92 protein-coding genes, 4 tRNA genes and 1 pseudogene are annotated in these 100,683 nt (G+C 73.9%); 53 read left to right on the top strand and 44 right to left on the bottom strand.

The window, feature by feature from the left end; genetic code table 11:
* Both AB0442_RS15815 and AB0442_RS15810 read left to right on the top strand, forming a co-directional pair.
* Window positions 1–267 (top strand): non-reducing end alpha-L-arabinofuranosidase family hydrolase (locus AB0442_RS15815; RefSeq protein WP_366163260.1); only part of this gene is annotated, 267 nt, incomplete at its 5' end.
* A 338-nt stretch (window positions 268–605) separates the two neighbouring features.
* Window positions 606–1,472: an AraC family transcriptional regulator gene (locus AB0442_RS15810; protein WP_366163258.1), complete on the top strand. Its 867-nt coding sequence runs from the start codon at window positions 606–608 to the stop codon at window positions 1,470–1,472.
* 112 nt (window positions 1,473–1,584) lie between these two features.
* Here AB0442_RS15810 and AB0442_RS15805 read toward each other — a convergent pair whose 3' ends face one another.
* From AB0442_RS15805 to AB0442_RS15795, 3 genes are all read right to left on the bottom strand, one after another.
* Window positions 1,585–1,989: a hypothetical protein gene (locus AB0442_RS15805; RefSeq protein ID WP_366163265.1), complete on the bottom strand. Its 405-nt coding sequence runs from the start codon at window positions 1,987–1,989 to the stop codon at window positions 1,585–1,587.
* Window positions 1,990–2,068: 79 nt separating this feature from the next.
* Window positions 2,069–2,452, bottom strand: a complete 384-nt coding sequence (locus AB0442_RS15800) for a roadblock/LC7 domain-containing protein (protein ID WP_366163256.1) — start codon at window positions 2,450–2,452, stop codon at window positions 2,069–2,071.
* Between the two features lie 117 nt (window positions 2,453–2,569).
* Window positions 2,570–3,511 carry a MarR family transcriptional regulator gene (locus tag AB0442_RS15795; RefSeq protein ID WP_366163255.1) on the bottom strand — a complete coding sequence of 314 codons (942 nt, stop codon included), beginning with the start codon at window positions 3,509–3,511 and terminating at the stop codon, window positions 2,570–2,572.
* A 314-nt stretch (window positions 3,512–3,825) separates the two neighbouring features.
* Between AB0442_RS15795 and AB0442_RS15790 the strand changes: the two genes are divergently transcribed.
* Window positions 3,826–5,271 (top strand): VWA domain-containing protein, encoded by a 1,446-nt coding sequence (locus AB0442_RS15790; RefSeq protein ID WP_366163254.1) that lies wholly within the window; start codon window positions 3,826–3,828, stop codon window positions 5,269–5,271.
* Window positions 5,272–5,355: 84 nt separating this feature from the next.
* Here AB0442_RS15790 and AB0442_RS15785 read toward each other — a convergent pair.
* The 4 genes and pseudogenes from AB0442_RS15785 to AB0442_RS15770 all read right to left on the bottom strand — a co-directional run.
* Window positions 5,356–6,219 (bottom strand): annotated as a pseudogene (locus tag AB0442_RS15785) (glycerophosphodiester phosphodiesterase family protein); the annotation flags it as partial.
* Between the two features lie 177 nt (window positions 6,220–6,396).
* Complete coding sequence (locus AB0442_RS15780; RefSeq protein ID WP_366163253.1) at window positions 6,397–7,248, bottom strand: hypothetical protein; 852 nt, start codon at window positions 7,246–7,248, stop codon at window positions 6,397–6,399.
* Window positions 7,249–7,478: 230 nt separating this feature from the next.
* On the bottom strand, window positions 7,479–8,708 hold the full coding sequence (locus AB0442_RS15775) for a metallophosphoesterase (protein ID WP_366163252.1): 1,230 nt from the start codon (window positions 8,706–8,708) through the stop codon (window positions 7,479–7,481).
* A gap of 178 nt (window positions 8,709–8,886) precedes the next feature.
* On the bottom strand, window positions 8,887–10,053 hold the full coding sequence (locus AB0442_RS15770) for a LacI family DNA-binding transcriptional regulator (RefSeq protein ID WP_366163251.1): 1,167 nt from the start codon (window positions 10,051–10,053) through the stop codon (window positions 8,887–8,889).
* Between the two features lie 340 nt (window positions 10,054–10,393).
* On the opposite strand from AB0442_RS15770, the gene hisC reads away from it, so the two are divergent.
* From hisC to AB0442_RS15710, 12 genes are all read left to right on the top strand, one after another.
* Complete coding sequence (gene hisC / locus AB0442_RS15765; RefSeq protein ID WP_344624344.1) at window positions 10,394–11,473, top strand: histidinol-phosphate transaminase; 1,080 nt, start codon at window positions 10,394–10,396, stop codon at window positions 11,471–11,473.
* A 278-nt stretch (window positions 11,474–11,751) separates the two neighbouring features.
* Window positions 11,752–13,155 carry a biotin/lipoyl-binding protein gene (locus tag AB0442_RS15760; RefSeq protein WP_366163249.1) on the top strand — a complete coding sequence of 468 codons (1,404 nt, stop codon included), beginning with the start codon at window positions 11,752–11,754 and terminating at the stop codon, window positions 13,153–13,155.
* Window positions 13,155–13,931: an ABC transporter ATP-binding protein gene (locus AB0442_RS15755; protein WP_366163248.1), complete on the top strand. Its 777-nt coding sequence runs from the start codon at window positions 13,155–13,157 to the stop codon at window positions 13,929–13,931. The genes AB0442_RS15760 and AB0442_RS15755 overlap by 1 nt, the downstream gene beginning before the upstream one ends.
* On the top strand, window positions 13,928–15,130 hold the full coding sequence (locus tag AB0442_RS15750) for an ABC transporter permease (RefSeq protein ID WP_366163246.1): 1,203 nt from the start codon (window positions 13,928–13,930) through the stop codon (window positions 15,128–15,130). Before AB0442_RS15755 ends, AB0442_RS15750 begins: the two co-directional genes overlap by 4 nt.
* 16 nt (window positions 15,131–15,146) lie before the next feature.
* The gene (locus AB0442_RS15745; RefSeq protein ID WP_366163244.1) at window positions 15,147–15,785 is read left to right on the top strand and encodes a DUF5666 domain-containing protein; all 639 of its coding nucleotides are present in this window, start codon (window positions 15,147–15,149) and stop codon (window positions 15,783–15,785) included.
* 107 nt (window positions 15,786–15,892) lie between these two features.
* A complete protein-coding gene (locus AB0442_RS15740; RefSeq protein ID WP_366163243.1) occupies window positions 15,893–16,573 on the top strand; it encodes a VC0807 family protein in 681 nt (226 codons plus the stop codon).
* A gap of 119 nt (window positions 16,574–16,692) precedes the next feature.
* Window positions 16,693–17,451 (top strand): response regulator transcription factor, encoded by a 759-nt coding sequence (locus AB0442_RS15735; RefSeq protein WP_366163242.1) that lies wholly within the window; start codon window positions 16,693–16,695, stop codon window positions 17,449–17,451.
* Between the two features lie 3 nt (window positions 17,452–17,454).
* Window positions 17,455–19,041: a HAMP domain-containing sensor histidine kinase gene (locus AB0442_RS15730; RefSeq protein WP_366163240.1), complete on the top strand. Its 1,587-nt coding sequence runs from the start codon at window positions 17,455–17,457 to the stop codon at window positions 19,039–19,041.
* A 263-nt stretch (window positions 19,042–19,304) separates the two neighbouring features.
* Entirely contained in the window at window positions 19,305–20,846 is a 1,542-nt protein-coding gene (locus AB0442_RS15725) for a cytochrome ubiquinol oxidase subunit I (protein ID WP_366163239.1), read from the top strand.
* 13 nt (window positions 20,847–20,859) lie between these two features.
* Window positions 20,860–21,867, top strand: a complete 1,008-nt coding sequence (gene cydB, locus AB0442_RS15720; protein ID WP_366163238.1) for a cytochrome d ubiquinol oxidase subunit II — start codon at window positions 20,860–20,862, stop codon at window positions 21,865–21,867.
* Window positions 21,867–25,310 (top strand): thiol reductant ABC exporter subunit CydD, encoded by a 3,444-nt coding sequence (cydD, locus tag AB0442_RS15715; protein ID WP_366163236.1) that lies wholly within the window; start codon window positions 21,867–21,869, stop codon window positions 25,308–25,310. Before cydB ends, cydD begins: the two co-directional genes overlap by 1 nt.
* 80 nt (window positions 25,311–25,390) lie before the next feature.
* On the top strand, window positions 25,391–27,148 hold the full coding sequence (locus AB0442_RS15710) for a GAF domain-containing protein (protein WP_366163235.1): 1,758 nt from the start codon (window positions 25,391–25,393) through the stop codon (window positions 27,146–27,148).
* A gap of 26 nt (window positions 27,149–27,174) precedes the next feature.
* Here the strand turns inward: AB0442_RS15710 and AB0442_RS15705 are convergent, their stop codons facing one another.
* The 3 genes from AB0442_RS15705 to AB0442_RS15695 all read right to left on the bottom strand — a co-directional run bounded on the left by AB0442_RS15705 (window position 27,175) and on the right by AB0442_RS15695 (window position 29,496).
* Window positions 27,175–27,990 carry an HAD family hydrolase gene (locus AB0442_RS15705; protein ID WP_366163234.1) on the bottom strand — a complete coding sequence of 272 codons (816 nt, stop codon included), beginning with the start codon at window positions 27,988–27,990 and terminating at the stop codon, window positions 27,175–27,177.
* 83 nt (window positions 27,991–28,073) lie between these two features.
* Complete coding sequence (locus tag AB0442_RS15700; RefSeq protein WP_366163232.1) at window positions 28,074–28,997, bottom strand: hypothetical protein; 924 nt, start codon at window positions 28,995–28,997, stop codon at window positions 28,074–28,076.
* Between the two features lie 94 nt (window positions 28,998–29,091).
* On the bottom strand, window positions 29,092–29,496 hold the full coding sequence (locus AB0442_RS15695) for a hypothetical protein (protein ID WP_363542841.1): 405 nt from the start codon (window positions 29,494–29,496) through the stop codon (window positions 29,092–29,094).
* A gap of 250 nt (window positions 29,497–29,746) precedes the next feature.
* On the opposite strand from AB0442_RS15695, the gene AB0442_RS15690 reads away from it, so the two are divergent.
* On the top strand, window positions 29,747–30,640 hold the full coding sequence (locus AB0442_RS15690; RefSeq protein WP_366163230.1) for a DUF72 domain-containing protein: 894 nt from the start codon (window positions 29,747–29,749) through the stop codon (window positions 30,638–30,640).
* Between the two features lie 74 nt (window positions 30,641–30,714).
* Here AB0442_RS15690 and AB0442_RS15685 read toward each other — a convergent pair whose 3' ends face one another.
* Both AB0442_RS15685 and AB0442_RS15680 read right to left on the bottom strand, forming a co-directional pair.
* Window positions 30,715–31,308: a hypothetical protein gene (locus AB0442_RS15685; RefSeq protein WP_363542839.1), complete on the bottom strand. Its 594-nt coding sequence runs from the start codon at window positions 31,306–31,308 to the stop codon at window positions 30,715–30,717.
* A gap of 293 nt (window positions 31,309–31,601) precedes the next feature.
* Entirely contained in the window at window positions 31,602–32,489 is an 888-nt protein-coding gene (locus AB0442_RS15680; protein ID WP_366163229.1) for an LLM class flavin-dependent oxidoreductase, read from the bottom strand.
* A gap of 435 nt (window positions 32,490–32,924) precedes the next feature.
* Between AB0442_RS15680 and AB0442_RS15675 the strand changes: the two genes are divergently transcribed.
* The 9 genes from AB0442_RS15675 (at window position 32,925) to AB0442_RS15635 (ending at window position 41,728) form a co-directional block, all read left to right on the top strand.
* A complete protein-coding gene (locus AB0442_RS15675; RefSeq protein ID WP_366163227.1) occupies window positions 32,925–34,088 on the top strand; it encodes a hypothetical protein in 1,164 nt (387 codons plus the stop codon).
* A 376-nt stretch (window positions 34,089–34,464) separates the two neighbouring features.
* Window positions 34,465–35,214, top strand: a complete 750-nt coding sequence (locus AB0442_RS15670) for a hypothetical protein (RefSeq protein WP_366163226.1) — start codon at window positions 34,465–34,467, stop codon at window positions 35,212–35,214.
* Window positions 35,215–35,266: 52 nt separating this feature from the next.
* Entirely contained in the window at window positions 35,267–36,100 is an 834-nt protein-coding gene (locus tag AB0442_RS15665; RefSeq protein ID WP_366163225.1) for a hypothetical protein, read from the top strand.
* The gene (locus tag AB0442_RS15660) at window positions 36,097–36,969 is read left to right on the top strand and encodes a hypothetical protein (RefSeq protein ID WP_366163223.1); all 873 of its coding nucleotides are present in this window, start codon (window positions 36,097–36,099) and stop codon (window positions 36,967–36,969) included. The genes AB0442_RS15665 and AB0442_RS15660 overlap by 4 nt, the downstream gene beginning before the upstream one ends.
* Entirely contained in the window at window positions 36,966–37,955 is a 990-nt protein-coding gene (locus tag AB0442_RS15655; RefSeq protein WP_366163222.1) for a hypothetical protein, read from the top strand. Before AB0442_RS15660 ends, AB0442_RS15655 begins: the two co-directional genes overlap by 4 nt.
* Before the next feature lie 167 nt (window positions 37,956–38,122).
* A complete protein-coding gene (locus AB0442_RS15650) occupies window positions 38,123–39,097 on the top strand; it encodes an ABC transporter ATP-binding protein (RefSeq protein ID WP_366163221.1) in 975 nt (324 codons plus the stop codon).
* Window positions 39,081–39,986, top strand: coding sequence for an ABC transporter permease (locus AB0442_RS15645; protein ID WP_366163220.1), 906 nt, complete (start codon window positions 39,081–39,083; stop codon window positions 39,984–39,986). Before AB0442_RS15650 ends, AB0442_RS15645 begins: the two co-directional genes overlap by 17 nt.
* A gap of 9 nt (window positions 39,987–39,995) precedes the next feature.
* Window positions 39,996–40,913 carry an ABC transporter ATP-binding protein gene (locus AB0442_RS15640; RefSeq protein WP_344624368.1) on the top strand — a complete coding sequence of 306 codons (918 nt, stop codon included), beginning with the start codon at window positions 39,996–39,998 and terminating at the stop codon, window positions 40,911–40,913.
* A gap of 98 nt (window positions 40,914–41,011) precedes the next feature.
* A complete protein-coding gene (locus tag AB0442_RS15635; RefSeq protein WP_366163219.1) occupies window positions 41,012–41,728 on the top strand; it encodes an ABC transporter permease subunit in 717 nt (238 codons plus the stop codon).
* A gap of 27 nt (window positions 41,729–41,755) precedes the next feature.
* On the opposite strand, the gene AB0442_RS15630 is transcribed toward AB0442_RS15635, so the two are convergent.
* Window positions 41,756–43,003, bottom strand: a complete 1,248-nt coding sequence (locus tag AB0442_RS15630) for an MFS transporter (protein ID WP_366163218.1) — start codon at window positions 43,001–43,003, stop codon at window positions 41,756–41,758.
* 71 nt (window positions 43,004–43,074) lie between these two features.
* Window positions 43,075–43,806: a FadR/GntR family transcriptional regulator gene (locus AB0442_RS15625; protein WP_366163217.1), complete on the bottom strand. Its 732-nt coding sequence runs from the start codon at window positions 43,804–43,806 to the stop codon at window positions 43,075–43,077.
* 269 nt (window positions 43,807–44,075) lie between these two features.
* On the opposite strand from AB0442_RS15625, the gene AB0442_RS15620 reads away from it, so the two are divergent.
* A complete protein-coding gene (locus AB0442_RS15620; protein ID WP_366163216.1) occupies window positions 44,076–45,824 on the top strand; it encodes an LCP family protein in 1,749 nt (582 codons plus the stop codon).
* Between the two features lie 69 nt (window positions 45,825–45,893).
* On the opposite strand, the gene AB0442_RS15615 is transcribed toward AB0442_RS15620, so the two are convergent.
* The 8 genes from AB0442_RS15615 to AB0442_RS15580 all read right to left on the bottom strand — a co-directional run bounded on the left by AB0442_RS15615 (window position 45,894) and on the right by AB0442_RS15580 (window position 54,766).
* On the bottom strand, window positions 45,894–46,718 hold the full coding sequence (locus tag AB0442_RS15615; RefSeq protein WP_366163214.1) for an HAD family hydrolase: 825 nt from the start codon (window positions 46,716–46,718) through the stop codon (window positions 45,894–45,896).
* The gene (gene serS / locus AB0442_RS15610) at window positions 46,715–47,992 is read right to left on the bottom strand and encodes a serine--tRNA ligase (RefSeq protein ID WP_366163213.1); all 1,278 of its coding nucleotides are present in this window, start codon (window positions 47,990–47,992) and stop codon (window positions 46,715–46,717) included. Before serS ends, AB0442_RS15615 begins: the two co-directional genes overlap by 4 nt.
* Before the next feature lie 647 nt (window positions 47,993–48,639).
* Entirely contained in the window at window positions 48,640–49,575 is a 936-nt protein-coding gene (gene pheA / locus AB0442_RS15605; RefSeq protein ID WP_363542863.1) for a prephenate dehydratase, read from the bottom strand.
* A 144-nt stretch (window positions 49,576–49,719) separates the two neighbouring features.
* On the bottom strand, window positions 49,720–51,858 hold the full coding sequence (locus AB0442_RS15600; RefSeq protein WP_366163212.1) for a FixH family protein: 2,139 nt from the start codon (window positions 51,856–51,858) through the stop codon (window positions 49,720–49,722).
* Window positions 51,859–51,863: 5 nt separating this feature from the next.
* A complete protein-coding gene (locus AB0442_RS15595) occupies window positions 51,864–52,340 on the bottom strand; it encodes a copper chaperone PCu(A)C (protein ID WP_366163210.1) in 477 nt (158 codons plus the stop codon).
* Window positions 52,337–53,011: an SCO family protein gene (locus AB0442_RS15590; RefSeq protein ID WP_366163208.1), complete on the bottom strand. Its 675-nt coding sequence runs from the start codon at window positions 53,009–53,011 to the stop codon at window positions 52,337–52,339. The genes AB0442_RS15595 and AB0442_RS15590 overlap by 4 nt, the downstream gene beginning before the upstream one ends.
* 79 nt (window positions 53,012–53,090) lie before the next feature.
* Entirely contained in the window at window positions 53,091–53,822 is a 732-nt protein-coding gene (locus AB0442_RS15585; protein ID WP_366163206.1) for a YcnI family protein, read from the bottom strand.
* A 143-nt stretch (window positions 53,823–53,965) separates the two neighbouring features.
* Window positions 53,966–54,766: a hypothetical protein gene (locus tag AB0442_RS15580; RefSeq protein WP_366163204.1), complete on the bottom strand. Its 801-nt coding sequence runs from the start codon at window positions 54,764–54,766 to the stop codon at window positions 53,966–53,968.
* 227 nt (window positions 54,767–54,993) lie between these two features.
* On the opposite strand from AB0442_RS15580, the gene AB0442_RS15575 reads away from it, so the two are divergent.
* The 5 genes from AB0442_RS15575 to AB0442_RS15555 all read left to right on the top strand — a co-directional run bounded on the left by AB0442_RS15575 (window position 54,994) and on the right by AB0442_RS15555 (window position 58,971).
* On the top strand, window positions 54,994–55,647 hold the full coding sequence (locus AB0442_RS15575) for an ATP-binding protein (protein ID WP_366163202.1): 654 nt from the start codon (window positions 54,994–54,996) through the stop codon (window positions 55,645–55,647).
* Between the two features lie 66 nt (window positions 55,648–55,713).
* Entirely contained in the window at window positions 55,714–55,944 is a 231-nt protein-coding gene (locus tag AB0442_RS15570; protein ID WP_344624380.1) for a hypothetical protein, read from the top strand.
* 45 nt (window positions 55,945–55,989) lie between these two features.
* Window positions 55,990–57,279 (top strand): amidase, encoded by a 1,290-nt coding sequence (locus tag AB0442_RS15565; protein ID WP_366163200.1) that lies wholly within the window; start codon window positions 55,990–55,992, stop codon window positions 57,277–57,279.
* 41 nt (window positions 57,280–57,320) lie between these two features.
* A complete protein-coding gene (locus AB0442_RS15560) occupies window positions 57,321–57,956 on the top strand; it encodes a TetR/AcrR family transcriptional regulator (protein WP_366163198.1) in 636 nt (211 codons plus the stop codon).
* Between the two features lie 118 nt (window positions 57,957–58,074).
* Entirely contained in the window at window positions 58,075–58,971 is an 897-nt protein-coding gene (locus AB0442_RS15555) for an alpha/beta fold hydrolase (RefSeq protein WP_366163196.1), read from the top strand.
* 127 nt (window positions 58,972–59,098) lie between these two features.
* Here the strand turns inward: AB0442_RS15555 and AB0442_RS15550 are convergent, their stop codons facing one another.
* Entirely contained in the window at window positions 59,099–59,338 is a 240-nt protein-coding gene (locus AB0442_RS15550) for a DUF5302 domain-containing protein (protein WP_366163195.1), read from the bottom strand.
* Window positions 59,339–59,673: 335 nt separating this feature from the next.
* On the opposite strand from AB0442_RS15550, the gene AB0442_RS15545 reads away from it, so the two are divergent.
* On the top strand, window positions 59,674–60,495 hold the full coding sequence (locus AB0442_RS15545; RefSeq protein ID WP_363542815.1) for an integrase: 822 nt from the start codon (window positions 59,674–59,676) through the stop codon (window positions 60,493–60,495).
* A gap of 67 nt (window positions 60,496–60,562) precedes the next feature.
* On the opposite strand, the gene AB0442_RS15540 is transcribed toward AB0442_RS15545, so the two are convergent.
* Window positions 60,563–61,510: a pirin family protein gene (locus AB0442_RS15540; RefSeq protein WP_366163193.1), complete on the bottom strand. Its 948-nt coding sequence runs from the start codon at window positions 61,508–61,510 to the stop codon at window positions 60,563–60,565.
* Window positions 61,511–61,641: 131 nt separating this feature from the next.
* A complete protein-coding gene (locus tag AB0442_RS15535; RefSeq protein ID WP_344624406.1) occupies window positions 61,642–62,070 on the bottom strand; it encodes an SseB family protein in 429 nt (142 codons plus the stop codon).
* A 275-nt stretch (window positions 62,071–62,345) separates the two neighbouring features.
* Between AB0442_RS15535 and AB0442_RS15530 the strand changes: the two genes are divergently transcribed.
* Window positions 62,346–64,175 (top strand): acyl-CoA dehydrogenase, encoded by a 1,830-nt coding sequence (locus AB0442_RS15530; protein WP_366163191.1) that lies wholly within the window; start codon window positions 62,346–62,348, stop codon window positions 64,173–64,175.
* 267 nt (window positions 64,176–64,442) lie between these two features.
* Window positions 64,443–65,744 (top strand): M18 family aminopeptidase, encoded by a 1,302-nt coding sequence (locus tag AB0442_RS15525; protein ID WP_344624388.1) that lies wholly within the window; start codon window positions 64,443–64,445, stop codon window positions 65,742–65,744.
* Between the two features lie 73 nt (window positions 65,745–65,817).
* Here the strand turns inward: AB0442_RS15525 and AB0442_RS15520 are convergent, their stop codons facing one another.
* Window positions 65,818–67,638 carry an NHL domain-containing thioredoxin family protein gene (locus AB0442_RS15520; RefSeq protein ID WP_366163188.1) on the bottom strand — a complete coding sequence of 607 codons (1,821 nt, stop codon included), beginning with the start codon at window positions 67,636–67,638 and terminating at the stop codon, window positions 65,818–65,820.
* A gap of 67 nt (window positions 67,639–67,705) precedes the next feature.
* On the opposite strand from AB0442_RS15520, the gene AB0442_RS15515 reads away from it, so the two are divergent.
* From AB0442_RS15515 to AB0442_RS15500, 4 genes are all read left to right on the top strand, one after another.
* Complete coding sequence (locus AB0442_RS15515) at window positions 67,706–68,509, top strand: aminoglycoside 3'-phosphotransferase (protein WP_366163186.1); 804 nt, start codon at window positions 67,706–67,708, stop codon at window positions 68,507–68,509.
* Between the two features lie 90 nt (window positions 68,510–68,599).
* Complete coding sequence (locus AB0442_RS15510) at window positions 68,600–69,184, top strand: isochorismatase family protein (protein WP_366163184.1); 585 nt, start codon at window positions 68,600–68,602, stop codon at window positions 69,182–69,184.
* The gene (locus AB0442_RS15505) at window positions 69,181–70,095 is read left to right on the top strand and encodes a DJ-1/PfpI family protein (protein WP_366163182.1); all 915 of its coding nucleotides are present in this window, start codon (window positions 69,181–69,183) and stop codon (window positions 70,093–70,095) included. The genes AB0442_RS15510 and AB0442_RS15505 overlap by 4 nt, the downstream gene beginning before the upstream one ends.
* Before the next feature lie 111 nt (window positions 70,096–70,206).
* Window positions 70,207–70,692, top strand: coding sequence for an LURP-one-related family protein (locus AB0442_RS15500; RefSeq protein WP_344624393.1), 486 nt, complete (start codon window positions 70,207–70,209; stop codon window positions 70,690–70,692).
* A gap of 47 nt (window positions 70,693–70,739) precedes the next feature.
* Here the strand turns inward: AB0442_RS15500 and AB0442_RS15495 are convergent, their stop codons facing one another.
* Both AB0442_RS15495 and AB0442_RS15490 read right to left on the bottom strand, forming a co-directional pair.
* A complete protein-coding gene (locus AB0442_RS15495) occupies window positions 70,740–71,960 on the bottom strand; it encodes a glutathionylspermidine synthase family protein (RefSeq protein ID WP_366163181.1) in 1,221 nt (406 codons plus the stop codon).
* 5 nt (window positions 71,961–71,965) lie between these two features.
* Entirely contained in the window at window positions 71,966–72,280 is a 315-nt protein-coding gene (locus AB0442_RS15490; protein WP_366163179.1) for a hypothetical protein, read from the bottom strand.
* 112 nt (window positions 72,281–72,392) lie between these two features.
* On the opposite strand from AB0442_RS15490, the gene AB0442_RS15485 reads away from it, so the two are divergent.
* A complete protein-coding gene (locus AB0442_RS15485) occupies window positions 72,393–72,815 on the top strand; it encodes a DUF350 domain-containing protein (protein ID WP_344624396.1) in 423 nt (140 codons plus the stop codon).
* A gap of 78 nt (window positions 72,816–72,893) precedes the next feature.
* Here the strand turns inward: AB0442_RS15485 and AB0442_RS15480 are convergent, their stop codons facing one another.
* Entirely contained in the window at window positions 72,894–73,496 is a 603-nt protein-coding gene (locus AB0442_RS15480) for a GNAT family protein (RefSeq protein ID WP_366163178.1), read from the bottom strand.
* A gap of 154 nt (window positions 73,497–73,650) precedes the next feature.
* On the bottom strand, window positions 73,651–74,934 hold the full coding sequence (locus AB0442_RS15475) for an adenylosuccinate synthase (protein WP_366163177.1): 1,284 nt from the start codon (window positions 74,932–74,934) through the stop codon (window positions 73,651–73,653).
* Between the two features lie 127 nt (window positions 74,935–75,061).
* Between AB0442_RS15475 and AB0442_RS15470 the strand changes: the two genes are divergently transcribed.
* The 3 genes from AB0442_RS15470 to purM all read left to right on the top strand — a co-directional run bounded on the left by AB0442_RS15470 (window position 75,062) and on the right by purM (window position 78,884).
* On the top strand, window positions 75,062–75,880 hold the full coding sequence (locus AB0442_RS15470) for a diacylglycerol kinase family protein (protein WP_366163176.1): 819 nt from the start codon (window positions 75,062–75,064) through the stop codon (window positions 75,878–75,880).
* A gap of 219 nt (window positions 75,881–76,099) precedes the next feature.
* Window positions 76,100–77,677 carry an amidophosphoribosyltransferase gene (gene purF / locus AB0442_RS15465; protein WP_344624400.1) on the top strand — a complete coding sequence of 526 codons (1,578 nt, stop codon included), beginning with the start codon at window positions 76,100–76,102 and terminating at the stop codon, window positions 77,675–77,677.
* A gap of 121 nt (window positions 77,678–77,798) precedes the next feature.
* A complete protein-coding gene (gene purM, locus AB0442_RS15460; RefSeq protein WP_344624401.1) occupies window positions 77,799–78,884 on the top strand; it encodes a phosphoribosylformylglycinamidine cyclo-ligase in 1,086 nt (361 codons plus the stop codon).
* A 137-nt stretch (window positions 78,885–79,021) separates the two neighbouring features.
* Here the strand turns inward: purM and AB0442_RS15455 are convergent, their stop codons facing one another.
* The gene (locus tag AB0442_RS15455) at window positions 79,022–79,267 is read right to left on the bottom strand and encodes a DUF3073 domain-containing protein (RefSeq protein WP_366163174.1); all 246 of its coding nucleotides are present in this window, start codon (window positions 79,265–79,267) and stop codon (window positions 79,022–79,024) included.
* Between the two features lie 379 nt (window positions 79,268–79,646).
* Entirely contained in the window at window positions 79,647–80,777 is a 1,131-nt protein-coding gene (locus AB0442_RS15450) for a Glu/Leu/Phe/Val dehydrogenase dimerization domain-containing protein (RefSeq protein WP_366163262.1), read from the bottom strand.
* 206 nt (window positions 80,778–80,983) lie between these two features.
* On the opposite strand from AB0442_RS15450, the gene AB0442_RS15445 reads away from it, so the two are divergent.
* Together AB0442_RS15445 and bldC are read left to right on the top strand one after the other, a co-directional pair.
* Window positions 80,984–81,907 (top strand): hypothetical protein, encoded by a 924-nt coding sequence (locus AB0442_RS15445; RefSeq protein WP_366163172.1) that lies wholly within the window; start codon window positions 80,984–80,986, stop codon window positions 81,905–81,907.
* A gap of 511 nt (window positions 81,908–82,418) precedes the next feature.
* Window positions 82,419–82,625 carry a developmental transcriptional regulator BldC gene (bldC, locus tag AB0442_RS15440; protein ID WP_014137253.1) on the top strand — a complete coding sequence of 69 codons (207 nt, stop codon included), beginning with the start codon at window positions 82,419–82,421 and terminating at the stop codon, window positions 82,623–82,625.
* A 337-nt stretch (window positions 82,626–82,962) separates the two neighbouring features.
* On the opposite strand, the gene AB0442_RS15435 is transcribed toward bldC, so the two are convergent.
* Together AB0442_RS15435 and hrpA are read right to left on the bottom strand one after the other, a co-directional pair.
* Window positions 82,963–83,036 (bottom strand) — tRNA-Asp (locus tag AB0442_RS15435).
* Window positions 83,037–83,163: 127 nt separating this feature from the next.
* On the bottom strand, window positions 83,164–87,129 hold the full coding sequence (hrpA, locus tag AB0442_RS15430) for an ATP-dependent RNA helicase HrpA (RefSeq protein WP_366163170.1): 3,966 nt from the start codon (window positions 87,127–87,129) through the stop codon (window positions 83,164–83,166).
* A 205-nt stretch (window positions 87,130–87,334) separates the two neighbouring features.
* Here hrpA and AB0442_RS15425 point away from each other — a divergent pair, with 205 nt between their 5' ends.
* The 3 genes from AB0442_RS15425 to AB0442_RS15415 all read left to right on the top strand — a co-directional run bounded on the left by AB0442_RS15425 (window position 87,335) and on the right by AB0442_RS15415 (window position 89,776).
* Entirely contained in the window at window positions 87,335–88,156 is an 822-nt protein-coding gene (locus AB0442_RS15425; RefSeq protein WP_366163169.1) for a class I SAM-dependent methyltransferase, read from the top strand.
* Between the two features lie 74 nt (window positions 88,157–88,230).
* On the top strand, window positions 88,231–88,575 hold the full coding sequence (locus tag AB0442_RS15420; protein ID WP_263104247.1) for a WXG100 family type VII secretion target: 345 nt from the start codon (window positions 88,231–88,233) through the stop codon (window positions 88,573–88,575).
* A gap of 64 nt (window positions 88,576–88,639) precedes the next feature.
* A complete protein-coding gene (locus AB0442_RS15415) occupies window positions 88,640–89,776 on the top strand; it encodes a hypothetical protein (protein ID WP_366163168.1) in 1,137 nt (378 codons plus the stop codon).
* Window positions 89,777–89,831: 55 nt separating this feature from the next.
* Here the strand turns inward: AB0442_RS15415 and AB0442_RS15410 are convergent, their stop codons facing one another.
* The 6 genes from AB0442_RS15410 to AB0442_RS15385 all read right to left on the bottom strand — a co-directional run bounded on the left by AB0442_RS15410 (window position 89,832) and on the right by AB0442_RS15385 (window position 94,361).
* Window positions 89,832–90,470: a hypothetical protein gene (locus tag AB0442_RS15410; RefSeq protein WP_366163167.1), complete on the bottom strand. Its 639-nt coding sequence runs from the start codon at window positions 90,468–90,470 to the stop codon at window positions 89,832–89,834.
* A gap of 170 nt (window positions 90,471–90,640) precedes the next feature.
* A complete protein-coding gene (locus tag AB0442_RS15405) occupies window positions 90,641–91,153 on the bottom strand; it encodes a hypothetical protein (RefSeq protein WP_366163166.1) in 513 nt (170 codons plus the stop codon).
* A gap of 192 nt (window positions 91,154–91,345) precedes the next feature.
* A complete protein-coding gene (locus AB0442_RS15400; protein ID WP_366163165.1) occupies window positions 91,346–92,074 on the bottom strand; it encodes an oxygenase MpaB family protein in 729 nt (242 codons plus the stop codon).
* The gene (locus tag AB0442_RS15395; RefSeq protein ID WP_366163163.1) at window positions 92,071–93,333 is read right to left on the bottom strand and encodes an MAB_1171c family putative transporter; all 1,263 of its coding nucleotides are present in this window, start codon (window positions 93,331–93,333) and stop codon (window positions 92,071–92,073) included. Before AB0442_RS15395 ends, AB0442_RS15400 begins: the two co-directional genes overlap by 4 nt.
* Complete coding sequence (locus AB0442_RS15390; RefSeq protein ID WP_366163162.1) at window positions 93,326–93,793, bottom strand: hypothetical protein; 468 nt, start codon at window positions 93,791–93,793, stop codon at window positions 93,326–93,328. Before AB0442_RS15390 ends, AB0442_RS15395 begins: the two co-directional genes overlap by 8 nt.
* 97 nt (window positions 93,794–93,890) lie before the next feature.
* Window positions 93,891–94,361, bottom strand: coding sequence for a helix-turn-helix domain-containing protein (locus AB0442_RS15385; protein ID WP_344627802.1), 471 nt, complete (start codon window positions 94,359–94,361; stop codon window positions 93,891–93,893).
* A gap of 423 nt (window positions 94,362–94,784) precedes the next feature.
* Here AB0442_RS15385 and AB0442_RS15380 point away from each other — a divergent pair, with 423 nt between their 5' ends.
* Window positions 94,785–95,633, top strand: a complete 849-nt coding sequence (locus AB0442_RS15380; protein ID WP_366163161.1) for a sulfurtransferase — start codon at window positions 94,785–94,787, stop codon at window positions 95,631–95,633.
* 89 nt (window positions 95,634–95,722) lie between these two features.
* On the opposite strand, the gene AB0442_RS15375 is transcribed toward AB0442_RS15380, so the two are convergent.
* The 4 genes from AB0442_RS15375 to AB0442_RS15360 form a co-directional block, all read right to left on the bottom strand.
* A tRNA-Phe gene (locus AB0442_RS15375) sits at window positions 95,723–95,796 on the bottom strand.
* A 27-nt stretch (window positions 95,797–95,823) separates the two neighbouring features.
* Window positions 95,824–95,897, bottom strand: a tRNA-Asp gene (locus AB0442_RS15370).
* Window positions 95,898–95,952: 55 nt separating this feature from the next.
* A tRNA-Glu gene (locus AB0442_RS15365) sits at window positions 95,953–96,025 on the bottom strand.
* 117 nt (window positions 96,026–96,142) lie between these two features.
* On the bottom strand, window positions 96,143–96,484 hold the full coding sequence (locus AB0442_RS15360; protein ID WP_095873704.1) for a metallopeptidase family protein: 342 nt from the start codon (window positions 96,482–96,484) through the stop codon (window positions 96,143–96,145).
* A gap of 136 nt (window positions 96,485–96,620) precedes the next feature.
* On the opposite strand from AB0442_RS15360, the gene AB0442_RS15355 reads away from it, so the two are divergent.
* From AB0442_RS15355 to AB0442_RS15335, 5 genes are all read left to right on the top strand, one after another.
* The gene (locus AB0442_RS15355) at window positions 96,621–97,025 is read left to right on the top strand and encodes a CrcB family protein (RefSeq protein ID WP_366163261.1); all 405 of its coding nucleotides are present in this window, start codon (window positions 96,621–96,623) and stop codon (window positions 97,023–97,025) included.
* An 82-nt stretch (window positions 97,026–97,107) separates the two neighbouring features.
* On the top strand, window positions 97,108–97,491 hold the full coding sequence (locus AB0442_RS15350; protein ID WP_366163159.1) for a DUF190 domain-containing protein: 384 nt from the start codon (window positions 97,108–97,110) through the stop codon (window positions 97,489–97,491).
* Window positions 97,488–97,862, top strand: a complete 375-nt coding sequence (gene crcB, locus AB0442_RS15345) for a fluoride efflux transporter CrcB (protein WP_344627805.1) — start codon at window positions 97,488–97,490, stop codon at window positions 97,860–97,862. The genes AB0442_RS15350 and crcB overlap by 4 nt, the downstream gene beginning before the upstream one ends.
* Before the next feature lie 192 nt (window positions 97,863–98,054).
* Window positions 98,055–98,594 (top strand): hypothetical protein, encoded by a 540-nt coding sequence (locus AB0442_RS15340; RefSeq protein ID WP_366163157.1) that lies wholly within the window; start codon window positions 98,055–98,057, stop codon window positions 98,592–98,594.
* Window positions 98,595–98,800: 206 nt separating this feature from the next.
* Window positions 98,801–100,683 (top strand): DEAD/DEAH box helicase (locus tag AB0442_RS15335; RefSeq protein ID WP_366163155.1); only part of this gene is annotated, 1,883 nt, incomplete at its 3' end.

Here is a 100,683-nt window from a genome sequence, read left to right as displayed (position 1 = left end):
TTCCGCTCCTTCACCGCCACCAGCCTCAGCGGCACCTGGACCCCGCAGGCCGCCAGTGAGAGCAACCCCTTCGCGGGCAAGGCCAACAGCGGTGCCACCTGGACCAACGACATCAGCCACGGCGACCTCGTCCGCACCAACCCCGACCAGACCATGACCATCGACCCCTGCAACCTGCAGTTCCTCTACCAGGGCAAGTCCCCCACCGCGAGCGGCCCCTACGACCAGCTGCCGTGGCGGCCGGGCGTCCTCACCCTGCAGCACTGACCCGGTCCACGGTGACAGCGATCGGGTACCGCCTGCCGGCACACGGCCGAGAGGCCCACGCCACGTGCGGCTCCACCCGCTGACCTGCACCCACCGCCCGAGGAACCCCAGCCGCGCGTCGGCTGGGGTTCCCCTCTTTCGCGGACTTCCATCGGTGCCCGTACCGACCGCGCTGCTCCGGGAGGTGGAGGAGGCCTCCCGGGGCAGCGCTCCGCCGTGCCCGCCAGGCCCGGCCTTCCGCGCCCGTCCCGTCCCACCCGACCGGAACGGGCACGGAAAGTCGGGTCGGGCGGGCTCCGGCCTTCCTACGGTGGTGGTCGCAAGGGAAGGAGACCGGAGTGCTGGACCGGCTGAACCAGGTCATGGCCCACATCGAGGACCACCTCGACCAGCGGATCGAGGCGGCCGAGCTGGCCCGCATCGCGTGGACGTCCGAGTTCCACCTGCGGCGGATGTTCTCCGCGCTCGCCGGGATCCCGCTGTCGGAGTACGTCCGGCGCCGGCGGCTCACCGTCGCGGGGGCCGAGGTGCTCGCGGGCGAACGGACCCTGCTGGAGATCGCCGTGCGCCACGGCTACGGATCGGCCGAGGCGTTCGCGCGGGCGTTCCGGGCGATGCACGGCCTCGGCCCGGGCGAGGCCCGGCGGACGGGCGCGGCCCTGAATTCCCAGCCCCGGATGTCCTTCCGGCTCGTCGTCGAAGGGAGCACCACCATGAAGTACCGGATCGTCGAGAAGCCCGAGTTCAAGGTCGTCGGCCGCAGGGCCCGAGTCCCCCTGATCCACGAGGGCGTCAACCCGCACATCGCCGAGATGATCCGGGGCATCCCGCCGGAGACCGTGCAGCGCATCGCCGACCTGTCCGACCAGGAGCCCGAGGGCATCGTCTCCGCGGTCGTGCACCTCTCCGACAGCCGGGAGGAGGGTGTCCTGCTGGACTACCACCACGCGGTGGTGACCGGCGCCGACGCCCCCGAGGACCTCGACGTCCTCACCGTCCCGGCCGGCACCTGGGCCGTCTTCGAGAACACCGGCCCCTACCCCCGGTCCCTGCAGTACCTCTGGCGGGACATCTTCACCGAGTGGTTCCCGTCCAATCCGTACGCCACCCGGCCGGGCCCGGAGATCCTCCGCACCCGGCCGACGGCCGACTGGTCCGAGGCGACCAGCCAGCTCTGGATCCCGGTGGAGCGGACGGTGTCCTGACCCGCCGTCGGCCACGGCGGCGCGCCCGTGCTCGGGCGCCCGCCATGACGAGGCCGACCAGCAGGTCGAGCCGGGCACGGTGGGCCGCGGGGCGGCGAGGCCCGTACCCGGATCAGAGGCGGCCGTGGTCCTTGAGCACCCGGCGGGACTGCGCGAAGAGCATGCCGACGTTCACGGTGTTGCGGCAGACCACCACGGCGACGATGTCGTCGGCGCTGTCCACCCGGAGGAAGAGGTGCGCCAGGTTGTCGCTGTTGACCAGGATCTCCTGGAAGTAGTGGCGGTCGCTCACCACACCGCGCCGTTCCTTGAAGATGCCTTCGATCATCACCACGTTGCGGCCCTGGAAGAGGTCGAGGGTGGCGGCGGCCAGCATGTCCAGGACCTCCGGCGGGTGCGAGTCGACCGTCTCGACGGACAGCAGCATGCCGGTGGACATGTCGATGATCCCCGCGGCCAGGCACTCGGGCACCTCCGTGCGGAGGCCCTTGACCATGGCGTTCACCCGGTCGGACATGGTCTGGAATCCCTGCGGTGTGCTCACGGTGCTCCTTCTCGTGGTCGGGTGGTGTGCGGCGGCCGGACGGGACGCCGCGTCAGGACCGGGGCGCGGTCAGCAGACGGTCCATCCGGTCGGCGGCGGCCTGCGACTCGGTGTGCAGCCGGGCGATGTCCATCCCGGAGTCGCCGAGGACGGTCATCAGGCCCATCCGGCCGATCGGCTGGACCACCACGTAGCCGTGGCTGAACTGCGCCACCGTCCGGTGCAGCAGCCCCTTGCCGGTGGACTGCCCCGCCCGGCGGGCCAGGCCGAGCGCCGCGGCGGCGAGCGCGGCCAGGCTCTCGCCGTCGATGCCCTCCTCGGTGTCCGCGGCGACCAGCAGGCCGTCGACCGCGGCCACCGCGAGGTCGGTGACGCCCGCGACCCGGTCGCGCAGCGCGCGCATTTCGGCGATCAATTCGCCGTTCTCGCTGCTCACATCTCTCCTGTTCTGGGAATTCACCGGCCGGCGCCGGACGGATTTCTCGGGCACGCCGAACCGGCCCGCCGACGGGCGGGAATCGCGGACGGATGTCCGGCGGTAGCGGCGGGCCGGTCAGGAATCGCGGGCGCGCCGGTGGCGCCCGGCGGCCGACCGCCACGCGAGGACGTCGTTGATGCCGCTGGCACCCCGCCGGCGGACGGGCAGCCGCCCCGCCGGCGGGTGCACCGGCACGGGGTCCGGCGGGCGGCGGGCCGCGGTCACCCCGGGCCGCCCGCCCGGCGCGGGCAGCGGGCCGGCCGGACCCGGGGCGGGCGGAACGACCTCCACCAGACCCTCGGCCAGCAGCCGGGAGACCTCCACGGTGACCGCGTACAGGCCGCGGCCGAGCCGGAAGGCGATGTCCCGTGCGCTGCGCCGCCCGTCCGCGCAGCGCAGGATCTCCCGGCGCTCGCCGGTGAGGCGGCCGGCCGGTCCGCCGCCCGCCTCCCGGTGCGTCCCGGTGGCCGGGCCGATCCGGTCGCGCAGCGGGCAGAGCGGAGGGCGCAGTGCGGCGAGCGCGCGGAGCCTGCGGTCCGTCTCGTGCAGCAGCCACTCCGGGTCCACGCCCTGCGGGGCGGGCAGGTGGTGCCGGGTCGGGCCGCCGGCCAGGGTGCAGCCGTCGACCCGTCCGGCGGCCACCGCGAAGGCGCCGTCCAGGGCGGCCATCGTGCACATCAGCTGGAGTTCGGCCGCGCCGAGCAGGTCCCGGGCGACGAGTTCGGCGCCGGTCCGGTCGGCGGCGGCGCCCGCGCGGCAGGCGGCCTCCCAGTCGTCGGTGCTCACCCGGCCGGAGCGCAGCAGCAGGGTGGCGACGTCCGGGGCGCCGGGGGAGTCGACCGCGGTGACGACCCCGGAGGCGAGGTGGAACACCCCGCCGGGGTCGCCCAGCACGGTCAGGGTGCCCGAGGGGCGCCCGTCCGGGGCGCCGGCGAGCGCGGTGGCCAGCCGCCCGGCGGCGTCCGTCCGCACCACGGCAGGCAGGGCGGCGCCGCCCGCGGGGCGAGGTGCGGTCACGCCCGCGCTCCGCGGTCCGTGCGGCGATCGGAAACGGTCATAAAAGGCCGCGCACCGGCAGCGCGGAGAAATATTCGACCGGTCCCGGTGAATTCATGCACGACTCCCCCTCGGCGCAGACCGAATACCGGCGAATTCCCCGCCGATGGCACGTGCGACATCCAACCGTCCGCCCCGATCCGTAGTCAAGCCATTCCGGTGCGTGATGGACAGCGGCAAATTCCCCGTGATATCCGGTGCGCGACCCGTGGAACGTCCGCGGCGGGGACGCGGTGGGGCTGCCGTTGCCCCGGCCCGGTTGGCAGACTGGCGGGATGACGTCGAGTTCGCTGGGCAAGGGCGCCAACGTGGTGGTCGGGGTGCCGGAGGTACGGGCCGCGTTCTCCTGGGCGCAGGCGCCGGACGGGCCGGTGGCCCGGGTCTGGGCGGTCCTGCTGGGTGCCGACGGCCGGGCCCTCGGGGGCGGTGCCGCGGTCGGCGGGGCCCGTCCGGCCGACCCCTCGGGCCGGGTCCGGCAGGGCGGTGCCCGTACGGTCGACGCCGACCTCGCCGCCCTCGCGCCGGAGGTCGAGCGGATCCTGCTCTGCGTCACCGTCGACGACGGGTACCTCGGGCAACTGGCCGACCTGGAGGTGCTGCTGACGGACGGCCGGACGGGCGCGCCGCTGGCGCACTTCCCGATCGCCGCGGGCCGGGAGACGGCGGTCGTCGGCGGCGAGCTCTACCGCCGGTCGGGCCAGTGGAAGTTCCGCGCGGTGGGCCAGGGCTGGGCCACCGGCTGGGCCGGCCTCACCGCCGACCACGGAGCCGTAGAGCCCCCGGTGGCCGTCGAGCCGCGGACGGCCGTGGCACCTCCCACGGCCGCACAGCCGCCCGTGCCGCCGATGCCCGCTCCGGTACCGCCGGCCCCCGTACTGCCCGCTCCGGCACCGCCGGCCCCGGCACCTCCCGTGCCGCCGTACCGGCCCGCGCAGCAGGAGCAGTCCCCGGCGGTACCGCAGGCGGAGCAGGCGCTGCCGGTGGACGTCCGCAAGCGGCTCTCGCTGCGCAAGCAGCAGGTGGCGGTGAGCCTGGAGAAGCACGGCGCGGCCGGCGCCCGGGCCCGGGTGGTGCTGGTGCTGGACGCCTCGGGGTCGATGTCCGGCCTGTACCGCCGCGGCACGGTCGCCGGGGTGGTCGAGCGGATGGCCGCGGTCGCCGCGCAGCTGGCCGAGGACGGCCGGATGCACGCGTGGACCTTCGCCACCCACCCGGCCCGCCTGCCGGACCTGCACCTCGCCGAGCTGCCGGAGTGGATCCCGGCCCACGTCCGGGTGGGCGAGCTGGCCCTGTTCGGGCGCCCGAAGAAGCCGCGGCGCGGTCTGCCGCCGGGCCAGGTCGACATGCGGCTCGTCGGCATCCAGAACGAGGAGCAGAAGGTCATCGCTGAGGTCCGTGCGCACGTCCGGGCGCATCCGGTGGCGGACCCGACGCTGGTGCTGTTCTTCTCCGACGGCGGCGTCTACCGGAACGCGGCCATCGAGCAGGAGTTGCGGGCGGCCGTGGAGGAGCCGGTCTTCTGGCAGTTCGTCGGCCTCGGGCAGGCCGACTACGGGGTGCTGGAACGCTTCGACACGTTGCCCGGCCGCCGGGTGGACAACGTCGGCTTCTTCGCCGTGGACGACATCGACCTGATCTCGGACCCGGAGCTCTACGACCGGCTGCTCACCGAGTTCCCGTCCTGGCTCGTCGCCGCCCGGCAGGCCGGCGTCCTGCGCTGACACCGTCCGGCGGTTCCCGGCCGCACCTCGGAGCAGCGGTGGGCAGTGGGTGTCGGTCCACGCGCGGGCGGCCGCAGGCACGTCGGTGATCAGGGCGTCGGCGTGCCGGTCGGCCGCCGTCCGCCAGTCGGCCTCCCGGTCCGGCGTCCACACGTAGACCTGCCGGCCGGCGGCGTGCTCGCGGGCGATCCGTTCCGGGGTGGCGAGGGTTTCTTCGAGGGCGATGCCGGAGAGCCGCAGCCCGCCCGGGTCCTCGGCGTCGGCCGTGCCCCGGACGAGGACGACCGGCAGGCCGGGGGCCGCCGCGTGGGCCGCCCGCAGCATCGCGGGGTGGAAGGAGTACAGCACCACGTCGGCGCCGCTGGCCGCGGCTGTGCGGGCCGCCCGGGCCGCGTTCCCCGGGCTGTCCTGCTCCTTGATCTCCATGAGCAGTCGCGTCCGGGTGCCGGACAGCTCGCGGAGCAGCCGGTCGAGGGTCGGGACGGGCTGCGCGGGGCCGGGGCCGGCGGTGACGTGCAGGGCGGCGATCCGGTCGGCCGTCAGGTCGGCCACCCGGCCGTGGCCGTCGGTGACCCGGTCGACGGTGTCGTCGTGCATCAGCACCGGCACGCCGTCGCGGGTGGTCCGCACGTCGGTCTCCAGCCAGTCCGCCCCGCCCGCGAGGGCGGCCCGGAAGGCGGCCATGGTGTTCTCCGGGGCGGCCTCGGGGGCACCGCGGTGGCCGGCCACGGCGAGCGAGGGGCAGCGCGGCACGGGACCGGCGGGCACCGGTTCGGGCAGCACTCCGAGGCCCGTGGACGCCGCCCCGGCGGGGTCGTCCGCGGCCGCGGGGCGGGCCGTCCGCAGGCTGCCGCGGTGCACGCCGCCGCCGGGCGGGAGGAGCGCGGTGATCACCAGTGCGGCGGCGGCCACCGTCGCGGTCCGTGCCGTCCGCCGGGAGGTCCTCATGCCGGGGATGATGGGCCCGCGCGCCCGTCCGGGTGCCGGAGCCACGGGTGGTGTGCGCCGCTCGGCCCAGCCCGGCCGCCCGTCCGGGTGACGGCGGGGACGGCGGGGTGACGGAGCTGCGGGTGCGGGGGGCACGGCGGGTGCGTCCCGGGTCGGGACCCTGCCTCCGCCGCCGGCTCAGTCGGAGACCTCGTCGGGCCCGGTGAAGCCGGGCGGGGTGTAGCCGGGGCCGGTGAACTCGGCCGTCCGCGGCTCGCGTCCCTCCGGGTCGGTGAGCCCCTCGACGCCGGGGCTGGTGAATCCGGCGCTGCTGTACCCGGGCCGGCTGTAGCCGGGGCTGAGGAGGTCGGGCGGCACCGGCCGGCCGGCGGGCTGCGGGGACAGCGCCGGGGTGGAGCCGAGGTTGTCGTGCAGGTAGGGGAGCAGCGCGCGCTCGCGCAGGGCGGTGTGCCAGGCCCGGCGGGCCTCGGCGACGTCCGCGGCGAGGTTCGGGTCCTGCCCGGCCGGGTTCGCCGAGCCGTCCCGCAGCGCGGTGAGCAGCAGGCCGACGATGCCGACGGCCATGGCGGCGGTGCCGACCGCGATGGCGGCCCAGCCGGCGGTGACCACGCTGCGGCCGAGCGGCAGGGCCGGCCGGGCGGCCCGCAGCGCGTACCCGATGGCGAGCAGCAGGGCGGCGGCGGACCAGGACAGGATCGGGGCGAGCACGGTGAGCACCGGGAACAGCCCGGCGCCCTCCTCGGAGCGCAGCCGGCCGGAGAGCTCGCCGCCGAGTCCGCCGCCGCCGTGGGCGGGTGCGGGTGTGCGTCCGAGGTCCGCGCGCAGCCCGAGGTAGTGGCGGTACTCGGGTGCGGCGGCCGAGGCCACCGTCTCCGCGTTGAGCATCGCCTTGGTGCGCAGCTGCTCGGTGTTGAGATGGGGTTCGGTGGCGCGCAGTGCTTCGAGGATGGTTGCGTCGCGCAGTGCTTCGTCGAGGATGCGCTCGTAGTCCGGGCGGTCCTCGGCGAGCAGGTGCGGGGCGTCGGTCATGGGGACCCCGTTCCGCTGATTCACGGAGGTGGACTGGTGCGACGCGGCGGCCCGGTGGCGGGAGGGCGGCTGCGTGGTGCCTCGATGGTAGGGGTGACCACCGAGGCTCAGACAGTCGCTTTCCGGATTTTCAGCGCCCGGGGCGGACGTTCCGGGCCGCTCGTCGACGCTCCGTCAGCTTCCGCCGACGCGGTGTCAGGAAAGTGCAGCGGAGTTCAGTCGCCGCCCGTTCAGTTCACCGGCAGCCGGGCGATCAGCAGGCGGCCCTCCATGGTGACCCCGCCGTCCATGGCGACGGCCAGCTCGTCCGCGTAGATGTACGGGCCGGGGACGTGCGGCGGCGCGCCGTCGTCGGCGTGCACCGCCCCGGTGAGGTACGGGATCGGGCTGTGGCCGTGCACCACGCGGTAGCCGCCGTAGGCGCCGAGCAGCTCGTGGACGGCGTCCGGGCCGTTCTCGCCGCGGAAGGCGAACCGCTTGGTGAAGCGGCGGAAGCAGTCCCACCACTCGTCGGCGCCCTCGTCCGCGAGCAGGTCGTGGACGGCGTCGTTGACCTCGGCGATCGACTCGCCGTACTCCAGGTAGGCGGTGGTGTCGGAGTGCAGCAGCAGGTGGCCGTCCTCCAGCGCCATCGCGGGCAGCCGGGAGAGCCAGCTGATGTGGTGCGACTCCAGCCGGTCGAGGTCGTGCTGCTGGCCGCCGTTGAGGCGCCAGGCGGCGAGGAAGGAGGCGGTGCCCGCGGTGGACTGGACGGGCTCGTCGCCGTACTTGGCGGCGCCGAGGAAGAGCAGTTCGTGATTGCCCATCAGGGCCCGGCAGTAGCCGCCGGCCGCGGCGGCCTCCGCGGCGAGCTGCATGACGAGCTCGATCACGCCGATGCCGTCGGGGCCGCGGTCGGTGAAGTCGCCGAGGAACCACACCCGGGAGCGGCCGGCCGCCCAGTGGCCGTCCGCGTCGATCAGCGAGGCCTGGCGGAGGGCGGCGAGCAGTTCGTCGAGGTAGCCGTGCACGTCGCCGATCACGTACAGCGGGCCGGGCGCCTCGCCGGGTTCGGGCTGCGGGTACGGGAAGTTCACCGGCTGCTCGGTCAGCGGGGGACCGAGCTCGATGGTCGGCGGGTCGTCGCCGGTCGCGGCGGCCATCGGCGGCTGCTCGTGGACGGCCGGCTCGTGCGGCGCCTGCTCGTGACCGGCCGGCTCGTGGCCCGTCCGGTGCAGCGTGCCGAGCTGCACGGTGGCGTCGTGGCCGCCCGGGTGCGCACCGTGGTGGGCCGGGGCGTGCCAGTGCTGCTCGAGGTAGTGCGCGCCGCCGTAGCCGCTGTAGGTCTCGTCGTAGCCGTAGCCGGCCGGCGGCTCGCAGGGTTCGTAGTAGGAGCCGTACGGGAGCACGTCGAGGTCCTGGTGGTGGCGGGGGCCTGAGTGGGGCGTTTCAGGCCCGGGGAAGCGGTCCTCGGGTGTCATTCGACCATCATAGGAAGACCACTCTCCCGGCGTCCTCACCTGGTGGGCATCCAATCCTTCGGAGCGTCACCGGGCCGGGCCGGACGGCCCGGTCCGACCCGGTCTGGGATGGTCTGGACCTCGCGCCGGAGCGGGCCGTCCCGGGCCCGGCCCGGTGCGGCGAGGACCGTGCCGGAGCTCAGCCCCCGCCCGGTGAACGGGGCGGACTGACCGTCCTGCGGGGGCTGCGCCGCTGCGAGGAGGCCCGGACGATCAGCTCCGTCGGCATCAGGGTGCCCGGCGGCGGGCCCGTCCCCGCGGTGCGGAAGCGCGGCGGGAAGAGCCGCGCCCCCTCGGCGCGTTGCCCGCCGGACGAGCCGGCGTCGACTCCCTCGATGGCGTCGATCAGCAGGTTGACCACGGTGGTGCCGATCTTGCGCGGCTTGAGCGAGAGGGTGGTGATCGGCGGCTCGGTGCCCGCGTAGACGTCGCTCTCGCTGCAGCAGACCAGCAGCAGGTCGTCCGGGACGCGGAGGCCGTACCGGCGGGCGGCGGCCAGCAGGTCGGTGCCGTTCGGGTCGAAGAGGCCGTAGACCGCGTCCGGCCGGTCCGGCCGGGCGAGCAGCCGGTCGGCCGCCACGGCGCCGGCCGCCGGGTCGTGCGCCGGATAGGTCTCGTAGACCGGCTCCTGGCCGACCCGCCGGCACCAGCCGAGGTACGCCTCGGTGGAGAGCCGGGTGTAGGTGTCGGTGCTGGTGCCGGTGAGCAGGCCGATCCGGCGGGCGCCGGCCTCCGACAGGTGGTCCAGGATGTCCAGCACGGCGGCCTCGTGGTCGTTGTCGACCCAGGCGGTGACCGGGCAGTTGCCCGGCTTGCCGTCGCTGACCACGGGCACGCCGGACCGGTAGAGCTCGGTCACCAGCGGGTCCTGGTCGGGCGGGTCGATGACCACCGTGCCGTCCAGGGCGATGTTGCTCCAGACGTCGTGCCGGGACGAGGCGGGGAGCACGACCAGGGCGAAGCCGCGGCCGAGCGCCGCGCTGGTGGCGGCCCGCGCCATCTCCGCGAAGTAGGCGAACTCGGTGAAGGTGAACGGCTCCTCGCCGTAGGTGGTCACGGTGAGGCCGATCAGGCCCGAGCGGCCGGTGCGCAGGGTGCGGGCGGCCGCGGAGGGGCGGTAGCCCAGGCGCTCGGCGACCTCGCGCACCCTGCTTCTGGTCTCCTCGGGCAGGCGGCCCTTCCCGTTGAGGGCGTCGGAGACCGTGGTGATCGACACTCCGGCGGCCGCCGCGACGTCCCGGATGCCGGCCCGCTCCAGGCGCCGCGAGGTGGACCGCCGTCCGCTCTGGTTGGCTGCTGCTGTCATGGCGGACCGATCGTATGGCGCATGACAGCGGGCTGTGACCGGCCCCGGCCACCGGTCTGAAGATACGTTTCTCCAAGAGTCGGAACGGATCACACCCTTCGATACCCGCTCCGATCTGGGCTTGTTACCTCTGACATGTGCCGTGGGAACGCGGCAGAATGGCTGATCTGCACCCGTAACCCGATCGGGCATCTCACCCGCATGGGTGAGCCCGGCCGGTATCGTGCGGGGCACCCGACCGGGGTGGCGCGGGTGTGTGGCGAGGGGCGGCGCGGGACCGGCGAACCCGGTGTGCGCGGCCCGGCACGCGCGCCCAAGACAGCACAGAAGGAGAACGACCGTGAGCGGTACCGCAGCGCAGGGGCCCCGGCTGAGGCCGACCCTGGACGGCATCCCCACCTACAAGCCGGGCAAGCCGGCCGGTGCCGACGCGTACAAGCTGTCCTCGAACGAGAACCCCTACCCGCCGCTGCCCGGCGTGCTGGAGGCGGCCACCGCCGCCGCGGGCTCGTTCAACCGCTACCCGGACATGGCCGTCACCGGCCTCACCGAGGAGCTCGCCGCCCGCTTCGGCGTCCCGGTCGAGCACATCGCCACCGGCACCGGCTCGGTCGGCGTCGCCCAGTCCCTGGTGCTCGCCACCGCGGGCCCCGGCGAAGAGGTGATCTTCGCCTGGCGCTCCTTCGAGGCGTACCCGATCATCACCCAGGTGGCCGGTGCCACCCCCGTGCCCGTGCCGCTGACCGCGGACGAGGAGCACGACCTCGACGCCATGCTCGCCGCGATCACCGACCGCACCCGGCTGATCTTCGTCTGCAACCCCAACAACCCGACCGGCGCCGTGATCCACCGTGCCGAGCTGGAGCGCTTCCTCGACGCCGTGCCCGGCCACATCCTGGTCGTGGTCGACGAGGCCTACATCGAGTTCATCCGCGACGCCGAGGTGCCCAACGGCATCGACGTCTACCGCGACCGGCCGAACGTCTGCGTGCTGCGCACCTTCTCCAAGGCCTACGGCCTGGCCGGCCTGCGGGTCGGCTTCGCGGTCGCCCACGAGCCGGTGGCCACCGCGCTGCGCAAGACCGCGGTGCCGTTCGGCGTCAGCCAGCTCGCCCAGGACGCCGCGGTCGCCTCGCTGCGCGCCGAGGAGGCGCTGCTGGAGCGGGTCGAGTCGCTGGTCGCCGAGCGCAGCCGGGTGCTGGCCGGGCTGCGCGCCCAGGGCTGGACGGTCGTCGACTCGCAGGCCAACTTCGTCTGGCTGCGGCTCGGCGAGCGCACCGTCGACTTCGCCGCCGCCTGCGCGGCCGCCGGCGTGGTCGTCCGCCCGTTCCCCGGCGAGGGCGTCCGGGTGTCGATCGGCGAGACCGCCGGCAACGACATCTTCCTGGCGACCGCGGAGGCCTTCCGCAAGGAGCTCTGAGCCGGGGTCTCCCCGGGTTCCCCGACGGGCCCGCTGCCGGCGACGGCGGCGGGCCCCGTCGCATGCCCCCGTCCGGGCCCTCCGGCACCCCGGCAAGTTCAGAAGCTCGGACGTAAAGACTGGGAACTTCCTGGGAGGCGGATCAACGCTTCATCCCCAAGGGGTAGAGAGAGCCACCCTGGCGCCGTTATATGCGTGGATTGTCCGGATTGACGGTTCCAGTCGACTCCCAGGAAGGCGCCAGCAACCGGAAAGAGCACGGGGCGAAGCTGTCCGCCATGAAGGTGCTCCCGCGACGGCGCCGTGCCGTCCTCGTCAACTCCGCGCTCGGTGTGGCCCTGGTCGGCGGGGCCGCGCTGGCGTACACCACCGTGGACTCCGGAACCAGCTCCGCCGCGAGCGGCACGCGCGTGCGGACCGCCACGGTCGCCAAGGGCACGGTCCTGGCCACCGTGTCCGGTTCCGGCACGCTCTCCTCGCCCTCCGACACCGGGCAGGACTTCGTCACCGGCGGCAGGCTCACCTCGGTCAAGGTCGCCGTCGGCGACACCGTGACCAAGGGCCAGGTGCTGGCCACCGTCGACACCACCGCCGCCCAGCAGGACGTGGACGCCGCCGAGTCGGCCCTGGCCACCGCCAAGGCCAACCTCACCAAGGCCAAGGCCGGCGAGACCGTCACCACCACGACCGGCGGCTCCGGCGGATCGTCCGCCGGCAGCACCGGCCGCGGCGGCGGCACGGCCCAGCAGACGCCGACCACCACGACCACCACCAAGGTGGACGCCGCCCAGGTCGCCCAGGCCCAGCAGCAGGTCGACTCCGCCGAGACGGCCCTCACCAACGCCGAGACGGCCCTCGCCGGCACCACCCTCAAGGCCACCGCCGACGGCACGGTCGCCTCGGTCGCCGGCAAGGTCGGCGACTCCGTGAGCGGCACCGGCACGGGCGGCTCCTCCGGCAGCGGCGCCTCGGGCACCGGCAGCAAGAGCAGCGGCAGCGGTACGGGCACCGGCAACGGCAGCACGTCCTCCTCCTCCACCACCCCCACCGGCTTCGTGGTGCTGACCAACCCGAGCGGCATGCAGGTGACCGCCAACTTCTCCGAGCTCGACTCGCTCAAGCTCAAGAAGGGCGAGTCCGCCACCGTCACCCTGAACGCCCAGTCCGACACCAAGCTGAACGCCACCGTGCTGTCCGTCAGCTCGCTGCCCAGCTCCTCCGGCGGCAGCGGCGGCGCCGTCCAGTACGGCGCGGTGCTGCAGATCACCAGTGACACCGCCAAGCTGCGCACCGGTCTGAGCGCGACCATCTCGGTCACCGTCGGCGAGGCCGACGACGCGCTCTCGGTGCCCACCGCCGCACTGGCCGGCACCGGCAGCTCCCGCACCGCCACCCTCGTCCACGAGGACGGCTCCACCGAGCGGGTGCCGGTCACCGTCGGCATCGAGGGCGACACCACCGTCCAGGTGGTCGAGGGACTCGCCGAGGGCGACAAGGTCGAGCTGACCTCCACCACCGCCGCCACCGGCAACGGCTTCCCGAACGGCGCCTTCCCGGGCGCGGGCGGGGCGGCCGGCGGCCTCGGCGCCGCGGGCGGAGCCGGCGGCTTCGGCGGCGGTGCCCGCACCGGCGGCGGTGCCCGCACCGGCGGCGGTGCCCGCACCGGCGGCGGCACCCGCTGATGGCCGCCACCAAGCCCCCGGTGATCCGGATCAGCCGGGTGACCAAGTCGTACGGCCAGGGCGACTCCGCCGTGCACGCGCTGCGCGGCCCGTCGGCACCGGGCACCGGCGAGCCGCTGGGCGTCAGCCTCGACATCGAGGAGGGCGACTACGTCGCGGTGATGGGCAGCTCCGGCTCCGGCAAGTCCACCCTGATGAACATCCTCGGCTGCCTGGACGTGCCCACCTCCGGCCGCTACCTGCTCGACGGCACCGACGTCGGCCACCTCGACGAGAGCCGGCTCTCGCTGGTCCGCAACCGCAAGATCGGCTTCGTCTTCCAGTCGTTCAACCTGGTGCCCCGCACCACCGCCCTGGCGCAGGTCGAGCTGCCGCTCGCCTACGCCGGGGTACGGGCCGCCGAACGGCGCCGCCGGGCCCTGGCCGCGCTGGAGCTGGTCGGCCTCGCCGACCGCGCCGGACACAAGCCCAACGAGCTCTCCGGCGGCCAGCAGCAGCGCGTCGCGGTCGCCCGCGCCCTGGTCACCGCGCCCGCCATGCTGCTGGCCGACGAGCCCACCGGCAACCTCGACTCCCGTTCCACCGCCGAGGTCCTGGCGATCATCGACCGGCTGAACGCGGCCGGCCGCACCGTCGTGGTGATCACCCACGAGGACGAGGTCGCCCTGCACGCCAAGCGGGTGCTCAGGCTGGTCGACGGCGCGATCGTGGACGACGTCCGCCGCGCGCCGGTGGACGGGCCGCCGCCCGCCCTCGCCGCGGAGGTGCCCGCATGATCCTCTGGCAGATGATCCGCTTCGCGGTCGGCGGCCTGGTCGCCAACAAGGTCCGCTCCGCGCTCACCATGCTCGGCGTGCTCATCGGCGTCGCCTCGGTGATCCTGCTGCTCGCCGTCGGCAACGGCTCCTCGGAGGCGGTCAAGGCGTCCATCACCTCGCTCGGCACCAACGCGCTGACCGTCTCCTCCAACGCCGGCCGCGGGTCCGCCACGGCCGCCAAGGCGCTCACCGTGGCCGACGCCAAGGCGCTCGCCACCGACGCCGACAGCCCGTCCATCAAGTCGGTGGCGCCGGTCGTCACCACCTCCGGCACCGCGCTGTACGGGAACATCTCGTACCAGCCGGGCTCGATCGTCGGCACCTACCCCGCCTACTTCGAGACGGCCAACCAGAAGGTCGAGGACGGCGACTACTTCTCCAACGACGACGTCCTCAACTCCCGCAAGGTGGCGGTGATCGGCGCCACCACCGCCAAGCAGCTCTTCGACACCGAGGAGCCGGTCGGCAAGCGGATCACCATCGGCGGCACCCCGTTCACCGTGGTCGGCGTGCTCACCCCGAAGGGCTCCACCGGCTTCAACGACCCGGACGACGTGGTGATCGCCCCGCTGCCCACCGTGCAGAACGCCTTCACCGGCTTCGGCTCGGTCAACCAGATCATGGTGCAGGCCGCCTCCGCCGAGGCCACCACCGAGGCGCAGAGCGACATCACCCGGATCCTGATGGGCACCCACGCCATCACCGACGCGACCAAGGTCGACTTCCGGATCAGCAGCCAGACCTCGCTGCTCACCGCCCGGGAGTCCACCACCAAGACCTTCACCGTGCTGCTCGGCGCGGTGGCGGCGATCTCGCTGCTGGTCGGCGGCATCGGCATCACCAACATCATGCTGGTGACCGTCACCGAGCGGACGAGGGAGATCGGCATCCGCAAGGCGCTGGGCGCCCCGCGCGGGGTCATCCTCGGCCAGTTCCTCACCGAGTCCACCCTGCTCTCGGTGACCGGCGCCGGCCTCGGCGTCGCCGCCGGCCTGATCGGCTCGCACTTCACGATCGTCGGCATCGAGCCGGTGGTCATCCCGGAGTCCGTCCTCGGCGCCTTCGGCATCGCCGTCGCCATCGGACTGTTCTTCGGCAGCTACCCCGCCAGCCGGGCCGCCTCGCTGCGCCCGATCGAAGCCCTCCGCCACGAGTGACCCAGGAGCATCCGACATGACCAGCGAGAACGAGCCCGGCCGCGCCCTCGGCCCGGTCGAGGCGACCGAGCTGCTCAACACCGCGCCCGACGCCCGCGACATCGCCGCGGAACTCGCCGCCCCGCCCCGCCCGCGCCTGCCCTGGCCCACCCTGGTGCTGGCCGGCGCGGTGATAGCCACCGCCGCCTTCGCCGGTGGCGCCTGGTACGCCAAGGACGACGGCAACGGCGCCGGCCGACAGGCGGCGGCCGGCCGCCGGGGCGCGGGACCGGGCGGCTTCGGCGGCTACGGCGGGTTCCCCGGCGCGGGCGGCAACGGCCGGACCGGGACCGCGGGCGGGAACGCGCCCGGCGGGCAGAACGGCGCCGGCTTCACCCGCGGCACCGTCGCCTCGGTGGACGGCACGACCGTCTACCTGACCGACGCCTCCGGCAACACCGTCAAGGTCACCACCGCCGACAGCACCAAGGTCACCCTCAACAAGGAGGGCAAGGTCGGCGACCTGCAGCCCGGACAGACCGTCACCGTGCTGGGCCAGAAGGGCTCGGACGGTTCCTACACCGCCACCCAGCTCACCGAGGGCTCGGCGGCCGGCGGCTTCGGCGGCCGCGGCGCCGGCGGCGGTGCGGGCGGCGCGGGCACCGGCAGCCGCTGACCCTCCGCCGCCCCCGGCCGGCTCCTTGACCTTTTCTTTCATGGCGCACCTGACGCGGCCTCACTAGGCTGTCCGGGCTCGACATGTACAGAGAAATCGGGGGAACCGTGTCGGAGAACAAGCCTGCCCGCGGTGGCGGCGGCGCGACCGCGCTGGGCTGGGTGCTGACCATCGGCCTGAACGTGGTGGCGCCGCTGCTCACCTACAACAACCTGGTCGACCACGGCCACAGCGAGGTCACCGCCCTGCTGCTCTCCGGTCTGTGGCCGGTGGTCGACGTGGTCGTCTACCTCGCCTGGCACCGGCGGGTCGACGAGTTCGCCGCGATCACCCTGGTGTTCCTGGCGATCACCGTGCTGGTCACCGTGGCCGGCCCGAACAGCGCCCGGCTGCTGCTGGTCAAGGACTCGCTGGTGACCGGGCTCTTCGGGCTGGTCTGTCTGGCCTCGCTGGCCGCGCCCCGGCCGCTGATGTTCTACTTCGGCCGCAAGTTCGGCACCGACGGCAGCGCCGAGGGCCTGGCCCGGTGGAACGGCCTGTGGCAGTTCGAGGGCTTCCGTCGGGTGCAGCGCAACCTGACCCTCGGCTGGGGGCTCGGCTACGTCGCCGAGGCGCTCCTGCGGGTCGGACTCACCTACGTGCTGTCCACCGGCGCGATGGTCGCGGTGAACTCGGTGCTCTCCTACGGCGTCACCGGCCTCCTGGTGCTGTGGACGGTGCTCTACGCCAAGCGCGCCCGGGCCCGCGGCGCGGCGGCCGCGGCGGCTTCGGCGGTGACCGCCGGGTAGCCGGACGGAGCGCTTACGATGGCGGGGGCGGCATCATCCAACTTTCATCAACCCCGCATAGCCTTCCCGGGCTATCGTCCGATGAGAAGATTTCGTGAGGACCGGGAGGCGTAGCGCACGTGTCAGGGACAGTACAGACCGCAGGCGGGGCGGCCGCTCCCGGTGAGGCGTTCCTCCTGGTCGTCGACGACGAACCGAACATCCGCGAACTGCTCTCCGCCAGCCTGCGGTTCTCCGGCTTCCGGGTGGCCTCGGCGGCGACCGGCGAGGAGGCCCTTGCCGCCGTCGCCGCCGAGCGGCCCGACCTCGTCGTCCTCGACGTGATGCTCCCCGACCTCGACGGCTTCACCGTCGTCGAGCGGCTGCGCGACCAGACCCGGTGGCCCGCCGCGGGCGAGCACGTTCCGGTGCTGCTGCTCACCGCCCGGGACGCCACCGGCGACAAGGTCCAGGGCCTGGCCCTCGGCGCGGACGACTACGTCACCAAGCCGTTCAGCCTGGAGGAGCTGATAGCCCGGATCCGGGCGATCCTCCGCCGGGCCGGCGGCCCCGCCGAGGACGGCCGGCTGATCGTCGCCGACCTCACCCTCGACCCGGTCGCGCACGAGGTGACCAGGACGGGCCGCCCGGTCTCGCTCTCCCCCACCGAGTTCAAGCTGCTGCACTACCTGATGGCCAACGTCGGCCGGGTGGTGTCCAAGGCGCAGATCCTCGACCACGTGTGGGCCTACGACTTCGGCGGCGACCTCTCCATCGTCGAGTCCTACATCTCCTACCTGCGGCGCAAGCTCGACTCCGGCGCGTCCGTGCACGGGCCCAAGCTGATCCACACCGTCCGCGGCATCGGCTACGCGCTGCGCCGCCCGCCGCAGGCCTGACCGTTGCTCGCCCGGCTCTCCCTACGCGTCCGGCTGCTCGTGCTGGCCCTGCTGCTGGTCACCACGGGCCTGGTGGTCAGCGACACCCTGGTCATCGCCACCGTCGAGTCGCAGCTGGTCGAGCGCACCGACCAGCAGCTGCAGCGCTTCGGCGAACCGCTCTCCCGCCGGGTGCCCGGCCGGACGCCGTCCGGCGGCCAGGGCGCGGGTCAGAGCGGCACGGGTCAGAGCGGCGGTCAGCGGGCCGGCGGTGCGGGTGCCGGTCAGGCCGACGGCAGCGGGGTGGGCGGCGGGGGCGGCGCCGGCCGACGGATCAACCAGTTCCTGCCCAGTCAGTACGTCGTCCAGTACCTGGGCCGGGACGGCGCGGTGGAGATGGTGCTGCGCCAGCCGGTCACCGACTCCGACGGCGCCCCCTACCTCGGCGGCCTCACCGGCGGCACCCTGGCGGCCCGCGAGCGCACCGCCTTCGACGTTCCGGCCGAGCACGACGCGGGGGAGTGGCGCGTCCTGGTGCTGCCGGTCGACCCGGGCGCCTCGGTCGGCATGCCGGGCGGCAGCCCCGGTGCCGCCGCGACCGGGCAGGGCACCCAACTGCCCGCCTACGTGCTGGTGGCGGTCTCCCTGGACGACGTCCGCAGCACCGTCAACCGGTTGCGCACCGCCTTCCTGGCGATCGGCGGCGTGGTGCTGCTGCTGATCGCCGTGCTCGGCCTGTTCGCCGTCCGGGCCGGGCTGGGCCCGCTGCGCCGGATCGAGGAGGGCGCCGCCCGGATCGCCTCCGGCGAGCTGTCGCACCGGATGCCCGAGCTCGCGCCCGGCACCGAGGTCGGCCGGCTGTCCGCCGCGCTGAACGGGATGCTGGCGCAGATCGAGGCGGCGTTCGCGGCCCGGGCCGAGTCCGAGGCGCGGATGCGCCGCTTCGTCGCCGACGCCTCGCACGAGCTGCGCACCCCGCTGGCGGGCATCCGCGGCTTCGCCGAACTGCACCGGATGGGCGCGCTGCCGGACACCGACCGGGCGATGGACCGGATCGAGGCGGAGGCCGTCCGGATGGGCGGCCTGGTCGAGGACCTGCTGATGCTGGCCCGGCTCGACGAGGAGCGCCCGCTCGACCTCGCGCCGATGGACCTGCGGACCCTCGCCGCGGACGCCCTGCACGACCTGACGGCCCTGGACCCGGGCCGGCCCGTCTCGCTCACCGGCCCGGCGGGTGCGGGGGCGCCGCAGGCCGCACCGGTCATGGGCGACGAGGCGCGGCTGCGCCAGGTGGTCACCAACCTGGTCGGCAACGCGGTGAAGCACACCCCGCCGGGCACCGCGGTGCGGATCGGCGTCGGGTCGGTGGACGGCCGCTGCCTGCTGGAGGTCGCGGACCGGGGACCGGGCATGACGGGCGACCAGGCCTCGCTGGTCTTCGAGCGGTTCTACCGGGTGGACGCCTCGCGCAGCCGCCGGGAGGGCGGGGGAGCGGGCCTCGGCCTGGCCATCGCCTCGGCCCTGGTGAGTGCGCACGGCGGCACCCTGACCCTGGACACCGCGCCGGGCGACGGCGCCGCGTTCCGGGTGCTGCTGCCCCGCCAGCTCTGAGCGGCCCGGACGCCGGAGCCCGCTGTCAAGTGCCAGGTCGTCGAACCGACCCACCTGGCCGCCGATTGTGACCGCGCCGCGTTCCGTCGGATCATCCGATGGACGCACAACCACACCCCCGCCTCATCTGCCGATGTAGGAGTGGTGCATACTGCGCTTGTGAACGTGTTCACTTTCACAAGCGGACAAGCTTGGCATGCTTCGGTGTGGATGCGTGCTACACACCCGTTTGTCCGGATGATGGCGGATTTGAGGAGAGCGCTGTGGACCTGGCAGTCGCGCACGAGACGGTCGCCAGATGGCAGTTCGGCATCACCACCGTCTACCACTTCCTGTTCGTCCCGCTGACGATCAGCCTGGCGGCGACCGTGGCCGGCCTGGAGACCGCCTGGGTCCGGACCGGTAGGGAGAAGTACTTCCACGCCACCAAGTTCTGGGGCAAGCTCTTCCTGATCAACATCGCGATGGGCGTGGTCACCGGCATCGTGCAGGAGTTCCAGTTCGGCATGAACTGGTCCGACTACTCGCGCTTCGTCGGCGACGTGTTCGGCGCCCCGCTCGCGATGGAGGCGCTGATCGCCTTCTTCTTCGAGTCCACCTTCATCGGCCTGTGGATCTTCGGCTGGGACCGGCTGCCGAAGAAGGTCCACTGCGCCTGCATCTGGATGGTCGCGCTCGGGACGGTGCTGTCCGCGTACTTCATCCTGGCCGCCAACTCCTGGATGCAGCACCCGGTCGGCTACAGGGTCGACCCGGCCACCCACAAGGCGCAGCTCACCGACATCGCCCGGGTGCTCTTCCAGAACACCACCCTCGTCCAGGCCTTCCACACCCTCACCGCCGCCTTCCTCACCGGCGCCGCCTTCGTGGTCGGCATCGCCTCGTACCACCTGTGGCGGGCCAAGCGCGGCAAGGAGACCGACGGCCGGAAGACCGCCGCGATGCGCACCTCGCTCCGGGTGGGCCTGGCCATGGCCGTGGTGGCCGGCCTCGGCACCGCCGTCAGCGGCGACACCCTCGCCAAGGTCATGTTCGAGCAGCAGCCGATGAAGATGGCCGCTGCCGAGGCCCTCTGGGACACCCGGTCGCCCGCACCCTTCTCGATCTTCGCGGTCGGCGACGTCTCCCGCGGCCACAACTCGGTCGAGCTGGAGATCCCCGGAATACTGTCCTTCCTCGCCCACAGCGACTTCGCCAGCTCCGTTCCCGGCATCAACGACACCGCCGCCGCGGAGGCCGCGAAGTACGGCGGGCAGCCCCAGGACTACATCCCGAACATCTTCGTCACCTACTGGGGCTTCCGCCTGATGATCGGCTTCGGCATGACGTCCTTCGTCGCCGCGCTGATCGGCCTGTGGACCACCCGGCGGAGGTTCTGGCTCGCCGAGGAGTACCGCACCGGCGAGGAGGAACCGCCCCGCCTGATGCTCACCAAGCACCGGGAGATGAACACCTTCTTCAGCAGGTGGAGCTGGCGGATCGGCATCCTCACCATGGGCTTCCCGCTGATCGCCAACAGCTTCGGCTGGATCTTCACCGAGATGGGCCGCCAGCCCTGGGTCGTCTTCGGCCTGATGAAGACCGCCAACGCCTCCTCCCCCAGCGTCGGCGTCGGCCTGCAGACCGGCTCGCTGATCACCCTCACCGCGCTCTACGCGGTCCTCGCCGTCGTCGAGGTCCGACTCCTCGTCAAGTACGCCAAGCCCGGCCCCGACACCTCGGAGCGGCCGCCCGCGAAGGACCCGGTGCTGCGCGGCCCGTCCGACGGCGACGACGCCGACAAGCCCCTCGCCTTCGCCTACTGAGGACGGAAACGGCATGCACCTCCACGACCTCTGGTTCATCCTCATCGCCGTCCTGTGGACGGGCTACTTCTTCCTCGAAGGGTTCGACTTCGGCGTCGGCATCCTCACCCGCACCCTCGCCCGGAACACCACCGAGCGGCGCGTCCTGATCAACACCATCGGCCCGGTCTGGGACGGCAACGAGGTCTGGCTGCTGACCGCCGGCGGCGCCACCTTCGCGGCCTTCCCCGACTGGTACGCCACGCTGTTCAGCGGCTTCTACGTCCCGCTGCTGGTCATCCTGGTCTGCCTGATCGTCCGCGGCGTCGCCTTCGAGTACCGGGCCAAGCGCACCGAGGAGAACTGGCAGCGCAACTGGGAGCTGGCCATCTTCTGGACCTCCCTGATCCCCGCCTTCCTCTGGGGCGTCGCCTTCGCCAACATCGTCCACGGCGTCGACATCGACGCGCAGAAGAACTACACCGGAACCTTCTGGGACCTGCTGAACCCGTACGCGATCCTCGGCGGGCTCACCACCCTGGTGCTCTTCACCTTCCACGGCGCCGTGTTCACCGCGCTCAAGACCGTCGGCGAGATCCGCGAACGGGCCCGGGCCCAGGCGCTGCGGCTCGGGCTCGCCACCGCCGTCCTCGCCGCCGCCTTCCTGATCTGGACCCAGGCCGACTCCGGCGACGGCTGGAGCCTCGCCGCCCTCGTCGTCGCCGTGCTCGCCCTGCTCGGCGCCCTGGCGGCCAACCAGGTCGGCCGCGAGGGCTGGGCGTTCGCCCTCTCCGGCACCACCGTGGCCACCGCCACCGCGATGCTCTTCCTCTCGCTCTTCCCCGACGTGATGCCCTCCACCCTGAACCCCGCCTGGAGCCTCACCGTCGGGAACGCCGCCTCCTCGGCCTACACCCTCAAGGTGATGACCGTCGTCGCCCTGGTCTTCACCCCGATCGTGCTGCTCTACCAGGGCTGGACGTACTGGGTGTTCCGCCGGCGGATCGGCGTCCAGCACATCCCCGCGGCAGTGCACCACTGATGAAGCCCGTCGACCCCCGGCTGCTGCGGTACGCCGCCGCCACCCGCGCCTTCCTCGCCGGCTCCGTCCTGCTCGGCGGTGCCGGGGCCGTCCTGGTCGTCGTCCAGGCCGGCCTGATCGCCGAGATCGTCGTCCGCGCCTTCCAGCAGCACCGGTACGACCTCACCGGACCGCTGCTCGCCCTGGCCGCCACCGCGGCCGGGCGGGCCGCCGTCGCCTGGCTCACCGAACTCACCGCCCACCGCTCGGTCGCCCGGGTCAAGTCCACCCTGCGCGGCCGGCTGCTCGACCACGCCACCGCACTCGGCCCCGACGCCCTCGACGGGCGCCGCACCGGCGAACTCGCCGCCCTCGCCACCCGCGGGATCGACGCCCTCGACGACTACTTCGCCCGCTACCTCCCGCAGCTGGCCCTCGCCGTCGTCGTCCCCGCCGTCGTCCTCGCCCGGATCCTCGGCGCCGACTGGGTCTCCGCCGCGATCATCGCCGTCACCCTGCCGCTCATCCCGCTCTTCATGGTGCTGATCGGCCTCGCCACCCAGGCCCGCACCGACCGCCAGTGGCAGCAGCTCGCCCGGCTCTCCCACCACTTCCTCGACGTGGTCGCAGGCCTGCCCACCCTCAAGGTCTTCGACCGGGCCAGGGCCCAGGCCCGCACCATCGCCCGGATCACCGACGAGCACCGCCGCGCCACCCTGCGCACCCTGCGGATCGCCTTCGTCTCCTCCTTCGCCCTGGAACTCCTCTCCACCCTCTCCGTCGCCCTGGTCGCCGTCTCCGTCGGCTTCCGGCTGGTCGACGGAACCCTCGACCTGGAGACCGGGCTGCTCGTCCTCGTCCTCGCCCCCGAGGTCCACCTGCCGATCCGCCAGGTCGGCGCGCTCTACCACGCCAGCGCCGAAGGACTCAGCGCCGCCGGACAGGTCTTCGACCTGCTGGAGACCCCGCTGCCCGCCGCCGGCACCCGCCCCGTCCCGCCGCTCGCCACCACCCCGGTCGAACTCGACGCGGTCACCGTGCTGCGCCCCGGCCGCAGCACCCCCGCCCTGGACGGCGCCAACCTCACCCTCGAACCCGGCACCACCACCGCCCTCACCGGGCCCAGCGGCGCCGGCAAGTCCACCCTGATCGCCGCGCTGCTCGGCTTCGTCCGGCCCGACGCGGGCACCGTCCGGGTCGGCGGCCACGACCTCGCCGACCTCGACCCCGAGGAGTGGCGCCGCCAGATCGCCTGGGTGCCCCAGCACCCCCACCTCTTCGCCGGCACCGTCGCCGAGAACGTCCGGCTCGCCCGCCCCGGGGCGACCGACGGCGAGGTCGCCGCCGCGCTCGCCGCCGCCCACGCCCTCGACTTCGCCGACCCCGACACCCTGCTCGGCGAAGGCGGCGCCGGCCTCTCCGCCGGCCAGCGGCAGCGCCTCGCGCTCGCCCGCGCCCTGCTCACCGACCGGCCGCTGCTGGTCCTCGACGAGCCCACCGCCCACCTCGACAACGCCACCGAGGCCGCCGTCGTCGACGCCGTCCGCGCCCTGCACGGCACCCGCACCGTCCTGCTGGTCGCCCACCGGCCCGCCCTGCTCGCCGCCGCCGACCGCGTCCACCGCCTGCCCGGCCCCGCCGCCGACGCCCCGGCCGAACCGCTGCCCGCCGCGCCCGCCGAGCCCGCTGCCGTCCGACCCGTGCAGGTCCGGCCCGCCACCGAGGACGGACCCGAACCCCACCCGCCGACCCGGCCCCGGCTCGCCGGCGCCGTCCTGCTCGGCACCCTCGCCCTCGGCTGCGCGGTCGCCCTCCTCGGCACCTCCGGCTGGCTGATCTCCCGCGCCTCCGAGATGCCGCCGGTGCTCTACCTGATGGTCGCCGTCACCTCCGTCCGCGCCTTCGGCATCGGCCGGTCCGTCTTCCGCTACGCCGAACGGCTGGTCTCCCACGACGCCGTCCTCAAGGCGCTGGCCGGCGTCCGGGTCGCCGTCTACCGCCGCCTCGAACGGCTCGCCCCCGCCGGGCTGCCCGCCTACCGCCGAGGAGACCTGCTCGCCCGGCTCGTCGCCGACGTCGACGCCGTCCAGGACCACCACCTGCGCTGGCGGCTGCCCGCCGCCGTCGCCGCGCTCGTCTCGGCCGGTTCCGCCGCCGCCCTCGGCCTGCTGCTGCCCGCCGCCGGAGCCGTCCTCGCCCTCGGCCTGCTGCTGGCCGGCGCCGCCGTCCCCGCACTCGCCGCCCGGATCTCCGGCCGCGCCGAACGCCGCCAGGCCGCCGCCCGCGGCGCCCTCACCACCGCCGTCCTCGACACCCTCACCGGCACCGCCGAACTCACCGTCGCCGGTGCCCTCCCCCGCCGCCTCGCCGCCGCCCGCGACGCCGACGACCGGCTCACCGGCCTCGCCGCCCGCTCCGCCGCCGGTACCGCCCTCGGCGCCGGACTCACCACCCTCGTCACCGGACTCACCGTCGTCCTCGCCGCCGCCGTCGGCGTGCACGGCGTCAGCACCGGCGCCCTGCCCGGGGTCTGCCTCGCCGTCGTCGTCCTCACCCCGCTCGCCGCGTTCGAGGCCGTCGCCGGGATGCCCACCGCCGTCCGCTTCCGCGAGCGCAGCCGCACCGCCCGCGCCCGCCTCGACGAGGTCCTCACCGCCCCCGAACCCGTCACCGAACCCGTCGAACCCCGTCCGCTGCCCGTCACCCCCCTGCCGGTCGCCGTCCGCGGCCTCACCGCCCGCTGGCCCGGACAGCACACCGACGCCCTCCACGACATCGACCTCGACCTCACCCCCGGCCACCGGATCGCCGTCGTCGGCTCCTCCGGCTCCGGCAAGACCACCCTCGCCCACGTCCTGCTGCGCTTCCTCGACCAGACCGCCGGCAGCATCACCCTCGGGCCCGACGCCGCCGACACCCGCACCCTCACCGGCGAGGACGTCCGCCGGGTGATCGGCCTCTGCGCGCAGGACGCCCACGTCTTCGACAGCTCCCTGCGGGAGAACCTGCGGCTCGCCCGGCCGGACGCCGACGAGGACGCCCTCCGCGGGGCGCTCGCCGCCGCCCGCCTGCTGCCCTGGGTCGACACCCTCCCCGACGGACTCGACACCATGGTCGGCGAACACGGCGCCCGGCTCTCCGGCGGCCAGCGCCAGCGGCTCGCCCTCGCCCGCGCCCTGCTCGCCGACTTCCCCGTACTGATCCTCGACGAGCCCGCCGAACACCTCGACCTGCCCACCGCCGACGCCCTCACCGCGGACCTCCTCGCCGCCACCGCCGGCCGCACCACCCTCCTCATCACCCACCGCCTCGCCGGCCTCGACGACACCGCCGTCGACGAGGTGATCGTCCTCGACCACGGCCGCATCGCCGAACGCGGCCGCTGGTCCGACCTCATCACCCGTCCCGACTCCCACCTCGCCACCCTCGCCCACCACGAACTCACCCCCGCGGGACGCGGCTAGCCGCACCAGGTACCCGCGCCCCTGGTGGCGCCCTCCGGGGTGTCCTGCGGGTCGGTCGGGTGCGGCATACGCTCGGCTGCATGGAGTCGCCTGCCGGCCGGGGCCGGGTCTCGGAGATCTCCTCGCTGGGCCTGGACACCCTGGTCAGCGAGGTGTCCGAGCGCCTGCAGTCGGCCGCCGCGGTCACCGACCGGATGCAGCGGCTGCTGGAGGCCGTGGTCTCGGTCGGCGCGGGCCTGGACCTGCACGTGACGCTGCAGCGGATCGCCGCCGGCGCCGCCGAGCTGGTCGACGCCGAGTACGCCGCCCTCGGCGTGGTCTCCCCGCAGGGCGGCCTCTCGGACTTCATCCACGTCGGCATCGACGACGCGACGGCGGCGCGGATCGGCGAGCTCCCGGCCGGCCGCGGCATCCTGGGCGCGCTGATCGACCGCCCGGAGCCGTTGCGCCTGGCCGATCTGCGGAAGGATCCGCGGTCGTCGGGCTTCCCGCCGCACCACCCGCAGATGACCTCGTTCCTGGGGGTGCCGATCCGGGTCCGCGGCGAGGTGTTCGGCAATCTGTACCTGACCGAGAAGCAGGGCGGCGGCGGTTTCACCCCGGAGGACGAACAGGTGGTCCAGGCGCTGGCGACGGCCGCCGGGGTGGCGATCGAGAACGCCCGGCTGTACGAGGCGGGGCGTCGCCGGGAGCGGTGGATCGCGGGTGCGGCGGCGGTGACGACGGCGCTGCTCTCCACGGACGAGGCCGAGGTCGCGCTGACGGTCGCCGCCGAGCAGGTCCGGGACCTGGCGGACGGCGCGCTGGGGATGATCCTGCTGCCGACCTCGGACGGCCGGCTGCGGGTGGCGCACGCCTCGGGCGAGGCCGCCGAGTTCGTCCGGGGGGAGCTGATGCCGCAGGGCGGTTTCGCCGGGCGGCTGCTGGCGGGGGAGAGCGTCTACTTCGAGGACATGTCCACGGATCCGGACGTGGTGCTCCGGTTGGCCCGCCGGTTCGGCCCCGCGTTGGCGGTGCCGATGGTGTCGGCGGGCCGGGTGCTGGGCGGGCTGGTGGTGTGGCGGACGCGCGGGACGGCGCCGTTCACCGACGGCGAGAAGCAGCTCGCGCAGACCTTCGCCTCACAGGCGGCGCTGGCGCTGCGGCTCGCCGAGGGCCAGCGGGACCAGCAGCGGCTGGCGGTGTTCCAGGACCGCGACCGGATCGCCCGCGACCTGCACGACCTGGTGATCCAGCGGCTGTTCGCCACCGGGATGATGCTGGAGGGGGCGGCCCGCCGGGCGGTCGTCCCGGAGGTGCAGGAGGGCATCGGCAAGGCGGTGGACGAGCTGGACGCGACGATCCAGGAGGTCCGCACCACGATCTACGCCCTGCAGCACGACACCGGGAACGAGCCGGACACCCTGCGCACCCGGGTGTTGCGCGAGGCCAGCCAGGCCGCGGCGGCGCTCGGGTTCAAGCCGTCGGTCGGGTTCACCGGGCCGGTGGAGAGCCTGGTGGGAGCGGGTACGGGCCGTCAGCTGCTGGCCGCGCTGCGGGAGATGCTGTCCAACACGGCCCGGCACGCCCGGGCGTCCCGGGTGGCGGTCGAGGTCGACGCGACGGTGCACCTGGACGCCGAGGGGCGGCCGCTCACCGGCGATCCCGAGGTGCTGGAGAGCGGGCGGCCGGGCGTGCTGCTGACGGTCACCGACGACGGCGTCGGCATCCCGGAGGGCGGCCGCCGCAGCGGGCTGCGCAACCTCGCCCGGCGCGCGGAGGCGCTGGGCGGCGACGCCTGGCACGAGCCCGGCCCGCGCGGCCGCGGCACCCGGGTCCGCTGGTCGGCCAGGCTCTGACCGTCCCCGGCAGCGCCGCCCGCTCCTCAGAAGAGCGTCTCGATGACGGCCGCCACGCCGTCGTCCTCGTTGCTGACGGTGTGCTGGGCCACCGCGGCGAGCACGTCCGGGTGGGCGTTGGCGACGGCGTACGAGGCGCCGGCCCAGGCGAGCATCTCCAGGTCGTTCGGCATGTCGCCGAAGGCGACCACCTCGGAGCGGTCGATGCCCTGCTCGCCGCACCAGCGGGCCAGGGTGCTGGCCTTGGTGACACCCGCGGCGCTGATCTCCAGCAGGCTGACCGGGCTGGACCGGGTGATCTCGGCGAGGTGCCCGGCGGCCTCGCGGGCGCGGACGAGGAAGGTGTCCGGGTCGAGGTCGGAGTGCTTGGCGAGCAGCTTGAACAGGCCGTCCACCCGGCCGTCGGCGATCAGCTTCTCGGCGTCCGCGACCGGGTGCTCCTTGTCGGACTCCCACATCACCAGGGTGTACTCGGGTTCCCGCGCGAACCCGCCGGGGAACTCGAAGGCGAACGCGGTGCCGGGCAGCCGCTCGCGCAGCGCGCGGACCACCGCCAGGGCCTCCTCGGTGCCGAGCGGGAAGGTCTCCAGCAGCTCGCCCCGCCGGACGTCGACGACCGCGCCGCCGTTGGAGCAGATGGCCACCCCGTGGCCGCCGATGTGTCCGCTGAGCTGGGCCATCCAGCGCGGCGGGCGGCCGGTCACGAAGACCACCTGCAGGCCGGCCCGCTCGGCCGCGGCGAGGGCCGCCGCCGTCCGGTCGGAGACGGTGCCGCCGCTGCACAGCAGGGTGCCGTCCAGGTCGGTGGCGATCAGGCGGGGGCGAGGGGTGGTGGGGGTCACCGGTCCATCTTCGCGTACCGGGCGGCGGCCCCGGGAGGGGGCGGTCCCGGGAGGGCCGGGGCGGGCCCTCCCGGGACGGGCGGTCAGACGGCGCGCAGGGTCAGCGCGGCGGTGTGCAGCGTGCCGCCGGTCTGGAACTGCAGGTGCAGCCGCCAGTCGCCCGGCTTCGGCAGTTCGGCGTGGAAGGTCAGCTCGGGGCCGCCCGCCGCGCTCCGGGCCGCCTGCGGGTGCAGGTGGGCGAAGGCCTGGTCGCCGGCGTGGAAGGCGGTCAGGTGGGCGAAGGTGTCGAGGTAGGGCTGCAGGTCGGTGACGGGCCGGCCGTCCTTGCTGACGGTGACCTTCAGCTCGGTGGCGGTGCCCGCGGTGGGCGTGCCCGCCACGGTCAGCGTGTAGCCGTCGACGGTGGTGGTGGCCGCGGCGGCGGGCAGCGGGGTGTCGGCGGCGGTGCCCGGCACGGTCACCGGGCGGCTGAGCACGAGGCCCGCGCCCTTGCCCGGGCCGGCGTCCGGCACGAACGAGGCGTACACCCGCCAGCTGCCCGGCCGCAGCGCGGTGAGCGGCGCCGTCCAGGTGCCGTCGGCGGCCATCGCGGGGTGCAGGTGCTGGAAGCCGGTGAGGTCCGAGCGGATCGCGTAGAAGTGCATCGGCTTGGTCTGCTCGGGCTGGAAGGCGGTCAGCCGGGCGCCGTCCGGGCCGGCCACGGTGAACCGCAGTTCGGCGGGGGAGCCGCCGGGCAGTTCGGCCGCGGCCAGGTCCAGCCGGTAGCCGCCCTGTTCGGCGGCGAGTCCGTCGCCGGCGGCCGCGTCGTGGCCGCCCGCGTCGTGTCCGGGCATGTCGTGGCCGGTGGTGTCTCCGGTTCCGGCCGCACCGGAGGCCGTGGCGTGGGCGTGGCCGCCCGAGCCGTGGTGCATGCCGGACATGCCGTCGCTGCTCGCGGCGGAGCCGCAGCCGGTCAGGGCGAGGGTGAGCAGGGCGGCCGCGAGCACGCGGGTCCGGCGGTTCTTCATGGTCACAGGTGTGCTCCGAGGTGTGCGGGCCCCGTCGGGGCCCGGTGAGGGCGGACGGCAGCGCCCGGATCCCGCCGGGACCCGGGTGGCACCCTCACCTGCGCGCCACGCACACCTTCAGCAGCAGCCCGCGCCCGCCGTCCGGGGGCGCCCGTCCGCTCTCCCCGGCCGTGGGTGCGGCACCCGGGCCGTCCGGTCCGGCCGCCGCACCGTCCCCGCACAGCGGGGCCGGACCCGGCGCGGGCAGCGGTGCGCCGCCCCGCGCCTGGGTGGAGACGCAGTGGCCGCCGGTGCCGTACGGCTGAGGCGCCCGGACGGCCGGCCCCCCGGCAGCCCGGACGGCCGACCCGTGGGCGTGCGCGGCGACGGCCGGCATGCCCGTACGGCGGTCGGTGTGGCAGCCGTCGGCCGCCGAGGCGGGGCTGCCGTGCATCAGGAAGAGGCCGAGCAGCAGGGCGCAGAGCACGGCGGTCCTGGCACCGGTCGTCCTGCCGTGCACTGCGCCCCCTCCGCCGTGGTGTCCCGTTCACCGACGATACCCCCTCCCCGTATCGTCGGCCCGGAGCGGACGCCCCGCGGGGAGCCGCCGGGCACCTCCGTGGACCGGTGTCGGCCACTGCCGCGGCAGCTCTGCCGGCAGGGCTGCACCGCCCGGGACCGCCGGTCGGGACCGGGCGGTGCGTCGTGGGGCCGGGCGGCCCCGGCCCGGCCACCGAATCGGTCGCGCCGTACCGGGCAGACGCGGGGGCATGGGAGAGATCCGAGTCGGTACGTGTTCCTGGACGGACCGGGCGTTCGTGGCCAGCGGCTGGTACCCGGAGGGCCACCGCGGCGCGGAGGCCAGGCTGCGGTACTACACCGCGCGGTTCCCGGTGGTGGAGGTCGACGCCACCTACTACGGGCTGCCCAGCACCCGCAACAGCGCCCTGTGGGCGGAGCGTTCGCCGGCCGGCTTCCGCTTCGACGTGAAGGCGTTCTCGCTGCTCACCGGGCATCCGACCCGGTCGGCCGCGCTGCCCGCCGATCTACGGCCGGCCCTCGCCCGGCAGCGCGGCCGGACGGAGCCGGACCCCGGACTGCTCGACGAGGTGTGGGCCCGTTTCAGTGGCGCCCTCCTGCCGCTGCGCGGGGCGGCACGCCTGGGGGCGGTGCTCTTCCAGTTCCCCCCGGGACTGGCCCCGGGCGGGCCCGCGGAGGCGTTCCTGCGCCGTTGCCGGGAGCGCACCGCGGGATGGCCCGTGGCCGTCGAGTTCCGGCACCCCGACTGGTGGCGGGAGGCGCACTCCGCCCGCACCGCCGGCCTGCTGGCCGAGCTGGGGATGGCCGCCGTGGCCGTGGACATGGTGCAGACGCTCCCCGTGTCCGTGCCCCCGGTCGCCCCGGTCACCTCCGACCGGCTCGCGGTCGTGCGCTTCCACGGGCGCAGCCCCGCCTGGGGGACCGGTTCGAAGGAGGACAGGTTCCGCCACACGTACACGCCCGAGGAACTGGCGTCCTGGGCGCCGCGCATCCACGCCATGGCGGACCGGGCCCGCGAGGTCCACGTCCTGTTCAACAACTGCTGCGGCGACGCGGCCGCCCGGGCCGCGGAGTCGATGCGCCGTCTGCTCGACACCTCTGCGGCGCCCGCGCCCGTGGACTGACGGGCCGCCCCTCCGCGGAGGAACCCGCGTCGGGCCGGTGAGGGGCGGCGGTGCGCCGCCCCTCGTCCGACGGACTACTGCGGAGGCAGCTTGCCCAGCAGGGCGGCCAGCACCGTGCGGGACTGCTCGCGGGCGGCGGCCAGGCCCTGCGCCTGCTCCACCGCCACGAACACCTCGACGACCGTCGCCCCGCGGCGGGCCGCGACGTGGACGAACGGGAACTCGGCCGCGCCGCCGCTCAGCGCGGAGGTCTGCCCCTCCTCGGCGTAGACCTCGTCGGCGGCGGTGGTCCGCGGCGGGGCGACCTCGCGGGTGGCCCGGTACTTCCGGCCGTACTGGTCGTCGGTCACCTCCTGGCACCGGCGGGCGTCGGTGCGCAGCGCGGAGACCGCCTCGTGCGCGTCCTCGGCCCGCACGTACACCTCGGCCGCCGACCGGCCGAGCACCGCGGCGTTCGCGCCGGCCGCCGACCGGCGCACCGTCCGCGCCATCGCCCCGATCAGGCCGGTGCCCTGGGAGTTCGGCACGTACGCGCAGGAGGTGTCGACCATCCGCTCGGCCAGGGCGGCCACCTCGTAGGGGTCGCCGGGCACGAACCCGGCCGCCCACTCCTGCGGCTTCAGCGCCACCGAGGCGGCGAGCGCCGGGGCGTCGGGCGCCTCCCGCACCGCGGGCGCACTCGAGCCGGCCGCCCCCGTGGCGGACGGCGCGGCGGCGGACGGTGCGGCGGTCGCGGTCGTGGACGAGGGTGCAGCGGCGCCGTTCGAACCGGACCCGCCGCACGCGGGGAGCAGGAGGACGGACGCGAGCCCGCAGACGGCGGTTGTCCTTCGTATGAATGGATGTGTCACGGAGGACAACTAAATCATCATCAGATCGCCTCGTCGGGTAACGGTTTGCGATCGTCGCAGGCGGTCGGGGCGCACTTCGCGCGAGGGCGCGTGCGCCCCGGCGCGCCGGTTCACCCCAGCTGGGCCAGGCCCTCGGTGGCGATCTCCTCGAACACGGTGAGGTCGTTCTCGAAGATCGAGTCGGGGACGGGCCAGTGGATCACCAGCTCGGTGATGCCGATCTCGCGGTAGGTGCCGGCCCAGTCCACGAAGGCGCCCAGCGACTGCAGCGGCTTCTCGGCCGTCGAGCCCTGGAGCAGCACCTTCTCCAGCTCGGCCACGTCGCGGCCGCGGGCCTCGCACGCCGCCGTCAGCTTCGCCAGCTGCGCGGCGACCACCGCGGGCGCCTGCTCCACCGGAACGTCCGCCGGACCCTTCGGGTCCCCGTACGTCACCCAGCCCTGGCCGTACTCGGCCGCGAGCCGCAGCCCGCGCGGGCCGGTCGCCGCCACGTAGAACGGCAGCCGCGGCGTCTGCACGCAGCCGGGGATGTTCCGCGCCTCGACGGCCGAGTAGTAGGTGCCCGCGCTGGTCGTGGAGTCCTCGCGCAGCAGCTCGTCCAGCAGCGGCAGGAACTCGCCGAACCGGTCCGCCCGCTCCTTCGGCGACCACGCCTCCTGCCCGAGCGCCGTCGCGTCGAACCCGATCCCGCCGGCCCCGATGCCCAGCGTCGTCCGGCCGCCGGACACGTCGTCCAGCGTGATGAGCTCCTTCGCCAGCGTCACCGGGTGGCGGAAGTTCGGCGAGGTCACCAGCGCCCCGAGCCGCATCCGCTCGGTCGCCGTCGCGGCGGCCGTCAGCGTCGGGACCGACCCGAACCACGGCTCGTCCCGGAACGACCGCCAGGACAGGTGGTCGTACGTGTAGGCGGCGTGGAAGCCGAGGTCCTCGGCCCGCCGCCAGATCTTCTGCCCCTCGCTCCACCGGTGGATGGGAAGGATCACGGTGCTCAAACGCATGCCCCCGACCCTACGGGACCTCCGGCGCGAGAGCCGTGGCGGCGGCCGCGAGGTCGGCGGGCGAGGTGCTCGACCACCGCTGCGAACGAGGCACTCGCCGTCCTCGGAATCGTGCTGATCGTCGGCACCGCGCCGGGCTGGTTCCCGCTGGGGACGACCCATTCGTACGCCACGTGCCCCAGCTGGCAGGAGTCCTGATGATCGGACGGGGAGCGCTCCGGGTCGCCCGGTCGCGGACGGGTCAGGACGGCTCCTGACCTTGAGCGCCCGGTGACCTGAGGAGCCGGACGGCCGGGAGGTCTTCACCGCGGCACGTGACGGCTCGGCCCGCTCCCGGTCCTTCGTCCCCGGCCCCCGGCGGCGGGGCGTCGGCCGCGCCTTCTACGCTTCGGTCTCGCGCCGCGGCCGCGGCGGGTCGAGGGGAGGGGACCGGCAATGAGCAGTGGCGGGGACTGGCGGGGGCCGCACCACGGGCCCGGTGCTCCGGGCGGGGTGCCCTGGGGGTACGTCGTGGAGGCGCCGAAGCCCGGGGTGGTGCCGCTCCGGCCGCTGGGCGTCGGCGAGATCATCTCGGGCGTCTTCACGACCGTGCAGCGCTACCCGGCCGCCCTGCTCGTGCCGGTGATGTGGACGGCCCTGGCCGCCGTCGCGGCGTTCGGCGCATTCGCCGCCGTCGCCGCCGTCGCACTGGACGGGCCGTGGCAGGCCGTCCACAACGACGAGCTGCCCTCCACGGCGGACGCGGTCGCCGTGGCGGCGACCGTCGCCGGCGCCTTCCTGCTCCTCCTGGTGGTCCTGGCGGCACTCTCCGCCGTCTCCTCGGCGACCGCCACGGTGGTGGTGCGGTACGCCGTGATCGGCCGCAGGGTCTCCACCCGGGAGGTCTGGGCCGAGGCACGGCCGGTGCTGTGGCGGGTGCTGGCGACGCAGCTGCTCACCGGCCTGATCTGCGCGGGCATCCTCGTGGCCTCCTTCGTGCTCCCGGTGCTCGCCGGGCTGCTGTTCGGCTCCGAGGCGGGGATCGTCCTGGGCGCGCTGTTCTTCCTCCCGGGCTGGGTGGGCGCGGTCTACGTGCAGGTGCGCCTGGTCCTGGAGGTGCCCGTCCTGGTGCTGGAGGACGCCCGGCCGGTCGCCGCGATCCGCCGCGCCTGGCGGCTGAACGAGGGCAACTGGTGGCGCAGCCTGGGCATCCCGTACATCGTCGGACTGGTCGGTTCGTTCGCCGCCCAGATCGTCGCGGTGCCGTGCATGGTGGTCGGCATGTTCGTGCTGTTCGCCTCGATGGGGAGCACGGCGGCGGGAGACCCGTACGCGCAGGCGTCCCCGCCGAGCGTGGCCGCACTGGTGACCTTCGCCTTCTGCACGGTGATCGGCGTCGTGCTCGCCACCGCACTCACCGTGCCCCTGACGCCGCTCACCAACGGCCTGCTGTACATCGACCGCCGGATCCGGCGCGAGAGCCTGGACGTCGCCCTCGCCGAGGCGGCGGGCCTGTCCGCCCGGCCGGCCGCGTACGTCCCGGGCCAGCCCGGCGCCCCGGCCGCCGAACGACCCGCGGCGGACGGGCCGACGGGGAAGCAGGAGCCGGGCGAGGACTGACACCGGCAGAACCGCCGCTCGTTGCGGTTCGATCACGACGTGTCGGACATGGGTGGACCTCGCGCGGAATGTCTCCGGGAACTCGATTGTCGGCAGGGTCGCCGCGCTCTCATAATTCCGTGTCACGCGTGGTCAGAGGCTCGGACGGCGGCGAACGGGGGTGCCCGTCCGGAGCCCGCGCGCGGCAATCCGCCTGCCTTTTACGGGGAGTCCCTTGTCTGCGCCCGAAAACGCGCCCGTGCCCGAGAGCGCGCCCGCGCCCGAACCCGCCGGAGCCCCGGCCGCGCCCGAAGCTCCGGCCTCACCGGGCGCCGAGATGCCCGCACCCGCCGCTGCTGCAGAGGGTTCTGACGGCCGGGCCGTTCCGGCCCGCGCCGTGACGGTGCGGCAGCTTCCGCGCGCGGCCCGGGTGGTGCTGGCCGCGGTCGGCCTGCTCGCCGTGACGGCGGCCAGTGCCACCGCCACCGTGGCCGTCGGACGGTCCGACGACCCGCCGCGGGCCGTCGCGGCACCGTCCGCCGCCCCGGCGGCCACGGTTTCCGCCACCCCGTCCCCGACGCCGTCCCCGGCAGCGCCCTCGCCCTCGCCGACGCCCTCCCCGGCGAGCACCGTGCACGGCACCGTCGACGGCTCCACGCACGGCGGCGACATCCGCTACTTCCTGCTGCCGATGCCGGCCGGCGCCGAGTCCTACGGGGCCTCGGACGGCACCACGCTGAGCACCGACGACGTCGCCGGGCAGTTCGGCAACGCGTCGGAGATGCCGGAGATCCTCCGCTCGTACGGTTACAAGGACGACGCCGCGGATCGCCGCTACCGCACCGCCGACGGCACCCAGGAGGTGTACGTCCGGCTGCTGCGCTTCAAGAGCCGGCAGATGGCCAAGGAGTTCGCCGACGGGCTGAGCTTCAAGCACGGCGACACCTTCGACATCGCGGGCGACGACAGCGCCAAGGGCATCATGCTCAAGCCCGAACAGGAGGCCTGGACGGGGAAGATGGTCGGCGTCTCCTTCTCCGGTGACGTCCAGTACGAGATCACCGTGTACGTGAAGGGCACGCCCGACAGGGCGCTGCTGGTCGACGCGATGAAGCGCCAGCGCGAACGGCTGGCCACCGGTGGCTGAGCCCAGGCCGGAGACGGATCCGGCGACCTCCCCCTCCGAGCAGGAGCACCCCGTGACCACCGACATCCCGGCGTCCCCCGACACCGGCACCGAGGCCAGCACCGACACCGGCACCGAGGCCGGCACCGGCACCGGCACCGGCACCGAGACCGAGACCGAGACCGAAGCCGCAGCCCCGGTCGCGCCCGGCCGGGCCCCGCGGACCGCCCGGCTGCTGCTCGCCGCCGTGGTGCTCGGGCCGGTGCTCGGCGCCGGCATCGGCTACGCCGTCCAGGCCGCCAGGCCCGAGACGCCGCTGCCGCCGCTCGCCGTCGAGACCCTGCACTACCCGGCGCAGTCGCTCGACCCGGCCGCCGCCGCGGCCGCCGAACCCAAGCCGCTCGCCATCGACGGCGACCTGCGGAAGCTGCTGATCGGGCGGCCCGCCGACGCCGAGGAGTGGGACAACTACGGCTACGGCGACACCGGCGTGGGCTGGCTCGGCGCCGGCGACAAGGCGATGATGGTCGGCGATTCGGCCGGCGAGTTCCGCCGCCTGATGCAGCACCACTTCCGGCGGGACGCACTGCTCGCCTACCGCCGCGGCGACGTGCACTACCGGATCGAGCTCATCCAGTTCGGCGCGGACGACATCGGATCGGCCGCCTCGGCGTTCACGATCGTCGTCCCGCAGAACGGCGGGACGATCGAGGGCACCGTCAACGGCCACTACGAGGCCCCCGCGGAGCCGGAGCACTACGCCGACAGCACCGAGGAGTACTACTCCGCCCAGGCGACGGCCGTCCGCGGATCCGTCGTCATGCGGATCGAGATGTTCTCCCCGAAGCCCGTCGACGGCCAAGAGATCAAGAACCTGGCGATCCGTCAGTGGGAGCGGCTGAAGTGAGCGACACCACCATGAACCCGGCCGCCCCCGAGCCCGCAGCGGAGCCCGCCGCCGAGCTGCCGCCGGCACCCCCCGAGCAGCCCGCACCGACCGCACCGACCGCACCGCCGGCACCCGCCGGGCCGGGCCGGGCGCGGGTGCCGTTCGCCGTCCGGGCCACCGCGTCCGTGGCGGCCGCGGCACTGCTCGGCGTCGGCATCGGCCTCGGCATCCTCCACACCGAGCAGGACGACCGGCCCGCGGCGTCCGCGTCCGCGGCTCCCTCGGGTGCGCCGTCCGCCCCGGCCACGCCGTCCTTCGGCGCCAAGCAGGGCGGCAGCCACTTCGGGTCCATGCGGGACCTGCTGCTCCCGGTGCCGGCCGGCTTCCACCTGGGCCCGGACTCCGGTCAGTTCGGCAACGACACCGAACTGACCGAGGAACAGCGCAAGGCGTGGGTCGAGGACGAGGTCCGCGGCCTGCCCGCGAAGCTGCAGGACGGCGTCCGCAAGGCCTGGCAGCAGTCCGTCCTCAAGGGCGGCGGCGTGCGCGGCCTGGCGTCCGACGACGGCAGCCTGCAGGTGACCGTCTGGCTGCTGCAGTACCACCAGGACGCCGTCCGGGCGCACGACGCCTGGGTGGCGGCGCTCGGCTCGGACTCCGGGTTGTTCCGCGGCGGACCGCAGATCCCGGGCCACCCCGAGGCGCACTGCTACCTGCCGCACCTGGCTCCGGGCGCGGAGATCGACGAGCTGGAGTGCTCGGCCGCGGTCGGCGACCTGCGGGTGGTGCTGAGCGTGCAGGGCATCGCCCCGCTGCCGAAGGACCGCATCGTCCCCCTCTTCGCCCAGCAGCTCGACCGGCTGGCCATCCCCGGAGCGTCCGCATGACCGACACCACCGCCCCCGTGCCGCCGACCCCGGAACCCGCCCCGGAAACTCCCACCGCGGAAACCTCCGCCGCGGAGATGACCGCCGCCGAGGCGTCCGTGGCCGGGACGCCCGCGCCCGGCGACGCCTGGGGCCGCGCTCCCGAACTGCTGGAGTCGGCGGGCGCCGGCCGCCGCCGCAGCCGGGCCACCCTGCTCCGCTGGGGCGCGGCCGCCCTCGTGCTGCTGCTGTCCGGCACCGGGGCGGCGCTCGCCGTCGCCGCGCCGGACCGCACCGACATCCCGGGCCTGGCCACCCCCAACGACGGCCGGTACGCCTTCCCGCCGCTGACGCTCCCTCCGCTGCCGTCGGGCAAGCCCGCACCGGACGACGCGGCCTCGTACGGCCGCCACTTCGCGGACCTGCGCGGTCTGCTGCTGCCGCTGCCCGAGGGTGCGGTGCCGGAGCGGCCCGCCACCGGCGTGCCCGCACCGGCGGCACCGGCGAGCGGTACCCCGGCGAGCAGTGCGCCGTCCGCCGGCGCCCCGTCCGCCGGTGCCGCCGGTGGCGTGTCCTTCGTCGCCTGCGCCGACTACACGGCGGGCAACGCGGCGAAGGCCCGGCTGGACGCGGGAATGACCGAGTTCGCCTGCCGGACGGCCACCCGCAGGACCTGGACGGCGGCCGACGGCACCCGCACCGACATCTGGCTGTTCCGGTTCGGCTCGCGGGGGGAGGCGAGCGGCATGCTGGCCGAGCTCGGCTCGTCCCAGCCCGCGGGCGTGTCCGAACTCGGCTTCTCCGACGTCGAGGTCGACCCGTCGCTCGGCGTGGCCACCCTGTCCGTGCGGGCGTCCGAGGAGAAGGCGAAGGGGCAGCCCACCGCCCGCGCGGCCTTCCTGGCGCAGGGCGACGTCGCCGTGAGCATCGTGATGACCAACCCGGCCGGGGTGCCGCTGCAGGCCTACCGGCAGGTGACCCTGCTGCAGTCGCAGATGCTGCGGTGATTTCCGGGCTGATGCCTGGCCGAGGCCGGGCCGACGACCGGTCCGGGCAGGTCACGGGCGGCGGCGACCCCTAGGGGACGTCGCCGCCCCGTCATACCGGAGGATCACGCCGGGCTCGTCATCCCAGCTCATTCCCGTGGGGGCGCCGCACCACTACGTTGAGGGGCGTGTCCACAGTCATCGCAACGGACGGCCTCACCAAGAGGTTCCCCCGGGTCACCGCCCTCGACCAGCTGACCGTAGAGGTGCAGCCCGGGGTGGTCGGCCTGGTGGGCGCCAACGGGGCGGGCAAGTCCACCCTGATCAAGATCCTGCTCGGGCTCTCCCCGGCCACCTCCGGCACCGGCCGCGTGCTCGGCCTCGACATCGCCACCGAGGGCGCCGCGATCCGCGAGCGGGTCGGCTACATGCCCGAACACGACTGCCTGTCGCCGGACGTCTCCGCGACCGAGTTCGTGGTGCACATGGCCCGGATGGCCGGCCTGCCCGCCGCGGCCGCCCGCGAGCGCACCGCCGACATCCTGCGCCACGTCGGCCTGTACGAGGAGCGCTACCGCCCGATGGGCGGCTACTCGACGGGCATGAAGCAGCGGGTCAAGCTCGCCCAGGCCCTCGTCCACGACCCGCAGCTGGTGCTGCTCGACGAGCCGACCAACGGCCTCGACCCGGTCGGCCGCGACGAGATGCTGGGCCTGATCCGCCGGGTGCACACCGACTTCGGCATCTCGGTGCTGGTCACCACGCACCTGCTCGGAGAGCTGGAGCGCACCTGCGACCACCTGGTGGTGATCGACGGGGGCCGGCTCCTGCGGTCCTCCTCCACCGCCTCCTTCACCGAGGCCACCCAGGTCCTCGCGGTCGAGGTGACCGACCACCCGCAGGACGCCCTCGCCGACCCGGACGCCGCCGTCCGCGAGCGCCTCGCCGCGGCCGGGCTCTCCGTCGCCATGGACGGCTCCCGGATCCTGCTCGTCGAGATCCAGGACGACAGCACCTACGACACCGTCCGCGACACCGTCGCCGACCTCGGGCTCGGCCTGGTCCGCCTGGAGCAGCGCCGCCACCGGGTCGCCGAGATCTTCACCCAGCCCGCCGACCGCGCCGAGCGGACAGGAGGTCCCGCAGATGCATCCGTCTCCTGACGCCCGCACCGCCGCCGACGGCGGAGTGATCCACAACATCGGCTACCGCCGTTACGAGGGCCCCAGGCTGGGCCGCGGCTACGCCACCCGCTCGCTGTACCAGCAGAGCCTGCGCGCCGCCTTCGGACTCGGCCGCTCCGGCCGCTCCAAGGTGCTGCCGATGGTGGTGCTGGCGCTGCCGCTGCTCCTCGCCCTGATCGTGGCCGCCATCCAGATCTTCATGAAGATGGAGAAGCCGATCATGGACTACCCCGGGCTCCTGGGCTGGATCGGCGTGCTGACCTGGATCTTCCTCGCGGCCCAGGCGCCGGTGCTGCTCTCCCGCGACCTGCGGCACCACACCGTCCCGCTGTACTTCTCCCGCCCGATCACCCGCGCCGACTACGTGCGGGCCAAGTTCGCGGCGATGACCAGCGCGATGATGATCGTCATGGCCGGCCCGCTGCTGGTGCTCTACCTCGGCGCGCTGCTCGGCCGGATGGACTTCGGCCACCACACCGTCCACCTGCTCTACGGCTTGGTCACCGCCCTGCTCTACGCGGTCGTCTACTCCGCGATCGGCCTGCTGATCGCGGCGTGCACGCCGCGCCGCGGCTTCGGCGTCGCGTCGATCATGGGCGTGATGGCGGTCAGCAGCGTGATCGCCCGGATCGTCTACGTGCTGGCCGGCGGCGAGTGGGCGGAGGTCCCGGAGAAGGCCAACTGGGCCGCGATGCTCTCGCCGAGCTGGCTCGTCGAGGGCTTCACCAACCAGGTCTTCGGCCTGGTCGCCAACTCGCGCGTGGTGCACGCCCCCGGTGCCGGTGCCGCCCTGCTCTTCGGCGCCGAGATCCTGCTGCTCGCCGCAGCCTGCTACTGGTTCACCGACCGCCGCTACCGGAAGATCTGAGAGCTCGCCATGGCCGTCATCACCATCGACCGGGTCTCCCGCTGGTTCGGCAACGTCGTCGCCGTGAACGACGTCTCCATGCAGATCGGGCCGGGCGTCACCGGCCTGCTCGGCCCCAACGGCGCCGGCAAGTCCACCCTCATCCACATGATGAGCGGCTTCCTGCCGCCGTCCGCCGGCGAGGTCTCCCTCGACGGCGTCCCGATCTGGCGCAACCAGGAGGCGTACCGGGCGATCGGCCTCGTCCCCGAGCGGGAGTCGATGTACGACTACCTGACGGGCTGGGAGTTCGTCCTCGCCAACGCCGAGCTGCACGGCCTCGCCGACCCGGCCGCCGCCGCCCGGCGCGCCCTCGGCCTGGTCGAGATGGAGTACGCCCAGGACCGGAAGACCGGCACCTACTCCAAGGGCATGAAGCAGCGGGTCAAGATGGCCTCCGCGCTCGTCCACGACCCCGCCGTGCTGCTGCTCGACGAGCCGTTCAACGGCATGGACCCGCGCCAGCGCCTCCAGCTGATGGAGCTGCTGCGCCGCTTCGGCGCCGAGGGCCGCACGGTGCTCTTCTCCTCGCACATCCTGGAGGAGGTCGAGCAGCTCGCCCGGCACATCGAGGTCGTGGTCGCCGGACGGCACGCGGCCTCCGGCGACTTCCGCAGGATCCGGCGGCTGATGACCAGCCGCCCGCACCGCTACCTGGTCCGCTCCAGCGACGACCGCCGGCTGGCCGCCGCACTGATCGCGGACGGCTCCACCGCCGGCATCGAGTTCGACGGGCAGGAGCGCGCCCTGCGCATCCAGGCCGTCGACTTCCAGGGCTTCACCACCCTGCTCCCCCGGGTCGCCAAGGACGCCGGCATCCGGCTCTACACCGTCTCCCCGGCCGACGAGTCGCTGGAGAGCGTCTTCTCCTACCTCGTCGCCTCCTGAGCCGTCCCGGACCGTCCCCGGACCTCCCAGGACCGTCCCCGAACCGGCCGGACCCGCCGGCACCCACGCCCGAACCACGCCCGAAGGAAGGCCGAACCGTGAACGTGACCGTCGCCAGGCTGACCGTGCGCGGCCTGCTGGGGCGCCGCAGCGGCATCCTGCTGCTGGTCGTCCCCGCCCTGCTGCTGCTCGTCGCCGTCATCGCCCGGCTGACCGCCGACACCCCGGAGGACCTCGCCGCCACCGTCCTCGGCCGGCTCGGCATGGGCACCCTGCTGCCGATCCTGGCGCTGGTGGTCGGCACCGGCGTGATCGCCACCGAGATCGAGGACGGCTCGATCGTCTACCTGCTCGCCAAGCCGCTGCCCCGGCACTGGATCATCACCACCAAGCTGACCGTGGCCGTCGCCGCGACCTGGCTGCTCGCCGCCGTGCCCACCCTGATCGCCGGCCTGGTGCTCTGCGGCACCCGGGACGGCCTGGCCGTCGCCTACACCGCCGGCACGCTGGTCGCCGGCACCGCCTACAGCGCGCTCTTCCTGCTGCTCGGCGTCGCCACCCGGCACGCGGTGGTGGCCGGACTCGGCTACGCGCTGGTCTGGGAGAGCCTGGTCGGCAACTTCGTGCCCGGCGCCCGGACGCTGAGCGTCCAGCAGTGGGGCCTGTCGGTGGCGAAGTCGATCGCAGCCCGGGGCTCGATCGAGGCGGACGTGGCGCTCACGGTCGCCGTCCCGCTGCTGGTCGTCGTCGTGGTGGCCGCCACCCTGCTGGCCGCCGTCCGCCTCGGCGGCCTCACCCTCGCCGGGGAGGAGTGAGGCACCCGCGGCACGGGGACGGGGACGTCAGCGGACGGTGACGTCCCGTCCCGCTCCCCAGCCCGCCGCGGCGGCGGCGCCCGCCAGCACCAGCAGCAGGGCCAGCGGCACCGTCCACCCGCCGGTCGCCTGGTGCAGCGCACCGGCACCGACCGGCCCGGCCGCCGCCACCAGGTAGCCGACGGCCTGCGCCATCCCGCTCAGCCGGGCGGCGCCCGCCGCGCTGTCGGTGCGCAGCACGATGAAGGCCAGAGCCAGGCCCAGCGAGCCGCCCTGGGCGACGCCGAGGACGGCGGCCGCCGCCCACGCGCCGGAGACCGGGGCGAGCAGCAGGACGGCGATGCCGACGCCGTTGAGCACGGCCATCGCCGCGGCCAGCGCCCGCTGCCGGGTCATCCGGCCGGCCACCAGCGGCACCAGGAAGGCCCCGGCCACCTGCACCAGGTTGGAGAAGGCGAAGACCAGGCCGGCCTCGCCGCGGTCCATCCCGTGGTCGGCCAGCACCGTGGGCATCCAGGCGACCAGGCTGTAGACCAGCAGCGACGAGATCCCCATGAAGGCGCTGATCTGCCAGGCCGCCCCGGAGCGCCACGGGCCGCGGCCCGCCGTGCCGGGAGCCGTCCGCGGAACGGCCGCGGGGACGGCCGGCGCCGGCGCCCGGCGGGCGTGCAGCATCTGCGGCAGCCAGGCCAGCGCCGCGACCAGCGCCAGCAGCGACCAGGCACCCAGCGAGGCGCGCCAGCCGCCGCCGAACGCGTGCTCCAGCGGGACGGACACCCCGGCCGCCAGGGTGGCGCCGACCAGCATGGTGGTGGAGTAGACGCCGGTCATCGCGGCCGCCCGGTGCGGGAACTCGCGCTTCACCAGGGCGGGCATCGACACGTTCAGCACGGCGATCGCCACGCCGATCACCACGCACCCGGCGTACAGTGCGGCCGCCGAGGGCAGCACCCGCAGCAGCACGCCCGCGCCGAGCACCAGCACCGCGCCGAGGACGACGCGCTCGGCACCGAAGCGCCGGGTCAGCCGGGGGGTGAGCGGCGCTCCCACGCCCTGGAAGAGCACCGGCACGGTGGTGATCAGACCGCTCGCGGTGGCGGAGAGGCCGAGGGAGCGCTGGATCTCCCCGACCATCGGTGAGATCGCCGCCAGGCAGGCCCGCATGTTCAGGGCGACGAGGAGGATGCCGGCGAGCATCAGCGCGGGGTGCGCGAGAGCGGTGCGGGTACGGACCACCGGGGTGGCGACGGGCTGCGGGGTGCGGGTGACGGCCATGGTTGGCAGAGCTCTTTCGAAGTCGGTGCGTCAGAGGTCGGGAGTGCGGGGGCGGGTGCTCGGCCCCGTCGTCACTTCCGGGCCGCGATGGCGGCGATCAGCTGCTCGACGGCGGCCGTCGGCCCCGCCAGCAGCGCGCGACAGGCCGTCTCGGCCCGGTCCGGGTCGCCGCTCTCCACCGCGTCGACCAGTGCCTCGTGGGTCTCCAGCGAGACCTCGGGCATGTCGTGGTCGCCGAAGGCCGTCCGCATCGCCTCGCGCACCGAGGCGCCGAAGTAGCGGTACAGCTCGGCCAGCGCCGGGTTGTGGGCGGCCTCGACCACCGCGGTGTGGAACTCCAGGTCGTGCTCGACCGTGGCCTCGCGGCCGGCCCGGTCGGGGTGGGCGGCCATCACCTCGGCCTCCCGGGCGAGCGCGGCGCGCATCCGGGCGACGTCCTCGGGGGTGTGTCGGACGGCGGCCAGCCGGGCGGCCTCCGCCTCCAGCGCGGCGCGGACCTCCAGCACGTCCCGGACGCCGGAGCGCTGCACGCCGCGCAGCACCGCGCCCGGATCGGTGGTGGAGCGGACGAAGGTGCCCTCGCCCTGCCGGGAGACCAGCATCCCGGAGTGCACCAGCACCCGGATCGCCTCGCGCACGGTGTTCCGCCCGACCTGCAGGCGCTCGGCCAGTTCGTGCTCGGTGGGGATGCGCTCCCCGACCGGCCACACGCCCGCGCCGAGTTGTTCGCGCAGCTGCTCGATGGTCTCGTCGACCAGGGAGCGGCGCCCTGCGGCGTGCAGTCCGTCGGTGCGGCCGGGCATGGCGGGGCTCCCTTCACGAGTCGGAGGTCGGCTTGCCCAGTCATCCTACAACTGGACTGGTGCGGCAACCGACCTAGAATCGGCTACTCCCGAGTTCGTCGCATCTCCTCCGAGAGTCGGCCACGGGACTTGTCCGATTGTGCAATCGGCGGCCCGGACCGTGACTCTTCAATGATGCCTTTATATGCTCCGCAGAAGCTCACGCGGCAGTACTCCACCAGGGTGCGTTGCTGCGGCACGTGTTGGCTGCGCCGGTGGAAGGTGTACGAATGTCAGGCCAGAGGGCGGGGGCGTCGGACCACGACGCCGGCTGGTGGCACGACGATGCCCCGTACCAGGACGGCTACCGCCACGACGCCCCGCGCCGCGACGACGCCTTCACCGCGCCCCCGCGCCGCCCCGCGGCACCGCGGCCGCGCCGCAGCGAGGAGCAGGACCCGCGGGGGCCCCGCCAGGGCGGCCGCGCCGATGCGCGGCGCGGTCAGCAGGGCGGCCGCGGCGGCGGCGACGACGGCTCCGGCGGCGGCCGGGCGGACGCCCGCCGGGCCCGCAAGCGGCCGAAGGGCCGCAAGAAGGTCGTGGTCTGGGTCGCGGTCGCCACGCTCGGCCTCGCCACCGCCGCGGGCGGTGCGCTCTACCTGAAGTTCAGCGGCAACATCAAGGCGTTCGACGGCGACGGCCTCAGCAAGAACCGGCCCGACGCCGCGAGCCCGGACGCCAACGGCCACACCCCGATCAACGTCCTGCTGATCGGCTCCGACTCGCGCAGCGGCGACAACAAGGACCTCGGCGGCGGCGAGGACGGCGGAGCCCGCTCGGACACCACGATCCTGCTGCACGTCTACGCCGACCACAAGCACGCCGTCGGCGTCTCCTTCCCCCGCGACGCCCTGGTCGAGATTCCGCCCTGCAAGCTGCCCGACGGCTCGTGGACGAAGAAGAAGACCGACGTCATGTTCAACAGCGCCTTCTCGACCGGCAACACCGAGGAGGGCAACCCGGCCTGCACCCAGAACACGGTGGAGGCGCTCACGAACATACGCGTCGACCACACCATGGTGGTGAACTTCGAGGGCTTCTCCGCGATGACCTCGGCGGTCGGCGGCGTCAACGTCTGCCTCCCCAACGCCATCTACGAGGGCGACCTCAACCCCAACCTGGGCAGGAAGGGCAAGCAGCTCTACCCCAAGGGCGAGCAGAAGGTCGAGGGCAAGGCCGCGCTCGACTACGTCCGGCTGCGGCACGGCATCGGCGACGGCTCCGACGTCGGCCGGATGAAGCGCCAGCAGGCCTTCATGGCCTCGCTGATCAAGAGCGTCAAGAGCAAGGGCATGGACCCGACCACGCTGCTGCCGCTCGCCGACGCCGCCACCAAGTCGATGATCGTCGACCCGGGCCTCAACTCCCCGGCCAAGCTGATCTCCTTCGCCATGCAGATGAAGGACATCGACCTCCACAACATCAAGTTCCTGACCACGCCGTGGAAGTTCTCCGGCGCCCGGATCGACCTCGTCCACCCCGACGTCGACACCCTGTGGCAGGCCCTCAAGGCCGACCGCACCCTGGACGGCCAGGACGCCAGCGCCGACACCGGCGCCTCGGCCCCCGCAGCCCCCGCCCCCAGCCCCACCCCGGTGACCGTCGACGGCTCCGGCATCAAGGTCGGCGTCTACAACGGCACCCTGACCAGCGGGCTCACCACCAAGGCGGCCTCCACCCTCACCGGCTCCGGCTTCACCATCGCGGCCCGCGGCAACGCCGCCGCGCAGAACCACGAGAAGACGCTCGTGCAGTACGGTCCCGGCCAGAAGGAGGAGGCCGAGCAGGTGGCCAAGCTCTTCCCCGGCGCCACCCTGCAGTCCTCCACCAAGGCCGGCGTCAGCCTGGTCCTCGGCACGGACTACGCGACCGGGTCCGGGGGCGCGGCCGGTGCGGTGCCCAGCACCCTGCCGTCCAGCGTCGCCAAGGAGGCCCGCTCCGCCGACGACGACCCCTGCTCCAACGTCAGCTACGGCTGACCGGGCCGCGCCGGGCCGGTACCACCGGCCCGGCGGCCCGCCGTGCGGACGGGCGGCGGCGGGCCCGGCTCAGGCCAGGCCGAAGACCCGCTCCAGCACCACGGCCACGCCGTCCTCGTCGTTGCCGGCGGTCACCTCGTCGGCCACCGCCCGCAGCTCCTCGTGCGCACCCGCCATCGCCACCCCGTACGAGGCCCAGGCGAACATCGGGATGTCGTTCGGCATGTCGCCGAAGGCGATGGTCTCGGTGCGCTTCACCCCGAGCCGCATCGCGGCCACCGCCAGGCCGGTCGCCTTGGACAGCCCCGGTGGCAGCAGCTCCACCACGCCCGGACCGGCCATCACCACGCCGACCAGCCCCCCGGCCGCCTGCACCGCGGCCGCCGCGAGGGCGTCGTCGGAGAGCTCCGGGTGCTGGACGTACAGCTTGGCCACCGGCTCCACGAGCAGCTCGTCACGGGCGGCGTGCACCACCGGCAGCTCGGTGCCGATCCGCAGCCGGAAACCCGGGCCGGCCAGCACCTTGCCGTCCAGGCCGTCCTGGTTGGCGGCCACCGCCAGCGGGCCGGTCAGCTCCTCGATCGCGGCCAGCGCCCGCGCGGCCACCTGCCGGTCCAGGGTGAGCGAGGTGAGCAGCCGGTGCGCCCCGGCGTCGTACACCTGGGCGCCCTGGCCGCAGACCGCCATGCCGGTGTAGCCGATCTCGTCGAAGACCGGGCGCGCCCAGGCCGCCGAGCGGCCGGTCACGACGATGTGCCGGGCCCCGGCGTCGACCGCGCCCGCGAGGGCGTCCAGCGTCCGCGCGCTCACCTTCTCGGCGGAGGTGAGCAGGGTCCCGTCGAGGTCGGTGGCGACCAGCCGGTACGGCAGGCCGCCACCGGGGGCGGTGCTCACTCGGCGACGGGCTCGATCACCGAGCGGCCGCCGAGGAAGGGCCGCAGCGCCTCGGGGACGACCACCGAGCCGTCGGCCTGCTGGTGGTTCTCCAGGATCGCCACGATGGTGCGCGGGACGGCGACCAGGGTGCCGTTCAGTGTGGCCAGCGGGCGGACCTTGCCCTCCTCGCGCATCCGGATGGAGAGCCGGCGCGACTGGTACTCGGTCGTGTTGGAGGTCGAGGTGACCTCGCGGTACTTGCCCTGGGTCGGGATCCACGCCTCGATGTCGAACTTGCGCGCGGCGGAGGAGCCGAGGTCGCCCGAGGCGACGTCGATCACCCGGTAGGGCAGCTCCAGCGCGTTGAGGAAGTCCTTCTCCCACTGGAGCAGGCGGCGGTGCTCGGCCTCGGCCTCCTCCGGGGAGGTGAAGACGAACATCTCCACCTTCTCGAACTGGTGGACCCGGATGATGCCGCGGGTGTCCTTGCCGTAAGTGCCCGCCTCACGGCGGAAGCAGGACGAGAAGCCCGCGTAGCGCAGCGGCAGCCGGTCCGCGTCGAGGATCTCGTCCATGTGGTAGGCGGCGAGCGGGACCTCGCTGGTGCCGACCAGGTAGCGCTCCTCCTCGGGGAGGTAGTACACGTTCTCGGCGGCCTGGCCGAGGAAGCCGGTGCCGTCCATGGCCGCCGGGCGGACCAGGGCCGGGGTGATCATGGCGGTGAAGCCGGCCGCGGTGGCCTGCGCCATCGCCATGTTGACCAGGGCGAGCTCCAGCAGCGCGCCGACGCCGGTCAGGTAGTACGAGCGGGCACCGGCGACCTTGGCGCCGCGCTCGGTGTCGATCGCGCCCAGGATCTGGCCGAGCTCGACGTGGTCGCGGGGCTCGAAGCCCTCGGCGGCGAAGTCGCGCGGGGTGCCGACCTCCTCCAGCGTGACGAAGTCCTCCTCGCCGCCGACCGGGGCGGCCGGGTCGATGAGGTTCGCCAGCGAGCGGAGCAGGCGGTCCGCCTCCTCCTTGGCCTCGTTCTGCTCGGCGTCGGCGGCCTTCACCTCGGCGGCGAGGTCCTTGGTGCGCTGGAGCAGCGCGGTCTTCTCCTCGCCCTGGGCCTTGGCGACCAGCTTGCCGAGCGACTTCTGCTCGTTGCGGAGCTCGTCGAAGCGACTGCCCGAGGACCGGCGCCGTTCGTCGGCGGAGAGGAGGGCGTCGACGACGTCGACGTCCTCACCACGGACGCGCTGCGAGGCGCGCACTCGGTCGGGGTCCTCACGGAGCAGGCGAAGGTCAATCACGGGCCAAGCGTACCGGTGGCCGGGCCCCGGACCGGAACCGGTTTCCCGGGGTTTCGCGCCGAACCCGCGGCCGACCCGCCCGACCCGTGCCGGGGCAGGGTCACGGCCGCCGTCCGTGATTCACTGTTTTCGGAACCGACCGGTGACTCCGCCTGCTTTGCCCTTTCCCGTCCGGGATTCTGCGAGCCTGTCCGGCGGTGTTCCGTCCGGGGGCGCGACCGGGGCCGTGGAGAGCCGCGGACGCCCTGGGGATAACCCCCGCGATCCTGTGGATAACCCCTGTGGGGAACCGTGCCCGAGGGCGTTTGTCCACAGGCCCTGCTCCGACCCTGTGGACGAACCGAAAGCCGGGGCGTGCGGCGCGATTCACGGAGGAATTGAGGTTTGAAACCTCGATGAGCCTTCTCGGGTGAGGGAATTCGCTCGCTCGAACAGGTGATTTGCTGACAGAAGGGTGACTCTGGTGCGATGAGTCGCCTCTGCAGCTAAGTGTGATGATCTGACCAGTTCGGGTAGTGGCTATACCGTTTTGTCGACTCGGCCCGCGGCCTGTGGATAACCCGGAACGCGTGCACCCTGTGGACGAAGGGTCCGACCTGTGGATGAACGGCCGCCCCGCGGCCGTCCCACCACCGTGACCGAACCGGTCAGAGCTCCCCGCGACCGTCCAGGCAGCGGGACAGCCAGTCCGCCGCCTCCGAGAAGTCCGCGTCGGTCGTGCCCGGCCGCACCGGCCGCTGACTTCCCCGGTCCGCCCGCGGGTACGACCCGAGGAACCGCACCTGCGGACAGATCCGCTTGAGGCCCATCAGCGCCTCGGAGACCCGCCGCTCGCTCAGGTGCCCCTCGCAGTCGATCAGGAAGCAGTAGTTGCCCATGCCCTCGCCGGTGGGCCGGGACTCGATGCGCATCAGGTTGATGCCGCGCACCGCGAACTCCTGCAGCAGCTCCAGCAGCGCACCCGGGTGGTCGTCCGGCAGCCAGACCACCATCGAGGTCTTGTCCAGCCCGGTCGGCGAGGAGACCCGGCCCGGCCGGCCCACCAGCAGGAAGCGGGTGGTCGCGTTCGCCGCGTCGTGGATGTCGCTGACCAGCGGCTCCAGCCCGTACAGCGCGGCCGCGAACTCGCCGGCGAAGGCGCCGTCGAAGCGGCCCTCCTGGACGAGCCGGGCGCCGTCCGCGTTGGAGGCCGCCGCCTCCCACTGGGCGTCCGGCAGGTTCGCCGCCAGCCAGCGCCGCACCTGCGGCTGCGCCACCGGGTGGCTGGTGACCGTCTTGACGTCGGCCAGCGAGGTGCCCGGACGCACCAGCAGCGCGAAGGTGATCGGCAGCAGCACCTCGCGGTAGATCATCAGCGGCGCGCCCGAGGCCAGCTCGTCGCTGGTCGCGGTGACGGCGCCCTCCACCGAGTTCTCCACCGGCACGAACGCCCCGGCGGCCTCGCCCGCCCGGACGGCGTCCAGCGCGGCCGGGACGGAGGCGAGCGGCACCAGCTCGCGGGTCGCCGCCTCCGGCAGCGTGCGCAGCGCGGCCTCGGTGAAGGTGCCTTCCGGCCCGAGATAGGTGTAGCGGGTCGCCGACATGCCGCCTCCGTACGCGGTGGTGCTGAGCAGTACTCGGCCTGCCACCATAGTCACTCCCGGCGCCCGGCCGGACACCGTTCCGCCCAGTGGTCGCCCGTCCCGGTCGGCCGCGCGAGGGGCGCGGCCGACCGGGACGGGCCGTGGTCAGCCGACCTTCAGCTGCTCGGTGGCCGTGCTCTGGTCGATGTCCGAGGAGCGGACGGTCACCGACACCACCCAGTTCCCGGCGAGCGGCAGCTGTGCGGTGCCGGACCAGCGCCCGGTGCCCTGCGCCGCCAGCGTGACCGGCAGCGGGCCGAGGTCCCGGTCCGGCAGGGTGAAGGCGAGCTGCACCTCGGGCACCGAGACCGGCTTGCCGGACTTGTCGTCCAGCTTCAGGGTCACCTCGTTCGGCCCGGTCGCGACCGGGTTCACCGTGACGGTGGCGGTGCCCTTGGCGTTCGGGGTGCTGCCGCCGGTGTCGTACGGCAGCTTCAGCTCCACCGTCCGGCCCGGCACGGTGCTGGCCCCGGCGGTGGGCGACTGCGAGGTCGCGGCGACCGCCTCGGCCACCCGGCCGGGCGGCGAGTTGGTCAGCATCGTGGTCACCACCAGCACGGCGACCGCGACCGCCGACTCCAGCAGCACCGTCCGCCGCAGCCCGGTCCGGGCCGGCCCGCCGTCGCGGGTGCGCCGTTCGGAGGCCCGGTCGCGGGCGGCCCGCTGACGGGCCAGCTGGGCCAGCCGCGCAGGGTCGTCCCCGCCCTTCCCGCCGTCCCCGCCCTTCCCGCCCTTCCCGCCGTTCGCGGCCGCCGTCGCCGCACGCTTGCCGCCGACGGCCGCCCCGGCGCCGGTCTCCCGCTCCGCCGTCCCGTCGGAGGACTTCCCGCTCGTCGCCCTCCCGCCCGGGGCCGTCGCGCCGGCGGCCTCGTCGGCGGTCCCGTCCGTCCCGTCCGCGGTCGCGCCGGCCGTCCGGAGCCGGGCCACCCAGGCGCGGGAGATCCAGGCCAGGCCGACCATGCCGGCCACCAGACCGGTCTTGATCAGCAGCAGCCGCCCGTACTCGGTGTCGACCAGCGCGCCCCAGCTGCCCAGGCCGCGCCAGGCCTGGTAGACGCCGGTCACGGTCAGCACCGTCACGGCGGCCAGCGCCAGCTTGGAGAACCGCTCGACCGCCGCGGCCGGCACGCCGTGCCGCAGCCCGACCAGCAGGGTGGCCAGACCGCCCAGCCAGAACGCCATCGCCAGCAGGTGCAGGGCGGCGGTGGGCAGCGCCAGCGGCACCTGGATGCCGACCGAGGAGTGGTCGGCGCCGACCCAGGTCGCGCTCAGGGCGACGGCGAGCACCGCCCCGCCGACGCCCAGCCCGAGCCGGGCGTCCCGCAGCGGCCGGTCGGCGGCGCGCCGCTCCAGCGCCCGCAGCTCCGCCTCCTCGCCCTCCTCGGTGCCGGGCTCCGCGGCGGCCGCAGGCTCCGCGGCGTCCCCGGTGTCCCCGGCGCCGGACGGGTCCTGGGCCGTCCGGTCCTGGCCGAGCTGGCCGACCAGCAGCGACAGGAACACGCCGCCCGCGGCGAGCAGCAGCAGCCGGGCGGCGAGCGCGGTCCCGATCCGCTCGTCCAGGGTGGCCCGCACCAGCGACAGGTCGAAGGCCTGCGAGATCCCGGTGCCGCGCTCGTACGGGCCGCGCAGCAGCAGCACCGCGACGGTGGAGACCAGCAGCGCGATCCAGCCGGTCATCAGCAGCCGCTGCACCTGGTGCACGGCGACCCCGCGCGGCCAGCAGATCAACACGAAGGCGGCCGCGCCGACCAGCAGCGCGAAGGCCGCGTAGGCGACCGTCCGGGCGGTGCCGTAGGCGGCCGCGACCACGGCGTCCGGTTCGGCGCCCTGCACCGCGGAGGCCGAGACCGTGGTGTCCGAGGGCGCGCCGATGGAGAAGGTGAACGCGCCGCCCACCGGGTGGGAGTCCTCGGAGACGGCCCGCCAGGCGACGGTGTACGTACCGTTGCCGATGCCCTGACGCAGCGTCACCCGGGCGCTGGCCTCCTTGCCGTCGGCGTGGGCCGCGTCGCCGTTGTCGACCTGCTTGCCGGCCGGGTCCAGCACCCGCACCGAGTCGGCGGTCAACGAGACGCCCTCGCTGAAGGTCAGCGTGACGGCGGCAGGCGCGGTGGCGGTGACCGCGCCCTGCGCCGGGTCGGTGGAGACCAGCGTGGCGTGCGCGGCGGCGGTGCCGGCGCCGCCGAACAGCAGGGCGACGGCCGCCGCCAGGACGGCCAGCAGCGCCGCGACTCTCCTCGGCATCAGTGTCAGCTCCCGGGCCGGTAGGTGAGCGGCTTCACCGGCACGGTGACGGTGATGGTGCCGCTCTTGGCGAAGGTGAGGTCCAGTTCCAGTTCGTCCCCGACGACGGGCGGCTTCTGCCATCCCATGATCATCAGGTGGTGGCCGCCGCGGGCCAGTTCCAGTGCGCCGTGGGCCGGCACCTGGAGGCTGTCGACCGCGGTCATCGTCGACTCGCCGGAGGTGTGCATGGTGACGGAGCCGGCGTCCGGGCTGGTCACCGCGACGAGCCGGTCGGCCGCCCCGCCGTCGTTGCGGACGGTGAAGTAGCCGGCGCCCATCCCACCGGGCAGCGCCGGCACCGGGACGTAGCTGCCGACGATGCTGAGGTCGGCCCGTCCGTCGTCGGATCCCGTTCCGCACGCGACGAGTATCGTCCCGGTGGCCAGCACCGCGGACAGTCCCGCGCCGATCAGCGCGGAACGCCGGAACGCCCGGCTCACGCCGGCACCCCCTTCGCCAGCAGCGCCAGGTCGTGGCTGTAGGTCTCGACCGTGCTGCTGCCCATCCACAGCACGTGGGCCTTGTCGTCGGAGGGCAGGAAGGCCAGCACCTGGGCGCCGTGCGCCGAGGTCACCGAGCCGTCGGCGTTCACCACCGGGTCCTGCACGGCGACGCCCACCGTCCGGGCGGCGGTCTTCACCTTGGCGAGGTCGCCGGTGAGGCCGATGAAGCCCTTGCCCATCGAGTCCAGCCAGGTGCGCAGCACCTTCGGCGTGTCCCGCTCCGGGTCGGTGGAGACGAAGACGACGTCGATCTTCTTCTGCTCCTCGGCGGACAGCTTCGACATCGCCACCCCGATGTCGCCCATGGTCGTCGGGCAGACGTCGGGGCAGCTGGTGTAGCCGAAGAACAGCACCACGGGCCGGCCGGCGGTCCGCTTGCGCAGGTCGAACGGCTGCCCGGAGGTGTCGGTCAGGACGAGGTCGGGCTTGTCGAAGTGCTTGCTCAGCACGCTGCCCCGGTACGCGGAGCTGCTGCTCTCCTTGCTGACCTTCGCCGCGCCGGTGCCGCCGCCCCCGGAGGAGGAGCAGGCGGTGAGCGCGAGGGCGGCGGACAGGGCCAGGGCGGCCGCGCCGAGCAGCCGGGCCTTCGGACGGGGGGTGTGGGCCATGGCGTTGGGACTTCCGATCGTGCGGGGCGGGGGATCGGCCCGGCGGGCCGCACCGGGGTGCGGCCCGCCGGGCACCGGGTCAGGAGGCGGGGCCGCTCTTGCGGCGCAGACCGGCCACGCCGAGCGCGGCACCGATCACGCCGACCACGATGCCCACCACGCCGAGGGTGCGGGCGGTGGAGTCGTCGGCCTTGGCGGCGGCCTGGTCGCCGGAGGCGTCCTGGGAGGCGTGGTGGTCGGCGGCCGGCGCGGCGGAGGCGGCCGCGGCGGCCTTGGTGAGGGTCAGCACCGGGGCGGGCTTGGCGGGCTCGGGCTGGCCCTCCTTGGCCTCCTCGATCCAGCGGACGACCTCGCCGTCGTCGTAGGTCTGCAGGGCCTTGAAGGTCAGCTTGTCGGTGTCGGTCGGCAGGGCGCCGAGCGAGACCCGGAACTCCTGGAACTGGCCGGGGGCGATCTTGGTGCCGGCGTCCGCGGTCCAGGTGATCTTGGAGACCGCCTCGGTGATGTCCTTGCCGTGCGCGTTCAGCGGCTTGTCGAGCTTGGACTTCTCCAGGACGGCCGTCCAGCCGGGCAGCGGCTGGATCCGCACCGAGGCCATCGGGTGGTCCATCGGCAGGCTGACCTCCAGCTTCACGGTGGAGGCGGTGTCACTCTCGTCCGGCACCCGGAACGCCACGGCGGTGTAGCCGCCCTGCGGGACGCTGCCCGGCTGGACGGTGACGTGGGCGGCGGCCGGCCCGGCCAGCGCGACGACGGCGGCACCGGCGACGGCGGCGGCGAGGGCGGTCCGACGGGCAGGAGTGGTACGCATGATGGGCTCTCCCAGGGGAGCGGGGCGCACGGCGGCGACGGGGCCGCACGGGTGCGCGGGGCTTGGTGGTGGTGCTGGTGATGGCCGTCCCGCATCGGTGCGGTCCGGTCGGCAGCGCGCGCCACGGGCCCGTGCCGGGCCGGTCAGCGCGCGAACGCCACCACGGGCGGCCCTCGCCGCACCAGGCTGTGCACCAGGGCGGCCGCCCCGGGCAGCGGGACGTCCTCGGCCCGGCGGCGGGGCGCGGCCGGCGCGGCCGCGGGCACCCCGAGCAGGACGGCGGCGAGCATCGCCACCGCACGGCGCAGCGGGGCGGACCACTCGCGGGCCGCCGCCGCGGTGAGCTTCACCAGCCGCCACAGCGCGGCCTCGCCGCGCCGCAGCCACCAGCCGGCCACGACCGCCGCCGCCAGGTGGCCCAGCAGCATCGCCGGGCCCGTCCCGAACAGGCCGGAGGCGGCGTGCCCGGCGCCCGCGGCGGCGTACGCGTGCGGGTCCAGACCGGCGTCGCTGATCAGCTGCTCCGGGCTCGTGCCCGCGGGCAGCCGGGTGACGCCGTTGCCGGGCACGTCGTCGCAGAGCAGCCGTCCGGCGGCCTCCGGCATCGACATGCCCGCCATGTGGTGGGCGCGGGCCGGGGTCAGGGTGTGGAAGAGCAGGTGCAGACCCAGCTGGCCCGCGCCCAGTGCCGCGGTGATCGCCCCGAGCGAGCGTTCGCGCCCGCCGAGCGCCGCGGCCAGCAGCACCACCGCGGCGAATCCGGCCGCCAGCGCGGGCAGGGCGACGTCCCCGCCGCCCACCGCGGCGTGGCCGGCGGCCGCCACCAGGGTGCACACCAGCGCGAACGGCACCGCGCGCGCCACCCGCAGGTCCCAGGCCGCGGCCTGCACCCCGTCGGCGGGGGCGGCGGCGCCTGCGAACGGGGCGGCGGGGTGGGCAGTCATGGCCGGGCCATCATCTCACCGCTCACACCGTCCCCACGGGCAGGGTGGGAAATACGCCGAATGACCCTTTCGGCCCGGCGTGCGGGCCGAAGCGTGCGCCGCGCGGCACACTGTTCCGCACCAGTCCATCCGCCGAACGGGCGGTCGCGGCGCGCGCCGACGGTTCGCTGCCGAAACCCCCGGAGATACCTAGTCGTATGTGGAGCCGCAGCCAGGAGGGACCTCCCGTGGACATCTGGTGGACTCTGCACCTCAAGCGCGACCCGGCCAGCGTGCCGCTGGCCCGCCGCATCCTGCTGGGTGCCATGGACACCGCCGGCGTCGACCCGCAGATCGCCTACGACCTCGGGATCGCCCTCACCGAGGCCTGCGCGAACGCCGTCGAGCACGCCGCGACCGGCCGCCCCGACGACGGGTTCCAGGTCACCGCGGCGATCGCCGGCGACCGGCTGCGGATCGAGGTCGTCGACTCCGGGCCCGGCCTGCCGCCGATCGCCCCGGCCGCCCCGGGCGTCCTGGCCGCCGACGGCCACCGCGGCCCGGCCGCCTCCGCGGCCCGTCCGTCCCCGCGCCGCTGCCGCACCCGCCGCGGCCGGGCCACCCTCGGCCCCCCGCCGCTCGGCGGCCGCCACCCGCGCCGCACCGACCGCCCCGGCCCGTACGACACCCATGTCCTGCCGGCCGGCCGCCCCGCCGCGGTGCGCACCCCCGACCCGGACGTCCTGCCCGACCTCGGTGCCGAGTCCGGCCGCGGCCTCTTCCTGATCCACGCGCTCACCGACCACGTCCAACTCCGCAACCACCCCCTGCGCGGCGCGATCGTCAGCTTCGACAAGATCCTCAAGTGGCAGGACGACGCACTCCTGCGCGCCGCCTCCTGAACCGCGGGCCCCGGGGAACGGGGCCGCCGGATTGCCGCCCGCCCGACCCCGGCGCAGCATGGCGGCATGAGGTATCAGATGCGCGCCGAGTACGGCCCGTCCGGCCCGTCCGACGGGGTGAAGACCTGGCACATCAGCCACGACGGCTCCTCCGTCGCCCTGTGCGGGCGGGACCTGAGCCCGGCGTCGGCCGTCCAGGACCCGGAGATGTGGTCCCGCTCGCCGGACCTCAACTGCCACACCTGCGGGGCGCTGTTCCTGCGCGAGACGCCGTACATGCCGGCCGAGCACGAGTGACCGGATCGCCCGTGCCGGGACCGGCGGGCCCGTAGCGTGGGCGCCATGGAGCCGATGACGCCCCTCGTCCCCGCGGCCGCCCGCCTGCGGGCCGACGACCCGCCGCTCGCCGAGCACGTCGAGCGCCTGTGCACCCGGATCGACCGGATCGATCCGGCGTTGCGCGCCTTCGTCCCGGAGCCCGGCCGGCACGACCGGCTGTCGGCGGCGGCGAAGGAGCTGGAGGCACGGTACCCGGACCCGGCCGGGCGTCCGCCGCTGTACGGCGTGGCGGTGGGGGTCAAGGACGTGGTGCACGTCGACGGCCTGCCCACGCACGCCGGTTCGGCGCTGCCGCCGGGGGTGCTGGCCGGGCCGGAGGGGCCGCTGGTGGGGCGGCTGCGTGCGGCCGGGGCGCTGGTCGCGGGCAAGACGGTGACGGCGGAGTTCGCCGTCCTCGCGCCGGGGCCGACCCGCAATCCGCACGACCTGGGCCACACCCCGGGCGGGTCGAGCAGCGGTTCGGCGGCGGCCGTCGCGGCGGGGCTGGTGCCGCTGGCGATCGGCACCCAGACCGTCGGGTCGATGATCCGCCCGGCGGCGTACTGCGGCGTGGTGGGATTCCGGCCGACCCACGGGCGGGTCCCGGCGGAGGGGACCGTCCCGCACGCGCCGACGCTGGACACCGCGGGCTGGTACGCGGCCGACCTCGCCGGGGTACGGCTGGCCGCCGCGCTGCTCTGCGACACCTGGGCCGCCCAGCCCGCCGGGCCGCCGGAGCGGGAGCCCGTCCTCGGCGTCCCGGTCGGCGGCTACCTGGACGAGGTGCACCCCGAGGCGCTCGCCGCCTTCGAACACACCGTGCGGGGCCTCGGCCTGACCGTCCGCCGGGTCGACGTGCTGGGCGACTTCGACACCGTGAAGCACCACCTGCGGACGATCATCCGGTACGAGCTGGCGCAGGTGCACCGCGACCTGTTCGCCCGCTTCGGCAGCCTGTACCGGCCGGAGACGGTGGCCGCGATCCGGCACGGCCGGGAGGTGGACCGGGCCGACCACCGGGCCGCGCTGGCCGCCCGGGCGGACTTCCGGCGCCGGGTGGCCGAGGTGACGGCCGATCAGGGCGTGGACGCGTGGGTGACCCCGGCCGCCACCGGCCCGGCGCCGCTCGGCCTGGACTCCACCGGCAGCGCGGTGATGTCGCTGCCGTGGAGCCACGCGGGGCTGCCCGCCGTCTCGCTGCCGGCCGGTGCGCTCGGCGGGCTGCCGCTCGGCCTGCAGTGCGTCGGCGCGGACGGCGGGGACGAACGGCTGCTGGCCGCCGCGGCCGTGATCGGGGAACGCCTGTCGGCGTAGGCTGGCCGCCGACAGCGACGGACGGCCGGCGGAGGAGCGCGGTGGAGACGCCGACCACGGACGGGCGGGTGCAGCGGGGCAACGAGACCCGCCGCGCGGTGCTGGGGCGTGCCGTGGAGGTCGCCTCCGTCGAGGGCCTGGAGGCCCTGTCGATCGGTCGGCTGGCCACCGACCTGGGGCTGAGCAAGAGCGGGGTGTTCGCCAGCTTCGGTTCCAAGGAGGAGCTGCAGCTGGCCGCCGTGCGCGCCGCCCAGCGGATCTTCCGGGACGCGGTGGTCGTCCCGGTCGAGGACCTGCCTCCCGGGCTCGGAGCGCTGCGGGCGCTCTGCGACTCCTGGCTGGCGTACTCGCGGCGTCGGGTCTTCCCGGGCGGCTGCTTCTTCTACGCGGTGTCGGCCGAGTTCGACGCCCGCCCCGGCCCCGTGCGGGACGCCCTCGCGGCGGCCGGCCGGGCCTGGGAGGAGCACCTGACCGACCTGGCGCGCGCCGCCCGGGAGGCCGGCGAGCTCCGCGCCGACACCGACCTCGGTCTGCTGGTCTTCGGGCTGATCGGCATGCTGGAGGCGGCCAACGCCCAGTCGCTGCTGTACGGCGAGGAGCGCCGCTACGACCTCGCCGCGGCCGGTGTCCTGGCGCTGCTGCGCGGTGCGGCGAGCCGCCCCGAACTGCTGGCCTGACCGACCGTGCCGCGCCGTCGCCCGGGGTATTCCGTGGGCCTAAAACTGCACGAACGATCGTGCTAATATATCGCTCCGTCAGGCTCCACCCACCCCGCACCTCGACCGGGGAGACCCCATGGACCGCACCAAGGCACTCGTCGGCACCGCCCTCAACACGGCCGCCCTGATCTCGCCCGACCTCGCCGGCCGGGCCGCCTTCGGCCTCTTCCGCAGGCCCGGCGCACGCAGCCGGGTCCGCCCGGCCGAACGCGAGGTCCACGACCGGGCGCGCACCTCCCACCTCACCGTGGCCGGCAGACGCACCGCGGTCTTCCGCTGGGGCGACGGCGGCCGTCCGGTGCTGCTGGTGCACGGCTGGCAGTCCCGGGCCTCGCGCTTCGCCCCGCTGGTGGCCCGGCTGCTGGCCGAGGGCCGCAGCCCGGTCGCCTTCGACGCGCCCGCCCACGGCGGTTCCGCCGGCTCGACCACCACGATCCTGGAGTACGGCGAGGCCATCGGCCGGCTGCACGAGCTGGACGGCCCCTTCGAGGCCGTGGTCGCGCACTCCTTCGGGGTGGCCTGCACCTTCCACGCCCTCGGCGAGGGCCTGCGGGCCGACCGCCTCGTGGCGATCGCCGGCGTCACCGACTTCCGCTACGTGATCGGCGGCTTCCGCGCCCAGCTCGGGCTGTCCGAGCGCGTCGCGCAGCAGGTCGCGCGCCGCGTCGAGGAGGTGCTCCTCCCCGGGGACGAGCCGGTCTGGGAGCGCTTCGACGCCGCGGGCCGGCCGGCCGACGCCGTGCCGCCGACCCTGGTGGTGCACGACGAGGGCGACCGGGTGGTGCCGTTCCGCCAGGCCGGCCGGCTGCAGGCCGCGTACGGCGGACGGGTGCGGCTGCTCGCCACCCGCGGGCTCGGCCACCAGCGGGTGCTGACCGACCCGGCCGTGCTCGACAACGTGCTCGGCTTCCTCACCGAGCCGGACGCCCGGGCCGCCCTGCCTGCGGACCGCACCGCGGGTGCCACCGCCTAGACGTGTCTTCAGAGGCGTACGGATGCCACACAGGGGTGCGTGGGGTGCCCCCGGCCTTCGGGCCGGGGCGGAGGAACACGGCGGCGGGCGGGCCCCTTCCGGGATCCGCCCGCCGTCCGGCTCGGGATCAGCCGCCGCTCTTGCGGCGGAAGGTGCGCTTTCCGCCCGCCGCCGCGTGGGTGCCGTGGATCTTCGAGCCCTCGCCGCCCTGACCGGCGCCGCCGCTCCCGCGGCCGCCCTGCTTGCGCTCCAGCGCGGCGAGGAACTTCGCCTTCACGTCCTCCTGGGCGGGTGCCTCGGCGGCCGCCTCGACCGGGGCGGCCCCGGTCTCGGACTGCTCGGTGGGTGGGGCTGCTTCCTTGCTCATGGCGCGACCTCCGGTACGGGGCCCCGGGACGGGGGCCGGGTGCAGTGCACACCATGCCACGGCGGCGGCCGCCCGGCGGGTTCATTTCACTTCGTCGGGGAACCGGGGGCCGCCGATCAGGTAGAAGAGCGCCAGGATCGGGAACCCGATCGACGCGATCACGAGGACGAAGAACTGCCAGACCATCGCAGACTCCTCGGGCGAGGGCGGGTGATCCCCCGACCGTAAGCCGCGCTCCGGCCGGTCGCCACCGCGCGCTCCGGCGCACGCCGACGGTGCCGGTCGAGTCCGTCCGACCCCTGTACCGGGCGGCCGCCCGCACGCAGACTGGTCCGATGCAGGTACAGCTCGCCGGAGAACCGTACGGGCCGGGCCGCGAGAGCGAGGACTTCGCCGCAGCCTCCGCCGAAGCGCTGGTGCTGCTGGACGGTTCCAGCATGCCGGCGGACCTGGAGTCCGGGTGCCGCCACGGCACCGCCTGGTACGCCAGACGGCTCGGGGTCCACCTCCTCGCCCGGCTCACCGACCGGGCCGACCGCTCGATCGCCGAATGCCTGGGCGACGCCATCGTGGAGACGGCGGCCCTGCACGGCGGCCGCTGCGACCTCGCGAACCCGAACACCCCGGCCGCCATGGTGGTCGCCGCCCGCAAGGTCGGCGGCTCGCTGGAGTACCTGGTGCTCGGCGACTCGCTGCTGGTGCTGCACCCCCGCGAGGGCGCGCCCCGGGTGATCGGCGACAACCAGCGCTTCCCCGGCGGGGAACTGCTGCGCCGGCAGGTCTGGACGACGGTGCCGGGCAGCACCGAGCGGGCCGAGCTCTACCTCGCGTACGCGCAGGCCGTCCGGGCCGCCCGGAACTCCGGGCACGGGCCGTGGATCGCCGCCGCCACGCCGCGCGCCGCCGAGCATGCGGAGACCGGCTTCGTCCCGCTCGACGAGCTGCGGGGGGTGGCGGCGCTGACCGACGGCGCGGCCCGGTTCACCGAGCGGTTCCGGCTCGGCAGCTGGTCGGACGCGCTGCGGCTGCTCGCGGAGTCGGGGCCGGCCGAGCTGATCGCCCAGGTGCGGGCCGTCGAGGAGGCGGACGCCGACTGCACGCGCTGGCCGCGCGGCAAGAAGTCGGACGACGCCGCCGCCCTCTACGCCCGGATCTGACCCGGCGGGGCCGCGGACGCACCCGGGGCCCGGCGTGTGCCGGGCCCCGGGTGAGAGCGGTGCGGGTTCAGTCGACCGGGTGGCCGAACGAGCCGGACTGGAAGTCCTTCATGGCCTGCTCCAGCTCCCGGTGGCTGTTCATCACGAACGGGCCGTACCAGGCGACCGGCTCGCGGATCGGCTGCCCGCCCAGGACGATCACGTCCAGGTTGGGGTGGCGGGACTCCTGCTTGGCGTCCGCGGTGATGGTGATCGTGTCGCCGTCGCCGAAGACCACGGCCTGGCCGGTGCGCACCGGCCGCCGCTCGGCGCCGACCGTGCCGTCGCCGTTGAGCACGTAGGCGAGGGCGTTGAAGTCGGGACGCCAGGGCAGGGTGACGGAGGCGCCCGGGGTGAGCGTGGCGTGCAGCAGGGTGATCGGGGTGTGGGTGGCGCCCGGCCCCCGGTGGCCGTCCAGCTCGCCGGCGATCAGCCGCAGCACGGCGCCGCCGTCCGGGCTGGTCAGCAGCTTCACGTGGCCGCCGTGGATGTCCTGGTAGCGCGGCTGGGTCATCTTGTCGCTCGCGGGCAGGTTGACCCACAGCTGGATGCCGTGGAACAGGCCGCCGCTGAGGACCAGCGACTCCGGCGGGGTCTCGATGTGCAGGATGCCCGAGCCGGCCGTCATCCACTGGGTGTCGCCGCCGCCGAGGTGGCCGCCGCCGCCGTGCGAGTCCTTGTGGATGAACTCGCCGTCGATCAGGTAGGTGACGGTCTCGAAGCCGCGGTGCGGGTGCCACGGGGTGCCCTTGGGCTCCCCGGCGGCGTACTCCACCTCGCCCATCTGGTCCATCATGATGAACGGGTCGAGGAACTTGGTGTTGATCTTGGCGAAGGCGCGGCGGACGGGGAAGCCCTCGCCCTCGAAGCCCTCCGGAGCGGTGGCGACCGCCAGCACCGGGCGGGCGACCGCGGCGGGGTCGGGGGTGGTGACGCGCGGCAGGGTCAGCGGGTTCTCGACGGTCACGGCGGGCATGTCGGCCTCCTTCAGGGGTTCTCTGGCCTACGTCCGAAAGATTAGTTCAATCCTCAACCAATAGCAAGTTGAACATTGAACTAAATGGGTGCGGCTGTGCGGGAGGCCGTACGCCTCCCGCGGGGGTGGGGTCAGCCGTACATCCGGCGCATGGTGAAGTCGACCATCTGCTCGACCGCCTTCGCGTCGAAGACCATCCGGTGCTCGCCCTCCATGTCGAGGGCGAAGCCGTAGCCGGTCGGCAGCAGGTCCAGGACCTCCGCGCCGGTGACGCTGAAGTGCTTGGACTCCTTGCCGGCGTAGCGCCGCAGCTCCTTGAGCGAGCTGAACATCGGGATCACCGGCGTCGGGGTGTTGTGCAGGGCGAGGAAGCCGGGGCGGTCGCCGCGCGGGCAGTGCACCTTCGAGGTGATGAAGATCGCCTGGAAGTCCTCGACCGGCATCGAGCCGGTCGTGAAGGCCCGGACGGCGTCGGCCAGCGAGGGCGGCGAGGGTTCCGGGTAGAGGGACTGCTGGGCGCCCCCCTGCTGGGGGTCGCCGTACGGGCCGGGGCCGGGCATGCCGTTCATCCCCGCCTGCTGCTGGTAGGGGTCCTGGTACGCGGTCTGCTCGTAGCCGTACACGGGGCAAGGCTACCGGGCCGGGGCGTCCCGCAGGGGGGACGGATCTCACAAGGTGTGCGCGTCCGGGGTTGTGGGACGTGACCACGTTCATAAGGCTTTGCCGTGAGAGGGCTTGCCCAAGTTACTGCCGGGTAGCATCATGGTGCGTACTGGTGGGTAAGTGGCGCTCGATCGGCGGGCCCACGGCAAGCAGACGAACCGGAGAAACGGTCATGGGTCACTACAAGTCCAACCTGCGGGACGTGGAGTTCAACCTGTTCGAGGTGTTCGGCCGCGAGCAGGTGTACGGCACCGGCCCGTTCGCCGACATGGACGTCGACACCGCGAAGAACATCCTCAGCGAGATCTCCCGCCTCGCCGAGAACGACCTCGCCGCGTCCTTCACCGACACCGACCGCAACCCGCCGGTCTTCGACCCGGAGACCAACACCGCGCCGGTCCCGGCCACCTTCAAGAAGAGCTACCAGACCTTCATGGACGCCGAGTGGTGGCGCCTGGGCATCCCGGAGGGCATCGGCGGCCAGGTCACCCCGTCCTCCCTGGTCTGGGCCTACGCGGAGCAGGTCCTCGGCTCGAACCCCGCCATCTGGATGTACTCCTCCGGCCCGGCCTTCGCCGGCGTCGTCTACGAGGAGGGCACCGAGGAGCAGCACAAGGTCGCCCAGCGCATGGTCGACGGCCTCTGGGGCGCCACCATGGTGCTGACCGAGCCGGACGCCGGCTCGGACGTCGGCGCCGGCCGCACCAAGGCGATCAAGCAGGAGGACGGCTCCTGGCACATCGAGGGCGTGAAGCGCTTCATCACCTCCGGTGAGCACGACATGTCCGACAACATCATCCACCTGGTGCTGGCCCGCCCCGAGGGCGGCAAGCCCGGCACCAAGGGCCTCGGCCTCTACATCGTGCCGAAGTACGACTTCGACTGGGAGACCGGCGAGCTCGGCGAGCGCAACGGCGTCTACGCCACCAACGTCGAGCACAAGATGGGCCTCAAGGCCTCGAACACCTGCGAGATGACCTTCGGCGCCAAGCACCCGGCCAAGGGCTGGCTGCTCGGCGAGAAGGTCGACGGCATCCGCCAGATGTTCAAGATCATCGAGTTCGCCCGCATGATGGTCGGCACGAAGGCGATCGCCACCCTGTCCACCGGTTACCTGAACGCCCTCGAGTACGCCAAGGAGCGCGTGCAGGGTGCGGACATCGCCAACTTCCTGGACAAGACCGCCCCGCGCGTCACCATCACCCACCACCCCGACGTCCGCCGCTCGCTGATGACGCAGAAGGCGTACGCCGAGGGCATGCGCGCCCTGGTGCTCTACACCGCCTCCGTCCAGGACGACGTGCTGGCCGCCCGCCTGCGCGGCGAGAGCGACGAGGCCGCCGAGCGCCTGAACGACCTGCTCCTGCCGATCGTCAAGGGCTACGGCTCGGAGAAGTCCTACGAGCAGCTCGCCCAGTCCCTGCAGACCTTCGGCGGCTCCGGCTACCTGCAGGAGTACCCGATCGAGCAGTACATCCGCGACGCCAAGATCGACACCCTGTACGAGGGCACCACCGCCATCCAGGGCCAGGACTTCTTCTTCCGCAAGATCGTCAAGGACGGCGGCCAGGCGCTCACCGCCGTCTCCGAGCAGATCCAGAAGTTCATCGCCACCGGCGAGGGCGGCGACGCCCTGGCCGCCGAGCGCGAGGCGCTCGGCAAGGCCGCCGGCGACCTGGAGGCGATCGTCGGCAAGATGCTCGCCGACCTGACCGCCGTCCAGCAGGACGTCGCCAACATGTACAAGGTCGGCCTCAACGCCACCCGCCTGCTGCTGGTCTCCGGCGACGTCGTCATCGGCTGGCTGCTGCTCCGCCAGGCCGCCGTCGCGCTGGCCAAGCTGGAGGCCGGCGCCTCCGAGAAGGACGTCCCGTTCTACCGGGGCAAGGTCGCCGCGGCCCGCTTCTTCGCCCGCAACGTCCTGCCCACCACCGCCCCGCAGCGCCTGATCGCGGAGGCCGTGGACAACGAGATCATGGAGCTCGCGGAGGAGGCCTTCTGAGCCCCCTGAAGTCTGCCTGACACACCCTCACGCCGTGGGGCCCGGTCCGTCGACCGGGCCCCACGGCGTTTCACCGTCGGACGGAACCGGGCAAACGGAACGTCGCGGGCGGCATGACGGTCGGTCGGGAATGCACTGTGTCCCGGTGTTCTCACCGTTGTGTCACCGTTTTTGAGTTCGCCGCGTCATGTCCGTGTACGGGCATATGCTCAGATGCGGACCCGGTACCCCCATCCGGCGTCCGACCTCCCTCAACCCAGGAGCAGCATGTCGACCGCCGACCGCCCGGCCCACTTCGACCGGACGCACACCGACGATCTGATCGCCTTCCTCGGCGCCGCACCCTCGCCCTACCACGCCGTGGCCGCGTCGGCCGAGCGGCTGGAGAAGGCGGGCTTCCGCAGGGTCCTGGAGACCGACGCCTGGGGGGCCGAGGCCGGCGGCCGGTACCTGATCCGCGGGGGCGCGCTGATCGCCTGGTACGTGCCCGAGGGGGCGGGCCCCGAGACGCCGTTCCGAGTGGTCGGCACCCACACCGACTCGCCCAACCTCCGGGTCAAGCCGATCCCGGACACCGGCTCCTCCGGCTGGCGCCAGGTCGCCGTGGAGATCTACGGCGGCGTCCCGCTGAACACCTGGCTCGACCGGGACCTCGGCATCTCCGGCCGCCTCGCGCTGCGCGACGGCACCGCCCGGCTGGTGCAGATCGACGAGCCGCTGCTGCGCGTCCCGCAGCTCGCGATCCACCTGGACCGCGCCGTCAACGAGGGCCTGAAGCTCGACAAGCAGCGTCACCTCACCCCGATCTGGGGGATCGGCGAGGTGACCGAGGGCGCGCTCCTCGAGTACGTCGCGGGCAGGGCCGGCGTGGCCGCCGCCGACGTGGCCGGCTGGGACCTCATGACCCACGACGTGCAGCCCGCCTCCTACCTCGGCCGCGACCGCGAACTGCTGGCCGGCCCCCGGCTGGACAACCTGCTCTCGGTGCACGCCGGCACCGCCGCGCTGGCCGCCGCCGCCACCGGCGACGCCCCGCTCGCGTACATCCCGGTGCTCGCCGCCTTCGACCACGAGGAGACCGGCAGCGAGTCCGACACCGGCGCGCAGAGTCCGCTGCTCGGCAACGTGCTGGAGCGCACCGTGTACGCCCGCGGCGGCACCACCGAGGACCGCGCCCGGGCGCTGGCCGGCACCGTCTGCCTCTCCTCCGACATGGGGCACGCCGTGCACCCCAACTACAGCGAGCGGCACGAGCCGGGCCACCACCCGATGCCCAACGGCGGCCCGATCCTGAAGGTCAACGTCAACAACCGGTACGCCACCGACGGCGTCGGCCGGGCCGTGTTCGCCGCCGCCTGCGAGAAGGCCGGCGTGCCGTGGCAGACCTTCGTCTCCAACAACGCCATGCCCTGCGGCACCACCATCGGCCCGATCACCGCGGCGCGACTCGGCATCACCACCGTGGACTGCGGCATCGCCGCGCTCTCCATGCACTCCGCCCGCGAGCTCTGCGGCGCCGAGGACCCGTACCTGCTGGCGAGCGCCCTCAAGGCGTTCCTGGAGGGCTGAGCCGGGGCCCCGGGGGCCGGTCCGCGGGCGGTGGGGGCCGCCGCGCGGACGGCCCCCGTTCACTCCGGGCCGGTCACTCCATGCCGGCGAGGACCAGCGGCAGTCGGCTCACGCCGTCGGCCACCAGCTTCACCGGCACGCCCCAGTCCTGCTGGTGCACGTGGCAGGCCGGGTACTCGATCTCCGGGTCGTCGTCGCAGGACGCCGCCATCGCCGACACGTGCAGCACGCCCTCGGCGACCGCCCCGCTCAGCACCAGCTCGCGGGAGAGGTCGGTGTCCGCACCCTCGCCCGAGAGCAGCAGCTCCGGCGGGGTGGAGCTGACCAGCAGCCGGGTCGACGGGCCGTAGCGCTCGTCCAGCTTCTGCCCGGACGGGGCCTGGAAGACCACGTCCAGCCGCAGGGCCCCGGGGGCGACCTCGGTGGCGGCGCGCTGCGTGCGGTGCGCCACCGACTCGACCCGGACGGCCTCCTCGGGCAAGCGCAGCCGGGTCAGCCGGTGCCGGGCGGACTCCACCACGACGATGTCGCCGTCCACGACCACGGCGCCGGAGGGCTCGCGGACGTCCGTGGCGAGGGTGGTCACCTCGCCGGTCTCCGGGTCGAAGCGGCGCAGCGCGTGGTTGTAGGTGTCGCTGATCGCGACCGAGCCGTCCGGCAGCACGGTGACGCCCAGCGGGTGCTGCAGCAGCGCCTGGTCGGCGGCGCCGTCGCGGTGGCCGAAGTCGAACAGGCCGGTGCCGACCGCGGTGTGCACCGAGCCGGTTTCACGTGAAACCCAGCGCACCGCCGAGGTCTCCGAGTCGGCCACCCAGAGCCGCTCGCCGTCCGCGGACACCGCCAGGCCCGACGGCTGGGCGAACCAGGCCTCGGCCACCGGGCCGTCGACCAGGCCCTCGTTGGTGGTGCCGGCCGCGACGGCGACCGTGCCGGCCGCCGGGTCGAAGGCCCACAACTGGTGCACGCCCGCCATGGCGATCCACACCCGGCCGTCGAACCAGGCGACGTCCCAGGGCGAGGAGAGGTCGACCTCGCGGGCCGGGCCGGCGGTCGCCGATCCCTGCCACCACTGCCGGCCGGTGCCGGCCAGCGTGGTGACGCTGCCGTCGGCGAGCCGCAGGCCACGCAGCGCGTGGTTCACGGTGTCCGCCACCACCACGTCGTAGCCGAGGCCGAGGCCCTCCGGGACGAGGGCGAGGCCCTGCGGCTCGCTGAACCGCGGCGCGGCGCCGTCCACCAGGCCGCGCTCGCCGTCGCCGATCCGGCGCAGCACCGTCTCGCCGTCCTCGGCCAGCTCCACCAGCGAGTGGTGCCCGGAGTCGGCCACCAGGTAGTGGCCGTCCGGCAGCCGCACCGCCTTGCCCGGGAACTTCAGGTCGCCGGCCTGCGGCTCGGGCGCCACGTACGGGCCGTCGCCGCGGCGCAGCGTGCCCTTGGCGGCGTGCTCGGCCTCCAGCTCCTCGACCAGGGCGGCGATCGCGTGCGCGTGGCCCTCGCCGGCGTGCTGCGCGACGACGTACCCCTCGGGATCGATCACCACCAGCGTCGGCCAGGCCCGCACCGCGTACTGCTTCCAGGTGGCGAGCTCCGGGTCGTCCAGCACCGGGTGGTGCACCTCGTACCGGGCCACCGCGTCGACCACCGCGCGGTGGTCGGCCTCGTGGACGAACTTCGGCGAGTGGACGCCGACGATCACCACCGTGTCGCGGTGCTTCTCCTCCAGCTCCCGGAGTTCGTCCAGGACGTGGAGGCAGTTGATGCAGCAGAAGGTCCAGAAGTCCGCGATGACGATCTTGCCGCGGAGGTCGGCCAGCGACAGGTCCTTGCCGCCGGTGTTGAGCCATCCGCCCTTGCCCGCCAGTTCGGGGGCGCGTACGCGTGCACGAGAAGCCATGCCCCAATCAAACCCGATGCGCGTGAGAACCATTCCGGTCCCGGGCGGCGGGGGCGAGAATGATCCGGTGATCATCGCCAGTACGCCCCCGGGGTCGGTCGAGGTGCCGTCGTTCGTCGCCGGGTTCGCGCGGGGCCGGCCGGTGCGGGCCGTGTGGCGCAACACGCTCGGCGGGCTGACCTTCCAGGTCGGCGCGGACGGCGGGCGGCAGTTCGTGAAGTGGCTGCCGGTCGGCCGCGGCACCTTCACGGCGGAGGCGGTGCGGTTGCGCTGGGCGGCCCGCCACGCCGCGGTGCCGCAGGTGCTCGACGAGGGCGCCGACGACGAGGGCTCCTGGCTGGTCACGGCCGGCCTGCCCGGCCGCTCGGCGGTGGACGGGCGCTGGCTGCGCGAGCCCGCCGCCGCGGTGCGGGCCGTCGGCGAGGGGCTGCGCGCCCTGCACGAGGCGCTGCCCGCCGCCGACTGCCCGTTCGACTGGTCCGCCGGGCCGCGGCTGGAGGCCGCCCGTGCCCGTGCCGCGGCCGGCCGGACCTCCCTGGCGGACCGGCCGGAGGGACTGCCGCGCTTCCGCACCGTCGACCGGGCGCTGGCCGCCCTCGCCGACGTCCCGCCGCCCGACGGGCCGGTGGTCTGCCACGGCGACGCCTGCGCGCCCAACACCCTGGTCGGCGAGGACGGCCGCCCGAGCGGCCACGTCGACCTGGGCGCGCTCGGCGTCGCCGACCGCTGGGCCGACCTCGCCGTCGCCACCTGGAGCACCGTGTGGAACTACGGGCCGGGCTGGGAGCGGCCGCTGCTGGACGCCTACGGCATCGCACCGGACGCGGAACGGACGGCCTACTACCGGCTGCTCTGGCACCTGACCGGCTGAGCCGGACCGCCCCGCCGGTGACCGGATCGTTCCGGTGCGGGGCGTGATCATGTCTGGGGCTCGGGCCCGCCGGCGGCCACCATGGAGGACATGAAGAGCGCACTCGTCGTGATCGACGTCCAGGAGTCCTTCCGCCGCCTGCCCAACTGGGAGGCCGTCTCCGACCCGGGGATCGCCGACAAGGTCGGCCGACTGGTCGCCGCCGCCCGGGAGAAGGGCGACCTCGTGGTGTGGATCCTGCACACCGAACCGGGCAGCGGCACCCCCTTCGACCCGGAGTCCGGCCACGTCCGGCTGATGGACGGCCTCAAGCCCGAGGACGGCGAGCCCGTCCTCACCAAGACCTCGCACAACGCCTTCACCACCACCAACCTGCAGCAGCAGCTCACCCGGCACGGCATCGGCGAGGTGGTGGTCAGCGGGATCCGCACCGAGCAGTGCTGCGAGACCACCGCCCGGGTCGCCTCCGACCTCGGCTACCAGGTCGTGTTCGTCACCGACGCCACCGCCACCCACCCGATCGAGCACCGGGACGCCCCGGCCGGCCGCAGCCTGGCGGAGGTCCTCGCCGACCCGCGTACCCTGTCCACCGACGAGATCATCGCGCGGACCGAGTACGCCCTCGCACGGCGCTTCGCCCGGATCGCCACCGTGGAGGAGCTGACCGGATCGTGACCAGGGCGGTCTTCCTGCTGGCGCCGCGGCTGCACCTGCTGGACCTCGCCGGTCCGGCCCAGGTGTTCTCCGCGGCGGCCGACCTCGGCCACCCCTGGGAGATCGGGTACGTGGCCGAGCAGGAGGACGTCACCACCGCGCAGGGCATCGGGCTGAAGGCCGCCACCCGGTGGCCCGAGCTGGCCGCCGACGACCTGGTGGTCGTCCCCGGCTGGCGCTCGCCGAGCCTGCCGACCGGACCGGTGTTCACCCGGGAGACCCTGGAACGGGTGGTCGCCCACCACACCGCCGGCGGCACGGTGGCGAGCATCTGCTCCGGCGCGGACGCGCTCGGCCGGGCCGGCCTGCTGGACGGCCGCCGCTGCACCACCCACCACGACCTCCAGGACGAGCTCGCCCGCCGCTACCCGCGGGCCTCCGTCGTCCCCGACGTGCTGTTCGTCCAGGACGGCAGCGTCCTCACCTCCGCCGGGATCGCCAGCGGGATCGACCTGGCACTGCACCTGCTGGCCGTCCGCCACGGCCCGTACGTCGCCGCCCAGGTGGCCCGCACGATGGTCGTCCACACCCGCCGCAACGGGGACGAGCAGCAGGACAGCGCGATGCTGCGGCACCGCGCCCACCTCAGCGACGCCGTGCACCGGGTGCAGGACGTCATCGACGCCCGGTTCACCGACCCGCTGCTGCTCACGGGGCTCGCCGCCGGCGCCGGCGTCAGCGAACGGACCCTCACCCGGCGCTTCACCGAGGCGACCGGTCTCACCCCGCTGCGCTACCAGCAGCAGCTGCGGCTGGAGCACGCCGAGCACCTGATCGGCCAGGGCGCCACCGTCGAGTCGGCCGCCCGCGCGGTCGGCTTCCAGGACGCCCGGATGCTGCGCCGGCTGCGCGCCCGGCCCGCCGCGGACTGACGGCACCCGGACGGCCGGTCTCCGCGCCCCGCCGCGCGGCCGAGGGCTGACCTGCGCCCCGGCATCCGGCACGATGTGCTCGGCAGTGTCCGTCGAGGGAAGCAGGCAGGCATGAAGTACGTGGTCAAGGAGCGGCTGTTCGCGGTCGGCGACGACTACTGGATCGAGGACGGCGACGGCGAGAAGGCCTTCCTGGTGGACGGCAAGGTGCTGCGGCTGCGCGACACCTTCGAGCTGCAGGACCCGTCCGGCACCGTGGTCGCCGTGATCAAGGAGAAGGTGCTCACCGTCCGCGACGCGATGCGGATCGAGAACGCCGAGGGCGACACCGTCGCGACCGTCCGCAAGAAGCTCTTCACGCCGTTCCGCGACAAGTACCTGGTGGAACTGGAGGCCGGCGGCGAGCTGGAGGTGCACGGCGACCTCATCGACAAGGAGTACAAGGTCGAGTCGGACGGCGGGACGGTCGCCGAGATCTCCCGCAAGTGGTTCCGGATCCGCGACACCTACGGCGTGGAGATCGCGGACGGCGCGGACGTGCCGCTGCTGCTCGCCGTCGCCGTCTGCCTGGACCGGATGGTCGAGCACAACGCCTGACGCCCCGTCGGCCCGCGGCGGTGCCCCCGCCGCGGGCCGGCCGGTGCTCAGACGATGACGTGCGGCAGGAAGCGCGCGCCGACGTGGGTGATCGGCGAGTCGTGCGTCTCGCGGATGCCGAGTCCGGCGGCCTCGCCGTCCACCACCCAGGCCCCCAGCACCGGCTGGTTGCCGTCGAACACCGGCAGCGGGCAGAGCTGCTGGTAGCAGAAGCCCTCGTCGCCGTAGCGGTCCGGGTCGCCGGCCCAGGCCGGCAGCAGGGTCTCGTCCCCGCCCGGCTCCACGATCCGCACGCCCGAACCCTCCCGGCCGAGCAGCGGCTTGGCCGCGTACCCGGTGGCGGCGAGCTCGCGCGGCCCGTCCAGGTAGGCCGGCAGAAGGTTGGGGTGGCCGGGGTGGAGCTCCCACAGCACCGCCAGCAGCGCCTTGTTGGAGAGCAGCATCTTCCACGGCGGCTCGATCCACAGCGTGGAGCCGGTGGAGCCGCCGAGGTCGACGGTGGCCAGCAGCTGGGCGCCGAACTCGTCCTCCGCCAGCCACTCCCACGGGTACAGCTTGAACGCGGAGCGGATGTAGCGGTGCTGCAGGTCGACGAACCGGCCGGTCAGCCCGTCCAGGCCGATGTCCTCCACGGCGATCGACACCGTCTCCAGGCCGGCCTGCTCGGCGGTCTCCTGGAGGTAGAGGGTGGTCATCCAGTCCTCGCCCTCAAAGTCGCCGCGGGAGTGCGCGAAGTGCACCGGGCCGGGCGGCAGCAGTTCCTTCTGCCGGCTCCAGGCGGCGACCAGCCGCTCGTGCAGCGAGTTCCACTGGTCCGCCTCGGGGAAGCGCTCCTCCATCCAGAACCACTGCGGGCTGGCGGCCTCGATCAGCGAGGTCGGGGTGTCCGCGTTGTACTCGAACATCTTGGCCGGGCCGGTGCCGTCGTACGCCAGGTCGAACCGCCCGTACAGGGACGGCTGTTCCTCGCGCCGCCGCCAGGAGGTGGCGATCACCTCGGCGAGCCGCGGGTCGGTGATGCCGTAGTCGGCGAACCGGCCCGTCCGCACCACGTGGTCGGCGGCCTCCAGGCACATCCCGTGGAGTTCCTCGACCACCTCCTCCAGCGCCTCGACCTCCGGCAGCGAGAACTCGTAGTAGGCGCTCTCGTCCCAGTACGCGTACTCGGTGCCGGGGTTGCGCGGGTCCTCGCAGACGGCGTAGATCAGGCCCTGGGCCTCGACCGCGGCCTGCCAGCCCGGCCGCGGTTCGACGGTGCGGCGGCGCATCGCGGTCAGCCCCCGCTCGAGCCGGAGCCGCCGCTCGGGCAGCCGAAGCCGCCGCGCTTGGTGGCGGCCTTGTCGAAGGTGCCGCCGGCGGCGGTCAGCGAGCCGGAGCCGCAGTAGTACCAGCGACCGGCGGCCGCGGTGGTGCCCGTGGAGCAGGAGTGGTCGTCGAGCACCTTGAGGGTGCCGGGGTCGACGCAGCGCCGGGGTGCGCTGCCGCCGGACGACGAGCAGCCGGTGAGGGCCAGCGCCAGCGTCCCCACCATGCCGAGGGCGACGACGCCCGAGCGGCGGCGGGCGGAGGAGGGGTCGGTCTGCGTCATGACGGGTGATGGTACTTAAGGCTCCCCAGCGGCGGAACCATGGGATATCTTTTGCCGGTCCTTGACACTTCGGGTGGCACCTGGCGTGGCACTCCGCCCTGGGGGGAGCAGCATGAACGACATCGTCCACGGCCTCGGCGTGGCCGCCGCCTACGGCGCCGTGGGCCTGGTGCTGCTGCTGCTCGGCGTGGGCCTGGTCGACGCCCTGACGCCGGGCAAGCTCGGCCGGCAGATCTGGCTGGAGCGCAACCGCAACGCCGCCGTGGTGCTCAGCTCCGCGCTGATCGGCATCGGCGGCATCGTCTTCACCGCGATCATGTACACCTACGACGAGTTCGGGAAGGGCCTGGCCGCGACCGCGCTCTTCGGCCTGCTCGGCCTGGTGCTGATGGCCGCCGCGTTCTGGCTGGTGGACCTGCTGACCCCGGGCAAGCTCGGCGAGGTGCTGGTCGACCCCGAGCCGCACCCGGCGGTCTGGGTGACCGCCGCCTGCAACCTCTCGGTCGCCGCCATCGTCGCCGCGTCGATCGCCTGAGCCGGCCCGAGCGGCCCGCACGCGGCCGGCGCCCCGACCACCGGGGTGCCGGCCGCTGCCGTTGCCGCGGGCGGCGGATCAGCCCTCGGCGAGGCGATCCGTCAGCCGGGCCTTCGCCGCGGGCCACTCGTCGTGGAGCATCGAGAAGTAGACGCTGTCGCGCCAGCTGCCGTCCGGCCGGCGGCGGTGGCGGCGCAGGGTGCCCTCGTACCGGGCGCCGAGGCGGCGGATCGCGTTCTGCGAGCGCTCGTTGAGGTGGTCGGTCTTCCAGGTGACGCGGCCCATGCCGAGCTCCTCGAAGGCGTGGGTGAGCAGCAGCAGCTTGGACTCGGTGTTCACCGCGGTGCGCCAGACCCGCCGGGCGTACCAGGTGCCGCCGATCTCCACGAGCTCGTCGCGCGCACTGAAGTCGAGGTAGCAGGTGACGCCGACCGCCCGGCCGTCCGCGGTGGAGACCACGGCGAACGGGACGCAGCCGCCCGAGGCCGCGTCGGCGAGCCGGCCGGCGACGTTCGCGGCCATCGCCTCCTCGGTGGCCGGCGCCTCGTACGGCAGCCAGCGCCACACCTCCTCGTCGCCGCCGCTCGCGGCGAAGAGGTCCGGCACGTGCTCCGGGGTCAGCGGTTCCAGCCGGACGTGGCGGCCGGTCAGGACGGTCGGGGCGGGCAGCTTCGCGGTCATGCCGTCGACCATAGACCCGTTGTGCACTAGGAGCAATCGACTTATGAACTAGTGCAAAGGTTCCCGGGCGTGCGGAAGGGCCCCGCACCGAGCTCGGTGCGGGGCCCTCCGGCGGGTGTCCCCGAGGCGTCCCGGACGGGTCCGGACGCGAGTCCTACAGGAAGGAGTTGATCTGGATGGTCTCGGTGCGGCCGGGGCCGACGCCGATCGCCGAGATCGGCGCCCCGGACATCTCCTCCAGGGCCTTCACGTAGGCCTGCGCGTTCTTCGGCAGGTCGGCGAAGGTCTGGGCCTTCGAGATGTCCTCGCTCCAGCCCGGAAGGGTCTCGTAGACCGGCTTCGCGTGATGGAAGTCCGACTGGTTGTAGGGGAGCTCCTCGACCCGGCGGCCGTCGATCTCGTACGCCACGCAGACCGGGATCTGCTCCCAGCCGGTGAGCACGTCCAGCTTGGTCAGGAAGAAGTCGGTGAGGCCGTTGACGCGGGTGGCGTAGCGGGCGATCACCGCGTCGAACCAGCCGCAGCGGCGGTCGCGGCCGGTGGTGACGCCGCGCTCGCCGCCGATCCGGCGCAGCGCCTCGCCGTCCTCGTCGAGCAGCTCGGTCGGGAAGGGGCCCGAGCCGACGCGGGTGGTGTACGCCTTGAGGATGCCGATGACCCGGTCGATCTTGGTGGGGCCGATGCCGGCACCGGTGCAGGCGCCGCCCGAGGTCGGGTTCGACGAGGTCACGAAGGGGTACGTGCCGTGGTCGACGTCCAGCAGGGTGCCCTGGCCGCCCTCCAGCAGGACGACCTTGTTCGCCTTCAGCGCCTGGTCGAGGACGAGGGTGGTGTCGGCGAGGAAGGGGCGGATCTTCTCGGCGTAGCCGAGGTACTCCTGCACGACCAGCTCGGCCGGCATCGCGCGGCGGTTGTAGAGCTTGACCAGGATCTGGTTCTTGTCGTGCAGCGCCGCCTCGATCTTCTGCTGGAGGATCGACTCGTCGAAGAGGTCCTGGACCCGGATGCCCACGCGGTTGATCTTGTCCGCGTAGGCGGGGCCGATGCCGCGGCCGGTGGTGCCGATCTTGCGCTTGCCGAGGAAGCGCTCGGTGACCTTGTCCAGGGTGCGGTGGTACGGCGTGATCAGGTGGGCGTTGCCCGAGATCAGCAGCTTGGAGGTGTCGATGCCGCGCTCGTTCAGGCCCTGCAGCTCGGAGAGCAGCACGCCCGGGTCGATCACGACGCCGTTGCCGATGACCGGGGTCACGTTCGGGCTGAGGATGCCGGAAGGCAGCAGGTGGAGGGCATACTTCTGGTCGCCGATGACCACCGTGTGACCGGCGTTGTTGCCGCCCTGGTAGCGGACGACGTAGTCGACGGAGCCACCGAGGAGGTCAGTAGCCTTCCCCTTGCCCTCGTCTCCCCACTGGGCGCCAACGAGCACGAGTGCCGGCACAGGCGTACACCCCTTCCGGTTGGGGCATCCTGCCGAAGACCGCAGTCTGCCCCGAGATAGACGAAGCCCCTGGCGCAATAGCGCAAGGGGCTCTTGCACCGAGAGATTACCTGAGGAAGGACCGGTCGTGTCGTCCCTGTCCACGCCCGCATCCCGCCCCGACGGACGCGGTGCGGGGGAGCCGCTGCTGGTGCTGGTCGACCCGGCGGCCGGACGGGCCGACGGCGAGTCGGTGCGGATCGCCCGGGACGTGCTGTGCGGAGGCGCCGACGCGAAGGTCGTGCTGCCCGAGAGCCGGTCCGAACTCGACCGCGTGCTCTCCCACCGGGGCCGTCGCAGACCGGTCGTGATCGGCTCCGACCAGGCCGTGCACAAGGTGCTGCAGGCCCTCCACCGGCAGCGTGACCTGGGCACGGATCCGGTCGGGGTGGTTCCGGTCGGCCCGGCCGGCACCGTCCTCGCCTGCCGCGCGCTCGGGGTGCCGGAGCAGCCGGTGGCTGCCGCCCGGGCGGTGCTCGGGGGCGCCCCGCGCAAGCTCGACCTGGTGGTGGACGACGGCGGCGGGGTGGTGCTCACCGCGTTGCGGATCGGCGCGGAGCCCCGCCGGGCCCTGCCGTCACTGCGTTCGCTATGGGCGAAACGGGCTGCGCCCGACCAGGCGACCGTTCCCGACCCGGAGTCCACCCCGATGCGGGTCGAGGCGGACGGGCGGCTGCTCGCCGACGTCCACGAGCGGATCCGGCTGCTGGAGGCCAGGCCGGCCGGCGGCGAGCTGGAGCTGGTCATCCGCACCGCGGGGGCGGAGCGCCGGCTGCGCGTCGCCGCGCTCAGCGTGGCCGGTCGGAGCTTCGGCTACAGCGCCGACGGCTGCCCCGTCGGGCCGGTCCGGCATCGGACGTGGACGGTGCATCCGGGGGCCTGGGCGCTGCTGCTGCCCGCCGGGTGAGCAGGATCACGCCGGACCCCGCCGGCCGACGCCCCGTCAGGCGGGTCCGCGCCCCGAAGAGCGCGCGTGACAAGGGAGTGCGCCGATCGCCGGAAAACGCTCCGGAGAAATGGCGCGCGGTGTAAGGGGTTTTGTCTACGCGCGTTGCCGTCGGTTCGGCCAATAATCCGCGGCTCCCCTGTTCGGGAAGGCGTACGGAACTGTCCTAGACTCGAAGGCGTGCCACGTGGTGACGGACGACTCAACCACGATCTTCTTCCCGGCGAGAAAGGCCCCCAGGACGCTTGCGGCGTCTTCGGTGTCTGGGCTCCCGGCGAGGAGGTCGCCAAGCTCACGTACTTCGGCCTCTATGCCCTGCAGCACCGCGGTCAGGAATCCGCGGGCATCGCAGTGAGCAACGGCTCCCAGATTCTCGTCTTCAAGGACATGGGACTCGTCTCCCAGGTCTTCGACGAGACCTCCCTGGGGTCGTTGCACGGGCACATCGCCGTCGGACATGCCCGCTACTCGACAACAGGTTCGTCGGTCTGGGAGAACGCCCAGCCGACCTTCCGGGCGACCGTTCACGGGTCGCTGGCCCTCGGCCACAACGGAAACCTGGTGAACACCGCCGAACTGGCGGCGATGGTCGCCGAGCTGCCCGGCGAGGAGCACGTCTCCCGCTCCGGGCGGACGGCCGCGACCAACGACACCGACCTGGTGACCGCGCTGCTCGCCGGCCACCCGGACCTCTCCATCGAGGAGACCGCCCGGAAGGTCCTGCCCCAGGTCAAGGGCGCCTTCTCGCTCGTCTTCATGGACGAGCACACGCTCTACGCCGCCCGCGACCCGCAGGGCATCCGCCCGCTGGTGCTCGGCCGGCTGGAGCGCGGCTGGGTGGTCGCCTCCGAGACGGCGGCCCTCGACATCGTCGGCGCCTCGTTCATCCGCGAGGTCGAGCCCGGCGAGCTCATCGCCGTCGACGAGCAGGGGATGCGCACCTCGCGCTTCGCCGAGGCCAAGCCCAAGGGCTGCGTCTTCGAGTACGTCTACCTGGCCCGCCCCGACACCACCATCGCCGGCCGCAACGTGCACCTCTCCCGCGTGGAGATGGGGCGCAAGCTGGCCGCCGAGGCGCCCGTCGAGGCCGACCTGGTGATAGCGACCCCGGAGTCCGGCACGCCGGCCGCCATCGGCTACGCCGAGGCCAGCGGCATCCCCTACGGCTCCGGCCTGGTGAAGAACGCCTACGTGGGCCGCACCTTCATCCAGCCCAGCCAGACCATCCGCCAGCTCGGCATCCGGCTCAAGCTCAACCCGCTCAAGGAGGTCATCCGGGGCAAGCGCCTGGTGGTCGTGGACGACTCCATCGTCCGCGGCAACACCCAGCGCGCCCTGGTCAAGATGCTCCGCGAGGCGGGCGCCGCCGAGGTCCACATCCGGATCTCCTCGCCGCCGGTCAAGTGGCCGTGCTTCTTCGGCATCGACTTCGCCACCCGCGCGGAGCTGATCGCCAACGGCATGACCATCGAGGAGATCGGCCGCACGCTCGGCGCCGACTCGCTGGCGTACATCTCGATCGACGGCATGATCGAGGCCACCAAGCAGCCCAAGGACAGGCTCTGCCGGGCCTGCTTCGACGGCGAGTACCCGATGGAGCTGCCGGACCCGGCCCTGCTCGGCAAGCTGCTCCTGGAGGCCGAGATCGCCGGCAGCCAGCAGCCGCCGGCCGTCCGCGGCAAGCCGACCAGCGACCTGGACGGCGTCCAGTCCCTGATCGGCGGGCACGGCGCGGCGGACGCGCTCCGCCGGCCGTAGCACGATGTACCACCCGGGGCGCGGGGCACTGCGCGGCCGGGCGCTCCACGGAGCCGCCCGGCCGACCGCGCAGACCCCGCGCCCCCACGGGTTTAACCGTTTCTGAAAGGGCCACACCAAGGTGACCAGCAACGAGGGCGGCGCGACCTACGCCGCCGCAGGTGTCGACATCGAGGCCGGCGACCGCGCCGTCGAGCTCATGAAGCAGTGGGTGAAGAAGGCCAACCGCCCCGAGGTGGTCGGCGGCCTCGGCGGCTTCGCCGGGCTCTTCGACGCCTCCGCCTTCAAGCGCTACGAGCGCCCGCTGCTGGCCACCGCCACCGACGGCGTCGGCACCAAGGTCGCCCTCGCCTCGGCCATGGACAAGCACGACACCATCGGCCACGACCTGGTCGGCATGGTCGTCGACGACCTGGTGGTCTGCGGCGCCGAGCCGCTGTTCATGACCGACTACATCTGCGTGGGCAAGGTCGTCCCGGAGCGGGTCGCCCAGATCGTCAAGGGCATCGCCGAGGGCTGCGCCCTGGCCGGCTGCGCGCTCATCGGCGGCGAGACCGCCGAGCACCCGGGCCTGCTCGGCCCGGACGAGTACGACGTCGCGGGCGCCGGCACCGGTGTCGTCGAGGCGGACGCCCTGCTCGGCGCCGAGCGCGTCCGGGCCGGCGACGTGGTCATCGCGATGGCCGCCTCGGGCCTGCACTCCAACGGCTACTCGCTGGTCCGCCACGTGCTGCTCAACCAGGCCGGCTGGAAGCTCGACCGCCAGGTCGAGGAGTTCGGCCGCACCCTCGGCGAGGAGCTGCTGGAGCCCACCCGGATCTACTCGCTGGACTGCCTGGCGCTGGCCCGCGCCACCGAGATCCACGCCTTCTCGCACGTCACCGGCGGCGGCCTGGCGGCCAACCTGGCCCGGGTGATCCCGGACGGCCTGCACGCCCGCCTGGACCGCGGCACCTGGACGCCGATGCCGGTCTTCCAGACCGTGGCCAAGGTCGGCGGCATGAAGGCGCTGGAGATCGAGAAGACCCTCAACATGGGCGTCGGCATGGTCGCCGTCGTCCCGCCGTCCTCGGTGGACGTCGTCCTCGCGCTGCTGGAGGACCGCGGCGTCGAGGCCTGGCTGCTGGGCGACGTCGTCGAGCGCACCGACGAGCACGACGGCGGCGCCGCGCTCTACAACTCCTACGAGGGCTTCACCCTCGCCTGAGCGCGTCCGGTGGGCCCGCCCGGCACGGGGGCGGGCCCACCGGGGCCCGGGAGGGCCCTGCGGCCCCCGTACGGCCGCGGACACGCCGAAGACCGGCCCGGCGCTCGATGAGCGCCGGGCCGGTCTCGTGCGTGCTGTCAGGCTCGGCGGCGGGAGTGTCCGTTGTCGGCGGAGTCCTCGTCGTCCTCGTCCTCGTCGGCGTAGAGATCCGCATACGCCGCGTAGGGGTCGTCCTCCTCGTCCTCGATCGGCTCAGGCTCGATCGCGGTGGACGGAGATACGCCCAGCTCATGAGACAGACGGTTCGCGTCGAACCCGCCGCTGTTGTACTTCAGCTCGCGGGCGACCTTCGTCTGCTTGGCCTTGGCCCGGCCGCGCCCCATGGGTCGACCCCCTCAACGATGGGGCTCACGGCCCCGAGTCTGACACGTGTTCATGATCAGGAGCGGCCTGCCCGGAGTGGGAGAGCCGTCCCTTGGAGCATTAACGGTACCTGTTTCCGCCGCCGGACGGTACGTCGCGCGTGTGACGTGGCGCGCACGGCCAACCTCCGAAACCGGGTCTTTCCAGGTCACAGGAGGTTTCTCGGGCTTCTGCAGGCTGCCCGGAGCGTACCCGGGCCCGTCCTTACGGTTCCGATTATCCCTCGCCAGAGGGTTCGGTATCGCCCGATCGGGCTACGAAGTGAGAATCCGGTTCCACATTGTGATCCGGAGGGGGGCGAAGCCGCTCCGCCCCCTCCGGACCACCGTACGCGGACGATCAGGACCGGCGGGCACCCGGGAGCAGGATCGAGCGCAGGGCACTCACCTCGCGCATCCGCTTCTCCGCGAGCCGGTCGGCGGCGACCGCCGGCGGCACGCCGTCCGCGGCGGCGCGGGTGAAGATCTCCAGGGTGGTGTCGAAGATCTTGGTCGCCTTGTTCTTGGCGCGCTCGAAGTTGAAGCCCTCGATCTCGTCGGCGACCTGGATGACGCCGCCCGAGTTCACCAGGTAGTCCGGCGCGTAGAGGATGCCGCGGTCGGCCAGGTCCTTCTCCACGCCGGCGTGCGCCAGCTGGTTGTTGGCCGCGCCGCAGACGACCGCGGTGCCGGCCGCACCGAGCACCGCGACGGTCGCGTCGTCCAGCGCGCCGCCCAGGGCGCAGGGCGCGTAGACGTCCAGGCCGGACTGCAGCAGCGCGGCGGTGTCGGCGGCGACCTCGACCTCCGGGTGGGCCGCGCGCACCCGGTTCACGGCCGCCTCGGAGACGTCCGTGACCACCACGGCGGCGCCGTCCGCGACCAGGTGGCCGACGAGGTAGTGGCCGACCTTGCCGACGCCGGCGACGCCGACCCGCTTGCCGCGCAGCGTCGGCTGGCCCCAGCGGGCCTTGGCCGAGGCGCGCATGCCCTGGAAGACGCCGAAGGCGGTCAGCACCGAGGAGTCGCCCGCGCCGCCGTACTCGGGGGAGCGGCCGGTGACGAAGCGGGTCTCGCGGGCCACCACGTCCATGTCCTGGACGTAGGTGCCCACGTCGCACGCGGTGACGTAGCGGCCCTGCAGGGACTCGACGAAGCGGCCGTACGCGCGGAGCATCGCCTCGTTCTTGTCACCGCCCTCCGCGCTGGGGGCCGGGTTGCCGATGATCACGGCCTTGCCGCCGCCGAGGTCCAGGCCGGCCAGCGCGTTCTTGTAGCTCATGCCGCGGGACAGCCGCAGCGCGTCCTCCAGCGCCTCCTCCTCGGAGTCGTACTGGTGGAAGCGGGTGCCGCCGAGCGCCGGGCCCAGGGCGGTGGAGTGGATGGCGATGACGGCCTTGAGACCGGTCGACCGGTCGTGGCAGAGGACGACCTGCTCGTGGCCGTCCCCGGGGGCAGCGTCCTGCCCGCTCGCGAAGATCCTGCTGAGCACTCCTGATGCGGGGTGCGCGGCGGACGCGGTGTGTACGTCGGTCACTGTGGTGACTCCAGTATTCGTGGGCCCGCGGCGGTGGTGCGGGCGTCTGGTCGAAGCCTAGCCCCGGGGCCGTCGCACGATCTGCCCCCTGACGGTCCCATGGACATAACGACCGGGGGGCCCGGACGGCACCTCCCCGGCGGCCCCCGGGCCGTGCGACGATGCCGGGTGTGACCGCCGTGCGCACTTCGGTGCTCCCGCCCTACGCCGCCCAGCTGCGGGTGTACGAGCCGCTGGCCGCCTATCCGGAGCCGGAGCGGTCCCGCTGGCAGGCGTACGCGTCGGAGCACGGCCCGGACGCCGACGGGGCCGCCGAACCGGTCGCCGCGGCCGCCCTGGCCGAGCAGCGGCAGGCCCTGGCGGAGCTGGCCGGACGGACCCCGGGCGCGCTGCCCGACCGGGAGAGCGGGCGGGCGCTGGTGCGGGTCGTCGACCGGGTCACCTACATCTGCCCGTGGACGACCCGGCTGCGCAGCTGGCAGGCGATGGACGAGCTCCGCGCGACGCTGCCGGCCTTCCTGCTGGACACCGTGCTGCCGCCCGCCGTCCGGGCCGAGGCGGAGGCCGACCAGGCGCGCTGGCGGACGGCGCACCCGGACGCCCGGCCGTGGATCCTCACCTCCCGCTGGGAGGTGCCGGTGCGCTGGTGCCTGCCGTTCGGCGAGGAGGACCGGCACTTCGTCCCGGCCGGGCCGGGAGGGGAGGCCGGGGACCGGCCGGTGCCGGCCTCCCTCTTCTACCTGACGCCGATGGCGCAGGCACGCCGGCGGGTGGCCCGCGGCTACCGGGCGCTGCGGACGGCGGTGCCGGGCTCGCGGAGCGGGCCCGGCGGCGAGCTGGTGCTGGGCGTGGAGCAGGTCGGCCGGTGGCTGGAGGAGTTCCACCCGCGCTCGCTGGTGGAGCTCGACTACGGCGGCCTGGTGCACCTGCTCGGTGCCGAGGGGCTGGCGGCGGAGCGCTCGGTGGCCGAGGTCGAGGCCGGGATCGGCGCGCTCCGGGCCGGGGACACCGAGGCGGCGGCGCGGGCGTACGAGGCGGTGACGGCCCGTTGGCGCCGGGTGCTGGCCCTGCGGTACGCCAGCTGACACCGGGTCAGCCCGGCCGGGTAGCCGGGGGTCGGACGGGGGTAAGGGAAGGGGGGACCTTCGGCCCTTGCGCCGTGGGCCGAGGTCCCGAGCCGGTCAATCCCCCAGGAACGTGACACTACTCACCGTTGACGCGAACTTACCCCTATATGCAAAAATGGGACAACCAGCCCAAGTTCAACCTGGTGTGTCCACTTCTGGGTCGATCTGACGGTGGTGCGTACTTTGTGGGGAAGCGGAGGGTCTGGTCGTCTCGTCACCGGACGTCACACAATCGTGACTGTCCGTTATGAGATGGTCCATGGCCATCCGTCTCGCTTGAACCCCTGAGGGGCCAATTTAGGCGGTTTGGCCGATGGGGCTGGACGGATGGTGTAGTTGTAGACATCAGGACAAGCCGTTCGTCCTATAACCGACTCGGTCCGTGTGTGCCATTTCGGGCATCGCGGGTCAAGGTGCAGAATTTGAAGGATAGAACCGCCCTGGTTCGGTTCTCCCGAGGAGGCCGCTCATGACCGCTCGTACCCCTGACGCTGAACCTCTGCTCACGCCGGCGGAGGTTGCCACCATGTTCCGCGTTGACCCCAAGACGGTCACTCGCTGGGCCAAGGCAGGCAAGCTCACGTCCATTCGCACGCTGGGCGGCCACCGCCGCTACCGCGAGGCCGAGGTGCGTGCCCTGCTGGCCGGGATTCCGGCTCAGCGAACCGAGGCCTGACAGGTCTCAGGGGTTTTCCCGAAGGGCCGTGTCCCCGACTCCGCCGGGTCGGGGGGACGGCCCTTCGGCATGCCGGAATCGGCTATTCCCGATGGGGCTGATGGGGGTGGGGGGAATTACCGGGAATGCATGTGCAATTTTACATATTAAATCCCCTCCTGTCGGGAGGGGGTGCCGAGTGTCCGATCTCAAGAACGGATAAGTGACGACTGTCACGCCGTCGTTATCTTGAGGTCTAGACCTGGACCGGTGTAGGGGGCTGACCCGCCGTCAGCGATCCGTCCGCGCGAACGCCAGAGGCCCGGAACCTTACGGCTCCGGGCCTCTGCCTGCACTGCGATCCCGACGGGACTTGAACCCGCGACCTCCACCTTGACAGGGTGGCGAGCTAACCAACTGCTCCACGGGACCAGAGATTTCTGATCCGTTCGTCTGCTCTCGCTCGCGAACAAGACAGATCGTACTGCATGGTGGGGCCCCAGGTCGAACCGGCCGCGGCGGGCCCCGTCCGGCACCTCCCGGACGGGGCCCGCCGCGGTCAGAGGGTGGCCGCCGCGGCGTCCATCGCCTTGAGGATGCGCTTCTCCGAGACGGGCGCCGGCGTGCCCAGCCCCTGGGCGAAGAAGCTCACCCGCAGCTCCTCGATCATCCAGCGGATCGCCCGGACCTCGGGCGAGGGCCGGCGGCCCTCCGGCACCCGGGCCAGCAGCTCCCCGTACGCCTGCTGGACGGCCTGCACCTTCAGCAGGTTCTGGGCGTCCCGCTGCGGGTGGTCCGGCAGCGCCTCCAGCCGGCGGTCCACCGCCAGCAGATAGCGCTTCAGGTCCGGCAGCCGCTGCCAGCCCGTCTCGGTCACGAAGCCCGGGTACACCAGCGAGGCCAGGTGCAGCCGGACGTCGTTCACCGCGTTCAGCAGCACCGGGCTGGAGACCGACTTCAGCCGGGTCGACGCCCGGTGGAAGGCGATCAGCGCCGTCGCCGTCTTCAGCGTGGTGTCCGCCGACAGGTCGTACAGGTCCGCCCGGACCTTGTCGAACAGCGCGGTGAACGCCGCCTCGTCCCAGGCCGGGCCGCCGTTCAGCTCCATCAGCCGGTCGACCGCCGCCCCGACCACGTCCTCGAACAGCGCCGGGATCGACCCGTGCGGGTTGTACGAGAGGGCGAGCTTCGCCTGGTTGCCCAGCCGGCCCTGGATCGACTTCGCCGGGGAGTTCACCCGGAGCGCCAGCAGCCGGCGGGTACCCGCCCACATCGCCTGCTCCTGGGCCTCGGGGGTGTCGAACAGCCGCACCGCCACCGAGGTGCCCTCGTCCACCAGCGCCGGGTAGGCCCGCACCGAGTGGCCGCGGGTGCGCTGCTCGAAGGTCCGCTGCAGCACCGGCAGGCCGTCCGGCCAGGCGGTCAGCCCGCTCTGCTCGATGCCCCGGCCGGAGGCGGCGCTGGACAGCGTCGCCGACAGCTTCGGCTGCAGCGTCCGGCGCAGCTCCTCCAGGTCCTTGGACTCGGCGAGCTTCTTGCGGCCGTCCACCACCCGGAAGGTGACCTTGAGGTGGTCCGGCACCCGCTCGTCGTCCCAGGCCTCCGGCGGGACCACCACCCCGCCCATCCGGTGCAGGATCCGCTCCAGGGTCGGCAGCAGCGGCTCCCGCCGGTCCTTCACCTGCCGCAGCGCGGCCGCCGCGAAGTCCGGCGCCGGCACGAAGTTGCGCCGGATCGCCTTCGGCAGCGATCGGATGTACGCGGTGACCAGCTCGGCCCGCAGACCCGGGATCTGCCAGTCGAAGCCCTCGTCGGTGACCTGGTTGAGCACCGGCAGCGGGATGTGCACCGTGACGCCGTCCGCGTCGCTGCCCGGCTCGAACTGGTAGGTCAGCCGGAAGCGCAGCGCGCCCTGGTGCCAGTGGTCCGGGTAGTCGGCCTCGGTGATGCCGTCGGCCGACTCGTTGATGAGCATCGACTTCTCGAAGTTCAGCAGGTCCGGCTGCTCGTGCCGGGCCTTCTTCCACCAGGAGTCGAAGTGCCGGGTGGAGACGACCTCCTCCGGCAGCCGGGCGTCGTAGAAGTCGAACAGGGTCTGGTCGTCCACCAGGATGTCCCGGCGGCGGGCCCGGTTCTCCAGCTCCTCGACCTCGCCGAGCAGCTTGCGGTTCTCCGCGAAGAACCGGTGGTGGGTCTCCCAGTCGCCCTCGACCAGGGCGTTGCGGATGAACAGCTCGCGGCACAGCCCCGGGTCGATCCGGCCGTAGTTCACCTTGCGCTGGGCGACGACCGGCATCCCGTACAGGGTCACCTTCTCGTACGCCAGCACCGCGCCGGCCTTCTTCTCCCAGTGCGGCTCGCTGTACGACCGCTTGATCAGGTGGCCGGCCAGCGGCTCCACCCACTCGGGCTCGATCTTCGCGTTGATCCGCGCCCACAGCCGCGAGGTCTCCACCAGCTCGGCGGACATCACCCAGCGCGGCGGCTTCTTGAACAGCCCCGACCCGGGGAAGACCGCGAACCGGGCGCCGCGGGCACCGCCGTACTCGCGCTTCTCCACGTCGAACAGGCCGATGTGCGAGAGCAAGCCGGACAGCAGGGCCTGGTGGATCCGGTCCGCGTCCGGCTCGGCGTCCTCGTGGGGCTCGTCGATCGTCACGCCGAGCTGCTTGGCGACCGTCCGCAGCTGGACGTAGACGTCCTGCCACTCGCGTATCCGCAGGTAGTTCAGGAACTCCGTCTTGCACATCCGGCGGAAGGCCGAGGAGGAGAGCTCCCTCTGCTGCTCCCTGACGTAGCGCCACATCGCCAGGTAGGAGAGGAAGTCCGAGGTCTCCGAGTTGAACCGGCGGTGCCGGTCGTCGGCGGCCTGGCGCTTCTCGGCGGGCCGCTCGCGCGGGTCCTGGATGGACAGCGCGGCGGCGATCACCATGACGTCCCGGACGCAGCCGAGCCGGTCCGCCTCCAGCACCATCCGGGCCATCCGCGGGTCCACCGGCAGCTGGGCCAGCTTGCGGCCGAGCGGGGTGAGCCGCTTGCGGTGGTCCTTCTCCGCCGGGTCGAGCGCGCCCAGCTCGTGCAGCAGGTTGACGCCGTCCTTGATGTTCCGCGAGTCCGGCGGGTCCAGGAACGGGAAGGCCGCGATGTCGCCCAGGCCCGCCGCCGTCATCTGCAGGATGACCGAGGCCAGGTTGGTGCGGAGGATCTCCGCGTCGGTGAACTCCGGCCGGGAGAGGAAGTCCTCCTCCGAGTACAGCCGGATGCAGATGCCGTCCGAGGTGCGGCCGCAGCGGCCCTTGCGCTGGTTGGCGCTGGCCTGGCTGACCGCCTCGATCGGCAGCCGCTGCACCTTGGTGCGGTGGCTGTAGCGGGAGATCCGGGCGGTGCCCGGGTCGACCACGTACTTGATGCCCGGCACGGTCAGCGAGGTCTCGGCAACGTTGGTGGCGAGCACCACGCGCCGGCTGTTCGACCGCTGGAAGACCCTGTGCTGCTCGGCCGAGGAGAGCCGGGCGTAGAGCGGCAGCACCTCGGTGGACTTCAGTTTCATCCGGTTCAGCGCGTCCGCGGTGTCGCGGATCTCGCGCTCGCCGGAGAGGAAGACCAGGACGTCGCCCGGGCCCTCCGCCTGGAGCTCCTCCACCGCGTCGCAGATCGCCTGCACCTGGTCGCGGTCCCGGTCGACCTCGTCCTCCTCGGTGCCCTCCTCCAGCATCGGGCGGTAGCGCACCTCGACCGGGTAGGTGCGGCCGGACACCTCGACGATCGGGGCGTCGCCGAAGTGGGCGGCGAAGCGCTCCGGGTCGATCGTCGCCGAGGTGATCACGACCTTGAGGTCGGGGCGGCGCGGCAGCAGCTGCTTGAGGTAGCCGAGCAGGAAGTCGATGTTGAGGCTGCGCTCGTGCGCCTCGTCGATGATCAGCGTGTCGTACTGGCGCAGCTCGCGGTCGGTCTGGATCTCCGCGAGCAGGATGCCGTCGGTCATCAGCTTGACCAGGGTGTCCTGGCCGACCTGGTCGGTGAAGCGCACCTTCCAGCCGACCGCCTCGCCCAGCGGCGTCGCCAGCTCCTCGGCGACCCGCTCGGCGACCGTGCGGGCCGCGATCCGGCGCGGCTGGGTGTGGCCGACCAGGCCCTTCACCCCGCGGCCCAGCTCCAGGCAGATCTTCGGGATCTGGGTGGTCTTGCCGGAGCCGGTCTCGCCCGCGACGATCACCACCTGGTGGTCCCGGATCGCCGCCAGGATCTCGTCCTTCTTCTGGCTGACCGGCAGCTCCTGCGGGTAGCTGATCTCCGGGACGGCGCCACGGCGCTGTTCGACCCGGAGCTCGGCCTTCGCGATCTCGACGGCCAGCTCGTCGGCGATCTTCTGCCGGGCCTCCGGGCTGCGCACCCGCCGGGTGCCGTCCAGCCGCCGGCCGATCCGCTGCTGGTCGCGGAGCATCAGCTCGGGCAGCCGGGCGGCCAGCTCCGCGATGGTGGAGGCATCGGCGGACCGGGCTACGGGAGAACTCACTGCGGGCATCCCTCTAGATTCGCAAGGAGGCACGGGGCGGCGCACCTCGGTTTTCGAGCCCCTCCAGTGTCACAGCCCCGGCCCGTGATCTGCGAACGGCCCGGCGGCCCGGCGCCCGGCGGCCTCACCCCGGTGGCGCACACCGCGGCGCGCGGGCCGCGTCGGGCAACCGTTCGGGCCCGTTCGAGCGGCCAGTAGGGTGCTCGGGCCAGTCGTGACGATCGAGGGGGAGACGATGGCCGGTGAGTTCGACGCGCACGAGCGACGGATGTGGGCGGGCAAGGCCGTCCCGTACGGGCGGACCTTCGCGGCGCTCTGCGGGGCCGCGGTGCCGGAGCTGGTGGCCGCGGCCGGTGTCGGTGCGGGCACGGCGGTGCTGGACGTCGGCACCGGGCCGGGGACGGCCGCCGCGGCCGCGGTGCGGCTCGGCGCCCGGGTGACGGCCGTGGACGCCGAACCCGGCATGGTGGAGCTGGCCGCGGAGAACGTGCCCGGGGCGGACGTCCGGCACGCCGTGCTGCCCGAACTGCCCTTCGCGGACGCCTCCTTCGACGCGGTGGTGGCCAACTTCGTGATCAACCACGTGGAGGACCCCGCGGCCGCGCTGGCCGAGCTGCGGCGGGTCACCCGGCCCGGCGGCCGGGTCGCCGTCACGGTGTGGGCGGCGAGCGGCAACACCGCGCTGGGCCTGTTCACCGAGGCGCTGGACGCCGCGGAGGTCGGGCGCCCGGTCTTCCCGGCCCTGCCGGTCGACTTCGAGCGGACCCCGGAGGGCCTGGCCGGGCTGCTGGCCGGCGCCGGGTGGCAGGACCCGGAGGGCCGGCAGCTGGCCTGGACCCACCGGGTCTCCCCCGAGGAGTTCTGGCAGGGGCCGGCCTCGGGCATCGCCAACCTCGGGCTGGTGATCACCGGACTGCCGCCCGCGACGGCCGCACTGGTGAAGGAGCACTACGACCGGATCGCCGGCGGCCGCACCGGTGCGGACGGACTGCTGGCCCTGCCGGCGGCGGCCGTTCTGGCCGTCGCCCGCCGCTGACCGGGTCCGTCCGGTCGGCTAGCCTTTTGACCGACTATCAGCCTGTAGTGCAAGAGAAGCATGGGGGAACGGCTGTGGGACTGTGGGACGACGTCAAGGACCTCGGAAGCGCGGCGGTCAACGTCGTCGAGGACGTGTTCTGGGCACCGACCAAGATTGCCAAGTGGGTGCTCGGCGAGATGTTCGGCGATCCTGACGCCGAACTGGAGAAGTACGCCGCCGAGTTGCAGCAGATGGGCAAGGACGTCGAGGCGTTCGGCAAGGAGATCAGCACCGCGCTGAGCCACCTCACCTGGCACGGCCCGGCCTCCGACGCCTTCGTCGCGCACGCGCAGAGCAGGGTGAAGGAGCTCAACACCGTCGCCGACGAGCTCGACGAGCTCGGCAAGGCGATCAAGGGCCTCGCCGACGCCTTCTGACCGGCCGTCGCACCACCCACCCTGTCCCAAACACGTATCAGCAGGCACGAGGAGACACCGCGCCATGGCCGATCAGTTCGGCGTCCAGCTGCAGGAGCTGGCGAAGATCCAGAGCGACTTCCAGAAGATCAACGCCAAGATGACGGAGATGAGCCAGCGCGTCGGGGCCATCAAGAACGCCGTCGCCAAGGCCGCCGCGACCGACCTGAGCGCCGGCGGGCTGCTCGGCGTCGCCAACTTCTTCGCCGTCGCCGCCCAGGTGGCCTCCAAGGTCAAGGACATCTCCGACCGGGCCGACGCCCTGGAGAAGACCAAGAAGAAGCTCACCGAGGAGCTCGGCCAGGACGCCGAGAAGATCAAGCAGGTCCTGACCGAGTACAAGGAGATCGAGCGCAAGATCCAGGAGGCGCTCAAGAAGCCCCACGTGGGCCAGGAGCAGCCCAAGGGCCCGCACACCGGCATCGACGGCACGGGTGGCGGCAACGGCGGCGGGAACCACGGAGGCGGCGGCCAGACGGGCGGCGGGGGCCACACCGGTGGCGGCGGGCACACCGGCGGTGGCGGCCACACCGGGGGCGGCGGCAACCACGGCGGCACCGACGACTCGGGCAGCGACGGCAGCGGCATCAGCACCCGCCCCGGCGGCCGCCACGACGGCCCGAAGATCAAGGACCGCAGCCGCGGCGACTGGCAGACCCACATCATCAACGGCTCCGGCTGGGACTCCTGGAGCGACCACTGGCACCGCCACAACGGCCAGGGCGTCGGCCCCAAGGACCAGCCGATCCTCGACGGCGCCTCCGACGAGCGGAAGGCCATGGTCGACCGCGCGATGGAGCGGGTGAACCGCAAGCTCGGCTACAGCCAGGGCGCCGAGACCAACGGCTACCGCGTCGACTGCTCCGGCTTCGTCTCCGCGGCGTGGGGCCTGCCCGGCCCCGGCACCACCACCGGCCCGCTGATCAGCGAGAGCGGCGGCATCGCCCACCACATCTCCAAGAGCTCGATGCTGCCCGGCGACGCCATGGTCGTCCACCAGGCCCACGGCGAGCAGCACGTCGTCCTGTTCGGCGGGTGGGCGGACAAGGCGCACACCCGGATGGTCATCCTCGAGGACAACGGCAGCCTCGGCTGCGTCTCCCGCGAGGTCCCGCTCTCCAAGTACTCGGAGTACACCGCCATCCGCAAGAACGGCATGTGACCCGTCCCGGCGGGCTCCCGGCGGTGCACCACCGCCGGGAGCCCGCCGGCTCCGGTCAGGAGCTCCAGGTCTCCTTCAGCGAGGTGATGGCGCCCTTCGCGTCCACGGTGTACTCGTACGTGTCCTGGTAGCAGAACCAGCCCTTGGGCAGGCTGTCCGGGTCGGTCACGTGGTTGCTCTCGGCGCAGGTCTTCACGTGCGCCAGGCCGTCGCCCGCGGTGCCCGACCGCACGGTGACCGTCTTCGTCCGCAGGCTCTCGTCCGTGTAGACGGTGATCTTCGCGTCGGGCGCGACGGTGTAGGGCTTCGGCTTCTCGTCCGGGTTGAAGAAGAGGCCGTTGGGGCTGCAGTTCGCCTCGACGGACTCCGCCGTCAGCTTGCCGAGGCCCTTGTCGACCGTGCGGACCCGGACGACCTTGTGGGTCTTGAAGTACTCCTTGCAGTTCGGGCCGCGCCCGCCGTTGTCGGCGTCCGCGGCGCCGGCGGCGGCTCCGGTGGCCTTGCCGGCCGGGGCGGAGGAGGCCGGGTCGGCCGCGCCCGCCGACGGCCCGTCCGCCGCGGCGGAGGGCGCGGTGGACGCCTTGCCCGGCGCGGCGACCGCGCCGCCGCCGGTGGAATCCTCCGGGCCGCAGGCGGCGGCGCCGAACGCGGTCGCGACGAGCAGAGCGGCAACGGCCGCGGGACGGATGCGCATGACGGACTTCCCCCTGGATGACTCGCGTGCGGCCCGCCGGTCACGCCGGCCGGCCGCCCCCCGGGCCGCGGCGGTCTGCACGCGGCCGTTCCTGCGGAGCCTACTGGCTGCCACCGACCCCGCCGCGCCCGACCGGTGGGGCTCCTGTCACACCGTCGGCTGACGCCGGGTCACCCCGGGACGTCGGCCTGCAGGCGGTCGCGCAGCTCGCGCAGCCGGTCCGCGGGGGCACCCAGGCCGTTGATCCGCTCCCGGGCGGCCTCGCTGCGCGGGCGGTGGTGGCCCGCGAACGCCAGGTTGGCCGACTGGTGCAGCATCCACTGGTGGTACGCCACCAGCCGGATCGCCAGGTCGCGGACGCCCGCCAGGTCGCCGTCCGCCGGCAGTGCGCGCAGCCAGCCCGCCAGCCTCCCGTACCGGACCGCCTGCCGCGACAGCAGCTCCGCCAGCCCCGGCGCCACCGGTCCCGGCTCCCCGCACGTGGCGAGGGCGCGGTCCGCCGCGGCCTGCTCAGCCACCGCCGCGTCCAGCACCGCCAGCAGGGCGGCGGCCTGCGCCTCGCGGTCGGGCGGGCGGTCACCGGGCTCGGCGGGCGGTCGGCCGCGGCCCCGGCCGAGCCCGACCGCCCATCTGCGCAGCACGGCCGACGGACCGCGCCGGGGGGCTGCCGGGGCTGAGGACACGGGCACCTCCGGGCCGGGGGCGGGCGGCGGACCGCCGACCGCGGTGCTGCGGCCGGTCCCCTCCACCGCGCCGGAGCGCCCGGCGTGCACCTCCAGTGTGCGCCCGGCCCGGCCGCCGCGGGCGGCCGTCCGGTGCCGTCCGGTGTCGGCCCGTCCCGCCCGGTTCTCGCGGTCGGGCGGTGCCGTCCCGGGTCAGGCCGCCCGACGGGCCCGTCCGGCGCGCAGACGCAGGGCGGCGTCGACCGCGGTGCGGACGAGGGCGGGCGGCCGGGGTGCGCCGAGCGCGGTCCGCAGGGGCTCGTCCAACAGGGCGGCGGCCAGGACGGGGGCGAGCGGGGCCAGCGGCCCGGGCAGTCGGGAGGCGAGCAGGCCGCGGGCGGAGACCCACAGCTCCCGGGCCTGCGGGGAGGGCGCGAAGCGGCGGCGCTCGACCTCGCGCATCCAGGCCTCGGTGCCCGCGAGGCCGTCGCCGGGCGGCACGGGCAGGTCGAGCGCCCCGGCGAGCTCCAGGTGGAAGGCGTAGGCGGCGTCCCGTTCCGGCGGAGCCGGCCGCCGCGGGCCGTGCTCGTCCATGAACCGCAGCGGGCAGACGGTGAAGCAGGCCAGTACGTAGTGCATCAGCTCGGGCGTGATGCCGGGCCGGTCGTGGACACGGCGCAGCCCCTCCACCACCCGGCGGCCCTCGGCGCTGCCCGGGCCGTGCCCGATCAGGGTGAACATCGCCGCCCCGGTCGCCTTGGCCCGGGTCTTCGGCTGCCCGGTCACCTGCCCGGTGGCGTGCAGCACGGCGGCGATCTCCGGAATCCCGAAGGTCCGGACGAAGCCCAGGGTCAGCCCGACCCGGGACTCCTCCGGCATCACCTCCAGCACCAGCTGCGCGTACGGGTCGCGGGCACCGCAGGGCGGCCGTGCGCCGCTCATGCCGGGCCCGCGGCGGCGAGCGCCTCGGCGATCAACGGGCCGTCGAGGCCGCGGGACACCCGGACGAGGTGGGCCCGTTCCTCCGCCGGGTCCGCGTCGAGTCCGGGCAGCACGGCCTGCTCCTCGCGGGGCCGCGGCGGCCGTCCGGCGTCCAGTGCGGCGACGGCGGAGCGCAGTGCGGCGGCGACCACGAGGGCGGCCCGCTCGGGGTCGTCCAGCCCGGCCCGCTCGGCGATCCGGGCGCTGCCGGCGACCACGGCCGGGTCCACCCAGGGCCGCAGGGTGAGCTGGCCGTCCCGGATCTCCAGGCCGCGCCGGGTGGTGCGCCACTCCAGGTCGCGCAGGGCCAGGCGCTCCGTCCAGCGGGCGGGCGGCGCCTCCAGGGCGAGCCGCCGGTCGGCGCGGTAGACGAGGTCCCAGAGCGGGCGCAGCGCCCGGTAGTCGCGTCGGCGCCGGGCCCAGTTGGCGCCCGCCGGGCCGGCGAAGCCCGCGGTGATCAGCAGGGCGCCGACGGCGGCGAAGGCCGGCCCGGCGGCGGTGCTCAGCCACTCGGCGCCGCCGATCCCGGCGGCGGCCGCCCCGATCGCGACGATCTTGCAGAGCACGTAGAGGCAGGCGGTGGCCGAGCCGAGGGCGATCAGCCGGATGCCGCCGCGCAGCCAGCCGGCCGGCAGCCGGGCGGCGTGGCCCCGGCAGACCCGGGCGATGTCGATCAGCGCGAAGGCGAAGGCGCCCTGGTAGAGCACCAGGAAGCAGGCGATCGCGGGCACCGTCGCGAAGGTGGTGTCGAAGGTGAGCGGCGTCTCCGGCGCGCCCGCCCGGCCGGCGGCGAACAGCACCGCCATCAGCACGGCCAGCACGGCGAACAGCGTCAGCCGGGCCCGGATCCGCCGCCGGGTGCCGGACGAGGAGACGTCCCAGATCCGGTCGCCGTCCCGGTCCCCCGGCGGGGTCCAGATCAGCGCCAGCACCACGGCGGCCGCGGAGAAGCCGGTGATGCCCAGGTACACCAGCAGGGTGGCCAGGTTGCCGGTGTGCGCGAGCCGGTCGATCGCCCGGTAGAGGACGGGCGAGGCCATCAGGAAGGAGCTCGCCGGCGAGGCGATCGCCAGCGCCACCACCAGCAGGCCGGGCGAGGGGTCGCGCCGCCAGGCCCTGAACTTGAGGGCGGCGACCGTCCAGGCCGCCGCGCCGATCGCCAGGTAGACGGCGTTGAACGGCGCCTCGGACACCGCCGGGGCCGCGAGCTGCTCAGACATGCTGGCCCTTGCGGTGCTCCAGGGCGGGCGCCAGCTGCGAGGTCGTCCCGGCGCCCGGCGCGAGCACCAGGATCCGCAGCAGCTCCGCGCCGAGCACCTCCGCCTCCTCCTCCGCCGCGTCGTCGTAGTGCGAGCGGCCGAGGACCAGGCGCAGGACGTCCGGGTCGATGGTGGGCAGCTCCACCACGGCGGTCTCCGCGTCCGGCGGGGCGGCCTCCGGCAGGTGCCCGCAGAGCAGGTGGGCGAGCTCGTGGCAGACGATGTGGGCCTGGTGCAGGCCCGAGGTCTCCTGCTCGAAGTGGACGACGTCCTCGCCGGGCAGCCGCTCGACGAAGCCGGAGGGCTCCCCCACCCGCATCCGGCGCGGTGCCAGCCGGACGGGACGGCCCGTCCGTTCGGCGACCGCCGTGCACAGCTCCTCCACCGTGCTCAGCGGAGGCAGCCCCAGCTGCCTGGCCACGGCCCGCATCCGGCGGCGGGTACGTCCCACACCTCGCACGTGCTCCCCTTCGGGAAGCCGCCAGTGGCCCAGCGGCGTCTCCTGCTGCCCGGTCACGTCACTCCGCCGGGCCACCGTCGTCGGGCAGTCCGACCGCCCTGCGCAACTGTTCCACGACCGTGAGGGCGGCGTCCTGCATCTCCGGCGGAAGGCCGGCCGCCCGCATCGCGATCCGCTCCACCCGGGCGTCGCGGAGCGCCTCGATCCGCTGCAGGTCGCGCTCGACGGCCTGCGCGGTCGCGGAGTCGCTGAAGTAGTCCAGGGGCACGCCGAAGAACTTGGCGATCTTCACCGCGTTCTCCAGGCTCGGCTTCTGGGTGCCCTTGCGCAGGTTCCCGATGTACGTCCCGCTGAGGCCGGTGCCGAGGGCGATCTCGGTGTCCCGCCAGGGGCGGCCGAGGTCCTTCGGGTAGATCACCTTGATCAGGCGCCGGAAGCGGGCCGCGAAGTCGGGGGAGCCCGTGTCGGGCCCGGCCCCCTCACCGGACGGCCCGGCGGAGCCCTCCGGTCGCGCAGATTCGGTGGACATGCGCGGATCATAGAACGATCTGACGCTACGCCAGAATCCCCCGACCGGCCCATCCTGCACGATCGTTGAGGAAGAAGTGCCGTTCCGGTGCGCGAGCCGTGCCGGAATCCGGGAGTCCCTCCGAGTGCGATCCACGATAGTTGACAGCCAGTCACGCATTGAGCAGGATCAATCGCACCGGCCCCGCCCAGCGCGGCCGCCCGGCCGCATCCCCGGCCCACGCGCTCCGGCGCGCCGCTGCCCCACGGGGGTGGGCAACGGCGCCCGGTCCCGCCCCCCCGGCAGGCCCCGCCGCCGCCGCGCGTCCGTGCCCCCTGCGCAGTTCCCCCCGGAACGCCCCGGTCGTTTGCACACCTGTACTACTGTGCGTCGGACGCCCGTGAACGGTGTGTGCGGGGTGGCCGAGCGGAGAAGGTGCGTGCGATGAGTCTGCTGTCCCCTCCCGGACCGCTGGTGCCGGCCGACTGGCTGGCGGAGCACCTGGGCCGGCCCGGGCTGGTCGTGCTCGACGCCAGCGTCGGGGCGTACCGGGGGATCCGGCGGCCGATCCCCGGCTCGCGGACCTTCGACATCGACGGCGCGCTCTCCGACCCGGCGGACCCGCTGCCGCACACCATGCCCGGCCCCGAGCAGTTCGAGCGCGAGCTGCGCGCCCTCGGGGTGGACGACGGCAGCGTCGTGGTGGCCTACGACAACGCCGGCATCTACTCCAGCGCCCGGGCCTGGTGGATGCTGCGGGCGATGGGCTTCGACCGGGCGGCCGTGCTGGACGGCGGACTGCCGGCCTGGGAGGCCGCCGGGCTGCCGCTGGCCGGGGCCGGCGCCGAGCGGGAGCCCGTCGAGCCCGGCACCTTCACCGCCAGGCCCCGCGCCGGGCTCCTGGTGGACCGCCGTGCGGTGGACGCCGCGCTCGCCGACCCCGCCACCGCCGTGCTCGACGCCCGCAGCCGGGACCGCTACACCGGCCGGGTCGAGGAACCCCGCCCGGGCCTGCGCCGCGGCCACATCCCCGGCGCGGTGAACCTGCCCTACCTCGACCTCCAGGTGGACGGCCGGATGCGGCCCGCCGACGAACTGAAGGCCCGGTTCGCGGCCGTCGCCGACGGGCGGGAGCGGCTGGTGGTCAGCTGCGGCTCCGGGGTGACCGCCTGCGTGCTGGCCCTCGGCGCCGAGCTGGCCGGCTACCGCGACCTCGCCGTGTACGACGGCTCCTGGAGCGAGTGGGGCCGCCCCGGCGACCTCCCCGTCGCCCAGGGGCCCGACCCGGAGTGACGGCCCCGGTGGGGGCCCGCCCCCCGCCGCCCGTACCGGGAAACACGGAGGAGCCCCCGCAGCGATCAACACTGCGGGGGCTCCGACTGTGGCCAGGGCCGGGGTCGAACCGGCGACCTTCCGCTTTTCAGGCGGACGCTCGTACCAACTGAGCTACCTGGCCGTACTGCAACGTCTCTTGCGAGACGAGCGATCCCGACGGGACTTGAACCCGCGACCTCCACCTTGACAGGGTGGCGAGCTAACCAACTGCTCCACGGGACCTGGTGCGGAAGATCCGCTCAGGCCTTGCGGCACTGCACTGTACTACGGTAACGCGTGCCCCCAACGGGATTCGAACCCGTGCTACCGCCTTGAAAGGGCGGCGTCCTGGGCCACTAGACGATGAGGGCTTGCGGCCCCCCTCTGCTGTTATCCAGCGTTCGGGGACGTCGAGAAGCATATGGGATGCCGGGCGGGAACACCAAAACGGTTTCCGGCCGTGATGTCGGGTGTCGCACGCAGGGGGGTCAGGACCAGCCCAGCTCGTGGAGCTCGTGGTCGTCGAAGCCGAAGTGGTGCGCGACCTCGTGGATCACCGTCGTCCGGACCTCGTCGGTGATCTGCTCGTACGTCTCGCAGTACCGCAGGGTCGGGCCCATGTAGATGATGATCCGGTCCGGCAGCACCCCGGCGTACCATTCGCCGCGCTCGGTCAGCGGGGTCCCCTCGTACAGGCCGAGGAGGTCGGGGGAGGCGGGATCCGGTTCGTCCTCGACGAAGATCGCGACGTTGTCCATCATCGCCGCGAGCTTCGGGGGGATCTGGTCGAGGGCGTCGGCGACCAGCGTCTCGAACTCGTCCCGGGTCATCTCCACCGCCTCATTGTCGGGTGTGCGGTGACGGTGTGCCAGGTGATCCACGCGGGTGATTCACTGGAGTGTGCGCTCGGACCGGACAAGCGGGGTCGCGGCGCCGCCGCGGGAGGCCGCCGGCGGCAGGCCGCCGGTGCTGCGCGGCCAGGGGCCGACCGTCGCCGTGGTGGCGCTCGGCGGCGCGCTGGGGGCGTGTGCCCGGTACGGCGCGGCCCTCGCCTGGCCGACCGGCCCCGACGCCTTCCCGTGGACGACGCTGCTGGTCAACACCCTCGGCTGCGCGGTGATCGGGGTCTTCCTGGTGCTGGTCACCGAGGTCCGGGCGCCGCACCCGCTGCTCCGGCCGTTCTTCGGGACGGGCGTGCTGGGCGGGTTCACGACCTTCTCCACGGCCACCGTGGAGGTCCAGCGCCTGATCGACCACGGGGCGCCCGCCCGCGGCCTGGCCTACCTGGCCGCCACCGTGCTGGCCGCCCTGACCTCGGTCTGGATCGCGGCCGGCCTGACCCGGCGGCTGCTCGGCCGGCGGGTCGGATGACCGCGGAGCGCGGCGGCCGGCCGCACCGCAAGGACGACCGCAAGGACGACCGCGACGACGGACGTGACGGCAGGAGGACGGGATGAGCCGACTCAGGGGCACGGCCCTGCGCCTGACCGTGCTGGTCGGCGAGAGCCGGATGCACCGGTCCCGCCCGCTGTACACCGAGGTGGTGCACCGCGCGCACGCCGCCGGCCTGGCCGGGGCGAGCGTCTTCCGCGGCATCGAGGGCTTCGGCGCCTCCTCGGTGATCCACACCGCCCGGCTGCTCTCGCTCGGCGAGGACCTGCCGGTGGCGGTCGTGGTGGTGGACACCGCGGAGCGGATCCGGGCCTTCCTGCCCCGCCTGGAGGAGCTCTCCGGGCTCGGGCCGGTGCTGCTGGAGGAGTGCGAGGTCGTCCGGTTCGGTCTCGCGGAGGCGGACGGCGGCCCGGCGGAGGGCGCCGGGCGGGAGGAGGGCCGGTGACCTGGCTGCTGGTGATCGCCGGAGCGGCGGTCGGCGCTCCGCTGCGCTACCTGACCGACCGGGCCGTCCAGGCGCGGCACGACTCGGTGTTCCCCTGGGGCACCTTCACCGTGAACGTCTCCGGCTGCCTGGTGCTCGGCCTGCTGACCGGTGCGGCGGCGCGCGGCGCGGCCTCCTCCGACCTCCAACTGCTCATCGGCACCGGCCTGTGCGGGGCCCTGACGACCTACTCCACGTTCTCGTACGAGACGCTGCGGCTGGCGCAGAGCGGCGCGCGGTTCATGGCGTTCGCGAACGTCGCGGGCAGCCTGCTGGCAGGCCTCGGCGCGGCGTACGCGGGAACGGCGCTGGCGCACGCGTTCTGGGGTTGACGCCCCGTCCGAACTCCCGGTGCGGGCGCTCCGGGCACGGCCGCGCGCAGGCCCGCGCGGAGGGCCGTACGGGAGCGCGGGGAGGGCCGTCCGCCCGGACGGGGGCGCCGGCCGTGTCCGACGGGCCCCGCCGCGCGTTGGGCACCGGAGGGCGGTGGGCCCGGGTGGGCGGTGCGAGAGGTGGCTCGGGAGATGGCTGGGGTGATGGCCGGGGTGACGGCCGCGGTGCGGCCGGGCGGGTCGAGGCGGCGGCGTGCGGTCGCGGGCGCGGCACTGGCGGCGCTGGCGGGGCTGGGGCTGAGCGGGTGCATGGCGGTGGGGGCGGGGTCGGCCGAACTGCAGGGCAGCGACCGGAACACCGGCCAGGGCGACCTGCCCGGGGACTCCGGGACGCCGGGAGCGCGGGGGGCGGGCGGCAAGCACGCCGGGCACGGAGCGGTGGTGCCCGCGGCGGCCGTGCGGCCGGGGGCGAAGCCGTCCGGTTCGACGACCGCGAGCGCCCCGCCGCAGACCCCGCCCCCGGCCGGGCCGTCGCCCGCCCCGTCGGCCTCGCTGCCGGCCAACCGGAGCGTGGAGACGCCCGAGCCGCGTCCGACCGCGGGGCCCACCGGCCCGACCCCCTCGGCCACCCCGGCGCCGGAACCGAGCGCCAGCGCGCAGCCCACGCCCTCCGATTCCGGCTCGCTGCCGAGCCTCCCCGGTTCCTCGGGTTCCGGCGGCGGTTCGGGCTGATCATCAACGGGTTGGCCAGCAGGTTTGCCTCTGATCCCCAGGTTCCTCTATGGTGGTAGATCGTTCGTTTGATCCATTTGACTGGCGCCCTGATTCCCTTGAAACGGCGCCCTTGGCGCGTTCCGGCGATCCGTGGCTGACCGCATAGAGGCGGTTGTGAAACAGAACCCCGGACTTTGGCGCGTGCCACTTCCGGAAGGTTTTGCATGTCTCTCGTTGACGACGCCCGCTTCGCCATGCCCGCGAACGGTCTCGACGCCGCCGACACCATCGACACCATCGACACCATCGACTCCGCCGAGCTGCTCGACACCGTCGAGCACGCCGGGGCGGAGACCGACACCGCGGACGCCGCGGACACCGAGCCCACCGTGACCTTCGGCGACCTGGGCCTGCCGGACGAGGTCGTCCGCGCCCTCGCCAAGCGGGACGTCACCACCCCGTTCCCGATCCAGGCCGCGACCATCCCGGACGCCCTGGCCGGCAAGGACGTGCTGGGCCGCGGCCGCACCGGCTCCGGCAAGACCCTGAGCTTCGGCCTGCCGCTGCTCACCCGCCTCGCCGACGGCGAGCGCACCCGCCCCAAGCACCCGCGCGGCCTGATCCTGGTGCCGACCCGCGAGCTGGCCATGCAGGTCGCCGACGCCCTGGAGCCCTTCGGCTCGGTGCTCGGCCTGCGCCTCAAGGTCGTCTGCGGCGGCACCTCGATGTCCAACCAGATCTACGCCCTGGAGCGCGGCGTCGACGTCCTCGTCGCCACCCCGGGCCGCCTGCGCGACCTGATCAACCGCGGCTCCGCCAAGATGGACGACGTGCAGGTCGCCGTCCTCGACGAGGCCGACCAGATGGCCGACATGGGCTTCCTGCCCGAGGTCACCGAGATCCTCGACCTGGTGCCGGCCGGCGGTCAGCGCCTGCTCTTCTCCGCCACGCTGGAGAACGAGATCGACACCCTGGTCAAGCGCTACCTGAACAACCCGGTCACCCACGAGGTCGACCCGTCCGCCGGCGCGGTCACCACCATGACCCACCACATCCTCGTGGTGAAGCCCAAGGACAAGGCGCCGATCACCAACGCGATCGCCGCCCGCAAGGGCCGCACCATCATCTTCGTCCGCACCCAGATGGGTGCCGACCGCGTCGCCGAGCAGCTGGTCGAGGCCGGCGTGAAGGCCGACGCGCTGCACGGCGGCATGACCCAGGGCGCCCGGACCCGCGTCCTCGGCGACTTCAAGGACGGCTACGTCAACGTGGTCGTCGCCACCGACGTCGCCGCCCGCGGCATCCACGTCGACGGCATCGACCTGGTGCTCAACGTCGACCCGGCCGGCGACCACAAGGACTACCTGCACCGCTCGGGCCGCACCGCCCGCGCCGGCCGCTCCGGCACCGTCGTCACCCTGGTGCTGCCGCACCAGCGCCGCACCGTCTTCCGCCTGATGGAGGACGCCGGTGTCGAGGCCTCGCGCCACATCCTCGACCACGCCTTCGACGCCGAGGTCGCCAAGATCACCGGCGCCCGCTCGCTCGTCGAGGTGCAGGCCGAGTCCGCGGCCGGCATCGCCGGTGCCGCCGAGCGCGAGGTCGCCGAGATGACCCGCCAGCTGGAGCGCGCGCAGCGCCGGGCGACCGAGCTGCGCGAGGAGGCCGACCGCCTCGCCTCCCGTGCGGCGCGCGAGCGTGCCGCGCTGGGCATCGAGGACGAGCCCGCCACCGAGACCGCCGGGACCACCGAGGGCGCGGCCGCCGTCGAGGCGCCCGCCGTCGAGGCCGCTGCCGCCCCGGTCGAGGCCGAGCGTGCGCCGTCGTACCGCGAGGCCCGCAGCGAGCGCCCGGCGTTCACCCGGGACCGCGACCGCGAGCGCCCCTCCTTCGGCCGCGACCGCGACCGTGACCGTGACGACCGCGGTGGCCGTTCCTTCAACCGTGACGACCGCGGTGGCCGTTCGTTCGGCGACCGTGACCGCGGTGAGCGCGGCGGCTTCAACCGCGACGACCGCGGCGGCCGTTCCTTCAACCGTGACGACCGCGGTGGCCGTTCGTTCGGCGACCGTGACCGCGGTGAGCGCGGCGGCTTCAACCGCGACGA

It is taken from the genome of Kitasatospora sp. NPDC085895 (genome assembly GCF_040702125.1).
In the GTDB taxonomy this organism is placed as follows: domain Bacteria; phylum Actinomycetota; class Actinomycetes; order Streptomycetales; family Streptomycetaceae; genus Kitasatospora; species Kitasatospora arboriphila.
The sequence above is the reverse complement of the archived record's forward strand: the minus strand, read 5'-3'. Positions and strand labels throughout refer to the sequence as shown.

Coding starts and splice junctions, on each gene's coding strand:
- cydB (WP_366163238.1), top strand. CDS start 20,860: ATGCACCTCCACGACCTCTGGTTCATCCTCATCGCCGTCCTGTGGACG.
- AB0442_RS15770 (WP_366163251.1), bottom strand. CDS start 10,053: ATGACAGCAGCAGCCAACCAGAGCGGACGGCGGTCCACCTCGCGGCGC.
- cydD (WP_366163236.1), top strand. CDS start 21,867: ATGAAGCCCGTCGACCCCCGGCTGCTGCGGTACGCCGCCGCCACCCGC.
- AB0442_RS15565 (WP_366163200.1), top strand. CDS start 55,990: ATGGAGCCGATGACGCCCCTCGTCCCCGCGGCCGCCCGCCTGCGGGCC.
- AB0442_RS15520 (WP_366163188.1), bottom strand. CDS start 67,638: ATGGCTTCTCGTGCACGCGTACGCGCCCCCGAACTGGCGGGCAAGGGC.
- AB0442_RS15790 (WP_366163254.1), top strand. CDS start 3,826: ATGACGTCGAGTTCGCTGGGCAAGGGCGCCAACGTGGTGGTCGGGGTG.
- AB0442_RS15400 (WP_366163165.1), bottom strand. CDS start 92,074: ATGAGCGGCGCACGGCCGCCCTGCGGTGCCCGCGACCCGTACGCGCAG.
- AB0442_RS15655 (WP_366163222.1), top strand. CDS start 36,966: ATGACCGACACCACCGCCCCCGTGCCGCCGACCCCGGAACCCGCCCCG.
- AB0442_RS15780 (WP_366163253.1), bottom strand. CDS start 7,248: ATGACCGACGCCCCGCACCTGCTCGCCGAGGACCGCCCGGACTACGAG.
- AB0442_RS15690 (WP_366163230.1), top strand. CDS start 29,747: ATGGGAGAGATCCGAGTCGGTACGTGTTCCTGGACGGACCGGGCGTTC.
- AB0442_RS15585 (WP_366163206.1), bottom strand. CDS start 53,822: ATGCGTACCACTCCTGCCCGTCGGACCGCCCTCGCCGCCGCCGTCGCC.
- AB0442_RS15570 (WP_344624380.1), top strand. CDS start 55,714: ATGAGGTATCAGATGCGCGCCGAGTACGGCCCGTCCGGCCCGTCCGAC.
- AB0442_RS15600 (WP_366163212.1), bottom strand. CDS start 51,858: ATGCCGAGGAGAGTCGCGGCGCTGCTGGCCGTCCTGGCGGCGGCCGTC.
- AB0442_RS15530 (WP_366163191.1), top strand. CDS start 62,346: ATGGGTCACTACAAGTCCAACCTGCGGGACGTGGAGTTCAACCTGTTC.
- AB0442_RS15630 (WP_366163218.1), bottom strand. CDS start 43,003: ATGGCCGTCACCCGCACCCCGCAGCCCGTCGCCACCCCGGTGGTCCGT.
- pheA (WP_363542863.1), bottom strand. CDS start 49,575: ATGTCGGCGACCCGCTACACCTATCTCGGGCCGGAAGGCACCTTCACC.
- AB0442_RS15385 (WP_344627802.1), bottom strand. CDS start 94,361: ATGTCCACCGAATCTGCGCGACCGGAGGGCTCCGCCGGGCCGTCCGGT.
- AB0442_RS15415 (WP_366163168.1), top strand. CDS start 88,640: ATGGCCGATCAGTTCGGCGTCCAGCTGCAGGAGCTGGCGAAGATCCAG.
- AB0442_RS15625 (WP_366163217.1), bottom strand. CDS start 43,806: ATGCCCGGCCGCACCGACGGACTGCACGCCGCAGGGCGCCGCTCCCTG.
- AB0442_RS15545 (WP_363542815.1), top strand. CDS start 59,674: ATGCAGGTACAGCTCGCCGGAGAACCGTACGGGCCGGGCCGCGAGAGC.
- AB0442_RS15480 (WP_366163178.1), bottom strand. CDS start 73,496: ATGACCGCGAAGCTGCCCGCCCCGACCGTCCTGACCGGCCGCCACGTC.
- AB0442_RS15680 (WP_366163229.1), bottom strand. CDS start 32,489: ATGCGTTTGAGCACCGTGATCCTTCCCATCCACCGGTGGAGCGAGGGG.
- AB0442_RS15590 (WP_366163208.1), bottom strand. CDS start 53,011: ATGGCCCACACCCCCCGTCCGAAGGCCCGGCTGCTCGGCGCGGCCGCC.
- AB0442_RS15555 (WP_366163196.1), top strand. CDS start 58,075: ATGGACCGCACCAAGGCACTCGTCGGCACCGCCCTCAACACGGCCGCC.
- AB0442_RS15410 (WP_366163167.1), bottom strand. CDS start 90,470: ATGCGCATCCGTCCCGCGGCCGTTGCCGCTCTGCTCGTCGCGACCGCG.
- AB0442_RS15540 (WP_366163193.1), bottom strand. CDS start 61,510: ATGCCCGCCGTGACCGTCGAGAACCCGCTGACCCTGCCGCGCGTCACC.
- AB0442_RS15550 (WP_366163195.1), bottom strand. CDS start 59,338: ATGAGCAAGGAAGCAGCCCCACCCACCGAGCAGTCCGAGACCGGGGCC.
- AB0442_RS15775 (WP_366163252.1), bottom strand. CDS start 8,708: ATGACACCCGAGGACCGCTTCCCCGGGCCTGAAACGCCCCACTCAGGC.
- AB0442_RS15380 (WP_366163161.1), top strand. CDS start 94,785: ATGAGTCTGCTGTCCCCTCCCGGACCGCTGGTGCCGGCCGACTGGCTG.
- AB0442_RS15675 (WP_366163227.1), top strand. CDS start 32,925: ATGAGCAGTGGCGGGGACTGGCGGGGGCCGCACCACGGGCCCGGTGCT.
- AB0442_RS15620 (WP_366163216.1), top strand. CDS start 44,076: ATGTCAGGCCAGAGGGCGGGGGCGTCGGACCACGACGCCGGCTGGTGG.
- AB0442_RS15710 (WP_366163235.1), top strand. CDS start 25,391: ATGGAGTCGCCTGCCGGCCGGGGCCGGGTCTCGGAGATCTCCTCGCTG.
- AB0442_RS15640 (WP_344624368.1), top strand. CDS start 39,996: ATGGCCGTCATCACCATCGACCGGGTCTCCCGCTGGTTCGGCAACGTC.
- AB0442_RS15360 (WP_095873704.1), bottom strand. CDS start 96,484: ATGACCCGGGACGAGTTCGAGACGCTGGTCGCCGACGCCCTCGACCAG.
- AB0442_RS15525 (WP_344624388.1), top strand. CDS start 64,443: ATGTCGACCGCCGACCGCCCGGCCCACTTCGACCGGACGCACACCGAC.
- AB0442_RS15490 (WP_366163179.1), bottom strand. CDS start 72,280: ATGACGCAGACCGACCCCTCCTCCGCCCGCCGCCGCTCGGGCGTCGTC.
- AB0442_RS15395 (WP_366163163.1), bottom strand. CDS start 93,333: ATGTCTGAGCAGCTCGCGGCCCCGGCGGTGTCCGAGGCGCCGTTCAAC.
- bldC (WP_014137253.1), top strand. CDS start 82,419: ATGACCGCTCGTACCCCTGACGCTGAACCTCTGCTCACGCCGGCGGAG.
- AB0442_RS15500 (WP_344624393.1), top strand. CDS start 70,207: ATGAAGTACGTGGTCAAGGAGCGGCTGTTCGCGGTCGGCGACGACTAC.
- AB0442_RS15340 (WP_366163157.1), top strand. CDS start 98,055: ATGGCTGGGGTGATGGCCGGGGTGACGGCCGCGGTGCGGCCGGGCGGG.
- AB0442_RS15760 (WP_366163249.1), top strand. CDS start 11,752: ATGAAGGTGCTCCCGCGACGGCGCCGTGCCGTCCTCGTCAACTCCGCG.
- AB0442_RS15350 (WP_366163159.1), top strand. CDS start 97,108: ATGAGCCGACTCAGGGGCACGGCCCTGCGCCTGACCGTGCTGGTCGGC.
- AB0442_RS15745 (WP_366163244.1), top strand. CDS start 15,147: ATGACCAGCGAGAACGAGCCCGGCCGCGCCCTCGGCCCGGTCGAGGCG.
- AB0442_RS15755 (WP_366163248.1), top strand. CDS start 13,155: ATGGCCGCCACCAAGCCCCCGGTGATCCGGATCAGCCGGGTGACCAAG.
- AB0442_RS15805 (WP_366163265.1), bottom strand. CDS start 1,989: ATGTCCGACCGGGTGAACGCCATGGTCAAGGGCCTCCGCACGGAGGTG.
- hrpA (WP_366163170.1), bottom strand. CDS start 87,129: ATGCCCGCAGTGAGTTCTCCCGTAGCCCGGTCCGCCGATGCCTCCACC.
- AB0442_RS15495 (WP_366163181.1), bottom strand. CDS start 71,960: ATGCGCCGCCGCACCGTCGAACCGCGGCCGGGCTGGCAGGCCGCGGTC.
- AB0442_RS15700 (WP_366163232.1), bottom strand. CDS start 28,997: ATGAAGAACCGCCGGACCCGCGTGCTCGCGGCCGCCCTGCTCACCCTC.
- AB0442_RS15445 (WP_366163172.1), top strand. CDS start 80,984: ATGCCGGGTGTGACCGCCGTGCGCACTTCGGTGCTCCCGCCCTACGCC.
- AB0442_RS15535 (WP_344624406.1), bottom strand. CDS start 62,070: ATGCCCGGCCCCGGCCCGTACGGCGACCCCCAGCAGGGGGGCGCCCAG.
- AB0442_RS15485 (WP_344624396.1), top strand. CDS start 72,393: ATGAACGACATCGTCCACGGCCTCGGCGTGGCCGCCGCCTACGGCGCC.
- AB0442_RS15580 (WP_366163204.1), bottom strand. CDS start 54,766: ATGACTGCCCACCCCGCCGCCCCGTTCGCAGGCGCCGCCGCCCCCGCC.
- AB0442_RS15455 (WP_366163174.1), bottom strand. CDS start 79,267: ATGGGGCGCGGCCGGGCCAAGGCCAAGCAGACGAAGGTCGCCCGCGAG.
- AB0442_RS15510 (WP_366163184.1), top strand. CDS start 68,600: ATGAAGAGCGCACTCGTCGTGATCGACGTCCAGGAGTCCTTCCGCCGC.
- AB0442_RS15750 (WP_366163246.1), top strand. CDS start 13,928: ATGATCCTCTGGCAGATGATCCGCTTCGCGGTCGGCGGCCTGGTCGCC.
- AB0442_RS15645 (WP_366163220.1), top strand. CDS start 39,081: ATGCATCCGTCTCCTGACGCCCGCACCGCCGCCGACGGCGGAGTGATC.